Origin of the sequence: Pseudomonas cichorii (assembly GCF_019719005.1) — a bacterium.
GTDB lineage: Bacteria > Pseudomonadota > Gammaproteobacteria > Pseudomonadales > Pseudomonadaceae > Aquipseudomonas > Aquipseudomonas cichorii_E.
On record NZ_JAIGPJ010000001.1, the window covers coordinates 171103 to 284161 of the forward strand.

Sequence of the window (113059 nt, forward strand, 5' to 3'; positions counted from 1 at the left end):
CGGATCCTGCAGGGTCAGGCTGATGCGAACGCTGCGTATATCGGCCGCAGCGGCAGTCGAGACTGTCGTGTTGTAGGTCATGGGGTTGCCCGCCATGCCAAAGGAAACGTCGAAGGCACTGACGTTTTGCAGCAACGGTTGCGCAGTCCCGCCTGTGCCGTATTTGATGGTCAGGTTCTGCCCGGTAAGGGTGTAGACAAACTGACGCATCGGAAACGCGGTTTCCCCCGCTGCCGGCAATCTTGCCCCGGCATAAAGCTGGGTAGAGGTCTGACAGTTGGAAATGATCGTCCAGGTCGGTGAGGTGCCGGTGGTGCCGATGTCGGAGGTCACCAGAGTCAGGGTTTTATTGGCGTTATCCCACAGGATGGGGTTATCGAGCGCGACAGGCCATGCAATGGCCGGAGGGACTGGCACATAGTTGTTGAACCCCAGACAACCGTACATCCCGGTCATGCGGATTTCCTGCATCAGTTTGCTCAGCACGAAACGCGCATCCTCCTGCATTCGGGCCGAGGCATTCTGGGTCAGGAACGTGCCTCGGGAGGCGCTGAATATCTGGATGATGCCCATGCTGACCACCAGCCCCAGCACCAGCGCCACCATGATTTCGATCAGGCCAAAACCTCGGGATGACTTCTTCATGGGTTCACCCCGATACGCGAGGTCAGGGTAAAGGTCTGCAAGGTGTTAGCGGCCGCCGTACCGCCGGATGCAACGGTGCTGGAACCCGCCGCCCGCGTATCGTCCCAGGTGATGGTAATGGTGACGGCCGGAGCGCCGCTGACATCGATGCTGGCTGTGGCTGTGGAGCCTGCAAAAGTGGCGATGTTGGTCTTGAAATCGTAAAGGTCCTGATCCCGAGCCCGGCTCGTATTCCCGGTCGACGGAGCCGAGGTCAGATTGGCCAAGGCATAAGTCGCCAGTACGTTGGTGGTGCCGTTGGCGACCGCATTGCCATCCACATTCGCCCGGATACGATCCATCATGTCGTAGGCAATGAAGCTTGCCTGACTGGTCATGGTAGAGCTGTCGGTGTACTTGAGAGCGTTGAGCTGAATCGCGGCGGCGCCCAGCAGGCCAATGGCAAGTATCAGGACCGAAACCAGCACCTCGATCAATGTCATGCCTGACTGGCGATGTCGGTTCTCATTAAACATCAGCAATTTCCACCCAGAATGATCCGACCTGTCAGACAAATGTTCATGGTCCTGGCAATCGAGCCTCGCGTGTAATTCATCACCACCGCAGTGGCGGGCGTAGACAAGGCACCCAGGTTATTGAATTCGATCCCGGTGACGTTGGTCGCCGTCAGGGTTGCTCCACTGCTCATCGCCGCAACCCTGCGCAACGCAGTCGGGGTGGCCGACGCATCGGAAGCCAGAAAGACCTGTAGCTCCGTGCCCCAGTCCGCACCGCTGGTGGGTGCAATACGTACCGTCACACCCCGGTTTATCGCCTCAAGCCGCGCATAGTTGAGCGCGTGCTGCAAATCGCTGAGCTCGGTATCCGCCTTGTTGTTCTGGATCGAGCTGGTAAAGCTCGGAACGGCAATGGCAGCCACGATCGCCACCACAGACACAGTGACTAACAATTCAATGAGGCTGAAGCCCTTGGACATATAACGCATTGGGTGTCTCCTAGACGTTACGACTATAAGGCAGCAGCGATGCCTGAAAATCGCTGGCAGGATATACGGTTGTTTTGCGATGACGAATGCCCGGATGGCGTTTGGAACAAGGTTTTCCAGGGAGGGAAAAACAATGAAGCATGCAGGATTCACGTTAATCGAGCTACTGATCGTGGTTGCTATTGTGGCCATTCTTGCCAATGTTGCCAGCCCGCCGTTTACAGACCTGATCAATGCCAATCGAAGGCACGTAGCGGCCCAGGAACTGGCCAGCGGCATACGCTCGGCACGGGTTGCAGCCATTACCCGCAATCAGGTGGTGACCCTGTATGCCATTGAGGGAGACTGGAGCAACGGTTGGCGAATCATCACCGACACCACAGGCAACGGACCAGACGATGACGATACCTTGCTTGTCGAGCGGGCCATCAATGGAAAAACGCGCATAGTCGGCAACAGCAAGATTGCGGAGTACATCAGCTTCAACGGCCTGGGAGGCCTCAGGAAAGCTGCCAACGGTACCTTTCACGTCTGCGTCCGTGATGAGCCCGTGAGCCACTATCGCGTGATAGTGGCCATTACCGGCAGAGTCAGAGTCGAGAACGACAAGATACCGACAGATCTTTGCGCCTGATCTTACGGCAGAGACTTGACCCGCAGCTCCTTGGGAACGGAGAACGTGATGTTCTCTTCGCGGCCAGACAGTTCCTCGGCACCGGTCGCGCCCCAGGCCTGCAATTGCTGGATCACGCCGCGCACCAGCACTTCCGGCGCAGACGCACCCGCGGTGATACCGATACGCTCGATGCTGTCGAACCAGCTGCGCTGCATATCTTCGGCACCGTCAATCAGGTAGGCCGGTGTCGACATGCGCTCGGCCAGCTCGCGCAGGCGGTTGGAGTTGGAACTGTTGGGACTGCCCACCACCAGAACCACATCGCACTCATCGGCCAGTTGCTTGACCGCATCCTGACGGTTTTGCGTGGCATAGCAGATATCGTCCTTGCGCGGCCCGCCAATGGCAGGGAAGCGCGAACGCAGTGCATCGATGACACGACTGGTATCGTCCATGGACAAGGTTGTCTGGGTCACGAAAGCCAGGGCATCGGGGTTGCGCACCTGGAGGTTGGCGACGTCTTCCTCGTCTTCCACCAGGTAAATCGCACCGCCATTGCTGGCGTCGTACTGGCCCATGGTGCCTTCGACTTCCGGATGGCCTTCATGGCCGATCAGGATGCACTCACGGCCATCACGGCTGTAACGGGCCACTTCGATATGCACCTTGGTCACCAGCGGACAGGTCGCATCGAAGACTTTCAGGCCACGGCCTGCGGCTTCGGCGCGTACCGCCTGGGAAACACCGTGGGCGCTGAAGATGACGATGACATCGTCCGGCACCTGTTCCAGCTCTTCAACGAAGATCGCGCCACGAGCGCGCAGGTCTTCGACGACGAATTTGTTGTGAACGACTTCATGACGCACATAAATCGGCGGGCCAAACACTTCCAGGGCGCGATTGACGATTTCGATCGCACGGTCCACACCAGCGCAGAAGCCGCGGGGGTTGGCGAGTTTGATTTGCATGCTTTGCCTCGTATTTACGTGCGGAGCAGCCCGGCCGAAGCCGGGCTTGATATCCGGCTCAGGAAGCCAGAATCGCCTTGACCTCGAAGATTTGCACTTCAAAGTTTAGTGTCTTGCCAGCCAGGGGATGGTTGAAATCGACAGTGACCAGTTCATCGTCGAATTTTTTCACCACACCCGGCAGCTCAGTATTGGCCGCATCGTTGAAGATCACCAGCAATCCTTCGGACAGCTCCATGTCCTGGAACTGCGAACGCGGGATGATCTGCACATTTTGCGGGTTGGGCTGACCAAAGGCATTCTCTGGCGGCACCTGGACGGTTTTTCTGTCGCCGGCCTTGAAGCCGAAAATGGCGGCTTCAAAACCGGGCAACAGATTGCCATCACCCACCTTGAACGTGGCCGGAGCCTTGTCGAAAGTGCTGTCTACCGTGTCGCCGTTTTCAAGATGCAGGGCGAAGTGCAAGGTGACTTGCGTGTTCTGGCCGATGCGCAGCTCGCCTTGAGTCGATGACTGTTCAGCCATGAGCAGGCTCCTCTTCTTTCTTGCTCTTGAACATATCCACAGCCAGCATGACAGCGCCGACGCTGATTGCGCTGTCGGCTACGTTGAAAGCCGGGAAGTACCAACGGTTTTGCCAGTGCACCAGAATGAAGTCGATGACATGGCCAAGCACGACACGGTCATAGAGATTGCCGATAGCGCCCCCCAGGACCAATGCCAGGGCAATTGCCAGCCAGGTGTCATCACGGCCAAGACGCTTGAGCCACACGACCAGCACGCCACTGACAACAATCGCAATCAGGGCAAACAGCCAGCGCTGCCAACCGGCACCATCAGCCAGAAAACTGAAGGCAGCCCCGGTGTTATAGGCCAGGGTCCAACTGAAGTAATCGGGGATGATGACGATCTGGTCGTACATCTCCAGCCGGTTCTCGAAGTAATACTTGCTGGCCTGATCGACAATCAGGACCAGCAGGCTCAACCACAACCAGCTCAAACGACCGAAACGGCCTGTAGCGCCTGGGTTAGGCATAGTGACGCACCTCGCCAGCGCCGCTGATATTATCCACACAGCGACCGCAGATTTCAGGATGCTCAGGGTTCACGCCAACGTCTTCACGGTGGTGCCAGCAACGGGCGCACTTCGCGTGACCGGACTTGACCACTTTCAGCTTCAGGCCAGCAACCTCAGTCACCACCGCATCGGCCGGAGCCGACAGCAAAGGCGCGACAGTCGCGGTGGAGGTGATCAGGACGAAACGCAGTTCGTTGCTGAGCTTCGACAGGTCGGCAACCAGCGAATCTTCAGCGTACAGGGTCACTTCGGCCTGCAGGTTGCCGCCAATGGCCTTGGCAGCGCGCAGGTTTTCCATTTCCTTGTTGACCGAAGCCTTCACCGCCATGATCCGCTCCCAGTAGGCGCGGTCCAGCTCGAAACCTTCAGGCATTTCGCTCAGGCCTTCGTACCATGTGTTGAGCATCACGGATTCGTTACGCTCGCCCGGCAGGAACTGCCACAGCTCATCGGCAGTGAACGCCAGGATCGGCGCGATCCAGCGTACCAGTGCTTCGGAGATGTGGAACAACGCGGTCTGGCAAGAGCGACGCGCCTTGCTGTCAGGGGCCGTGGTGTACTGACGGTCCTTGATGATGTCCAGATAGAAGCCACCCAGCTCCTGCACGCAGAAGTTGTGGACCTTCGAGTAGACGTTCCAGAAGCGGTATTCGCTGTAGTTCTCTTGCAGCTCGCGTTGCAGCAGCAGAGTACGGTCCACGGCCCAGCGGTCCAGCGCCAGCATTTCTTCGGCCGGCAGCAGGTCGGTGGCCGGATTGAAACCGGACAGGTTCGAGAGCAGGAAGCGTGCAGTGTTGCGGATCCGCCGGTAGGCGTCTGCGCTGCGCTGCAGGATCTGATCGGAAACCGCCATTTCACCGGAATAGTCAGTGGCCGAAACCCACAGACGCATGATATCTGCGCCCAGCGTATCGTTGACCTTCTGCGGCGCGATGACGTTGCCCAGCGACTTGGACATCTTGCGGCCGTTCTCGTCCACGGTGAAACCGTGGGTCAACAGCTCGCGGTATGGTGCGTGATCGTCGATGGCGCAGCCGGTCAGCAGCGAGGAATGGAACCAGCCACGGTGCTGGTCGGAACCTTCCAGGTACAGGTCGGCACGCGGGCCGGTTTCGTGGCCCATGGAGTGCGAGCCGCGCAATACGTGCCAGTGAGTGGTACCGGAATCGAACCAGACGTCCAGGGTATCGGAGATCTTGTCGTACTTGGGGGCTTCATCACCCAGCAACTCGGCAGCGTCCAGTTTGAACCAGGCTTCGATGCCCTCTTTCTCGACGCGCTGAGCAACTTCTTCCATCAGCTCGACAGTGCGTGGATGCAGCTCGCCGCTTTCCTTGTGCAGGAAGAACGGGATCGGCACGCCCCAGTTGCGCTGACGGGAGATGCACCAGTCAGGACGGTTGGCGATCATGGAGTGCAGACGCGCCTGACCCCAGGCCGGAACGAATCTGGTGTCTTCGATGGCTTTGACCGCACGCTTGCGCAGGGTCTCGCCCGTCCCAGGCTGCTTGTCCATGCCTACGAACCACTGGGCGGTGGCGCGGTAGATCAGCGGCGACTTGTGACGCCAGCAGTGCATGTAACTGTGGCTGATGGTTTCGGTGTGCAGCAAGCTGCCAACCTCGGCCAGCTTGTCGATGATGTTCTGGTTGGCCTTGAAGATGAACTGGCCGCCGAAGAACTCCAGAGACTCGACATACACGCCGTTGCTCTGCACCGGGCTGATGATGTCGTCGTTGGTCACGCCGTAGCTTTTGCTGATGACAAAGTCGTCGACGCCGTAAGCAGGCGAGCAATGAACAACACCGGTGCCAGCGCCCAGTTCAACGTACTCGGCCAGATAGACGGGCGACAAGCGGTCATAGAACGGGTGACGAAAGTTGATCAGCTCAAGCGAGGTGCCCGTCGTAGTAGCAATAACGGTGCCTTGCAGGTTGTAGCGGGTCAGGCAGCTTTCAACCAGCTCCGAGGCCAGGACCAGCAGTCTGTCACCGACATCAACCAGCGCATACTCGAACTCTGGATGAACGTTCAGCGCCTGGTTGGCAGGAATGGTCCACGATGTAGTGGTCCAGATCACGATGGCAGCAGGTTTGCTCAGCGAATCGAGGCCAAATGCCGCAGCCAGTTTCGCGTCATCGGCAACAGGGAATGCCACGTCGAGGGTGGTGGACTTCTTGTCCTGATACTCGACTTCCGCTTCAGCCAGGGCCGAACCGCAATCGAAACACCAGTTCACGGGTTTGAGGCCCTTGAACACGAAACCGCCCTTGACCATTTCGGCCAGCGCACGGATTTCGCCGGCCTCGTTAGCGAAGTTCATGGTCAGGTACGGATTGTCCCAGTCGCCCAGCACGCCCAGGCGAATGAACTCGGCCTTCTGGCCTTCGACCTGCTCGGCAGCATAGGCGCGGCACAGCTCACGGGTCTTGTCGGCGGACAGGTTCTTGCCGTGAGTGACTTCGACTTTATGCTCGATCGGCAAGCCATGGCAGTCCCAGCCCGGAACATAAGGCGCATCGAAGCCCGACAGGGTCTTGGAGCGCACGATCATGTCCTTGAGGATCTTGTTGACGGCGTGACCGATGTGAATATTGCCGTTGGCGTAGGGAGGACCGTCGTGCAGGACGAACTTTGGACGATCCTTGCCAATCTCGCGCAGCTTCTGGTACAGGCCAATGCTGTCCCAGCGCTGCAGAGTTTGCGGCTCGCGCTGGGGCAGGCCGGCCTTCATCGGGAAGGCGGTGTCCGGAAGGTTTAGCGTGGCTTTATAATCAGTCATTTCAGGCTCTTGATTAGCGGTTAACCATGCCAATGGGCACGGGCGGCGGCGACGTCCGCATTGATCGCCGTCTTGAGCGCCTCCAGTGAGGCGAAACGCTGCTCATCGCGCAGCTTGTGGTGGAAAGCCACCGTCAAACGCCGGCCATAGATATCACCGGCAAAATCCAGAAGATGAACCTCAAGGTGGGCACTGCCATCACCTGCCACGGTCGGGCGCACGCCGATATTGGCGACTCCCGGCCAGGCCTTGCCATCGATATTCGTGCTGACCAGGTAAACCCCGCTCAACGGCACACGACGACGCTTGAGTTGCACATTGGCCGTGGGCGTACCCAACTGGCGTGCCAGCTTCTGGCCATGCAGAACCCGTCCGGTAATCTGGAACGGGCGACCGAGCAAATGCTCGGCCAGGGCAAAATCCGCGACAGCCAGGGCATTACGCACCTTGGTACTGCTGACCCGGACACCATCGATCTCAACGGTCTGCGCCGCCTCTACGGTAAAACCGTGGGTATTACCGGCTTGTTGCAGGAAGTCGAAGTCGCCGATGCGGTCGCAACCGAACCGGAAATCGTCGCCTACCTCAAGATGCTGCACGCCCAGCCCGTCGACCAGGATGGTCTCGACGAAGCTGGCGGCACTCAGTTTGCTCAGACGCTGGTTGAAAGACAGGCACAAGACCCGGTCAACACCCTCGGCGCTCAGCAGTTCAAGCTTGTCACGCAGCCGGGCCAGACGTGCTGGCGCGGTTTCAGGAGCGAAGAATTCCCGTGGCTGCGGCTCGAAAATGACCACGCAAGTGGGCACGCCCAACTCGACAGCGCGCTCGCGCAGACGCATCAGGATCGCCTGATGACCGCGGTGGACACCGTCAAAGTTGCCAATCGTGGCGACGCAGCCCCGATGGGAGGGGTGCAGGTTGTGGAGGCCTCTAACCAGCTGCATAACGCACTTCTTGCTCATAAAGTGGCCGATTATAACCACACACGGCCCCGGGCGACAGGCAACACACCCAGACCAGACAACAGCGGCCGGACCGCAACGCGAAAATCCGACAGCCACCCCGTCAAACTACGTTTACATGATTGCCTTGCGAGCGAAATGCCGCAGGCGAAAACCCAACAGCAGCAGCATACCGAAATAAACCACCACACCCGCCGCGACCAGCGCCCCCAGGCGCACGAACCGCTCAAGCATCTGCCCTTCGCTCCAGGCCGGCATCACATGCATCAGCCCCAGCAGCACTGCCGACATGACCGAAACAGCCAGAATCAGCTTGAACAGAAACTTCGCCCAGCCAGGCTGCGGCTGAAACAGATCCTGCTTGCGCAATTGCCAGAACAACAGACCGGCATTGATACACGCCCCAACACTGATAGCCAGAGCCAGACCCGCATGCTGCAACGGCACGATAAACGCCAGATTGAGCAACTGGGTAACGATAAGGGTAAAGATCGCGATTTTAACCGGCGTGCGGATATTCTGCTGGGCATAAAAGCCGGGAGCCAGCACCTTGATCAGGATGATCCCCAGCAACCCCACCGAATAAGCCACCAGCGCACGCTGGGTCATGGCCGCATCCAGCGCATCGAACTGGCCGTACTGGAACAGTGAAACGGTCAACGGCTCAGCCAGCAGGCCCAACGCAAGTGTGCAAGGCAAGACCAGCACAAAGCAAAGGCGCAAACCCCAGTCGAGAATCCGCGAATACTCCTGGCGATCCTTGTTGGCATAGGTTTTCGACAGGATCGGCAACAGGATCGTCCCCAGCGCCACGCCCAACACACCAGACGGCAGCTCCATAAGGCGGTCGGCATAGTACATCCACGACACGGAACCTGCGACGAGGAACGAGGCAAATATCGTGTTGATAATCAGCGATATCTGACTGACGGATACGCCAAGGATGGCAGGCAGCATCTGCTTCATCACACGCCAGACACCGGTATCCCGCAGATTCAGACGCGGCAGGACCAGCATGCCGATTTTCTTCAGGTGCGGCAGTTGATACAGCAACTGCAACAAACCGCCCGCCAGGACCGCCCACCCGAGCGCCATGACCGGCGGATCGAAATAAGGCGTCAGGAACAGGGCGAAGAAAATCATGCTGACGTTAAGCAGCGTCGGCACGAACGCCGGCACGGAAAAACGATTCCAGGTATTGAGGATCGCACCGGCCATGGATGACAGGGAAATCAGCAATATATAAGGAAAGGTCACCCGCAGCAGGTCCGCGGTCAAGGCAAACTTCTCAGGCGAATCGACAAAACCCGGCGCAGTGGCCCAGATCACCCAGGGCGCGAAGATGACGCCCAGCAAGGTGACCAGCGCCAGCGCCAGCGTGAGCAGCCCCGTGACATACGCCACAAAGGTGCGAGTCGCCTCCTCGCCCTGCTGGCTTTTATATTCGGCAAGGATCGGCACGAAGGCCTGGGAAAAGGCCCCTTCGGCAAAGATCCTGCGCAGCAGGTTCGGCAGCTTGAAAGCAATGAAGAAGGCATCCGTCGCCATCCCGGCCCCGAACGTACGGGCAATGATGGTATCGCGAATGAAGCCCAGCACCCGGGAAAGCATGGTGATAGAGCTGACGGCAGCTAATGACTTGAGTAGATTCATTGAAAGAGTGTTATGCCCTGGCTAAAGGATAGGCGCTCAGGCCTTCATTTATGCGATACTTCGCGCCGCAAAAAGCCCGGAACGAAAGTCCGCGAGTTTACAGGTCGTACGCCGGAAATAAATATCCGGGTTCAGATCACAACCACTCAGCGGAACACCTCAACTGCCCTTGACAAGTGACAAACTCATCGGCATGATTCGCGGCCTATTTTGTTAGCTATTTCATAAAAGTCTTTCGAGGAGCTCGACGGTGGCCAACACACCTTCCGCCAAAAAACGTGCAAAACAGGCTGAGAAGCGTCGCAGCCACAACGCCAGCCTGCGTTCCATGGTTCGTACCTACATCAAGAATGTGGTCAAAGCCATCGACGCAAAAGACGCAGAAAAAGCGCAAGCCGCTTATGTTCTGGCTGTTCCTGTTATCGACCGCATGGCCGATAAAGGCATCATCCACAAGAACAAAGCTGCTCGCCACAAAGGCCGCCTGAACGGTCACATCAAGGCTCTGAGCCTTGCTGCTGCCGCCTAAGCGATCTGCTTGTTGAAAAACCGACCCAAGGGTCGGTTTTTTATTGCCTGCAATATAGCGAACAGGGGAACACCCATTCGCGAATGAGCCACCCCCACATCACGGCGTAGCCGCATGCGGCCACGGCAGGATTGGAATCGCGGTCACCGCATTCTGCGGGCTACCCTCGATAATCCGGTCGCTGTAGACCAGATACACCAGGGTATTACGCTTCTCATCCAGGAAGCGCACCACCTGCATGGTCTTGAAGACCAGCGAAGTACGCTCCTTGAATACCTCCTCACCATCCTTGAGCGGCGGCTGGAAACGAATCGGCCCGACCTGGCGACAAGCAATGGAAGCCTCGGCACGATCCTCGGCCAGGCCAAGACCACCCTTCACCCCGCCCGTCTTGGCACGGGACAGATAACAGGTCACACCCTCGACCTTGGGATCATCGAAAGCCTCGACCACGATCCGGTCATTGGGGCCGACGAACTTGAATACCGTCGACACCTGACCAATCTCTTCAGCCACCGACAATGCCGGCACGACCAGCAATGCCGCCAGAACAGCCTTCATGACCCGCATCGAACCTTCCTTTCTGATAGACCGCATCAAACGAGAATCAGGTTATCGCGATGAATCAGCTCGGGCTCGGCCATATAGCCCAGCTCACGCACGATGGCATCGGAGGACTGACCGATAATTTTCTGCGCCTCGACAGCGCTGTAGTTACTCAGACCACGAGCAATCTCCCGACCGTCAGGCGCCACACACACCACCATTTCGCCACGACGGAAACTGCCCTGAACCACTTTCACACCCACAGGCAACAGACTCTTGTGATCCTTGACCAGAGCAGCCACCGCACCGCCATCCAGCACCAACGTGCCACGAGTCTGCAGATGACCGGCCAGCCACTGCTTGCGAGCCGCCAGCATTTCACGCTCGGGCGACAACAAGGTCCCCAACTGCTCACCCGCTTTAAGGCGCGCCAGCACGCGATCGATACGACCGCCCACAATCACCGTATGCGCCCCGGAACGAGCCGCCAGACGCGCCGCACGCAACTTGGTCTGCATGCCACCACGCCCAAGGGCGCCACCCGTGCCGCCAGCCACTGCATCCAGCGCCGGATCATCGGCACGCGCCTCATAGATAAGCTGAGCCTCGGGATTGTTCCGCGGATCGGCATCGAACATGCCATCGCGATCCGTCAGGATCACCAGCAGATCAGCCTCGACCAGGTTGGCCACCAGAGCGGCCAACGTGTCGTTGTCACCAAAACGGATTTCGTCGGTCACAACCGTGTCGTTTTCGTTGATGACCGGCACAACACCCAGCTCGACCAGCGTGCGCAGGGTGCTGCGAGCGTTCAGATAGCGCTTGCGATCGGACAGGTCGTCATGGGTCAGGAGAATCTGCGCGGTATGCCGGTCATGCTCGGCAAAGCTCGATTCCCAAGCCTGCACCAACCCCATCTGACCGATGGCAGCAGCCGCCTGAAGCTCATGCATGGCACTGGGTCGCACAGACCAGCCCAGGCGACTCATGCCGGCAGCAACAGCCCCGGAAGAAACCAGCACCAGCTCGACGCCCGCCTCATGCAGCGCCACCATCTGCTCAACCCACACACCCATGGCCGAACGATCCAGGCCCTTGCCATCCGCCGTCAGCAGGGCACTGCCGATCTTCACGACCCAGCGCTGGGCACCCGTCACTTTGCTGCGCATCATCTTCCAACCTTAGCCAGAGAATTTTCTTAATACGGATTCGAGATACAAAAACGCCGCTATCAGTCAGTAGCGGCGTTCAAGTTTACTGCAAGCGATCAGTCTCGGACGTAAATGATTTCCGGACCATCTTCGTCGTCCACATCTTCTTCATCCCAGTCATCTTCGCCAATGTCATGCACGCTCTTCACGCCACTACGACGCAGGGCACGCTGATCATCCAGCGCCTGCAACTGGGCACGCGCCTCGTCTTCGATACGCTGATCCAGCTCGGCCAGCTCTTCAGCATAACCAGGCTCCTCGACCAGACGCAGGCTGCGCTCTTCAAGATAGCGCATGATGTCACGAGACAACTGCTCAGTGCCTTCCTTCGCAATCGCAGAGATCACGTAGACCGGACCGGTCCACTCCAGACGCTCGACGATTTCCTGCTTGCGAGCCTCCTGCTCTTCCTCAAGCAGTTGATCGCACTTGTTCAGCACCAGCCAGCGATCACGCTCAGCCAGAGACGGACTGAACTTGACCAGCTCATTAACGATGACCTCGGCAGCATCGGCAGCACTGGTTTCATCCAGTGGCGCCATATCGACGAGATGCAGCAGCAAGCGCGTACGCGCCAGGTGCTTGAGGAAGCGAATCCCCAGGCCTGCGCCATCGGAGGCACCTTCGATCAAGCCGGGAATATCGGCAATGACGAAGCTCTTCCAGCGATCGACACTGACCACACCCAGGTTCGGCACCAGGGTCGTGAACGGGTAATCCGCCACTTTTGGCTTGGCTGCAGACACAGAGCGAATAAAGGTACTTTTACCCGCATTCGGCAAGCCCAGCAGACCGACGTCAGCCAGCACTTTCAACTCCAGCTTGAGATCACGCTGATCGCCCGGCTTGCCCGGCGTCGTCTGACGCGGAGCGCGGTTGGTGCTGGATTTGAAACGGGTGTTACCCAGACCGTGCCAGCCACCCTGAGCAACGAGCAGGCGCTGGCCGTCCTTGGTCAGGTCGCCGATGATTTCCTGGGTTGTCGCATCGATCACGGTCGTGCCGACCGGCACGCGCAACACCAGCTCTTCACCCTTGCGACCCGTGCAATCGGCGCTGCCGCCATTCGAACCGCGCTCGGCGTCGAAATGACGGGTATAGCGATAGTCGACCAGCGTGTTGAGGTTGACGTCGGCGATCATATAGACCGAACCGCCATCACCACCGTCACCGCCGTTAGGACCACCGTTTTCGATAAACTTTTCGCGACGGAAGCTCATGCAACCGTTGCCGCCGTCACCGGCCTTTACTCGAATTGAAACTTCATCTACAAACTTCATAACGCACGCCTCCCGCCACAGGGACGAGCAGAACCACATAAAGACATAAGACTCTTGCAAAAATGAGCGTTGCGATACCGATCAGAAACCAGCGACCCGTAAGGTCCACATCACAACAGCCCGCACAAACAGCTTTGCAAGAGACTCACCAACCTCAATTACAAACAAAAAAGCCCCGTCGCGAGACAGGGCTTTTCAAGCTACTGCGCAATTACGCTGCGGAGACTTCAGTCTTCGGAACGATGCTCACGTAGCGACGACCGAAGGCGCCTTTAACCTGAAACTTGATCACGCCTTCCACTTTCGCGAACAGGGTGTGATCTTTACCCATACCAACGCCATAGCCAGCGTGGAATTGGGTGCCGCGCTGACGCACGATGATGTTGCCTGGAACGATAGCCTGGCCGCCATACATCTTCACGCCAAGGCGTTTGGCTTCTGAGTCGCGACCGTTACGGGTACTACCACCAGCTTTTTTGTGTGCCATGAGTCAATTCTCCAAATGAGGATTAGGCTGAATTAAGCCTGAATACCTGTGATTTTGATCTCGGTGTACCACTGGCGGTGGCCCATACGCTTCATGTGGTGCTTACGACGACGGAACTTGATGATGCGAACCTTGTCGTGACGACCTTGCGAAACCACTTCAGCCACGACGGTAGCGCCAGCAACAACCGGAGCACCGATATTGACGTCGTCGCCATTGCCAACCAGCAGGACGCGGTCAAAAGTGACGGATTCGCCAGTAGCGATTTCCAGTTTTTCAATTTTCAGGTATTCACCTGGGGCGACTTTGTACTGCTTGCCACCGGTAACAATTACTGCGTACATGGTATTTCTCCGAAAATCCTGCTCACCCAGCTCTTTATAAGAAGAGTATCGGCTGGCATGGCTGCATCAGGCTGGAACGGCCTGGTTGCAATTGCGTAAGGCAGGTGCTGCCCAGGAAAGTTAGGGTGCGCGATTGTACGCAAGGCAAGGATGGGTTGCAAGGCCCCGGACGGCATACCTTGACAGGCCCTACCCTGCAACCTAGCATGCGGCGCAACCTATCTGGAGCACTTGTCGCTGATGCAACCCCAAGCCTTCTACCGCGCGGTGGCGGACGACTTTAGTGCCGTTGACCTTATCATCAAGAAGCAACTGACGTCTCGTGTGCCGCTGGTCTCGAAAATCGGCGATTACATCACGTCAGCCGGCGGAAAACGCCTGCGCCCGCTGCTGGTGCTTCTGTGTGGCAAAGCCCTGGGACGCGAAGGCGACGACCTGCGCCTGCTGGCCGCCACTATCGAGTTCCTGCACACCGCCACCCTGCTGCATGACGACGTCGTCGACATGTCGGGCATGCGTCGCGGTCGCTCCACGGCCAACGCACTATGGGGCAACGCGCCCAGCGTCCTGGTCGGTGACTTCCTTTATTCCCGCTCGTTCGAAATGATGGTCGAGCTGGGCTCGATGCCGGTCATGCAGATCCTGTCCAAGGCAACACGGATCATCGCCGAAGGCGAAGTCCTGCAGCTGTCCAAGATTCGCGATGCCAGCACCACCGAAGAAACCTACATGGAAGTGATTCGCGGCAAGACAGCCATGCTGTTCGAAGCCTCGACCCACAGCGCCGCCGCCCTGTGCAATGCCAGCACCGAACAGAGCGAAGCCCTGCGTACTTTCGGCGACCATCTGGGCGTGGCATTCCAGCTGGTCGACGATCTGCTGGACTACCGTGGCGATGCCGAGACACTGGGCAAGAACGTCGGTGACGATCTGGCCGAAGGCAAGCCTACCCTGCCGCTGATCTACACCATGCGCGAAGGTTCGCCGGAACAGGCTGCTCTGGTCCGCAAGGCCATTCAGAAAGGCGGCCTGGAAGATCTGGAAAGCATTCGTGACGCCGTCGAAAAGGCCGGCGCCCTGGATTACACCGCGCAACTGGCCCGCGACTATGCTGCCCGCGCCATTGCCTGCCTGGACGCCCTGCCGCCAAGCGAATACCGCGACGCACTGGTAGAGCTGAGTGAATTCGCGGTAGCCCGCACTCACTGACAGTCATCGGCCGCACAAGAGCCCGTCCTCAGTGACGGGCTTTTTCATGGACACAGATCAACCATCCGGCAGAAAATGCGAATTAATCTCAAATAGAAGCTTGCTATTATCGTAATAGGAATTATTCTCATCAAATCGAAAGCAGGAGATGGAATATGACTTATTTGATCGATGCATGGCTGGACCGGCCACAGCCCTACCTGAGAATCCTTCACCGCGAGACAGGCGAAGTCTGTGCCGTACTTGAAGAGGAAGCGCTGGAAGAGTTACGCGATCAGGGCGATCTGGATGTCCACAGCCTCAGCTCCAGCGAGCCCGTGGTGCTGAAAGAACTGGTGCGCAATCTGTTTCTGTTCTGTTATGCGCGGGCCTTGCGCCCTGCTGGAGAGCTGCACTGAACATGATCCATTCACGTACTGCTGCTGAACGAATCAACGCGATTCGTTCAGCAGCCATCTGCATCAACCAGTAACCGATTACAGAACAGCCAGCAGCTCTACGTCGAATACCAGGACGCTGTGCGGCGCGATGCTGCCAACGCCTTGAGCGCCGTAAGCCAGCTCGCTCGGCACGTACAGGCGCCATTTGCTGCCGGTATTCATCAGTTGCAGTGCTTCGGTCCAGCCCGCGATAACGCCGCTGACCGGGAATTCTGCAGGCTCGCCACGATCGTAGGAGCTGTCGAATACAGTGCCGTCGATCAGAGTGCCGTGGTAGTGAGTGCGAACCTGATCTTCACGCGTAGGCTTTGGGCCATCGCCAGCGGTCAGCACTTCGAATTGCAGACCCGAAGCCAGAGTGGTCACGCCTTCACGCTTGCCGTTTTCAGCCAGGTAAGCCAGACCAGCGCCAGCAGCCTTTTCAGCCTTGGCAGCCGCTTCGGCCTGCATGATTTCACGGATGACCTTGAAGCTGGCGGACATTTCTTCCTGACCAACACGGCTTGGCTGACCGGCGAATGCATCGCTCAGGCCGGCCAGGATGGCTTCCAGGTTGACGCCCGGTGGCGGGTTGTCACGCAGTTGGTCGCCCAGCTGACGGCCAATGCCGTAGCTGACGCGGGTTTCGTCGGTGGACAGATTGACTTCGGACATGACGCTGCTCCGTTGAGGGGCACCCAGACAGCAAACGGCGAGAGAATCGCCCTTTACCCTGATGTGTCCCGAACCAAAAGGGCAAGCAGCCTAGCACAATTGGCTGTGGTGCCCTATCGCAGTCAGGACCAGGATGAATGAAAGGAGATCGGCAGGCGCATCACCGACCGGTCATTGACCGGCATGCCGCACAGTTCGTCATGAACCACTGAATGGACCAGGTAGAACGGCACCACCGGCAAGGTCTTGAGCAAGTCCCGTGCATGTTCGACCGAGCGCAGATGCAGGGTCTTGCCTTCGGCGCCCTTCAACATGCGCGAGCCACCTTCCATGCACACCTCAAGCAGGTAGATACCGCCTTCGATGGAAATCAGATTCAGCTCATCGACCTTTCCGGCCTGGGCATGATCGGTAAATTCCTGAACATTCATGATCGAACCTCGCAGTGGATTAGAGGAATCAGAACAGGTTTTCTACCTTATCTCGCCACAACACGCCAGAAACGAAACCGCCCGCCCCTTTGTTCATCGCTGAACACAGAAGGCGGGCGGCGGGAATGGAGCAGACCTCAGTTCTTGGTCAGCTTGTCCAGATAGCCCATGGCAAATGCCGATATCACAAACGTCATGTGGATGATCACGTACCACATCAGGTATTGCGTCTCGATGTTCTTGGCATCCATGAAAACGCGCAGCAGGTGGATGGACGAAATCGCCACGATGGAGGCCGCAACCTTCATTTTCAGGGACGAGGAGTCCATGGTGCCCAGCCAGTTGAGCTTTTCCTTGTCCTCATCGATATCCAGTTGCGAGACGAAGTTCTCGTAACCGGAAATCATCACCATGACCAGCAGGCCGCCTACCAGCGCCATGTCGATCAGCGACAGCAGGACCAGAATCAGGTCGGATTCGGCCAGGGAAAAAATGTTGGGGAGAACATGAAAGATTTCCTGGAAAAACTTCAGGCCAAGCGCCAGCAGCCCGAGAGACAACCCGAAATAAATGGGTGCCAGCAGCCAACGCGATGCGTACATCGCATTCTCGAAAAAACGTTCCATTGAGACTCGCCAGTGGTTTGGAATGACGGGCGAGTATATTCAGGGAGAGCCCATAGCTCTAGAGGCGTGACAAAATGACACAGAAAAAGCTTCGCCACTTGCCTCCATCACCCTCTAGAAGGGAAACGAGCGCTGACAGCGGGCAATGTCACTGTCGATGCGGCGCAGCTCGCTCTGCATGTGCAGCCTCCAGATCGGCACATCTGCCACCGTTTCATAACCATGCAGAAGAAGGCTTTCAGTGATGGCGAGCAATATCGACTCAGCGGCCATCAAACCGTTGAACGGCCCTTGAGACTTGATGGCTGAAGGCTGTTCGCCGGACATCCCGGCGGCGAAGAGCAACATCCACATGCCCCCATCACCAGGAAGAGGCCGGATGACACATTCAATGCGGGTCATCAGCCCCAGGCATTGACGGGTAAGACAGAGGCTACGCGACATGGCGAGTTCCTCGTGAGCGACAGTATTCGCCTCTCCCGTTCAAGGGAGTGACGCGCCAGTCCATTTGGCCACTGTGGTAATCACACAGGATAGAAGAAAAGCAGCAGAACAAAAGCAGGCCGGATGAACGGGCATCCGGCCTTCATTCTGTGGGAGCGACTTCAGTCGCGAAGAAGCCAGTACATCCAAAAACCATGTATCGCCTTTAATGCCGCCTCGCGAATAAATTCACTCCCACAGACGCTGTGATTCCGTAGGAGCGACTTCAGTCGCGAAGAGGCCCTTATACCCAGAGAATACGAGGCTCAGGCTTTCAGCTCGGGCTCCGTCTCCAGTTCTTCCTTGAGTTCCTCATCGCTGAGCATTTCTGCGATATCGCGCAGGCGCTCCACCACTCGGGCATTGACGCTGCCTTCGGGGAATTCGCCATTCTCGTCCGGCGTACCGGCAGGCTCGCCCACCAGCAGGCTCAAGGCTTCGTCTGCCTGACGCACCGCATACACATGGAACTGCCCGGCGCGCACGGCTTGCAGCACGCGCTCATCGAGCATCAGGGTTGCGACGTTGGCCTGCGGGATGATCGCGCCCTGCTCGCCCGTCAGGCCACGAGCCTCACAGAGACGGAAGAAACCTTCGATCTTTTCGTTGACCCCGCCCACTGCCTGCACTTCACCAAACTGGTTGATGGAGCCGGTAATCGCGAAGCATTGCTTGAGCGGCGTGCGGGAAAGCGCCGAAATCAGCGTGCAGGCCTCACCCAGCGAAGCGCTGTCGCCATCCACATAACCGTAGGATTGCTCCAGAGCGATACTGGCCGAAATCGCCAGAGGGAATTCCTGGGCATAACGACTGCCCAGATACCCGGTGAGAATCATCACGCCCTTGGAGTGGATCGGCTGGCCAAGGTTGACCTCACGTTCGATGTCGACAATGCCGCTGCCGCCGGGATAGACCGTCGCCGAGATGCGCGCCGGTACACCGAACGCCGAATCGCCGACCTCCAGCACCGTCAGCCCGTTGCACTTGCCGACCGCTGCACCATCGGTGTCGATCAGGATGATGCCGGCCAGCATGTCGTCGAGAATCCGTGCCGAGACGCGCCCGGTGCGGGTAGCCTTGGCCTTGAGCGCTCGCTCGATGTGCCCGGCGTCGGTCTGTTCTTCGTTGGCCAGTTGGCGAATGAAATCCGCCTCGCTGACCAACTGGAACAGATCACCGATGCGCGCCGACAAACGCCCCTGATGCTCGGCCAGACGCGCGCTGTAGGTCGCCAGACGCGCCACGGCATCGGCGGTCAAAGGCGCCATGCCTTCTTCCGAAGTACGGGTTTTCAGCAGTTGGGCGAACTGTTCCAGGGTTTCGTCGACCAGCGGGATTTCTTCGTCGAAATCCACCAGTACCCGGAACATCTCCTGGAAGTCCGGATCGAGGTCCTGCAGGGTGTAATACAGCGAACGCGCACCAATGATGATGATCTTGACGTTCCACGGGATCACTTGCGGCGTCAGGGTGACAGTCGCCAGACGTCCCATTTCCCCCAGCGGCGACTCCATTTTCAGCTTGCGAGATTGCAGGGTGCGCTTGAGCGCATCCCAGACATACGGCTCGCTGAGCATCTTTTCCGCTTCCAGAATCAGGAAGCCGCCATTGGCGCGATGCAGCGCACCGGGCCGCAACTGGCGATACGTGGTGTAGAGCGCGCCCTGGTCGGTGCTGTATTCGATACGACCGAACAGGTTGTCGTAGGTCGGATGCGGCTCGAAGACCACCGGCGCACCACCGCTGTGGGTGTGGCCGACAACCAGGCTCGGGCAGTATTGCTCTTCCAGCAGCTTGCGCGCCTGGGCGTCGGTCTTGCTGTCATCCACCAGTTGCTCGACAACGGTCTTGAGCAGATAGACCTGCATCGCCTGCAGGTAAGCGCAGACGGCGGCATTCTCGGCATACTTTTCGGACAGCGGAGCCAGCAGCGGCTGCAAGGTCAGGGTGATGGTTTCTTCGTTCAACTGGCGCAGTTGATTACTGGATTCGCGCTTCCATTGCGGCAGGCTGGCCAGCTCTTCGTTCAGGCGCTCTTCGAGACCGGAGATATCTTCGTGGAAGCGATCCCGCTCGGCTTCCGGCAACTGGGAGAACTCGGCCTCGTCCAGCGCCTTGCCGTCGGCCATGGGCGTAAAGGCAATATTGGTGCTGTCGCGGTACAGCGCAATGTCCTTCTCCAACGCCAGACGCTCAATCACATCCAGAGCGCGGTCATAACGCTGGTTGAAGGCGCGGTCGATGGCGCTCTTCTTCTGCTGATACGACGGATGCTCGAAGACCGCCGGAAAGGTCGCCAGCAGGTTATCGATCAAGACACCGATATCGGCCATGAACGCCTGAGCACTGCCTGGCGCAAGCTCCAGGGCCTTGGGCTCGCGAGGCTCATCGAAATTGTTGACGTAGACCCAGTCCGACGGCGTCTGCATGCGCTTGCCCTCGGCCTTGAGGTAGCGCTTTACAAACGAAAACCGACCTGTGCCGGGCTCACCCATGACAAACACGTTGTAACCGGGACGCGGCATCGCGACCCCGAACTGCAAGGCTTCTACGGCTCGTTCCTGGCCGAGTACTCCCCGAAAGGGCTCCAGATCATTGGTCGTCGAAAAGCTGAACTGTTCAGCGGAAAACGGGCGTGTCAGCGCTTGTGGCGCTAGACGAAGGCTGGCTGCGACAGAATCGGGCATCAGTGTTCCTTACATCAGGCGGGGCAGATGTCGGCATTCTGGCGCTCGCCGGACAAGACTTGCAAGACAGTAAAGCCCGGAATGTCCGTTACCGCCGCGAACATGGCTGCGGGAACACAAAAAACCCTCATGGCGCGAATAAATCTGCAATTGGCCACGGAACCCTTGGAACCGACCTAAACTCCAAATTGCGCATGTGGTTACAAATAGCCATTTGCCTTGATGTATCGGTGGGTGCGAGAAGTCAGCGGACACAGGATTTTTCGCGCCGAACCGGTTCAAGAACCCCGACACTGGTTGAACATAAAGAGAAAAAAGCTATGAAACGGATTCTTCTTGGAACGCTCTTCACCGCAGTCTCTATCAACGCAATGGCACAAGCTCCGGGCGGCCCTGATTGTGGCTGGGGCAACATGTTGTTCGAAGGCCAGCGTGGCACTCCTGCGCACTTCCTGGCATCAACCACTAACGGCACTTCCGGCAACGCCACCTTTGGCATGACTTCCGGCACCAACGGCTGCTCCACCAACGGCGCACTGACCTACGGCGGCAAATCCTGGCTGGCCATGAACGGCATGATGGATGAGCTCTCCAAGGACATGGCCATGGGCCAAGGTGAAGCACTGACAACCTACGCGGTCGTACTGGGCGTTGCACCAGAAGATCGTGCGCATTTCGCCGCAGTCACCCACGAACATTTCTCGCAGATCTTCAGCAAGGCCGACACCACCGCTGAAGACGTACACAGCAACACAATCAATGTTCTGAAAAACGATCCGACCCTGGCCAAATACGCAACCCAGGCCTAAAGTCGTTTGCCCGCCCCTCGGTTCCGGAGGGCGGGTCCCCATCTCCTGACAAGTTGCTTTCTATGCTCAAACGTCTTGCGTATCTGGCGCTATTTGTCTGTGCCCCGTTATCTGCCGCCCCCCATCTGAGCGCAGACCGTTTGCAGCAATTGGCCAATGAGCCCTTCTGGCTTTCTCTGGGCCACTACGAAGCCGGCAAGCTGGGCGGCTGGCGCAGTTACGTCGACGACCCGAAATTCTTTCTCGCTGCCGACGGTGCCCATGACCCGAAGGCAGAGCTGAGCGCAACACTTGCAGCCCTCTACGCACCTGTCGGCAATGAACAGGCACATGCCCAATGCGTCTATCCGTCCCGCACCCGCTGGCTGCGCGACCAGTTGCAACTCACCGATCTGCCTGCCGTGGACTGCAAGGACTTCAAGGCGTGGTTCAAGGATGTGGCACCGGACAGCACAGTGCTGATTTTCCCGGCGGCCTACCTCAACAGCCCGTCCTCCATGTTCGGCCACACATTGCTGCGCATCGACCCGGCCAGCGCCAAGACCAGCGGCACAACGCTGCTCAGCTATGCCATCAATTTCGGCGCCTATATCGAAGGCATGGACAACAGCATTCTCTACGCCTGGAAAGGCCTGATGGGAGGTTATCCCGGCCTGTTTGCACTGGTGCCTTATCAGGAAAAACTCTCGGAATACCGCAGCCTGGAAAACCGCGACCTGTGGGAATACCGGCTGAACCTGACCAGCGAAGAAACGCAGCGTATGGTCGAGCATGTCTGGGAACTGAAGCAGATCCGTTTCAGCTACTTCTTCTTCGATGAAAACTGCTCTTACCGCTTGCTGGAGTTGTTGGAAGTGGCCCGGCCGGGCCTGAAACTGACCAACCAATTCGAGCTTACGGCCATTCCCACCGATACCGTGAAGGCGATAAAAGCCGCCGGGCTGGTGGAGAAAATCGACTACCGCCCTTCCCGCGAACGTGAACTGCTGAGTCGTGCCGAACCGCTGAGCCAGGACGAACAGGAATGGGTACTGAAAGTCAGTGCCGACCAGACACAACTCAAGAACAGCCAATACCAGGCGCTGCCCAAGGAGCGTCGTGCCCTGATTCAGGACGCGGCCTATCGCCTCGAACGCTACCGTGCCAACGGCCTGGAGCGCGATGCTGCCCGTTCACAGCGCAGCTTTGAGCTCCTGCAAGCCATCAACCAGAACCCGCCTGCACAACTGGACATCCAGCGCCCCGGCCTGCCGGAAGAAGGACACGAGTCACGGACCTGGCAACTGGGCGTGGGCAGCCGCAACGACCGGGCTTTCGCCGAATATGGCCTGCGCATGGCCTATCACGACCTGAACGACAACGCCTATGGCTTCCCGCTGGGCGCGCAGATCGAAATTCTTCAGCTCAAGCTGCGCCAGTACGAGGGCAATGACTGGCAAGTGCAACAACTGGATCTGGCGACTATCCGCTCCCTGACACCTCGCAATACCCTGCTCAAGCCATGGTCATGGCAAGTGACAGGCGGACTGGAGCGCGTGCCGGGCAAACATGGCGATGAAAACCTCGTCAGCCATGTGAATGGCGGCGCCGGCGGTACCTGGAAGCTGGGCGAAGAAGTGCTGGGCTTTGCCTTGGGCACCGTGCGGGTCGAGCACAACAATGACTTCGCAGAATTCATCTCGCCGGCAGCCGGCTTCAATACCGGCCTGCTATGGCGCAACCCGCTGGGTAACCTGAGCCTGGAGGCCAAGGGCGATTACTTCACCAATGGCGAAGTACGGCGCAGCATCAGCCTCAACCAGCAATGGGAACTGTCCCGCAACCTGGGCCTGCGCCTGAGCGCCCAGCGCGAGTTCAGCCAGTTGGCCACACCACAGAATGAAGTGATGCTTGAGGTGAAGTGGTATCACTATTGAGCGCGCACTCATCCCAAAAGCACACTTGGCGGCAGGGCACTCCATAGGATTTATAGACACATCTTTGACAAATAACTCACAAGCGGACAACTACACTGAAGTCACTTGTAGAGGAATACAGAAATGAACCTGCGCTGGGTGCTGTTGTGGCTGGTTGTCGTGCTGACAGGCTGTCAGTCCGCCCACGAGTATTTGCTGGCCGAAGGTTATCCACCGGCATTCGCCGATGGCTTCCAGGATGGCTGCGGCAGTGGCAAGGAAGCAGCCGGTGCGTTTACCGGGCAGTTCAAGAAGAACGTCCCCCGTTATCTCAAAGACCCGCTTTACGCTGAAGGCTGGAACGACGGGTTCCGTCAATGCCAGGCCATGGCAGACCGACGGGACCGGCTCGACCCCGGACAAGTCTGGAATGACCGCGACCGTGACTGGGAGCGGGAGAAAACCAGAAGCGCCGCCAAGGCCTATCGTCCAAATTAAAAGACGCTTCGGGAAATCAGACGAAACCAATCCGATGCAACCATGGACCAACTCTCAAAGAGGAGGACAAACCATGAGTCGCGCTTTCGTCAATGAAGACAACGCCGCCGCAGAGGCCAGTCAACCGGTTGAGCGTCTGATCAGCACACACCCCAATTACGTCACCGCCCACGGGCTCCTGCTGCTGCAACAGCAGGTCAATGAACTACAGACACAGCACAGCGCCCAGACGGCTTTGGGAGATAGCGCCGACAAACAGCGTCTGGCCGATCTTGAGCGGGATCTTCGCTATTTCACCCAGCGCCTGCAGAGTGCGCAGGTGGTTACGCCGGCCATCTCAACCGAGCAGGTACAGATCGGCAGTCGGGTTACGTTCGCGGATGAAAGGGACAACCGTCAGCAGGTGCAACTGGTCGGTGAGGATCAGGCCGATGCCGCCAAGGGGTTGATCAACTGGAGTTCGCCACTGGGGCGTGCATTGCTGGGGACACAACTGGGAGACGAGGTGCTATGGAAGCGCCCGGCCGGGGATCAGATCATCGAGATCGTATTGATCGAACCCGATGCTGGAGCGGCCGGGGCTTAGTCTTCACGGGCAAGCGCCACTCCCGGAGATGGGAGCGGGCTTGCTCGCGAAGGGGTCAATCAAGCCAGCTTCTTGTGACGCACTCGGTGCGGCTGCGCTGCGGCATCACCCAGACGTTTCTTGCGATCGGCTTCGTATTCGGTGTAGTTGCCTTCAAAGAAGACCGCTTGCGAATCGTCTTCGTACGCCAGGATGTGGGTGGCCACACGGTCCAGGAACCACCGATCGTGAGAGATCACAATGGCGGCGCCCGGGAAGTCCAGCAGGGCTTCTTCCAGAGAACGCAGGGTTTCAACGTCCAGGTCGTTGGACGGTTCGTCGAGCAGCAACACGTTGCCGCCTTCTTTCAAGGTCAGTGCCAGGTGCAAGCGACCGCGCTCACCACCGGAAAGGTCCTTGACAAACTTCTGCTGGTCGCCGCCCTTGAAGTTGAAGCGCCCCACGTAGGTACGCGACGGGATTTCGTAGTTGCCGATGCGGATCTGGTCCGAACCGTCGGAAATCTGCTGGAACACGGTCTTGCTGCCGTCCAGGTCGTCACGACTCTGATCGACACAGGCCAGTTGCACGGTTTCACCGATTTCGATGCTGCCCGAGTCCGGTGCTTCCTTGCCCATCAGCATGCGGAACAGAGTCGACTTACCGGCACCGTTACCACCGATCACGCCGACAATGGCGCCTTTAGGCATGGCAAACGACAGGTTGTCGATCAGCACGCGGTCGCCATAGCCTTTGGAGACGTTCTTGAACTCGATAACCTTGTCACCCAGACGCGGACCGGCCGGAATGTAGATCTCGTTGGTTTCGCTGCGCTTCTGGAATTCCTGAGATTGCATTTCTTCGAAGCGTTGCAGACGGGCCTTGGATTTGGACTGACGCGCCTTGGCACCTTTGCGAACCCACTCCAGCTCGTCTTTCATGGCTTTTTCATGGGCCGACTGCTGCTTGGATTCCTGGGCCAGACGATCGGACTTGGCTTCCAGCCAGCCCGAATAGTTGCCTTCGTATGGAATGCCCGCACCGCGGTCGAGTTCCAGAATCCAGCCAGCGACGTTATCCAGGAAGTAACGGTCGTGCGTGATCGCGACCACAGTGCCCGGGAAGTCGTGCAGGAAGTGCTCAAGCCAGGCGACGGAATCGGCATCCAGGTGGTTGGTCGGTTCGTCGAGCAACAGCATGTCCGGTGCGGACAGCAGCAGGCGGCACAAGGCAACGCGACGTTTTTCACCACCGGACAACACCGAAACCTTGGCATCCCAGGCTGGCAGACGCAGCGCATCGGCGGCGACTTCCAGTTGGCGCTCCAGGTTATGGCCATCGCCAGCCTGCAGGATCGCTTCCAGCTTGGCCTGTTCGGCTGCCAGTTTGTCGAAGTCGGCATCCGGCTCGGCGTATTCGGCGTAGACCTGATCCAGGCGGGCCTGAGCGTCCTTGATGACGCTGACCGCTTCCTCGACCACTTCACGGACGGTCTTGTTCGGGTCAAGTTGTGGCTCTTGCGGCAGATAACCCACATTCAGCTCGGGCATCGGACGTGCTTCGCCGTCGAACTCGGTATCGACGCCGGCCATGATTTTCAACAGCGTGGATTTACCCGAACCGTTGAGACCCAGCACGCCGATCTTGGCGCCCGGGAAGAAGGAAAGGGAGATGTTCTTCAGGATTTCCCGCTTCGGCGGCACAACTTTGCTCAGCCGATGCATGGTAAAGACGTATTGAGCCATGGAATGAAAACCTAGCGTCTGTGAGGGTGACTGATTAAAGCGCGAGCTTTTATTTGTCTCTGCTACTTGCCGCAGTGCCATTCAAAGCCTTGAATGAAACAGACAGAGAACGGACTTCTGCATCCGGGCAAATATAAAGCTGGATCGATGTTTGCAGGCAGTGGATTCACTCTTGCAGGAGTCGGGTTACAACGCGCATCGGGCAAAGCTACCCGAATGCGGCCTGTAGGGCAAACGATCCGGCCCCACAGGGCTGGCACTTCGCTACAACTCAGGGCATGCTAGCCGCCCTTTGGGCGTCGGGCTTTAATTGCATAACGCACTCGCTGCTTCAGTCCAGTAGTCAGGAACAACGATTTGCCTACACCAACGCCCTCCACGCCATCAGAAACAGCCAAAAGCACAACCGTTGTGCCTTTGCGTAGTTCCTTGAAAGGGCTACTGGCAGCGCTGGTTCTACTGATGCTTGCACTGCTGTTGTGGCAACTGCTCGAGCAGTTTCACCAGACACAGGAGCGCCAGCGTCAGCGCAGTCTCGACTACAGTACGCAACTCGCAGACCGCCTGAGCCTCAACATGGCCCTGAGCGCGCAGATCACCATGAACCTGCTGGATGAGGGAACGCCATCCAGAAACGAGATCGCGCCTCAGAAACATACCCTGCAAAGGCTGCGAGAAACCGTACCGTCCTTGCGCAGCGTGGCATGGCTCAGTCCTCAGGGCGATGTGATCCGCGACAGCGCCGAAACCACACTGGACGGTGCATTTCTCAAGAGCGCGCTCCAGCAGGCAGTGGGTCGGCCTTATTACTACACCAGTTCCGAAGATGGCCTGCAGATCTACATGTTCGTGCATCAGGCCGACGGCCTCGGCGGCGCCTACTGGGCCGTACGCATGGCGCCGGATGCTCTCAAGGCACTGATACAGCAACCCAGCCAGGACTTTCAGCATCTGTGGCGGCTCGAAAACCGCCTGACCCAGCGAGTCATCCTGCGCGACGCATCGATGCAGACCGATTCAGGGCAGGCCGAAAGCGTATTGCTGCAACCCTTGAGCAACAGCGACTGGCAACTGCACGGCCTGTTCGATGCCCACAAGGCACGTCAGGAACTGATTGCGCCCCTGATCGTGAAATGCGTGGTCGGCCTGCTGTTTTCACTCCTGCCCCTGGCCGCCATTCTCAGCATGCGCCGCCGCCAGCGCCAACTGCTGAAAAGTCGCCGCCGTTATCAGGACATTTTCGAAGGCGCAGGCGTTGCCATCTGCGTACTGGACATGTCCAACCTGCCTGAGCAGCTCGAAACCTTCCAGATCCGTACCACAGAAGACTTCGATCACTTTATCGAGACACAACCGGTGCTGCTGAAGCGACTGCTGCAGCAGATACGCATCACAGAGGTCAATCAGGTTGCCCTGAGCCTGTTGAATATCAAATGTGGCGATGAAGCCTGGCAGCAACTGATAGAAGGCGAATCGCGCAAGCGGCCCGGCATCGGCACCCAGGTGATTCAGGCGGTCCTGAACCGGCAGCAACGACTCGAACTGGAAATCCGCCTCACCCGTGAGTCCGGCCAGGACCAGCATCTATGGCTGGTATTGCGCTTGCCTGAAACCCGGTCCGACCATGACGCCGTCATCCTGAGCATCGGCGACATCACCAGCCGCAAGCAGATAGAACTGTCATTGCAGGAGCGCGAGCGATTCTGGTCGGATGTGGTCCGCACCGTGCCCGATCATCTGTATGTCCAGGACGTGCTCAGCCAGCGCATGATCTACAGCAACCACCATCTGGGGCAGACGCTGGGCTACAGCAAGAGCGAACTGCACGCCATGGGCGAGTTTTTCTGGGAAATCCTGCTGCACCCCGAGGATGCCCAAAGCTATCAGGACATGCGCCTGCGTCAACGCCATCACGGTCACAACGAACTGCTGCAATGTGCCCTGCGCTTTCGCCACAAGGACACTACCTGGCGTTGCTTCGATATCCGCGAACAAGCCCTGACACGGGACAAGGAAGATCTGGTCACCCGCATTATCGGCGTCGCCAAGGACATCACACGCCAGGTCGAGGCCAGTCAGTCCTTGCGCGACAGCGAGCAGCGCTACCGGATGCTCGCCGAAAGCATCAGTGATGTGATCTTCTCCACCGACAGGCTGCTGGAAGTCAACTATGTCAGCCCCTCGGTGCAAAGCGTTCTGGGCTACGAAGCCGACTGGGTTATCCAGAATGGCTGGGGCTCCACCGTTGCCAACCCGCAGCAGCTATCAGGCTTCTACAACCTGATAGCGCGCATCAAACGGGTGCTCGACCACCCTCAGGAACTGGCGAAGCTGCGCAGCGCTGTTCCCACCCAGCTGTACCTGTTCGATTGTCTGCGTGCCGATGGCCGCAAGATCCCGGTAGAGCTGCGACTGGTTCTGGTCTGGGATGAGCACGGAACATTCGAAGGCATACTGGGCGTAGGGCGCGATATCAGCACCCAGCGCCGCGCCGAAAAAGACCTGCGCATGGCCGCAACGGTGTTCGAACACTCGACCTCTGCCATCCTGATTACCGACCCGGCGGGCTATATCGTCCAGGCCAACGACGCCTTCACCCGGGTCAGCGGCTATGACGTATCGGAAGTGCTCGATCAATTGCCGAACATGCTCACCGTTGACCGGGAGCAGGAAGCTCATCTGCGCTATATCCTCAAACAGTTGAACCAGCGCGGAACCTGGGAAGGCGAAGTCTGGCTCAAGCGTCGTAATGGCGAGCATTATCCGGCATGGGTCGGCATCACCGCCGTGGTCGATGATGAAGGCGATCTGGCCAGCTATGTATGCTTCTTCAGCGATATCAGCGAGCGCAAGGCCAGTGAGCAACGCATTCACCGTCTGGCCTATTACGACGCCCTGACCCACCTGCCCAATCGCACACTGTTCCAGGACCGCCTGCACTCGGCTCTGCAACATGCAGAAAGGCAACAGGCCTGGGTGGTCCTGATGTTCCTGGACCTGGATCGCTTCAAGCCGATCAACGACTCCCTGGGCCATGCAGCCGGCGACCGCATGCTCAAGGAAATGGCCACCCGCTTGCTGGCCTGTGTCGCTGACGATGACACGGTCGCGCGCATGGGCGGCGATGAGTTCACCCTGCTGCTGCAACCGGGAGCCACCCGCGAGATCGCGCTCAATCGTGCGATCCACGTGGCCGAGCAGATCCTCAACAGCCTGATCACGCCTTTCGTGCTGGAAGGCCGTGAGTTCTTCGTGACCGCCAGTATCGGCATCGCCCTGAGCCCGCAGGACGGCAACGAACTGAGCCAGTTGATGAAGAACGCCGACACCGCGATGTACCACGCCAAGGAGCGCGGCAAGAACAACTTCCAGTTCTACCAGACCGACATGAACGCCACTGCCCTGGAACGTCTGGAACTGGAAAGCGACCTGCGCCATGCCCTGGAGCAGCAAGAGTTCACGATCTACTACCAGCCTCAGTTCAGCGGCGACGGCAAACGCCTGACCGGTGCCGAAGCCCTGTTGCGTTGGCGGCATCCACGCCGTGGCCTGGTGCCGCCCAGCGACTTCATCCCGGTTCTGGAAGAGCTCGGCCTGGTGGTGGAAGTCGGGGACTGGGTACTGGCTGAGGCCTGCCGTCAGCTCAAGAGCTGGCATCAGGCAAAAGTGCGGGTTCCCAAGGTGTCGGTGAACATTTCCGCCAGACAGTTCTCGGACGGCCAGCTCGGCAAGCGTATCGCCCGGATGCTGGGCGAAACCGGCCTGCCACCGGCTTGCCTGGAGCTGGAACTGACCGAAAGTATCCTGATGCGCGAAGTCAGCGAAGCCATGCAGATGCTCGACGGCCTGAAGAATCTTGGCCTGAGCATCGCGGTCGATGACTTCGGCACCGGCTATTCATCGTTGAACTACCTCAAGCAGTTCCCGATCGACGTACTGAAAATCGACCGCACCTTCGTCGATGGCCTGCCATCGGGCGAACAGGACGCACAGATCGCCCGCGCAATCATCGCCATGGCCCACAGCCTGAACCTGGCAGTAATCGCCGAAGGCGTCGAAACCCACGAACAGCTGGAATTCCTTCGCGAACACGGCTGCGACGAAGTCCAGGGCTACCTCTTCGGCCGCCCGATGCCAGCTTCGCAGTTCGAGGCGCAGTTCAGTAATGATGCGTTGTTCATGTTCGACTAGGTCGAACGGGAACACAGCGGCAAGCGGCAAGTTGAAAGCTTCAAGAAAAAGCGAGAGCAAAAGCAGACCGTGTGTTCTCCATGCCCGCTCTTGCTTGCAGCTTGCAGCTCGTAACTTGCTGTATCCATCCTGCATCTCGTTCATCCGCCAAATGAACCCCTTTCATATGCCAGATAAAACGCGATGGGGTAGAATGCCCCCCTTTTCCGCTCCAACCCCTCGAGGACTGCCATGTTCAGCCGTGATTTGACTCTCGCGAAGTACGACTCCGATCTTTTTGCCGCCATGGAGCAGGAAGCCCTGCGCCAGGAAGAGCACATCGAACTGATTGCCTCGGAAAACTACACCAGCCCGGCTGTCATGGAGGCTCAGGGCTCGGTCCTGACCAACAAGTACGCTGAAGGCTATCCGGGCAAGCGCTACTACGGTGGCTGCGAGTACGTCGACGTCGTTGAGCAACTGGCCATCGACCGCGCCAAGGAACTGTTCGGCGCCGATTACGCCAACGTCCAGCCTCACGCTGGCTCCCAGGCAAACTCGGCTGTTTACCTGGCTCTGCTGCAAGGCGGCGACACCATTCTGGGCATGAGCCTGGCTCACGGCGGTCACCTGACCCACGGCGCCAGCGTCAGTTCCTCGGGCAAGCTGTACAACGCCGTTCAGTACGGCATCGATGGCAATGGCATGATCGACTACGACGAAGTCGAGCGTCTGGCTGTCGAGCACAAGCCAAAAATGATCGTGGCCGGTTTCTCTGCCTACTCCCAGGTTCTGGACTTCGCCCGTTTCCGCGAAATCGCTGACAAGGTCGGTGCCTACCTGTTCGTCGACATGGCTCACGTAGCCGGTCTGGTTGCCGCTGGTGTCTACCCGAACCCGGTTCCATTCGCTGACGTGGTCACCACCACGACCCACAAGACCCTGCGCGGTCCACGCGGCGGCCTGATCCTGGCTCGCGCCAACGCCGACATCGAGAAGAAGCTGAACTCGGCAGTATTCCCTGGCGCACAGGGCGGCCCGCTGGAGCACGTCATCGCGGCCAAGGCTGTCTGCTTCAAGGAAGCGCTGCAACCTGAGTTCAAGACCTACCAGCAACAAGTGGTCAAGAACGCCAAGGCCATGGCTGGCGTGTTCATCGAGCGCGGTTTCGACGTGGTTTCCGGCGGTACTGAAAACCACCTGTTCCTGCTGTCGCTGATCAAACAGGACATTTCCGGTAAAGACGCAGACGCCGCCCTGGGCCGCGCCTTCATCACCGTGAACAAGAACTCCGTCCCGAACGACCCACGCTCCCCGTTCGTCACCTCCGGCCTGCGCTTCGGCACCCCGGCAGTGACCACTCGCGGCTTCAAGGAAGCAGAGTGCAAGGAACTGGCTGGCTGGATCTGCGACATCCTGGCCGACCTGAACAACGAAGCGGTAATCGACGCCGTTCGCGAGAAGGTCAAAGCCATCTGCGCCAAGCTGCCGGTTTACGGCGCTTGATAGCGTAGTTACTGGTCACATGAAAAAGCCCGGGCTCTTGAGTCCGGGCTTTTTCATTTATGGGGGGCTTTCACGCGGCCTGCGCAATAGATACATAGCGCCAGAGTTGCAAGCACGATACAGACAAGCGTGAATGGCCCTGGCTGACCCGGCGGCAAAACACCGGCTATCAACCCACAGCATGCAGCTATCGCCTGATGTATGAATCCGGTCAATGCCATGGCGTAGGGACCGCTGACAGACGTACTCTGATTGGCAAGGGATTGGCAAAGTGGATAAACGATGCCCTGACCGAAAAGCAGCAAACAGTAAGACAGCCACAGAGCAGAGCCTGTTGCTGGAAACAGGAACTGCCCTGCTCCCATCAGCAAGGCACCCAATGCCAGAAGCTTCAACCCAAGCATCAGGCTCTGATCCTGACTGCGTTTTAAAAGCAGCCAACCGACCGACAAGGCACCAAGCATATAGGCACCGCTGACTGGCCACCCCATCCAGCCATACTCCACGGAAGTCCAGTTGAAGCGAAGCTGAAAGAGCGCTGGGGCACTGGCTCCGAAAAGAATAATCACGCCATAACCCAAGCCACCCGCCAATACTGGTCGCATGAATTGAACGTCTCGAATGAGGGTGCCGTATATTTTTCGACCTGGGCTTGAGGCCCGACGATCAGGCGCTCCACTCGGGGTGTATCGCATAACAGGGAAGATCAATAAAAAGCCCAAAGCTGCACTTGTGAAAAAAACTGCCCTCCAGCCCCAGGCTGTATGTATCAACGCACCTGCAAACTGCGCCAGACCCAGCGATATCACAAAGCAGATCGACAGCCAGCTCAGAGCCTTTGCCAAATGCTGAGCGCTGAAATTATCGCGTAACAACACACGAGCCATGACCGAAATACCTCCGGCAGCCGCTCCTTGAACAGTGCGACAGATAATGAACATGCCAGTGTCGGCCGATAGCGCAACACCCAGGCTGCTGATAGAAAACAGCAAAAGCGCCCAGATCATCGTTGCCCTGCCCCCCAGCAAGGCCGCCACCCTGCCCCACAGCAACATCGGCAACCCCATCCCCGCCAGAAATGCCGAAAGTGTCAGCGCCGAAAAACCGGGGCTGGCATGAAAATTTTCGACAATTGAGGGCAAGGACGGAAGATAGAGGGTTATGCCTGACTGCGCCGTCAGCACGGCCAGACAAGAGATAACGATATGGCTGTCGATTTTCATGGTTTAAGGCAGCCAGATCGCTGTGAGTTTATTTATTGGTTATCAGTAAAAAACAAAACCTCTGACAACTGAACTGCCATTTTTGCAGCGCTGCTTATTAATGTATGTAGGGGACTTCTGAGCAAAAGCAGAGCCGCAGTGTTTTTTCTGTAAGAAAGCTCTTTATTGAATTCACAGGGGATCTGCTACATACCACAACGAATTGGCCGCCATTACCTGGCTTTTTAGCCCCACTCTGTGTTTTCAAAAAACCTGCGGGCGATCTAACTCTCAGCCATTTCTTGCAACCCTCGCAGAAACGTCCTGCATAAACACCAAGGTCATACGCGCAACGATGCATGCCTCGCATTCTTGAGGCTGACCATGACTCCCGTTTCTCGCCTGACAGACCAGCACGCTTGCCCCATTCCTTTGCATGGCCTGACCCCGATCGTTAGCGCCTCCCCTAATGTCTTCGTAAACGGGCTGCCCGTCGCCAGGGTCGGTGATAAATCAGGCTGCGGTGCGGTAATCGTGTCAGGCATTCCCAGCATTCTGATTAATGGTCGGCCCATAGCCCACCTGGGCAGCCTCAGCAGCCATGGCGGCACTATCATCACTGGCAGCACCAACACCATGGGCAGTACCGGTGAACTATCCACTTCGAAACTGGTAATCGACTTCAGTAAGCTTGGCGCAATCTCGGATGATGGCTCGGTAAACGAAGAACTACTGGCTGAACTACTGACCGATCCGCACCTGAAACAACGCGCTCAGGCCGCCGGAGCGCTGGTGAAAAACAATAATGCACCCTCTGTCGTTACCAACTTTGCCTGTTCGTTTCGGGTGACCGACAGCGAGACGGGCAAACCACTGGACAATCGTGCTTACACCACTGTGGTTGACGGCAATAAAGCCACAGGACTTACAGACGCTCAAGGAATGGTCCATGTAGCCGCGACCAAAGCGGACTCGATCATCAAACTGCATATCGAATTCAACTCCCCGGCCCGCACGCTCACGGAATTATCAGAAGAACCGTTGGCTGACGGCCAGTTCACTACCTTGGCGAAGGCGCACCCTGTACGGCCAGGCGAGTCTCCCCCTCCAGTCGCCGTGACGGTTAATGATCGCGCCGCTACGCGAGAAGCGATCATTCGCAAGGTCCGGGCGTTGGGGCATCAGTTTGTTGAGCGATCGGAGTGGCGGGCCAAGCCAGCCAAAAATCCGCTGGAGCGTGATTGGGACTACAGCATGATTGCTTTGCATCATGCGGGACGCAGTTATTCGTGTGGAAGAAGTGAGGAGCAGATGCTAGATATCCAAAGGGGTCATCAGTCAGATGCATTTGATGATATTGGCTACCATTTTGGGATCGACTGCCAAGGAGTCATCTATGAGGGACGAGATATTCGATTCAAAGGCTCTAGCGTACATAGGTATAACACTGGCGTGATTGGTATAGTCTTGCTTAATAACCTGTCCACTCCCGAAGAAGGCGAGGACTGGGTAGCATCGATACGCAAGAAATTGCATACAGTAGGGATCGATACCACTAATAAAATCCCGGCACACCAAGTGGATGCCACAGTCAACCTCATTACAGCCTTGAAAAATTCACTGGCTATAAAATATTTAGGCGGACACAGAGAGTTTCCTAATCAGACAGACGAAGGAAAAATATGCCCTGGCAACATTGGCATGGAGCTGACTTTAAACATCCGCAAGGTTACCCAACTTATGAAACCTCCCATAAAATGAAAAAATATTTTTCCCTGCCCCTATTATTTTTCATCGCCTGGCTATTTACCGGATACTACAACTCAATCGAAGACGCAGAAATTCACAGCCACTTCTTCATTAAAAAGAGCCCCACACTACAAATCAAGTTCACCAACATTTACGCCAACAATGCCGACCCCAAGCGTCTGGCAGAGCTTGACACCCAACAGCGCCAGTTAGTCATAGACTATTGCAAGTATCGACTGGGCATTGAAGTCCAACTTAATACAGACAACGAGTTGGAGGCCTGCCAAGCTCGATAGAACCTGAATCTGACCTCTCAAAAATACTTTTCAGACGACAATGCAGAGCTCAATGCCTCTTTGTCGTCTGACACTCTCGTCGGCAACCATCGATATCACAAAACAACTGGAACTGGTCCAAGCCATACGAACAAAAACCCAACTGCTGGGCTGGCACCGCCAAAAAATGAAGAAATCAATCGTACTTCTAACCGTGACACTTACTGCCTGGCTATTTATCGGCTGCTACGAATCCATTGATGATGCAGAAGTGAACACCGTGCTTTTCATCAAGAAGCGCCCTACATTCCAATTGAAATTCGTGAACCTTTTCGCCAACGATGCCGATGACAAAAAGCTGCATGAATTGAATGAAAGGCAGCGTCAACTCGTGATTACCTATTGCAATTACCGCCTAGGCATCGAAACCAGACTGAATAACAAGGAGGAACTGGAGGCGTGCAAAAATCGGTAGAGACTTGATCAAAAAGCAAGTAACTCTTCGGCGACGAGGGCTAGTTAAATCGGCACATCATCGTCGCCCTTCGCTTCCCGGCATGACCCCCACAGCATGAAGAGAACTCTCATACTGCCCCTTGCTGCCTTGATGCTCACACCGTTCGTTGGGTATTACGAACATCACGGGGAGACAGATTCAACCCCTGTATTTTTCATCAAGAAAAAGCCCACCTTAAAAATAAAGTTTCACAGGATATTCCACCCGAACTTTGAAAAGAAACTGCATGAAATAAACGTTTTGCAACGACAGCAAGTGATCGACTACTGTAAATACCGCTGGGGTATCGAAACCCGGCTTGAGACGGAAGAGGAATTCAATTCCTGTTGGGATGATTGATATCTGCTCTCACCAAACGAAACGCAATATCATGAATCAAATAGAACTCCCGCAGGAGTAATCAGGTGGGGCTCCGCTTATTCGCGAAAGCCCGTACCCCCGAAGAAAATTTATCGACTTCAATGACGTCTCGCGGATAAATCCGCTCCTACGAAATCAGCTGGCTGGCTCACACATTAGTGTTACCCCCCCACCATCTCACCAAACGCCGCCCGAATCTTCTCTTCCGGCAATTCATCGGCAATGAACACGATCACGCTTTCGCGCTTTTCGTCTTCTGCCCATTCGGTGTCCCAGTCGAAACCATAGAGTTTCAGTACGCCCTGGAACACCATTCTCCGGGGTTCGCCTGCGATATTGAGCACGCCTTTGTAGCGCAGCAGTTGTTTGCCGTGGTCTTCGAGCAGTTCGTTCATGAACTCGCTGAGTTTGTCGATATCCAGCGGTTTGTCGCTGCGCAGTACCAGGCTGGAGATACGGTCGGCGGATTTGCCTGCCGGGGCAAGCGGGCGCAGGGTGACTCCGCCGCCGAGGTCGGCGTTGAGGTTGAAGCCTCTGACATCCAGCAATTCGGCCAGATCGATCTTGCCGTGTTCGACGATGCGAATCGGGGCGCGGCGGTTGATGCGGGTCAGACGGGTCGACAGTGCCTGGAAGGCTTCTTCATCCACCAGATCGCGCTTGCTCACCAGCAGGCGGTCGGCGAAGCCTATCTGCGCCTGGGCGATGGTCTGGGCAAGATGGGTGTCGGCGTGGGCCGCATCCACAAGCGTGATGATGCCGTCGAGGATGTAGCGCTCGCGCATTTCTTCGTCGATGAAGAAAGTTTGTGCAACGGGAGCCGGATCGGCCAGCCCTGTGCATTCGATCACCAGTCGGTCGAAGGCTATTTCACCGCTGTCCAGGCGCTCCAGCAGCAGATAAAGGGCTTTGGTCAGGTCAGTGTGGATGGTGCAGCAGACGCAGCCGTTGGACAGCGTCATGATTTGCACGGGATCGGTGCCGAGCAACTGGCTGTCGATACCGGCCTCACTGAATTCGTTTTCGATTACCGCGATTTTCAAGCCGTGTTCGGCCTTGAGCAAATGACGCAGCAGAGTGGTCTTGCCTGCTCCCAGAAAACCGGTCAATACGGTGACGGGGATGGGTTGCGCAACAGTCATGTGTACTCCAGCAGTTCGATATGTACAGATGCTCTATAAAAACGACAACGCCACAGGTGTTGGCCTGTGGCGCGTCGGTTCAAACGATAACGCAGATCAGAGGATCAGCAACACTTGGGACCGCCCTTGCCGCCGTAACGAGCTTCCTGGCGTTCCCGAAAGAACTCCTCGTAACTCATCAACGGCTTGTCCGGGTGCTTGGTCTGCATGTGTTCGACATAAGTGTCGTAGTCGGGCATGCCCACCATCAGGCGTGCGGCCTGACCGAGGTATTTCCCGAGGCGACTCAGGTCATTGAACATGGGCTGATCCTCTCTTCATGACCGTTATCACACCTGCGATCCCGGAGGCATGGGCTGGTATGGCATTTCCTTGTCGCTGCGCTCTTTCTTGATCCACGCCGCACGGCCGACTTTCAGCGCGTAGAACAGGATGCTGGACACGACGAACAGGAACAGGATGGTCAGACCGGCGTTAGTGTAAGCGTTGAAGATCACGTGCTGCATCTGGTCCATGTTCTTGGCCGGAGCCAGGATCTGACCGGCATCCGCTGCGGTGCTGTACTTCTTGGCCAGGGCCAGGAAGCCAACGGCCGGGTTGGAGTCGAACAGCTTGATCAGGCTCGCGGTCACGGTGCAGATCAGCAGCCAGGACGCAGGCAGCAAGGTCACCCAGACGTAGCGCTGACGCTTCATCTTGATCAGCACCACACTGGCAAGCATCAGGGCGATACCGGCGAGCATCTGGTTGGAGATACCGAACAGCGGCCACAAGGTATTAATGCCACCCAGCGGGTCGATCACGCCTTGATACAGCAGGTAACCCCAGAGCGCGACGCAACCGCCGGTACCGATGGCATTGGCCACCCAGGACTCGGTGCGTTTCAGAGCAGGTACGAAGCTGCCCAACAGGTCTTGCAGCATAAAGCGACCGGCACGAGTACCGGCGTCGACAGCGGTCAGGATGAACAGGGCTTCAAACAGAATCGCGAAGTGGTACCAGAACGCCATGGTGTTTTCACCCGGCAGGACCTGGTGCAGGATCTGCGCGATACCGACTGCCAGGGTCGGAGCACCACCGGCACGGGCCAGGATGGTGTGCTCACCGATGTCATTGGCCACGGCGGTCAGTTGCTCGGGCGTAATGGTAAAGCCCCAGTTGCTGACGGTTGTCGCCACCGACACCACATCACTGCCCACAATTGCAGCCGGGCTGTTCATGGCGAAGTACACACCCGGCTCGATCACCGAAGCGGCGACCATGGCCATGATGGCGACGAAGGACTCCATCAACATGCCGCCGTAACCGATGTAGCGGGCGTTCTTTTCGTTATCCAGCAGCTTGGGCGTGGTGCCCGAGGAAATCAGTGCATGGAAGCCCGACACCGCACCACACGCAATGGTGATGAACAGGAACGGGAACAGTGCGCCTTTCCAGACCGGCCCAGTACCGTCGGTGAACTGAGTCAGGGCCGGCATTTTCAGCTCGGGTGCCAGAATCAGAATGCCGATGGCCAGCGCAACGATGGTGCCGATTTTCAGGAAAGTAGAGAGATAGTCACGCGGTGCGAGCAGCAGCCATACCGGCAGCATTGCTGCAACGAAGCCATAGCCCACCAGCATCCAGGTGATCTGCACACCAGTGAAGGTAAACATCGGGCCCCAGACCGGATCCGCAGCCACCGAGCCGCCTACCCAGATGGAAAGCAGCAGCAGGACCACGCCGATAATGGAGATTTCACCGATGCGACCCGGACGGATGTAGCGCATGTAAATGCCCATGAACATCGCGATCGGGATCGTCGCCATGACCGTGAACATGCCCCATGGGCTTTCAGCCAGGGCCTTGACCACGATCAGCGCCAGCACCGCAAGGATGATGATCATGATCAGGAAGCAGCCGAACAAGGCAATGGTGCCTGGGATACGACCCATTTCCTCGCGGACGATATCGCCCAGGGAGCGACCGTTACGGCGCGTGGACAGGAACAGGATCATGAAATCCTGTACCGCACCTGCCAGAACCACACCGGCGATCAGCCAGAGCGTACCGGGCAGATAACCCATCTGCGCGGCCAGTACCGGGCCGACCAGCGGGCCTGCACCGGCAATGGCTGCGAAGTGGTGACCGAACAGAATGTGTTTGTTGGTCGGCACATAGTCCAGACCATCGTTGTTGACCACCGCCGGGGTTGCCCGCAGCGGGTCGAGCTGCATGACATGGTTGGCGATGAAAAGACTGTAGTAACGATAAGCAACCAGATAAATAGCTACAGCAGCGACCACGATCCACAAGGCATTGATTGCCTCGCCACGACGCAGTGCTACCACCCCCAGGGCACAAGCCCCAATAATTGCGAGAAGCAGCCAAGGCACGTGGCGCATTAGGCTATTGTTATTTTTCATTTTCTTATTCCAGCAGAGTTGACTAGAAGGCAAGCACCCCGAGTTTAGCCCTGTCGGAGCGAAAGGCCACCCCCAACCATGGTCTAGAGCGCTTTAATAGCCTGTCAAAACGTAAATAACGCCTCCCCTTCCTGCAAACGAATCTACAGAAGCAATAAAAGTTATCCACAGAACTGTTCGGCAACTCCGTTCAGGTCTATCGTGCCTAGACAAGGGTGCCATTATCCATGGCATGTCCGCTGACCCAGCGTCAGTCGATACCACGAGAGCTCACCTGATGACCGACTCCCCCTCAGATCGCCGTCGTTTCAAGCGCATCGCTTTCGATGCCAGGACCGACCTCAGCCAGGGCAACCACAACTGGAAAGTGCAGTTGCTCGATCTCTCTCTGAAAGGACTGCTCATCGAACGGCCGGAACCCTGGACAGGTGACCCGGACGAGCATTTTCTGGTCGACATCCATCTCAGCGACGATGCCTACGTGAAGATGGACGTGAAGCTGACCCATGACGACAACCAACATCTCGGATTCGTCTGCCTGCACATCGGACTGGAATCGATCAGTCATTTGAAGCGGCTGGTGGAGCTGAATCTGGGAGATCCGGCTGAGCTGGACAGGGAACTGGCGGCGCTGATCGAGATTTGAGCCCAAGACTGAGTTCCGATCAAAATCACTTTGTGGGAGGCAGCTTGCTGGCGACTTCAGCGTACAGACGCAGAATATCTGTCGATTTCAGGCCTTTTTCGCCAGCAAGCGGCCTCCTACAAGTTTGTTGTGGCCTTGACTGATCAGCCCTACTCGAACAACGCATCCAGCGCCTGTTCAAGGCGGGTAACCGCAATGATCTGCAAACCGGCCGGCGCTTCCTTGGGGGCATTGCCCTTGGGAACGATGGCTCGCTTGAAGCCATGCTTGGCAGCCTCTTTCAGACGTTCCTGACCGCTGGGCACCGGCCTGACTTCGCCGGAAAGCCCCACTTCCCCGAACACCAGCAAGTCATGAGGCAGTGGCCGGTTGCGCAGGCTCGACATGACCGCCGCCATCAACGCCAGGTCAGACGCGGTTTCCAGTACCTTCACGCCGCCCACCACATTGAGGAACACGTCCTGATCGTGGGTCGGTATGCCGCCATGACGATGCAGCACCGCCAGCAGCATGGCCAGACGGTTCTGATCGAGCCCCAGCGTCACACGCCGCGGGTTGGACATGTGGCTGTCATCCACCAGCGCCTGAACTTCCACCAGCATCGGGCGCGTGCCTTCCCAGGTCGCCATGACCACGCTGCCGGGCACTTCTTCCTGAGCACGGGTCAGGAAAATCGCTGACGGGTTAGAGACTTCCTTGAGCCCCTTGTCCGTCATGCCGAACACGCCCAGTTCGTTGACGGCACCGAAACGGTTCTTCACTGCCCGGAGCAGACGCAAGCGCCCATCCGACTCGCCCTCGAAATAGAGAACGGTATCCACCATATGCTCCAGAACCCGAGGCCCGGCCAACGCGCCTTCCTTGGTGACGTGGCCGACCAGGAAAATCGCCGTGCCGCTCTGCTTGGCATAACGCACCAGCAAGGCGGCGCTTTCCCGAACCTGCGCCACGCCGCCGGGAGCGGATTGCAGTTGTTCGGTGAAAATCGTCTGGATGGAGTCGATCACCATGACCTTGGGATGTTCGACACGCGCAGTGGCGATGATCGTCTCGATGCAGGTTTCGGTCATTACCCGCAGTTTGTCCTGAGGCAGACCAAGACGCCGGGCGCGCATGGCCACCTGTTGCTGGGACTCTTCCCCCGTCACATACAGCGCCGGCATGCGCTCGGCGATATTGCACAGGGTTTGCAGCAGGATCGTGGACTTCCCGATACCCGGATCACCCCCGATCAATACGACAGAACCGTCCACAAGGCCGCCGCCCAGGACGCGATCCAGTTCGTTGGAATTGGTGGAGAAGCGTGGAATTTCTTCGACACTGACTTCGGCCAGGGTCTTGATCTGGGCCTGCGAGCCCGTCCAGCCGGTGCGTCCGCTGGGAGGGGCGGCTGCGCCGCTTTCCAGCATGGTTTCAACCAGCGTGTTCCAGGCACCGCAGTCACTGCACTGGCCCGCCCATTTGGGAAAAGTCGCGCCGCACTCCGTGCAGCCGTACAAGCGTTTGGCCTTGGCCATGACAACCCCAGTCGTAAAAAGCAGCATGATAACGCAGCGAATGCCGCGCCGTCGGAACCCGGTTTTTACCGCAAAAGATAAAACTTACCGCGCCAGGCCCGGTCGATTGAACGTGTAGACGGCAGGATACAGATTGCTCCGTTACACTGATTCCGATCACATCCATCTGTAACAAGGAATGACCCATGAGCGTATTAAGCGAATTCAAGGCCTTCGCCGTCAAAGGTAACGTGGTCGACATGGCCGTGGGTATCATCATTGGTGCGGCATTCGGCAAGATCGTTTCGTCATTCGTCGGCGACGTGATCATGCCCCCGCTGGGCCTGTTGATCGGCGGTGTGGACTTCAGTGACCTGGCCATTACCCTGCGAGCGGCCGAAGGCACAACGCCTGCCGTGCTGCTGGCCTACGGCAAGTTCATCCAGACCGTACTCGACTTCGTCATCGTGGCGTTCGCCATCTTCATGGGCGTCAAGGCCATCAACCGCCTCAAGCGCGAAGAAGCCAAGGCCCCGACCCTGCCACCGACACCGTCCAAGGAAGAAGTCTTGCTGGGCGAGATTCGTGATTTGCTCAAAGAGCAGAACAAGCCAGCGACACCGATTACGGTGGACCCTGGTCGTCCGGTTTGATGGCTGTTCGCGAATGAATTCGCTCCTACGCAAACCGTGTGGGAGCGAATTCATTGGCGAAAACACCTACCAGTAATTCTCCACCACAACCTGCCCCGGCCGACGGGTCAGGTTGAGTTGCATGTTGCGCTGTTTGAGCACGGCCCGGGTGTCGTCAATCATCTGCGGGTTACCGCAAATCATCACTCGCGAATGCTCGGGCGTCAGTTCGACACCAGCGGCACGCTCCAGCTCGCCATTTTCGATCAGGTGCGTGATCCGGCCATGCAAGGCGCCGGGATGCTGCTCACGGGTCACGGTGGGCAGAAACAGGAACTTGTCGGCGTACTCAGCCAGATAATCGCGTTGCATCAACTCGGCAATCAATGGTTGATAAGCCAGCTCTCTGGATTCACGGGCGCTGTAGACCAGAATGATGAGCTCGAATTTATCCCAGATCTCGAAGTCCTGAAGGATCGAGAGAAAAGGCGCGACGCCCGTGCCTGTGGATAACAGCCACAAGTCTCGCCCGTCGACAAAACGGTCCGGCGTCAGATAACCGGTCGCCAGCTTCTCCACCAGCAAGGTGTCGCCTTCGCGCAGACGGCTCAGTTCACTGGTGAACTCCCCGCCCGGAACCACGATGGAAAAGAACTCCAGAAACTCGTCATGGGGCGCAGAAACCATCGAGTAGGGCCGCCATACCGTACTGCCATCGGTTCTGGTCACGCCAAGGCGAGCGAACTGCCCGGCACGAAAACGGAACCCGGGATCGCGCGTGGTGCGCAAAGTAAACAGATTGTCGGTCAACGGCGTCACGCACTGCAGTGTCTGGCGGGTGAACTTGTCTTCGCTGGCGGTCATGGGAGGCTTCTGGCTCCAGAGCTGGAAAAGGTTTCCAGTGTCCCCCAAAGCGCGCTCGATAAACACCGGCTGTTTGTAGTGCTTTGACCAACATCGGTGCAGGCGATTTAGAGTATTTGGTTCTTGAGCCGGGTGTTGGTTAGTTGAAAGCCTGAGTGCCTGAAAAGCCGTAACCAAGCTCCCATCAGCGTTTCAGCCAGAGAACACCCCTTTGAATACAAAAAAGCCATCACACCACTCGTCTAGATAGTTTCTCTCATAATTTGTAACCGATGGATTTTTTCTAGACTGCTTAGACAATACAGAAACAACTCGCCATCAAAGGCATGGAGGCGATCATGGGATCCATGGAATTCAACTCACCATCCCCATTTCCAGCAAAAAACCTGACACAACGAGAAATCGAGATCCTCAAATGGTCCGCGGAAGGCAAGACAGCGGGCGACATTGCAATCATCCTGAGTCTGAAAGAGCGCACCATTCATTTTCATATCGCCAGTGCGATACAGAAAATGGGGGTTTGCAACAAGACAGCTGCAGCCGTGCAGGCAGCCTTGAGAGGGATGTTCTGAAGAGGTCGGCAATCGACCCGCAACATGGAGGGTGCCAAACAGCAAAAAGCACGTAAACTTGCTGATCTCAGCGAGCCCATCAGATGCCGGGCTCGCATGACATACGTCGATTCCCAGAGTTATCCTGCCCATGCCCGTGCTGACCAGTCCCTTCGCTCAACTTGATCTCATTCGCCAACCCGAACAACAAGATGAGCCTTTGCAGGCATTTGATGCGGCGGATGAATACCTGCTGAACCATGTGGCAGAAACCGGCCTGACCCTGCAGAGCAAGGTACTGGTACTCAACGACAGCTTTGGCGCATTGGCCGCAAGCCTCGCACAGCATGCAACAGTGGTCAGCAGCACCGATTCGTATCTGGCGGCACAAGGCCTGGAAAAGAACCTGACCCGCAATGGCATGGCCTATGACGCCGTCCCTGTGATCCCGGCCAGCGAGCCGTTGAACGGCCCTTTCGACTGGGTACTGATCCGGGTTCCCAAGACCATGGCGCTGCTGGAAGAACAGCTCATTCGCCTGCAAGGCCAGCTGGCACCGGGCGCCCAAGTGATCGCGGCGGCTATGGTCAAGCACCTGCCGCGCTCGGCAGGTGATTTGCTGGAAGAATACGTTGGGCCGGTACAGGCATCGCTGGCCGTGAAAAAGGCACGCCTGCTGTTCTGCACGCCGGAGCCAAGAGAGGTCCTGAGTTCGCCCTACCCGACCCGTTACAAACTCGATCAACCCGCCATCGAGCTGGTCAACCACGCCAACGTATTCTGTCGCGACAGCCTGGATATCGGCACACGAGCCTTCCTGCCTTATCTGCCCAAAAACCTCGGCTCGGCCAGAGTCGCCGATCTGGGTTGCGGCAATGGTGTGCTGGCCATCGCCAGTGCCCTGGATAACCCGGATGCCCGTTACACGCTGGTGGATGAGTCGTTCATGGCCGTGCAGTCGGCTGCCGAGAACTGGCAGGCAACGCTGGGGGCGCGCGAGGTAGTGATTCGTGCCGGCGATGGCCTGGCCGGCCAGGAACCGGACTCTCTGGATGTGGTGCTCTGCAACCCGCCCTTCCACCAGCAGCAGGTGGTCGGTGATTTCCTGGCATGGCGCATGTTCCTTCAGGCGCGGGCTTCACTGGTGGTCGGTGGCGCGTTGTATATCGTCGGCAATCGCCATCTGGGTTATCACAGCAAACTGGCCCGGCTGTTTCGCGGCGTGGAACAGGTCGCCGCAACGCCCAAGTTCGTGATCCTCAAAGCCCGCAAATAAACCTCAAAAAAAACCCTCCGCAAGGAGGGTCATGAAGCCGTGTCCACAAGACACGGGACGGGAATTCAGTGCCGGGTGATCAGTGGGTGGTCAAGCCCGCTGCATTCATGAACATACGCATCAGGCTGGCCACGATGAACAGCGCAAAAACGCTGCCTGCCCAGATGCCGACCAGCCAGGCCAGCCGCTGCCAGAGCGGCTTGCTCAGCGCCGGGTCCTTGTCGTGCATGGAGTTCTTGCCAGACATCGCCAATCTCCTCTAGTGATAACCGTCTTCAGCAGTCACCTTCCCGCGGAAAACGTAATAACTCCAGAAGGTGTACCCCAGAATGAACGGGATGATGAACAGCGTGCCCACCAGCATGAAGCCCTGGCTCTGAGGCGGAGCCGCAGCCTGCCAGATGGAAACCGACGGCGGAATGATATTGGGCCACAGGCTGATTCCCAGGCCGCTGTAGCCCAGAAAGATGAGCAGCAGCGTCAGCAGGAATGGCGTGTAATGGGCATTGCGGGCCACTGCCTTGAACAGGCCGTACAGGGTGACCAGCACCAGAATCGGCACGGGCATGAACCAGAACAGGTTTGGCAGGCTGAACCAGCGCTGAGCGATGTCCGGGTGAGCCAGCGGCGTCCAGAGACTGACAATACCGATGACCGCCAGCGTCGCCAGCGCCAGGGGACGTGCCAGATCGTGCATCGCCGTCTGCAACGGGCCTTCGGTCTTCATGATCAGCCAGGTGCAGCCAAGCAGCGCGTAGGCCACGATCAACGCCAGGCCACAGAACATCGGGAACGGCGCCAGCCAGTCCAGCGAACCACCGGCGAACTCGCGATTGACCACCGGGATGCCTTCGATGAAAGCTCCCAGCGCCACGCCCTGGAAGAAGGTCGCAACCAGTGAGCCGCCAATGAACGCCTTGTCCCACAGGTGACGCTTCTCTTCCGTGGCCTTGAAGCGGAACTCGAAAGCCACGCCGCGAAAGATCAGCCCCATCAACATGAAGATCAGCGGCAGATAGAGTGCCGACAGCACCACCGCATAGGCCATGGGGAAAGCACCGAACAACGCTGCACCGCCCAGAACCAGCCAGGTTTCATTGCCGTCCCAGACCGGAGCGACGGTGTTCATCATCACGTCACGGTCGGAGCTGTCTTTCATGAACGGGAAGAGAATCCCGATGCCCAGGTCAAAACCGTCCATCACCACATACATCATGATGCCGAAGATGATGATGACCGCCCAGATCAGTGGAAGATCGATGCCCATGACTCAGTTCCCCTTGCTCAGGCTGTCGAGGTTGTCGCCGTCTTCGGAGCCTTCTTCGGCAGCGGAGAGCGGACGGGCTGGTGTGCGTTTCTGGCCGGGACCGCCGGTCGGCGTATGCTCGACGTGTTTCTTCGGTCCTTTGCGCACCAGACGCAACATGTAACTGAGGCCGGCACCAAACAGCAGGAAATAGACGACCACGAACAGCACCAGGGTGATGCTCATTTGTGTGACGCTGTGGCCGGACGAAGCATCCGCCGTGCGCATCAGGCCGTAGACGACCCAGGGCTGACGCCCGATTTCCGTGGTGAACCAGCCCGCCAGGATCGCGATCAGACCCGAGGGCCCCATCCACAACGCCAGATAGAGGAAAGCACGGTTGCTATAAAGCGCATCACGCTTGCGCAGCCAGAGGCTCCACAACCCGGTAAAGATCATCAGGAAACCCAGGCCGACCATGATCCGGAACGACCAGAACACAACGGTCGAATTAGGCCGGTCTTCAGGCTTGAACTCCTTGAGCGCCGGGACTTGCTTGTCCAGGCTGTGGGTCAGGATCAGGCTGCCCAGATAGGGGATTTCCACGGCATATTTAGTCCGTTCCTCTTTCATGTCGGGCCAGCCGAACAGGATCAGAGGCGTCGGCTCGTCACCGATGTTTTCCCAGTGACCTTCAATGGCGGCGATTTTTGCCGGCTGGTGCTTGAGCGTGTTCAAGCCATGGAAGTCACCGACGACGGCCTGCAGCGGCGCGACCAGCAACGCCATCCACATGGCCATCGACAGCATCGTGCGGATCTGCGGTGTATCGCGGCCACGCAACAGGTGCCAGGCCGCCGAAGAACCGACGAAGAAAGCGGTCGCCACAAAGGCGGCAATCGACATGTGCGCCAGGCGATACGGGAAGGACGGGTTGAAGACCACTGCGAACCAGTCGGTGGGGATCACGCGACCGTCGATGATTTCAAAACCTTGCGGCGTCTGCATCCAGCTATTGGACGACAGGATCCAGAAGGTGGAGATCAGGGTGCCGATGGCGACCATGACCGTCGAGAAGAAGTGCAGCTTGCGGCCGACCCGGTTCCAGCCGAACAGCATCACACCCAGGAAGCCTGCTTCAAGGAAGAATGCCGTCAGGACCTCATAGGTCAGCAACGGCCCGGTAACCGCGCCGGCAAAGTCGGAAAAGCGGCTCCAGTTGGTGCCGAACTGATAGGCCATGACCAGCCCGGAAACCACGCCCATGCCGAAGTTGACGGCAAATATCTTCGACCAGAAATGGTAGAGGTCGCGGTATACGTCGTTGCTGGTTTTCAGCCACAAGCCTTCGAGCACAGCCAGGTAACTCGCCAGACCGATGGTGATGGCAGGAAACAGGATATGGAACGAAATCGTGAATGCGAACTGGATGCGGGCAAGATCTAGTGCCTCCAAACCGAACATGATTCTTCCTCTCTTCAGGTGATACCAGCCTTTGGCAGAAAGCCATTAGCGATTGCCCCACGGTCAGGGAGTCGGTGCATCGGAAGTCTTCTGATGAGTATCTCGATGCTGGTTTCATGCTTTCGGTTCACACTGAATGCGTGAACGCAATGATGCAGATCAACCGACCATGAAAGAGTAGTCCCATTCAGCCCTTGAGGTTGTGTGGTCTATTGCCGCGTGGCGAGTTGCCTCATGCAGCAGAACGGTCTTTGTGCTCAGGCGATAAGGAGCACTTCACAGAGCAGCCACAGCCTCAACCTGCTGGTATGATGCGCGGCTTTTTCCGACTCGCAGAAACGGCGGGCTGCTGCGTCAGCCTGTGCTTTGCTTCTGGAGTCAAACATTCACGACGCAGGCCGCGTTACGGAGAGCCAGACATGCTGGAAAGGCTGTTTCAACTCAAGGCACACAACACCAACGTGAGGACCGAGATACTGGCGGGCGTCACGACCTTCCTGGCCATGGCATACATCCTGTTCGTCAACCCGAGCATCCTGGGCGAAACCGGCATGGACAAGGGCGCGCTGTTCGTCGCGACCTGCCTGGCCGCCGCCATCGGCTCGGCCGTAATGGGCCTGATCGCCAACTACCCGATTGCCCTCGCACCGGGCATGGGCCTCAATGCCTTCTTCACCTACACCGTGGTCCTGCACATGGGCCATACCTGGCAGGTGGCGCTGGGCGCGGTCTTCATTTCAGCGGTGATGTTTTTCCTGCTGTCGCTGTTCAAGATCCGCGAGTGGATCATCAACAGCATTCCCCTGCCCCTGCGCTCGGCCATTGCAGCAGGCATCGGCCTGTTCCTGGCGCTGATCGCCCTGCATAACGCCGGCATCGTGGTCAGCAACCCGGCGACCATGATCGGCATGGGCGACCTGAAACAACCGGCGCCGATACTGGCGACCCTGGGCTTCTTCCTGATCGTGGCGCTGGACCAGCTCAAGGTCCGCGGTGCCGTCCTGATCGGCATTCTGGTCACCACCCTCGCCTCCATCGCGCTGGGCTTCACGCCATTCGGCGGCGTCGTCTCGATGCCTCCATCGCTGGCCCCGACCTTTCTGCAACTGGACATCATGGGCGCGCTGGACGTGGGTCTGGTCAGCATCATTTTCGCCTTCCTGTTCGTGGATATCTTCGATAACTCCGGCACCCTGATCGGCGTCGCCAAGCGTGCGGGCCTGATGGGCAAGGACGGCCACATGCCGAAAATGGGCCGTGCGCTGATCGCCGACAGTACCGCCGCCATGGCCGGCTCGCTGCTGGGTACCTCGACCACCACCAGCTACATCGAATCCGCAGCCGGCGTCAGTGCCGGTGGCCGCACCGGCCTGACTGCCATTGTCGTCTCCGTACTGTTTCTGCTGGCGCTGTTCTTCGCACCACTGGCCAGTAGCGTGCCCGCTTTCGCCACGGCACCGGCCTTGCTGTTCGTTGCGGTGCTGATGGCTTCCGGCATGGCTGAAATCGACTGGGAAGACCTCACAGTCGCGGCACCGGTGGTGATTACCGCCCTGGCCATGCCTTTCACTTACTCCATCGCCAACGGCATCGCCTTTGGTTTCATTTCCTGGACAGCAATCAAGCTGCTTTCGGGACGCGGGCGCGAGCTGAATTCGGCGCTGGTGATCCTGTCGATTCTGTTCGTGATCAAGCTGGGCTGGTTCAACGCATGAGTGTTCCTTTCGATCCCGCGAGCTACGATCGTCAGCTCGAAGAAAAAGCCGTCCGGTTGCGTGAGCTGCTGGCCCCTTTCGACGCACCAGAGCCGCAGGTATTCGACTCGCCATGCGAGCATTACCGCCTGCGCGCGGAATTTCGCCTGTGGCGCGAAGACCAGAAGCGTTACTACGCCATGTTCGCGCCGGGCGACAACAAGACGCCGATCCTGCTCGAAGGCCTGCCGATTGCCAGCGAGCGTATCAATGCGTTGATGCCTGTGCTGCGAGAGCGCTGGGAAGCCAGCCCGACGCTGAACCACAAGCTGTTCCAGGTGGACTTCCTGACCACTCTCGCGGGCGATGCCATGATCACCATGTGCTATCACCGCCCGCTGGACGAAGAATGGCAAGCCGAAGCGCAGTCATTGGCGAGCGAGCTGAATGTCAGCCTGATCGGCCGCTCCAAAGGCCAACGTCTGGTGATCGGCCTGGATTACGTGACAGAAAAGCTGGAAGTCGCCGGTCGCACGTTCAGCTATCGCCAGCCCGAAGGCGCGTTCACCCAGCCAAACGGCACCGTGAACCAGAAAATGCTCAACTGGGCCTATGACGCGCTGGGCGAGCGCACTGACGATTTGCTGGAGCTGTATTGCGGCAACGGCAACTTCACCCTGCCGCTGGCCACCCGCGTGCGCAAAGTGCTGGCGACCGAAATCAGCAAAACCTCGGTGAATGCTGCGCTGAGCAACCTGGATGACAACGCAGTGGATAACGTCACGCTGGTGCGTCTCTCTGCCGAAGAGCTGACCCAGGCGCTGAACGATGTACGTCCTTTCCGCCGCCTGCAAGGCGTGGACTTGAAGAGCTATGAGTTCGCCAGCGTGTTCGTCGACCCGCCACGGGCCGGCATGGACCCGGACACCTGCGAACTGACCCGCCGCTTCGACCGCATCCTGTACATTTCCTGCAACCCGGAAACCCTGGCCGCCAACATCGCCCAGTTGCACGACACGCACCGGATCGAGCGTTGCGCGCTGTTTGACCAGTTTCCCTATACGCACCATATGGAATCGGGGGTTTTGCTGGTCAGGCGTTGATAGCCTTCGCGAATGAATTCGCTCCTACGCAGCCCCAGCAACCTTTCGCGAATGAATTCCTACCTAATTCGTAGGAGCGAATTCATTCGCGAACAACACCACACAAAACAATTTAGTTACTTCATGTGTAGCGCTCCATGGGCTAAGGTATGACGCCACCCATGTAATCGCCGCTTCGATGGATAACTGTCTTGAGTTCTGAATCCCCCGCCTCATCAGTCAAACTGTCCCGCGCACCAGGTTTCGTCAATTTTATCTTCGCTCGGCTGCTGGCGGTCTTCGCCATGCAGATCCAGGCCATAGTCGTGGCCTGGCAGGTCTATGACATGACCCGTGAGCCGATGGCGCTGGCCTATGTGGGTCTTGCTCAGTTCATCCCCATGTTGTTGCTGCTCATGCCGGCCGGGGACCTGATCGACCGCTACAACCGCAAGCTGATCCTGAGCATAAGTTGGGCGGTACAGGCGCTGTGCGGGCTGATTCTCTTCTTGTTTTCGGCGTTCAAACTGCATGACCTGCGTCTGATCTACGGCGCACTCGTGCTCTATGGCTGCGCCCGCGCATTCACCGGGCCTGCGCTGCAAAGCCTGCTGCCGCAGATTGTGCCTCGGGAGCAACTCGCCTCGGCCATCGCCACCAACAGCGTCATCATGCGCTGCTCCACCGTGGCCGGCCCGTTGATCGGGGGCGGTCTGTATGCGCTGGGCGGCGCGGAACTGACCTATTCGACCTGCGTGGTTTCGTTCCTGGTGGGCATTCTGTGCCTGAGCAGGGTCGCGACGCCTTTTGCCGGCAAGCCTGTGGACCTGGGCGACGGGGCCTGGCAGCGATTTACCGCAGGCATCGCCTTCATTCGCTCCCGGCCAATCATTCTGGGCACCATTTCTCTGGACCTGTTCGCCGTATTGCTCGGCGGCGTGGTAGCCCTGTTGCCGATCTATGCCCATGAGGTCCTGCATCTCGGGCCACAAGGGCTGGGAGCACTGCGCGCCGCCATGAGCCTGGGCGAACTGGCGACCGGGGTTTACCTGAGCATGCGGCCTCTGGATCGCAATGTCGGCATGACTATGTTTCTGGCCGTCGGTGTGTTCGGCGTGGCGAACCTGGTGTTTGCCCTGTCCACCCTCTTCTGGCTGTCCTGCCTTGCTCTGTTGATTGCAGGCGCGGCGGACATGGTCAGCGTCTATATTCGCTCGGCTCTGGTGCAATTCTCGACGCCGGATGCCATGCGTGGCCGGGTCAATGCGGTGAACATGCTGTTTATCGGCTCATCCAACGAACTGGGCGAATTCCGCGCAGGCACCAGCGCCTCGCTGATCGGCCCGGTTCCTGCGGCAATCATGGGCGGTCTGTGCACCCTGGGCGTCGTGGGCGCCTGGATGGTCGGGTTCAAGAGCCTGCGCCGGGTCAATCACTTTGCCGATGCAGCGCCCCCCGTAGAGAACGAGCACCGGGCAAAACCGGTCTGATGCTGGCCAGACAGACCGCCGGACTGGCGCAATGACGTATCACCGGCAACACTCCCTAGAGTTCAGCGGAGGGCTTCAGAATGTTGTGGAAAAAAGGCCGACGCAGCGACAACGTAGTCGATGCTCGCGATGGCAGTAGCGGCGGTGGCGGCGGTGGCGGCATGCGCATCGGTGGCAAGGGACTGAGCCTGGGCGGCATCGTGATTATCGTCGCCTTTGGCCTGCTGACCGGCCAGGATCCGATGCAGATTCTCGGGCAGCTCACCGGTGAAATGACCCAGCAAACCTCTCAAGTCAACCCCCAGACACGCCAGGCTCCGCCCGCCAACGATCAGCAGGCCGAGTTCGTGCGCAGCGTGCTGGGCGATACCGAAGATACCTGGCGGGCCGTGTTTGCCCAGAGTGGCCGACAGTACAAGGACCCGGTTCTGGTGCTGTTTCGCGGCCAAGTGAACTCCGCATGCGGCTTCGCGACTTCGGCTACAGGCCCCTTCTATTGCCCGGCCGACCAGCAGATTTATCTGGACCTGGATTTCTTCCGGGAAATGTCCCAACGCTTTTCGGCTGCCGGGGATTTCGCCCAGGCTTACGTCATCGCCCATGAAGTGGGCCATCACGTGCAGACCCTGCTGGGTATTTCAGCCAAGGTCCAGACGGCTCGCCAACAAGGCCAGCGCATGGAAGGCAATAACGGTCTGCTGGTCCGCCAGGAGTTGCAGGCCGACTGTCTTGCGGGTGTTTGGGCCTACAACGCACAAAAGCGTTTGAACTGGCTTGAGCCGGGTGATATTGAAGAGGCACTGAATGCGGCAAACGCCATTGGCGATGATCGCTTGCAGCAGCAAGGCCGTGGCCGGGTCGTACCGGATTCCTTCACCCATGGAACGTCAGCCCAGCGCGTGCGCTGGTTCAAGACCGGCTTTGCACAAGGTCAAATCAACCAATGCGATACGTTCGCCGCCAAGAGTCTCTGAGCACATGATTAAACCGCTTATGGTCCTGTTGTTAAGCACTGCCTTCGCGAGCCTCGGCGCTCATGCCGAGGATCAAGCGGTAAAATCGATCAGCCCGGATCGCCTGACCATCAATGGCAGCCAGGCCACGCTGGGCCTGAGCCAGGAATGGGTGCATCCAAAACCCCGGATCGAGCGCGTCGTGATCGTGCTGCACGGTCGCCTGCGCAATGCGCAAACCTACCTGCGCAGCATCGAGCGGGCGGCCAACCAGTCCAAGGAGCGCAGCAAGACCCTGCTGATTGCCCCGCAGTTTCTGGATGAGAAGGATATCGTCGCCCACCACTTGTCCGACTCGATCCTGCGCTGGCGCCAGAACAGCTGGATGGAAGGCGCCACGGCTGTGGACCCCAAGCCGATCAGCTCGTTTATCGTCATTGACCACATCCTCAAACGCCTGAGCGACAGCAAGCTGTTCCCCAACCTCAAGGAAATCGTCATTGCCGGACACTCCGGTGGTGCCCAGGTGGTGCAGCGCTACGCAATGATTGGCGGCAAGGAAGATGCGTTGCTCAATCGTGAAGGCGTGAAACTGCGCTACGTGATCGCCAACCCGTCGTCCTACGCCTACTTCGACGCAGAGCGCCCTGAAACCGTATCGGCGCAAAGCTGCCCCAACTTCGACGACTGGAAGTACGGCCTGAAGAAAATGCCGTTCTACTCAGGCAAGGAAAAGCCTGCGGATATCGAAAAAGCCTATGTGAAGCGCGATATCACCTATCTGCTGGGCGAACTGGACACTGACCTCAATCATCCGGCGCTGGACAAGACCTGCGCCGCCGAGGCACAGGGCCCGAACAGGCTGACTCGCGGGCAGAACTACTTCAAGTACCTGCAAAAACGTCACCCGGAAGGGCTGAACCAGCATCTGGTCATCGTGCCGAAAGTCGGGCACAGCGGTGACGGGATCTTTACTTCGCCTGAAGGGCAGGCGGTATTGTTCAAGCCGTTTTGATTGCGCACCGTTCGCGAATGAATTCCCCACGGGGTAGGTGTGGTGCGAGTTCATTCGCGAAGATCACTGATCCAGCATCCCCCGCAATGCCACACAATCGGCGACATGCCAGTCGGTCAGCTCTGGCCAGGGGTTTTCGGGCAGGTTGACCAGCACTGTCTTTGCCCCCGCTGCACGGCCACAATCCAGGTCATGGCGGTAATCGCCAATCATGACCATCTGCCCGGGCGACACATCCCATGCGCCCGCCAGTTTCAATAACCCGGCCGGGTCCGGTTTTGGCGTCGCTTCGTCACGACCCAGTACGTCCTCGATCGCAAAACAATCCGCAATGCCGATAGCCTCAAGGGTGATGTGGGCCAGTTCACGGGCATTGCGGGTCAGGATACCCAGGCGATAACCGCGCCCGGCCAGCTCGCGCACCAGTTCGACAGCGCCTTCGGCCGGCCGCGAGGCCAGCGCCAGTTCGCGCTCGTGCTCCAGCAACCAGGCATGCTTGGCCGCAGAGACATCCACAGGCAAGGCCGCCAGGTGTCCGAGAATATCGTCCTCCAGCGGAATACCCAGTGCCCGCTTGATGGCCGGAAAATCATGCACGGCGATGGTCAGGGTGCCATCCATGTCGAATACCCAGTTCGGGATATCCCTGAGGCTCATGACCAGTCCTTGCGATGGCGGATCAGGCCTTCCTGGCTGACCGAAGCAACCAGTTGCCCGGCGCGGTTGAAAATACTGCCGCGAGAGAAACCGCGAGAGTTGCCGGCCCACGGGCTGTCCATAGCGTACAAAAGCCAGTCATCGGCGCGCAGGTCGCTGTGGAACCATAGCGAGTGATCCAGGCTGGCGACCTGCATGTCGCGCTGCCAGACGGTCTTGCCATGGGGCAGCAAGGAGGTGGTCAGCAAGTTGAAGTCCGAGGCGTAGGCCAGCAAGTATTTATGCAGCGCCGGAACGTCCTTCAAGGTGCCATCGGCACGGAACCAGACATACTTCACCGGTTCACCCGGCTTTGGGTTGTACGGATCTTCAGCGGTGACCGGGCGAAACTGAATGGGCTTGGGACACAAAAACTTGTCGCGCATGGCTTCGGGAATCAGGTGCGCCCGCTGTGTCAGCAGCTCCAGCTCCGAAGGCAGGTTTTCCGGGCCTGCAATCTGCGGCATGGTGGTCTGATGCTCGAAACCCTCTTCGTCATACTGGAACGATGCGCTGCAGGTGAAGATCGGCTTGCCCTTCTGGATCGCCGTTACCCGGCGCGTGCTGAAGCTGCCGCCGTCACGCACACGGTCGACCTGATAGACCACAGGCAGGGCGGCATCGCCAGGGCGTAGAAAGTAGCCGTGCAGGGAATGAACATGGCGATCTTCTTCTACGGTCTGGCTGGCGGCCGACAGCGACTGCCCCAATACCTGCCCGCCGAACAGCTGGCGAAAGCCAAGGTCCTGGCTGCGACCGCGAAAAAGATTTTCCTCGATCGGTTCCAGCGTCAGCAGCTCGACCAGATCATCCAACACTTGGCTCATTCACGACTCCTCGCACAAAACATACCCGCGCACACAAGACCTGCGCGGCAGGGTTGAAATGATACAGAATTTAATGCGGCTGGCTGAATCAGGGTTTGAGCGTGTTGAGCCACTGTTCACGGTTTATTCGATACAGCACATGGGGTTTGAGCGGATGCCCCTCTTCCAGATCGGGATGATTGAAGTCATCGGCCACATCGTGCTGCATGCCAATGGCCTGCATCACTTTCTGCGAGGGCTCGTTGCTGACCGCCGTGAAGGACACGATTTCTTCCAGGCCCAGACGCTCGAAACCACAGCCCAGAACCGTCCAGGCCGCTTCACTGGCAAAGCCCAGCCCCCAATGCTCACGCGCCAGACGCCAGCCGATTTCCACCGCAGGCGTGAAATGCTCATCGAAACCCACGACCCCAAGACCGGTAAAGCCGATAAAAGCCCCATTGTCCTTGCGCTCAAGAGCCCACAGGCCAAAGCCCAGCTCAGCGAAATGCCCCCGTACACGCCCGATCATCGCCGCACTTTCCAGGCGACTCATGGGTTCGGGAAAGTAGCGCATGACCTGAGGATCCGCACACATGGCAGCAAACGTGGGCAGGTCATCGTCCCGCCATTGCCGCATCAACAGCCGAGCGCTGTCGAGTTTGAGTATCGGCTCCATCGATTCCTCCCGGGTACCACGCAAATGATTGCGCCAGTGTAGCCTGTCGACGCCCAAGGTTGCTGTGCGACGGCCTGCATTACTGGCACTATCCGGCTTCGACCCCTGACCGGACGAAAAATGTCCCTGCCGCTTATCTATCATGATGATTACAGCCCGCACTTCCCGGCTGACCATCGCTTCCCCATGGACAAGTTCCGCCTGCTGCGCGATCACCTGGTCGACAGCGGCCTGGTTCGGGACACCCAGCTTCTGCGCCCGGAACTGTGCCCGGCCGACATTCTGGCACTGGCTCATGACCCTTCCTATATTCAGCGTTACCTGAGCGGCGACCTGTCACGCGAGGACCAACGCCGACTGGGCCTGCCCTGGAGCGAAGACCTGGCGCGACGCACCATTCGGGCAGTGGGCGGTTCTCTGCTGACAGCCGAGCAGGCGCTCAAGCATGGTCTGGCCTGCCATCTGGCTGGCGGCACTCATCACGCACACTACGATTACCCCGCCGGGTTCTGCATCTTCAACGACCTGGCCGTCATCAGCCATTACCTGTTGGCCAGCGGTCGCGTGAATAAAGTGCTGATCTTCGACTGCGATGTGCATCAGGGCGACGGCACGGCGCGCATCCTCGCCGACACCGAAGACGCCATTACCGTGTCGCTGCATTGTGAAAAGAACTTCCCGGCCCGCAAGGCCCAAAGCGACTGGGACATTCCGCTGCCCATGGGCATGGGCGATGCGGACTACCTGAAAGTCGTCGACGACCTGCTCAACTACCTGCTGCCGATCTACCAGCCGGATCTGGTGCTTTATGACGCAGGCGTGGATGTGCACAAGGACGATGCCCTCGGGTACCTGCAACTGACCGACCAAGGCCTGGCCGCACGGGATGAAACCGTCATGCGACACTGCCTGGGCCGTGATATCCCCGTGATGGGCGTTATCGGCGGCGGCTACAGCAAAGACCGCAAAGCCCTGGCTCGCCGACACGGCATCCTGCATCACAGCGCGCAGCGGGTCTGGGTGGAGATGGGGTTGGGTTAAATCCATGTCAGCATAGATGCCTCAAGGCCAATATTTGAATCTCGGGTAGAATGCCCAGCCTCTCCTCACTGACACCCCGCTCACCATGACCGACTCAAAATCCTCAAAGCCTTCATCCGTCGCCATCATCGGAGGCGGGCCTGCGGGGTTGATGGCGGCTGAGGTGTTGAGCCAGGCCGGGATCAAGGTCGATCTGTATGACGCCATGCCGTCGGTAGGGCGCAAGTTTCTGCTGGCGGGCGTGGGCGGGATGAATATCACGCATTCGGAGCCTTACCCGGCGTTTCTGTCGCGCTACGCCGAACGTGCGCCGATGATCGCGCCCTTGCTGCGCAGCTTTGATGCCGATGCGCTGTGCGCATGGATTCATGAGTTAGGCATTCAGACCTTCGTGGGCAGTTCGGGTCGTGTGTTCCCCACCGATATGAAAGCCGCCCCGCTGCTGCGAGCCTGGCTCAAGCGCTTGCGCGAAGCGGGCGTGGTGATTCATAACCGCCATCGCTGGCTGGGCTGGAATGCCGATGGCAGTCTGCGCGTTGCCTCGGCGCAGGGTGAACTGGCCCTCAAGCCCGATGCAACCTTGCTCGCGCTGGGCGGCGCCAGTTGGGCGCGCCTGGGTTCCGATGGCGCCTGGCTGCCGTGGCTGCAGGAACGCGGCGTTGAGATTACGCCGTTGCAGGCAGCCAACTGCGGTTTTGAAGTCTCGGCCTGGAGCGAACTGCTGCGCAGCAAGTTCGCGGGCGCGCCGCTGAAAAATATCGCCATCGGCCTGCCAGACGACACGCCTCGCCTTGGCGAATGCGTGCTGACAGAAACCGGTGTGGAAGGCAGCCTGATTTATGCGCTTTCGGCGCGGATTCGTGAGCAGATCAACCGTGCAGGCTCGGCGACGGTACAGATCGATCTGTTGCCCGGCAAGACGCTCAGCGATGTGCAAAAAGCCCTGAGCAAGCCTCGCGGCTCGCGCTCGATGTCCAAGCATCTGCAAAGCCAGTTAGGTCTGGACGGCGTCAAGGCCGCGCTGCTGCGTGAACTGGCGACCAAGGAAGCCTTTGACGATCCAGCCTTGCTGGGCAAAGCCATCAAGGCACTGCCTCTGACCCTGATCAAACCGCGTCCGCTCGATGAGGCGATCAGCACCGCAGGCGGCGTGACCTTCGAGGGGCTGAACGAGGCTTTGATGCTCAAGCAACTGCCGGGCGTGTTCTGCGCCGGCGAGATGCTTGACTGGGAAGCCCCGACCGGCGGCTACTTGCTGACCGCCTGCTTTGCCAGCGGCCGGGCTGCCGGGTTCGGAATCATTGATTGGTGCAACAAATAAGCAGGAGCGAATTCATTCGCGAGAGGCCCGTACACCTGAAGAAGACTTATCGCCTTCAGTGACGTCTCGCGGATAAATCCGCTCTCATCAAACATAAACGCAACATCATGAATTAAAACGTTTTTCTGTAGGAGCGCGCTTGCCCGCGACCGGCTGCGTAGCAGTCGTAGATTTTGCGAGCGCTGCGCACTCGATCGCGGGCAAGCGCGCTCCTACACCGTCCTCTGTTTGCTGCGCGACAGCGCGGCGCCAAGGCGGCGGGTGATCTCCTACTCAATCAAGGCTTTTTCTTGCGCGGCCCGGTATTGAACACCGGCACCTTGCGCACCGCCTTGACCACTGGCGCAGGCTCGCTATCTCCGCTGTCGACCCACTTGCCCAGGTTGCGCTTGCCGCCTGAGACCTTGGGTTTTTTCGGTTTCTTGGGTTTCTTGAGAATCTGCCCGCTGGCGTCGGTGGTCGGCACACGATGTTCCGGCTCGAAATCCTGCTCTTCCTTGCGCACCAGCGTCTGGCGGGTCAGCACTTCAATCGCCGACAGCAGCTCGACTTCATCGGCGCAGACCAGCGAAATCGCTTCCCCGGTAAGCCCCGCACGCCCGGTACGCCCGATGCGGTGGATGTAATCCTCGGCAACAATAGGCAAATCCAGGTTGACCACGGTCGGCAGATCATCGATATCCAGACCACGGGCCGCCACATCGGTCGCCACCAGAATCTGCACTTCACTGGCCTTGAAACGATCCAGAGCACGCTGACGAGTTGCCTGTGGCTTGTCTCCGTGAATGCCATCGGCGTTGATGCCCAGCCCTTGCAGACGCTCAACCAGTTGGTCGACACCGACGCGGGTCTTGGCGAATACCAGCACCTGGCCCCAGCGCTGCTTTTTCAGCAGGTGGATGAACAGCTCGCTCTTGCGCTTCTTGTCTACCGGCACCACCCACTGCTTGACCGAAGACGCCGCCACATTGCGCGGGCTGACTTCAATGCTCAGGGGATCGTCGAGCATCTGCGAGGCCAGCAGACGGATCTCGTCGGAGAAGGTGGCGGAGAACAGCAAGGTCTGGCGACGCTTGGGCAGCGCGGCATAAATCCCGCGCAGTTCTTCGGCAAAACCCAGGTCCAGCATGCGATCGGCTTCATCGAGGATCAGGGTTTGCAGCTGCGAAAACTTGACCGCGTTCTGGCGGTGCAGGTCCAGCAAACGGCCTGGCGTAGCGACCAGAACATCCACGCCCTTGCGCAGCTTCATCATTTGCGGGTTGATGCTGACGCCGCCATACACCGCATAAGTGCTCAACGGCAGATGTTCGGCGTATTGGCGAATGCTTTCATGCACCTGCTCGGCCAGCTCGCGGGTCGGCGCCAGTACCAGGGCACGCACCGAGTTGGGGGCGACTTTCGGGCCTTCCATGGTCAGGCGCTGCAACAGCGGCAAAGCAAAACCGGCAGTCTTGCCAGTGCCGGTCTGGGCGGCGGCCATCAGGTCACGGCCAGCCAGCACCGGAGGAATCGCCTGTGCCTGAACAGGCGTCGGGGTCTGGTAGCCAAGTGCATCGAGGGCACGCAGCAAGGGTTCGATCAGGCCGAGAGAGGCGAATGTCATGGGGGTACCGTTGGGGAATTCACTGCAAGGCGCGCAGTTTACCCTGTCCGGCCCTCGCAGGTTAGCTCACGCGTGCCGATCCAGCCTCTTGCTGCTTCGGCTTGCGCCATTGCGGCAGACCAATCAGCACCACAGCCCCGATGATGACCAGCATCGCCAGGCACTCTTCAGACGCAATCGTCTCCCCGGCAAACAGCACGCCCAGCATCACCGCAACGGCCGGGTTGACGTAGGCATAGCTGGTCGCCGCCGCCGGACGCACATTCTTGAGCAGGTAGATATAAGCGCTGAAGCCAATGACCGAGCCGAACACCACCAGATAGGCCAGCGCGCCCCAACCGGCAGCGCTCGGCATATGCTCCATGCGCTCGCCACTCAAGGCGCTGCCCAGCAACAGCATGACGCCTGCTGCGATCATCTGCGTGCCACTGGCCATCGGCCCTGCTGGCAAAGGCAAATGCTTGCTCCAGACCGAACCGAAGGCCCAGCTCGCCGCAGCGAAGAGCAGTAACACCGCGCCGTATGGGCTGGCTTGCAGGTTGGAGCCCAGGTTGAGCAAGGCGATGCCTGTCATGCCGAGGAATATCCCGGCCCATTCAAGATTTGTCGTGCGATTACCCCACAGCAGCCCGAACAGCAAAGTGAACAGTGGCACAGTCGCAACCGCCAGCGCGGCAATACCTGAAGCCACACCCGCATGCTCGGCAAGCGTCACACCGCCATTACCACACGTCAGCAGCAAGAACCCGATGGCCGCAGACGACTTCCATTGTGTCCAGGTCGGTGCAGGTACGCCGCGATAGCGCAGATAGCCATACATCAGGCTGCCCGCCAGCGTGAAACGCACTCCCGCCAGCATCAACGGAGGCCAGGACTCCACACCGATACGAATCACCAGATAAGTGGAACCCCAGATCAGGTAAAGCGCCATGAAGGCACCAATCAGCAACAAGGGAAAGCGACGAGAAGCAGGCATGTCAGGCTCGATGAGGATTTGTTATGGTCACTTATTGTATGAAGGCAAATGCAGGCTCATAAGCAGTAAAACCTGTTTAAATCGGTATTAAACTTTTTATTCGATGGTTATTTAGGGATTTTTCCTTTCATTGGAAAAACCGAACAAAACAAGTCTGGAGGTGCGCCATGACACTGGATAAATACGACCGGATTCTGCTCGCGGCCTTGATGGAAAATGGCCGGGCTTCTTTTGCTCAACTGGCACGACAGGTCAACCTGTCGGCACCGGCGGTCGCCGAGCGCGTAGCCAAGCTGGAAGCCTGTGGCGTCATTACCGGTTACGAAGCCAAGGTCGATCTGGCGAAAGTGGGCCTGCCGATTCAATGCATCATCGAACTGCGCATGGCCAGCCACGGCAACCAGCAGGCCTATGACGAGTTATGGAAGCTTCCCGAACTGATCCAGTGTCATCGGGTGACCGGCGATCCGTGCGTGATCATTCGTGCCGCCGTGGACTCAATGCCTCACCTTGAAGACCTGATCAACCGCATCGCGCAGTTTGGCTTCAGCAAGACCTCAATCATTCTGTCCACAGCCGTGGAGCGCCGCTTGCCTTTCAAACATCTGGAGAATAACGGCAGGCAGGAGAAAGCTAAAAACCACGCTGACGCTTGAGCGCCTCGCTGATTTTTGCCGCAGGGACTTTCTGTAGCGAACACAACAACTGATGGGAAACCCCGGCGATGCCGTGGGTCTGGCGCAGTTCGTTGGTCAGGTAAGCCGTCAGGTTGGCGGCCATCTCGGCATCGGCCATGGCCCGGTGAGCCTTGCCGGTGTTGGGCAGGCGGGCATAGCTCGTGAGGGTGCCGAGCTTGTGGTTGGGTGCTCCCGGCATCAGGCGGCGCGCCAGCAACATCGAACAGGCGAAGCTTTGCTCGCGGGTGCGCTGGATGCGTGACAGTTCGTAATCCCAGAACTTCTGGTCGAACGAAGCGTTGTGCGCCACCAGCGGCGTTGCACCGACAAAATCACAGACATCATTCATCACCCGCTCAGCCGACGGCGCGGTGCGGATCATATTGTTGCTGATACCGGTCAGACCTTCGATAAAGGCTGGAATACGCACCCCGGCGTTCATCAGGCTCTGATAGCGATCGACGATACGCCCCTGCTCCATGATCACCACGGCAATCTCGGTAGCCCGGCAGTTATGGCCGGGAGAGATACCGGTGGTTTCAAAGTCGATGACAGCGATACGTTCCAACACGGGGTGCAATCCTTAAAAAATGACCATCATTTGAGCAACAACGCGCCTTCGATGGGAATGTAGCGGCTGGCGGCACGAATCAGTGAGTTGGCCGTCAACCCAGGAACCCCGTAGGCAACCGCCTCGACGCCGTGCTTGGCGATGATGCGTTCGAGCAGCAGATCGAAATCGCCGTCACCGGACGCCAGCACCACCTCATCCACCTGCGGCGCGACGTCCATGATATCGATGGTGATCCCCACATCCCAGTCGCCTTTGGCCGAACCATCACTGCGCTGGATATATGGTTTGAGTTTGACGGTGAATCCCAGGTTGCGAAGGATCTGCTGGAATTGCTGCTGTTTGCTGTCACCGCGATCGATGGCATAGGCAAATGCCTCGACTATCTGCCCGCGCGAGCTGATATCCGCCCACAACGCGGCGTAATTGAAGTGACAACCATGCGCCTGGCGCACGGTGTAATAGAGGTTCTGTACATCAGCAAACACCGCGATTTTCTTCACCGCAATTCCTCATGACGCGGACAAAATTCGTCAGCCGGTGCAGCAGTATGCCATGAGATGAAAAAGACCGCGGCTCAAGCAGCGACGGGCAAACCACCTCGACACGTCATGGAAGCAGGTTGCCCGCGACACCATTGCGACTCAGACGAAGGAATCATCGTCCGAAAACATGCCACCGCCATCGTCATAGTTGTCATCAGCCATGTATTGCTGATCCTGCTGCCCCCAATTGCCCGAATCATTACTTTGCATGGGCTGATCGTGAATGACTTCAACTATTTCTTCAGGCTGGCTGTGATGTCCAAACAGGCTGCTGATACCTTGAGCCAGCATCACCCCGCCCGCCACACCGGCTGCGGTCTGCAGAGCACCGCCAAGAAACCCGGTGCCTCTGGGCGCAGCAGGTGGCTGGGCATAATTGCCTTGCTGGGCAGGTGGCGGGTTGAAACCGGCACCATCCCGCCAGCCGCCGCTGGAAGCCGGGGAAGGCTGGGACTGCGGAGCACGTGACGGGCTGCCACCGAAAATGCTCGACAGAAAACCACCACTGGCCTGGGCAGACGAAGCCTGGCCCCTGGCCTGCTGGAGTTCGGCCTGAAGCTGCTGGATCTGCTCGTCGCGTTGCCTGAGCTGCTGATTCAACTGGTTGACTGCCGCTTCCTGAACCAGAATCGCCTGCGCCATGTAATAAGGAGCGCCGGGCTGGTGGGCAAGATGCTCCTTGATCCGCGCTTCGGCCCCTGGGTCACGGGGAGTCGAGGCTGTTTCGGCACTTTTCAGCCTGGAGAAAAGTTCGTCGATCAGGGTTTGCTCTTCGCTGTTCATGGCGACCTCGCTGGATTGCCGTTGGAAATCTTCGTCCAGTCGAATGAGTGGACTTCACTCAGGTAATGGGGCTGGACAAGCGCGCTTCAACCGGATGAACAAAAAGTTAAGAAAGCCACCCTCCCTGTCATTGCCACTCTTGGTTCGACAAAAGGCATGGGCTACAGTGTCGCCTGCTTTTTTGCCTGCGACTTATCCACATGAACCCGCTGAACGTTATCCAGGACTCGCTGTACTTCTTCCGGCAAAACCTGGGAAGCATCCTGATGCTGTGCCTGCCGCTGGTGGTGCTTGAAGCCCTGGCCAAACAGGCCCTGGGCACTGAAGCCCCCTTCGCTTATGAGCTGTTGATCGGCCTGCTGTTCTATCCGCTCTACACGGGCGCGCTGATCCTCTTTCTCGATGCCCGCACGCGAGGCGAGGCTCCTGCGACCCGGGACCTGCTGGCAATGACCCTGCGCCTGTGGCCGACCTTCGCCGTGCTGTCGGCCATCAGCACCCTGCTGATTCTGTTCGGGCTGTCGCTGTTCGTCATTCCCGGCCTGTGGGTGATGGTCAAGCTGGCTTTCAGCGAGTACCTGCTGGTCATGCGCAAGCTGACGCCCTTCATGGCGATGCGCGAAAGCATGCTGATGACCACCGGCCATTTCATGCGCATTCTGGCCTGTGTGCTGGGGGTCTACATTCCCCTGTCATTGCTCGAAGGCCTGGGGCTTTACCTGTTCCCCGAGCCCCAGAGCCCTGCGGTATCCCTGATACTCGACAGCATCGGCAGCTTCCTGCAACTGTTCATTACTGTCGTGATATTCCGTCTGTTCATGCTGATCAGCGAACCTTCGAACAAGGCTTGAGCCACGAAACGGCTGCCAGGGACTGGCAGCTCGGCTATGCTCGTTCGCGAACCCGACACCGAGCGCCATGCGCTCCAAGCCGAGCCGATGCCCCGTTTACTCTTGCGCCTGACACTCATTGCCCTGACCCTGACCGGCCTTGTGCTGGCAATGATCCATAGCCTGACCTGGCGTCCGGAAGACCGGGAACCGGTCACGGCCATCTGCACCTCCCAGGCACCACCGCTGATGCCGGGCCAGGCGCTGAAAGTCATGACCTGGAACATCCAGTATCTGGCGGGCAAGCGTTACGTCTTCTGGTACGACATGGCCGATGGCAGCGGCGAAGACGAGCGCCCGACCCACGAAGATATCGCCTATGACCTCGATGAAGTGGCCCGCGTCATTCGGGACGAACAGCCGGATATCGTGTTGCTGCAGGAAGTCAGCGACGGCGCCAAAAATGCCGATTATCAGAACCAGCTGGCCCTGCTTCAGGAGCGAGTCACGGATCTGTATCCCTGCAGCACCGAGGCGTTCTACTGGAAAGCCGACTTCATCCCGGACCTGCACATCCGCGGCAGCGTCGGCATGAAACTGGCGACCCTGAGCCGCTATCGCATCGATCATGCCGAGCGGCTGCAACTGCCGCTGCCTGACACCAACATCATCAGCCGCCAGTTCAAGCCGCGCCCCGCCTTGCTGGTGAGCTACCTGCCCTTGCGCGATGGCGAACAGCTTGCAGTCATCAACACCCATCTGAGCAGGCCAACCCGTGGCGACGACACGCTGCAACGCCAGATCCAGGTCACTGGCAAATTGCTGGACACCCTTGAAAGCAGCGGCACGCCCTGGCTGATCGGCGGCGACTTCAACCTGCTGCCTCTGGGCCAGTACCAACGCCTGCCCGCCGAACAACAGGCCCCTTATAACCCTGACAGCGAACTGCATGCGCTCTGGGACAAATACCCGATGATCCCCAGCAACAGCGAAGCCAGCGGTATCGACCGCAGCCAGTGGCTGACCTTCTTCCCCAACGACAAGCGAGTCAACGGGCCGGACAGAACCGTCGACTATCTGTTCCACAGTCCGAAACTGAAGCGTATCGAAGCCAGGGTTCGCCGGGATGACACGCTGCTGATTTCGGATCACCTGCCGGTCATCGGGCGGTTTCTGTTGCCCGTGCAGGAAGAGAAGCCCAACGCCTCTGATCTTGTGCCCGAGCGCTAGCCCGAACGATCAGGTCGGGATCAGAACTCCGTTACAACGGTTACGCCTGCCGTCTCGAACCGATCCATGTTCACCAGTGCATCGATGGACTGCTCCAGGCTGATGGTTTTGCCGACGAGTTTCTCCGGAGCCAGTTTGCCGGAGCTGATCATCTCGATCATCGCGTCATAACGATGCGCCTGCATGCCGTGGCTACCGTAGATTTCCAGCTCATAGGCGATGACCTTGCTCATCGGAATCGCCGGTTTCGCATGGTCTGCGAGCATCAAACCAACCTGAACGTGCCTGCCACGACGACGCAGATTATTGATGGAGTTGAAGCAGGTGGTCGGATGGCCCAGAGCATCCAGCGAAACATGAGCGCCACCCTTGGTGATTTCCAGAACGGCCTCGGTGACATCCGCAACGCGGCTGGCATTCACCGTCGCAACAGCACCGAGCGAGCGGGCCAGTTCAAGCTTGTCGTCCGAGATATCAATGGCAATGACGTTAGCCCCGATGGCTTGAGCAATCATGACGGCCGACAAACCAACACCTCCACAGCCGTGAACCGCGACCCACTGACCCGCCGTAACCCTGCCCTGATCAACGACCGCCCGGAACGAAGTGACGAAGCGGCAACCCAGGCTGGCCGCCGTCGCGAAATCCATGCTCTCGGGAAGCGCGACCAGATTCAGGTCTGCCTTGTGGATACCCACGTATTCGGCGAAGGAACCCCAGTGAGTGAAGCCCGGCTGAAACTGGGTATGACAGACCTGCTGATTGCCGCTGCTGCACTCAGGACAAGCACCGCAACCACCCACGAACGGCACGGTCACGCGATCACCGATCCTCCACTTGGTAACGTCCTTGCCCACCTCAGCCACGATGCCGGCCAGCTCATGCCCCGGAACATGCGGCAGTTGAATGTCCGGGTCATGCCCCTTCCAACCGTGCCAGTCGCTACGGCACACGCCTGTGCCCTGCACCTGAATAACCACGCCATGAGGCTCCGGAGTCGGGTCTTCGACAGTCATGAGACGCGGCGGCAGGGAAAAGGCTTCGTAGACTACAGCTTTCATGAAAAACACCTCTGCTGGGACAGGCACGACAACGAAAAAACACCGACTGAATCGCGCCTCCAGTATGAATGAACCCGGTGAAATTACCTTTCAAGCTGCAATTGACGCCGCGCAACAATTGAAATTAACTTTCATTTAAATATTTAAAATGAAAGATTCCGCCATGATCGAACAGCTGGACAAGGTAGATATTGCAATATCGGATCGACTGCAGCGCAACGGCAGGCTGTCGAATGTCAAACTGGCGGAACAGCTTTCCCTCAGCGAAGCCTCCTGCTGGCGAAAACAGAAACGCCTTGAAGAAGACGGAGTGATCGAGGGATACCAAGCCATCCTGAACCGCAAGAAACTGGGGCTTGGAGTCATGGCCTTCGTGCAGATTTCCTGCACCGACCACAGCGAAGAAGCCACCGCCAGGTTTGAAAAGATCATCGAGTCGGCCCCACAAGTGCTCAGTTGCCACAACACAACCGGCGAGGCGGACTTCCTGCTTCAGGTGGTTGCAAAAGACCTGGACAGCTACAGCCGGTTTGTCGAAAAAGTCCTGAGGAAACTGCCGGGGGTATCGAGTATTCGCTCGAACCTTTCATTGCGGGAATTGAAGACGACCAATCGGTTGCCGGTGACTGAGTTGTTGAGTATTTAGGCAGCTCTCGTATGCGACGCAATCAGGAAAGAATGGGGCAAGACAGGCGAAGGCTTCGTAACCTACCGAGTAGGCCCCGATCCTTGGGGCCAAAATGATTACAGCGTGAACTCCACTACCTCATTAAGACCGTTGACCAGCAATACAAGGGAAACGATCGGTTTATAGTCATAGGGAATATCCTTCAACAAAGGAGAAATCTCCTTTGAAATAATCTTTTTGGCAAGGCTGGCTTTATTGTAAAAACCATCGAGGTGGATCGTCCCAGTAAAAGTTGTCTCAACCTCCGCATGTTTATTCCAGCCATTTTCAATATTGAGAATTTTATTGCGAACTTGATCAGCAAAATCCTTTGAAAGCTCACTCTCGTAAGAACTTGCTTTTTCTTTTCGTGAAACTGTGTAGCTAAGCATAAATAAATTAGAAGCCATAGAACCGACACCTTTGTAAACTGCAAAAACATTTTCAAATCGAATGTGCAATAAACCAAATAGCTCACAACGCAAACGTTTGGAACACTCAATAAAATGGGAGCCTGTCCATAAAGCAACCGGCTCACCTACGAGTCAAAAACCTTAGCTCTAAACTCTATTTACTGGGTGTGACATACCGAGGAGCATGTCCGGCAACCATTCGATTGCGGGTACGTGTTGCGAGCTTGGCGCACAGCAGTTACACAGGTAGTGTGCTGACCGAGATCAAGACGGTTGTGGGGTGCCGGCAAGTAAATACACGAGTTGGTATGTACCTCATGGTCACCGTTGCTCTGCGCGTTGCGGTTCACGAAATATTGAGCCATTTCACTCACCCCGCTCTTTGTTCGATTGGGCAAGTACCGAGGCCGCGAGAGTCTTGGTAGTGGCGTTGTACTTGTTACTATCAAGGACGTGACTGGCCTTGGTTTCCATACCTGCACCGGTTTGCTTACCGGTAGAAGCCTGAGCCATAGCCGAACCAGCCAACTCCTTCTGAATGGCCGATGCGCTGTCGCTGCGAAGAACTTTGGAAGCCAAGCTGGCCACGGAAGTCGAAGTTTGTTTAGTATTTTTTGGCACGTTTAGGTGCTCCTACGTCATTAAATATATCAATTAGGCAGGAGCAACCCTTGAGCAGAAAACCGAGCTGAATAGTTGACATCCAGCGCCGGTTTTTTCTCTAATGCGCGTCCCACCAATGTACGCATTGGTTCAGGGTAGGCGGGTGTGCGTGCTCGGCGACCAAACTCTGCACGCATACCCGCTGTCTTTACTGAATCCGCAGCTCACTCGCAAAAACACAACATATGGTGTCTTTAGCGAGATCCCACACAAGATAATGTGATCACTTTGACATTGCAAGATGGCAAAGGTGTGGATAACTTGTGCAAAAACTGTGAATTGGATCCACTTTCAACCTGTATGGATGGCCAGCCCTTCTAAATCGCGGGCTACAACCCTACAGGAATGAAACAACCTGAAACACTCTCACATCTCATTACAGCGTTTCACGCCTGAAACAGTCGTTTTAAGCATTTGAAACCGACAATTCTATGGCATCACTTCTTTGGTTGAGCAGGCTTGGATTGCAGATTTCGTGAGCTGGTACAACAACAGTAGGGAAGCCAGAGTATTTGACTGGAGGGATGCCAGGGAAATAAAACCTATCAGGAAAAAGCACGTGTGCTTTCTGTCGATCATATGTTGTGCTGACACGCTCTCATCAAAAAACATCCGTAGGAGCGAATTTATTCGCGAGAGGCCCGTGAACTCAAAGAAATGTATCGCCTTCAATCACGTCTCGCGGATAAATCCGCTCCTACTCAGCACGGGAGTTGATCTCCCTCCTAACTCTTCCTCGGCTTAACCCGCGCAGTCGCCTCCGCCACCAACGGATCATCCGGCCAATAATGCTTCGGATACCGCCCTTTCAAATCTTTCTTCACTTCCGCATAAGTACTGCGCCAAAAGTTGGCGAGGTCTTGCGTCACTTGCACCGGGCGGCGGGCCGGGGACAGTAGGTGCAGTTTGACGATTTGTCGGCCATTAGCGATGCGTGGGGTGTCGGACAGGCCGAAGAGTTCTTGCAGGCGCACGGCGAGGATTGGCGGGTATTCGCTGTAGTCCAGCCGCACTGATGAGCCGGATGGCACGCTCAGGTGATGGGGAGCCTGTTCGTCCAGACGCTGGGGCAGTGGCCATGGCAGGAGGTTGTGCAGGATCGATGAAAAATCCAGGTTGCCGAAATGGCTGAGTCGGGTGACTTTGCCCAAGTACGGCAGCAGCCAGGACTCCAGGGTGTCGAGCAAGGCCGCATCGCAAACGTCCGGCCACTCGCTGGCGTCCTGTTTCTCCAGATCCAGTTGGCGCAGCAAGGTCACGCGGGCTTGCCATTGGCGAAGTTCGGGTGTCCATGGCAACAGTTCCAGCCCTTTGCGTCGTACCAGCCCCAGCAAGGCCTGGCCTCGGGCGGACTCATCGAGGCCGGTCAGTGGTTCGCGGCTGAGGATCAGTTCTCCGACCTTGCGTTGACGCTCGGCGCGCAATACGCCTTCGCGTTCATCCCAGTCCAGTTGATCGAACTCGGTTACCTGTTCAGAGAGCACGGAATCGAACAGCGCAGGATCGAATTCCGCCGCCAGATAGATCCGCTCTTCGCGCTGGCCCTGACGACTGCCAAGGTCGGCGATCACCAGCCAGGGTTGTTTCATCAGCGCATCGACTTCCGCGAACAGGGCTGCACGACCGTTGGCCAGTCTGTATTCGGCACCGCCAGCGCGGCGTTGCTGCGCAACACGATCGGGATAGGCCAGTGCCAGCAGGCAACCCAGCCAGCGTGAATGATCAGGATCGCTGACCGGTGTTGTTGCAGCGCCCTTCAAGTAACCGCGATATTGACGCGCCAGTTGTATGGCCCGCTGCACACCGCCTTGAGCACCACGGGCGGCGCGCTCGCTTCCGGCCAACAAAGTCAGGCGACTGTGCACGTCGGCTCCGGCGCCGCGCAGGATATCCCGCTCGCCCAGCAAGGCCGCGACATCACAGGCCAGAGTCCCTAGCCCCAGTTCATGACCGCGCAATAACAGATGAGCGATTCGAGGATGCGCCGGGACTTGTGCCATCGCCTGACCGTGGGTGGTCAACTGGCCCTGCGAATCACTCAAGGCACCCAGCCGGACCAGCAGATCCTGAGCCTGTGCATAAGCCGCCGTCGGAGGGTTATCGAGCCAGACCAGTTGGGCCGGCATCACGCCCCAGCGCGCCAGTTGCAGTGCCAGCCCGGCCAGGTCCGCCTGGAGGATTTCCGCCGAGCCATAGGCGGCGAGTTGGTCATGCTGGGCTTCGGACCAGAGTCGATAGCAGACACCTGGCTCCAGACGCCCTGCCCGACCGGCCCGCTGGGTCGCGCTGGCGCGAGAGATGCGCTGGGTGTCCAGACGTGTCATGCCGCTGCCCGGATCGAAACGCGGCACCCGCGCCAGACCGGCATCGATCACGACCCGCACGCCATCGATGGTCAGGCTGGTTTCCGCGATATTGGTCGCCAATACGACCTTGCGCGAGCCTTTGGGCGCGGGCTCGATGGCTGCACGCTGGGCCGCAAGGTCCAATTCTCCATGCAGCGGGCAAAGCAGGATATCGGCCCGTTCGCCCAAGGCTTCGGCCAGTTGCTGATTGACGCGCCGGATCTCGGCCTGCCCCGGCAGAAACACCAGCAGGCTGCCGGACTCATTGCCCAGCGCATCGAGAACGGTCTGAACCACTCGCGGCTCGATGAACTCGCCGGGCTGAAAGGGTCGTCCCCACTGCATGCTCACCGGGAACATACGCCCTTCGCTGCGCACCACTGGCGCATCGTCCAGCAGCGCGGACAGGCGTTCGCCTTCCAGAGTGGCCGACATCAACAGAATCTTCAGCGGCTGCTCGTCACGAAACAGGTCGCGACCGTTGAGGCTCAGGGCAAGCGCCAGATCGGCGTCCAGACTGCGCTCGTGAAACTCATCGAAAATCAGCAGCCCAACGCCTTCCAGCGCCGGATCATCCTGCAGACGCCGAGTCAGAATCCCTTCGGTGACCACTTCGATGCGGGTATTGGGGCCGACTTTGCTGTCCAGCCGAATGCGGTAGCCAACGGTTTCCCCAACCTTCTCTCCCAGTTCACTGGCCAGCCGCTCGGCTGCGGCCCTGGCGGCCAGACGGCGTGGTTCGAGCATGAGGATGGTTTGCCCGGCCAGCCACGGCTCATCGAGCATCGTCAACGGCACTCGTGTGGTCTTGCCCGCACCGGGCGGGGCTTCGAGGATGGCTTCGTGGCGGGAGGTCAGCGCCTGGCGCAGGGCCGGCAGGACAGCATCGATGGGCAAGGAAATCATGGCGGCTCCAGAACAGGCGACCGATTATAAGCTGCACAGGCGTTTGCAGAAGGTCAGCGGGTGCGGATTTATCCGGGAAAGCGTTATTTCTGGCGACCTCTTCGCGGATGAATCCGCTCCCACACAGCAATCGCTCCCTTTTCGCGGCGAAAGCTACCGTGATGAATATATGCTGACGCGAAGAACCACCCGAACACGCAATAGTCTTAGCGACGTAGCCTTTGCCTTGTATAGTTGCCACCTCACTTCAGGAGTTCTCCATGCGCATTCCATCCCGTTTTATCGGCGGCGTTCTGGTCGCCACGCTTTTGACCCAGATTTCTGCGTGCGGCAGCATTTTCTATCCTGATCGCCGCGGGCAGATCGAGGGCAAGATCGATCCGGCCATTCTTGCTCTGGATGCCGTCGGCCTGTTGTTTTATGTGATTCCGGGCGTTATTGCCCTGGCTGTGGACTTCACCACGGGCGCGATCTACTACACGCCGACCGGGCATGCGCAGGTCGATCCGCAGAAGCTGCAACCGGCAATCAATGCTGACGGCAGTGTCGACAACAGCAAGCTGCAAGCCATTCTGGAAAGCGAGCTGGGCCAATCCCTGCCGCTCAACGACCCTCGTCTGATCCAGTACAAGGGCAGCGTCGAGCAACTGGCGACCCTGGGTCTGAAACCCGCGGCTTGAAGCCCTCCGACAAGGACGCGTCATGAACACCAGCACCGAACACGCCCGCCTGCTGCGCCTTGCAACGCGGGCATCGCTGCTGGTGGCCAGCACGCTCATCATCGCCAAGGGCGTGGCCTGGTGGTTCAGCGGCTCGGTAAGCCTGCTGGCCGGGCTGACCGATTCGCTGCTGGATGGCGCGGCTTCGTTCCTCAATCTGCTGGCGGTGCATTACGCGCTGCGCCCGGCAGATGAAGATCATCGTTATGGTCACGGCAAGGCTGAAGCCTTGTCGGGCATGGCTCAGGCGCTGTTCATTGCTGTCAGTGCCGGGCTGATTGCCTTTCAGGCCATACAGCGTATTCAGCACCCCGAACCGCTAGGTGCGGCCGGTCTTGGCATCGCTGTGATGGTGTTGTCACTGGTCCTGACCCTGGCGCTGCTCTGGCTGCAACACAAGGTCATCAAGGAAACCGGATCGGCAGCCATTCGCGCCGACTCGCTGCACTATCGCTCCGATCTTCTGCTTAATTTCAGCATTCTGCTGGCGCTGACACTCACCCTGTTCGGCTGGCAACAACTGGATGCGTACTTCGGGTTGGGAATTGCCGTCTACATTCTGTGGAGTGCGTTTCAAATTGCCCGCGAGACGGTCTCGGTGCTGATGGATGAAGAATTGCCGACCGATGTCAGCCAGCACATGCTGGAACTGGCGTGCAGCGTGCCGGGTGTTCTGGGCGCACATGACCTGCGCACGCGGATTTCCGGTAATCGCTGGTTCGTGCAGTTGCATCTGGAGTTGCCGGGCAGTCTGACGCTCAGCGTCGCTCATGCGTTGTGCGATCAGGTGGAAAGCGCCATACACCAGCAGTATCCGAAAGCGGAAGTGTTGGTGCATGCCGATCCACAGGAAGTGGTGAAGCAGGCTGCGGCCCGATCACCTAATTGACGCTGTAGCCTCGCCCCGCAAGGCAGGCACCCATCGAGCGACGATACAGATCCACCACCTCGGCCTGCGGCTGGGAGGTAATGTTCGCCGGATCGAAGCCGCTTTGTTCTACGGCCCAGCGGTAGCATTGGTAACGATCCAGCTCGACCTGCTCAGGGCTTTGACCATTGAGCGGGTAGGAAACAGGGTCATAACCGTTCTGCGCAGGTGCCTGGCTGTAGGTCGGTTGATTCTGTGGCGGGTTGACCACCACATAATCCTGACTGTCGGACTGGTAGGCGTAGTAAGTGCCAGCCGCCAAGAACAGCAGCGAACTGCCAATCCAGATTTCCTGCGAGTAGGACGGCAGGCTGCGTACGCGCAGGCCATAAGGCGGCGTTACCACCACATAGCGTGGGCCTTGCGGGCGATACCAATAACCTTGTGAATAGAAATAATCCTGCCCGCGATACGGGACACGCGAGTAACCGCCGGGAACCCGGTCTATCGTATAACCGGGTCGATACTGCGGGCCTGGGCCCCAGCCATTGCCGCGCCCGTCGGGCCGACCTTCCCAGCGATCATTGGGACGGCCATTACCGGCCTGCCAGTTGCGATTGCCACGCGGATTATCCTGGTAATAACCCTGACGCGGCTGCTGGGTTTGCCATGATTCGCGAGGAGCGGTCTGGATCGGCAGATTGTTCTGGTGCTGCTGAAACTGCTGGCGTTCGATCTGACGTTGCTGATTTTGCTGGTCCTGGATCTGGCGCTGCTGATTCTGTTGTTGCTGGTAGATCTGCTGTTGCTGCTGGCGCTCGACGTTGCGCTGCTGCTGCATCTGATCCTGAATCTGGCGTTGCTGATTCTGTTGCTGCTGGTAGATCTGCTGTTGCTGCTGGCGCTCGACCTGACGCTGCTGATTCTGTTGTTGCTGAATCTGCTGCTGTTGTTGGCGCTCAACCTGAAACTGCTGGTTCTGCTGCTGTTGCTGGATTCTGCGCTGTTGCCCATTGTCCCCGGAACTGCCGCGATACTGGTCCTTGAAGGAGTCATCATCGGCCACAGCATGGGCACTGATGCTCAGACACAGCAGACTTAACCCCGTCAGCTTCCAGATGCCAGATTTCATGCTTTCCTCACTAGGACGCGGGTAGACGTAAATAAGACTGTAAGAGTGGCGCGCCGTTCTGCGTACTTTATCAGGACGCAAAGAAAAGGGGGCCTGATTGGCCCCCTTGAGATACTTCGTCCTGGCGCGACACTTTTGACATCGGCTCACCTCATACGTCTTCTGGACTGTATGTAGCCCGGGGGCCTGGCCGACCCTGTCGGGTGGGAGGCCGCGACTGCCTGATTGGGCGAGTCGCGCTGGACGCTGTGTCCGGGCAGTGATTCTGTTGAAAAGAATAGGCCTGCCGGACCAGCAAAAGATTGCGAAGATTGCTCACAAAAACATTACTTGCGCAATTTTTTACTTCATACCAATAATTCAGCGCAATCCAACTCACAAAGGGGAACATCGTGAGCAAGCTCGACAGATATGACCTGAGCATTTTGGCCGAACTGCAACGCGACGCACGCATTTCCAACCAGGAACTGGCAGAGCGTATCGGGCTGTCGCCATCGCCCTGCTCACGCCGCGTGAAACAACTCGAAGACGACGGTTATATCGTGCGTCAGGTTGCCTTGCTGGATCGCAAGAAGCTCAGCCTGAACCTGACGGCCTACGTGCTGATCGGCATGGATCGCCATACGCCGGAACGATTCGAGCATTTCGAGCAACAGATCCGCAACCTGCCTCAGGTGCAGGAATGCAGCCTGGTAACCGGAATGGACGCCGATTATCAATTGAAAGTGGTGGTTCCTGACATGGATCATTACCAGAAACTGCTGCTGGGCCATCTTACCCGCATCGAAGGCGTCACCAGCGTCAAGTCGAGCTTCGTGCTCAACCAGGTACTGGCCAGCACTGAATTGCCCTTGACTCACCTGCGCAGCTAAACAGCCCCCGGACTGGAGCAAACGATGGACCCCATGCTTTTCGAAGAATGGATGATGACCATTCTGGTCAGCGTCCTGATCTGTTTCATGGGCTTTATCGTCTGGGATCTGGCGAAGAAATCCAAAGCGGGCAAATTCGGCACCTTCATCCTGTTCTTCGTGCTGGGTCTGGGCATCATGGCATTCGTGATCAAAAGCCTGGTGATTGCCTATATCGAGAATGGCTCATGAGCCCCCGTGGGAGCGACTTCAGTCGCGAAGAGGCCGGTGCATTCCACACATATTTATCGCCTGACGTCTTCGCGGATAAATCCGCTCCCACACAGTCTACCTACACAAGTCAGGGCTTGATCTCCCGGTACTGCCCCTGATCCAGCCCCTCCAGCGTCCAGTCGCCAATCCTGACCCGCACCAGCCGCAGGGTTGGCAGACCCACCGCAGCCGTCATGCGCCGCACTTGCCGGTTGCGGCCTTCCTTGATGATCAGCTCCAGCCAACTGGTCGGTACGCTCTTGCGAAAGCGCACCGGCGGGTTGCGTGGCCAGAGTTGCGGCTCATCCAGTTGGCGGGCCTCGGCGGGCAAGGTCGGGCCGTCGTTGAGTTCGACGCCGTTACGCAATTGGTGCAGTTGCTCCTCGGTCGGCTCGCCTTCGACCTGCACCCAGTACGTTTTGGGCAGTTTGTGTTTGGGGTCGGCAATCCGCGCCTGGAGCTGGCCGTCGTTGGTCAGCAGCAGCAAGCCTTCACTGTCGCGGTCCAGACGCCCGGCCGGATAAACGCCGGGAATGTCGATAAAGTCCTTGAGCGTTGCCCGACCTTCGCCATCGCTGAATTGCGTCAGCACATCGAAAGGCTTGTTGAACAGGATGAGCTTCGGCTCGGCCGGAGGCGCTTTGGTTACGCGGCGAGTAGCACTGGCACTCTTGGGTGCGGGACGACGAGACACAGGGCGTTGAGTGCGGGACATGGGAACTTAGAGACTTGAAAACAGAAAGGGCCACTTTAGTGGCCCTTTCAATAAATACCAATCACTTAACGGAACGGCGGCTCGTCGAAACTGCGCAGTTTGCGTGAGTGCAACGAGTGCAACTCGGTACGCAGCAGGTCCAGGGCCGCGATGCCGATCTTCAAATGCTGGCTGACGGCACGCTCGTAGAAAGCATTGGCCGAACCCGGCAATTTGATTTCACTGTGCAAAGGCTTGTCCGATACGCAAAGCAATGTGCCGTAAGGCACGCGCAGACGGTAGCCTTGAGCTGCGATGGTGCCGCTTTCCATATCCACGGCAACTGCACGGGACAGGTTGATGAGCGGACGTTCCTGAGCCCAGCGCAGTTCCCAGTTACGGTCGTCATAGGTCAGGACCGTGCCTGTGCGCAGGCGCTTCTTGAGATCATCGCCACGTTCGCCGGTGATCTGCGCCGCCGATTCCTGCAATGCCAGTTGCACTTCGGCCAGGGCCGGGATCGGAATGTGCGGAGGCAGTACGCGATCCAGAATGCCATCGCGACGCATGTAGGCGTGAGCCAGCACATAGTCGCCAATGGTCTGGGACTGACGCAGGCCGCCACAGTGGCCGATCATCAGCCAGCAATGCGGACGCAGCACCGCCAGGTGATCGGTGATGTTCTTGGCATTGGACGGGCCGACGCCGATATTGACCAGCGTGACACCATGACCATCTTCCGCGATCAGGTGATAGGCCGGCATCTGGTAACGGTGCCAGACCACACTGGCAACAATGGCCTGGGCCTCTTCGACGCCCATGCTCTTGTCGACCACCACATTGCCGGGCAACACCATGCGCACGAAACGCGGGTCTTCGCGCAGTTTTTCCAGGCCATGCAGGATGAACTGGTCAACGTAGCGGTGGTAGTTGGTCAGCAGAATCCAGGGCTGCACATGACGCCAGTCACTGCCGGTGTAATGCACCAGACGCCGCAGCGAGAAGTCCACCCGCGCCGCGTCGAACAGTGCCAGCGGCAGGGGATCGGTATTGGCCCAGTCGTAAAGGCCATCAGCGATGCCGTCGGTCGCAGCGGACAAGTCGGTGCTGGGGAAAACACGGGCCAGCGCAGCGGCGGTCACGCCGGAGCCTGCCAGTTCATCGCCCTGCTCGACCACGTATGGGTAAGGAATGTTCTGCTCGCTCACGCCCACTTCGATGGTGACCGTGAAATCACTCATCAGCGGCCGCAGTTGCTCGAGCAGGTATTTACGGAATGCCTTGGGGTGAGTCACGGTGACACTGTAGGTGCCGGGCAACTGCACCTTGGCGTAGGCGCGAGTCGTCAGCGGCACATCGCCCTGATAGGCGTAGGTCAGACGCAATTCCGGGTAGCGGAACAGCGCACGTTGCTCGGCGTCGGGTTCGACGCGGTCTTTCAGGTAGCGCTTGAGCGCCTGGCTCAAGGCACTGGTTGCACGTTCATGCAGTTCTGCGAGCCGCTCCACAGCTTGCTCGGCGCTTTCTACAACAACAAAGGCTTGCGTCACGGTTTAGGTCCTGTCTGATCTTGCAGACCCTCATCCTAACGGGTTCGCGTGCTTATGCCACCTGCGGCGAAGCGCGAGCCAGCAAAGTTTCTGCATCGACGCCTACCGGCAAAGCGCCATAAACCCGCCCGGAGGACAGCAATCGACCGGCAATGAATCCATCGCTGACAGCCGCATTGCCCGCTTCGAGCAGCAGTCTGGCCTGCAAGCCCACCGCGATGTCTTCGGTCAGCTGTCGGGCGCGGTACTGGATATCGCGGGTGTCCGTGAATGCAGCTTTCAGTTTTTCGATATGCGCCTTCAGGTGCCGGTCACCATGCCCGTCGCACAGTTCAGCGAACAAGGCATCCAGCACGCCGGGCTCTTTGGACAGCGCCCGCAACACGTCCAGACACTGCACATTGCCGGAGCCTTCCCAGATCGAGTTGACCGGCGCTTCGCGATACAGGCGCGGCAGAATGCTGTCTTCGACATAACCGGCACCGCCCATGCATTCGGCGGCCTCGTTGATCATGGCTGGCGCACGTTTGCAGATCCAGTACTTGCCCACTGCCGTGACCAGACGCACAAAGCGCGCTTCATGATCGTCATTCAGGTGGTCCAGCGCACGCCCCATGCGCAGGGTCAGCGCCAGTGCGGCTTCGCTTTCCAGTGCCAGGTCGGCCAGCACGTTCTGCATCAACGGCTGCTCGCTGAGCAGTCGCCCGCTGATCTTGCGATGGGCACAGTGATGAGTGGCCTGGGTCAGGGCCTGACGCATCAGGGCGCTGGAACCGATCATGCAGTCGAAACGGGTCATGGCGACCATTTCAATAATGGTCGGCACACCACGGCCCTCTTCACCAACCATCCAGGCCAGTGCGCCGCGCAGTTCGATTTCGCTGGAGGCGTTGGAGCAGTTGCCCAGTTTGTCTTTCAGACGCTGGATATAGAACTCGTTGCGGGTGTCATCCGGCCGATGGCGTGGCAGCAGGAAACAGCTCAGGCCCTTGTCAGTCTGCGCCAGGGTCAGGAACGCATCGCACATGGGCGCGGAGCAGAACCATTTATGGCCGACCAGTTCATACGCCTGTCCCGGCCCGCCAGCGCCCACCGGGTAAGCCCGCGTGGTATTGGCGCGCACATCGGTGCCGCCCTGTTTCTCGGTCATGGCCATGCCGATGGTTGCACCGGTTTTATGGGCAATGCCGATATTGCGCGGGTCGTACTGGCTGGAAAGAATTTTCGGCAGCCATATCTGCGCCAACTCAGGTTGCAGTTTGAGAGCCGGTACGCTGGCAAAGGTCATGGTCAGCGGGCAACCGCTGCCGGGGTCGGCCTGGGTGTGCAGATAACTCATCGCAGCACGCGCCACATGGGCACCGGGTTGCGGATCGGTCCATGGCAAAGAGGGAATGCCATGGTCGATGGCGGTGCTCATCAACTGGTGATAAGCCGGGTGAAATTCGACCAGATCGATGCGATTGCCGTATCGGTCATGACTGGCGAAGGTCGGCTTGTTCTGATTGGCGAGGAAACCGGCCTCCATGAGAGGTCCGCCCGCCAGGGCACCATAAGCATCGATTCGGGGCTCGGCCCAACCCGCGCCAAAACGTTTTACCCAGGTTTGCAGTGGCAGGTCGATGCGGTAGAGGTTGACGCCGTCCAGTGACGGCGGCTGGTTGGTCACCTGATGGGTCTCGGCGAACTGATGCAGGTTCATGAGTGGCCTCCTGTCTGCGTTTGCAGCAGTGAACCACGCAACAAGAGCTTTCAACAGTGCCGTTCATGACCAATGATCGGGCTTTTTTCCGCCCCTCAGATTCCCCATTGAGCCTTGGCGGCCGGAGCCCTGCGCACGGCACCCGGTATGGCCATCAACAAAGGCAGGCTCAGGGTGAAACAACTTCCCCTGCCCGGCTCGGAGCGATGGCTGAGGCTACCGCCCTGCAACTCGACCAGTTGCCGACAGATTGCCAGGCCGATTCCCAGCCCGCCATACTCGCGGGTCATGGAACCATCGACCTGAAAGAAACGCTGATACAACGTTGCTTCATCCAGTTGGCTGAAACCTATACCGGTATCCATCACCTCGACCCGAAGTAACAGGACATCGTTGTCATGCTGCTGAGACATGGCTCGTACCTTGACCGCGCCTCGCTTGGTGAACTTGATCGCATTGTCCAGCAGGCACTCAAGGCACTGGTACAGCTTGTGAACATCGCCGCGCACGCTTTCCGGCATCTGCTCGTCCAGCTCGAACCTCAACTCCAGCCCCTTGGCCTGGGCTGCGCTGCGAAAACGGTCGCGCAACTGTTCAAACAGGCCGCACGTATCGAAGGCATCGCTTTCGGCATACAGCACACCGGCCTGAAGCTCAGTCAGGGTCAGGATGCCGTTGATCATGCTCATCATGTCCTGAGCGGAGGCAGAGGCCGTTTGCTGATACATCTCCAGCTCGCCGTCCATCGGCACGGTCTGCATCAGCTCCAGTGAACCGATGACCCCATTCATCGGGGTTCGAAGCTCATGGGTCAGCGTGGCCAGAAACTCGTCCTTGAGCCGGTTGCTGGTGGCCAGCTGGCGGTTCAGGCGTTCCATGTCCTTGCCGGCTTCCGCCAGGGTCTGGGCCTGTTGCTCGCGGATGTGATTGACCCGATCAGCCAGCGCCAGCGACAGCAGAGCCATTTCCAGCACTGAACTGATCTGGCCGGCGTACAGGCTAAGGAAGGTATTGGGGATATAACCGAACAGCATCACGGCGTTGACCAGTCCCCCCATCGCAAATACCACCCAGGCGGCCAAGAAGTAGCGAGCGATTCGGATGCCCTTGAGCACCGCCGTGATACCAGTTGTCAGCATCGCCAGAGAACACGCCAGCACCAGCATCGTCACACTGCGCAATGCCAGGCCGTAATTGGCAAACAAGGCCAGCAGCATTACCACCACGGCGCTGGCCATCACTGCGATCAACAGGACATCCAGCCAGCGCGCCAGGGTTCTGGTCTGCAGAAAGCTGCGTGAAAACTGGCTGACGAACAGCACCGAAATTGCCATCAGTAGAGGCGTGGCGGTGTTGGCCCACACAGGGCTGTTCGGCCAGAGGTATTCGATGGCGACGCCACTGATCGATAGCTGATACAGACCGAACGAGGCGATATACAGGATGTAGTACAGATAACCGGGGTCGCGCACGCTGATGAAGATGAACAGGTTGTAGACCAGCATGCCCGTCAACACGCCATAGATCAGACCCAGGATGTAGACCTTGGCGGGCTGTTCTTCCATATAGGCGTGGCTGGCCCACAGATTGAGCGGTGCCTGGATCGGCCCCTGGCTGGCGACACGCATATAGACAGTCGTCTGCTTGCCCGGCGGCAGGTCCACCCCGAACACGAAGTTGCCCTGCTTAACATCGCGGCTTGAAAACGGCAGCATGTCGCCGGTCTTCCAGGCCAGTTGATAGCGCCCGTTGCCGTCCGACAGATAGACATCCACATGGTCCATCGGTGGATAGGCCAGTTCCAGCAGCCAGTCGGAATGCGGTGCGCGGGGATTGGGTTTGTAGAACAGATCGACCTTCAGCCAGAACGCCGAGCGCGAATAACCCGCGTTGAGTGTTTCACTGTCGAGCGCACGAAAGGCTCCCGCCTCGGAGATGACCCTGTCGATACTCGCCTTGCCACTCACGTCTTCAAAAACCTGAATCTCGCGCCCCAACGGCAAGCTGCGAATGTTTTCATCAAACTCGACGGCATGAGCCAGCAAGGGAAACCAGGCAACCAGCATGATCAGCAAATAGCGCATAAAGCCCCAAGGTAGAACGTCGCTGTCATTTCATCCGTTGATGACGACGCCCCGCAAATTTCTTTCCTTGAAACAGGCAATAGTTCAAAACAGACACGTCAGTGTGTGGACCTTGCTTACGCTGATCACCCGACTCTGGCGATAGAAATCGCCAGAGACAAAAAGGCTTCAGGAATAACCAAGCATAGCGGTTAATGGCCTATAGTCACTATCGCTTCAAAATAAAAGCAACGGCTCTATCTCGGCACTTGCAGAGCAAACTCAAATATTTCTGTCTTGAGGGCATCATCAGGTTTTCACCTTTGCCCAGAAAAAACCGGAACGACCGACAGCCCGGGAAAGGTTTAGTGATAAGCTCGCGCACCATGAATATCTATAGCTCCCGTCCCGTAGTCCTCTGCCTCAGCGGCCACGATCCCAGCGGTGGTGCTGGCTTGCAGGCCGATATCGAAGCCCTGCTCGCCCAAGGCTGCCATGCTGCTGCGGCCGTGACTGCCCTGACTGTTCAGGACACCGTCAATGTCAGCGACTTTCGCGTTCTCGACCGCGAATGGGTCCTGGCCCAGGCCAATGCGGTCTTCAATGATTCGAGCGTAGCAGCAGTCAAGCTGGGCATGCTGGGTTCGCTGGAAATGGTCGACACCGTTGCCCAATTGCTGATCGAGCATCCCGACTTGCCTGTGGTCTGTGACCCGGTTCTGCGCGCGGGCGGTGGTGGCCAGCTGGGCAAGGATGAGGTCGGCTACGCAATGCGTGAGCGCCTGCTTCCACTGTCGACGATTGCCACTCCCAACCTGCCTGAAGCCCGCATCCTGGCCGAACTGCCTGACGGCACGGCCGACGAATGCGCACAAAAACTGCTGCCATTCTGTGAAAACCTGCTGATCACCGGCGGGCATGGCGATGAGCAGGAAGTGCACAACCGACTGTACACCCGCTGCGGTCAGACCCACACCTTTATCTGTCAGCGCCTGCCCGGCAGCTATCACGGTTCGGGCTGCACGCTGGCCAGCGCCCTGGCCGGACGACTGGCTCAGGGAGAAGGCCTGATCAGCGCGGTGCAAACGGCACTGGATTACACCTGGCGAACGTTGCGGGACGCTGAGCAGTTGGGTAAAGGGCAATTCGTGCCTCGCCGCCTGCCGCTGGATTTTGGTTCGTAACGCCCTGCCATGAGGCTCATTCGATGAAACTACGTGGCTTGTATGCCATTACCGACAGCACATTGCTGGCCGGTAAATTCCTGACCTACGTCCAGGCCGCCCTCGACGGCGGCGTGACCCTGCTGCAATACCGGGACAAGACCAGCGACGAATCCCGTCGCCTGCGCGAAGCCAGCGAACTGCTCAAGTTGTGCGAGCAGTACAAGACCCGATTGATCATCAACGACGACGCCGAACTGGCAGCCCGCCTGGGCGTAGGTGTTCACCTGGGGCAAACCGATGGCTCGCTGCCGGATGCCAGGGCACTGCTGGGTCATAAAGCGATTGTCGGGGCCACGTGCCACGGCAAGCTTGAGCTGGCTGAAAAGGCCAAGGCAGACGGTGCTACTTATGTGGCATTCGGACGGTTCTTCAACTCACAGACCAAACCCGATGCGCCTGCCGTACCTTTCGATCTGCTGAATCAGGTGCGCGCCAAAGTGCATCTGCCGATTGCCGTGATTGGCGGGATTACCCTGGAAAACGCCCCGCAACTGGTGGCCCACGGGGCGGATCTGCTGGCGGTGGTGAACGGGCTGTTCGGCGCAGAGAATCCGCAGGAAGTGACGCGGCGGGCGAAGGCGTTCAATGATCTTTTTCGTGAATCTTTTCGCGAATGAATTCGCTCCCACACAGCCTGCGAAGGCCGCTACACGACGCCAATAACCTTCAGCTCAAAATCAGGCATCCCGTTGGCATTCTCCAGCGCCAGTAACGCACGCTTGCGATCAACGCCGCCGGCATAGCCTGTCAAATCTCCGCCTGAACCAATGACCCGATGGCAAGGCACAATGATCGAAATCGGGTTCTTGCCGTTGGCGGTACCCACTGCACGGGAATGCCCGGGGCTGAGGCCCATTTTCCGGGCCATGGCACCGTAGGACAGCACTTCGCCATAGGGAATCCGCGCCAGTTCGCGCCAGACCTGCTCCTGAAAGGAAGTGCCCCGAAAACGCAGCGGCACCTCGAAGACCCGACGCTGGCCGCTGAAGAACTCGGTCAGTTGCTCCTGAGCCTGGCGAATTACCTTGGGGACGGCATGATCGTTGGGCAGCAATACCAGTTGCGGAAAGTATTTCTGGCCGACGAAGTACACGCCGGTCAGCGCATCGTCCTCGGCTCGCAAGGCAACATCGCCCAGCGGGCTGGAAAGCAGATAGCCATGAATCATTTTTTGGCCTCCTCACGTTGACGCCAGACATGCACCGTAGCGTAAGCACGCCAGGGTGCCCACTGGCTGGCGTATTCATTGAGCTGGGCGACCGTTGCACAGCCTAGATGTTTTTTAAGTACCGCATCACCTTCCGGAAACGCATTGGGCCAGCCCAAGGCTCGCATGGCGATATATTGCACGGTCCATTCACCAATGCCGCGAATATGCCGCAAGGCAGACAGGGTTTCATCCAGTGGCACCAAGGGCTCAAGAATGATGCGCCCTGCCGCCACTTCCTGCGCCACGGCAATAATGGCCTCGGCACGAATCCGGATGATACCCGTGGAAATAAGCTCCTCCGGGCTCAGGCAGGCAATGGCTTCAGCCATCGGGAACGCATGACGCAACCCGAAAGGTGCCTCTTCCACCGCCGTACCGAAACGCTCGGCGATACGCCCCAGAATCAACCGGGCCTGAGACACCGATATCTGTTGGCCCACCACCGCCCGAACCGCGATCTCGAAACCATCAAACGCACCGGGCACACGCATGCCCGGCAATTCGGCCACCAATGGCCCCAGATGCGCATCCACCAGATCGGGCCGACAACCCGTGTCGAACACGCGCCGCACGCGTCCCAAGACCTGAGCGATAACCGGCTGAAGTGAAGCCGATACCGTCACCACCAAGGCATGGCGCAACGGCGCATGGCTCACGGTCAACCAGCCGGCCAGACGACGCCCGGTGTGCTCGACTGTGATCACACGGGTGTAAGCGTCTTCACTCACATGTTCAACCCCGGCAATACAACGATGCGCCAGAAACTCCAGCACACCGTCCCATGAAAAAGGCGGCCGGTACGACAACTCGAAACGCATGCTGGCCTCACCGCCCCGGTTCGTCGTCTTCCTCAAGCGCAGCGGGTTGAGACCATAACGCGCCTGAAACACATCGTTGAAACGTCTGACACTGCCGAACCCGGAAGCCAGCGCCACTTCAGCCATGGACATGCCTGTATCGGTCAGCAGACGCTTGGCGATCAGCAGCCGCTGGGTCTGGGAATAATCGATCATCGACACACCAAACTCGGCCTCGAAGATCCGCCGCAGATGCCGCGAGGTCACGCCAACCCGATCAGCCAGGGCATCGAGGCTTCTGCCGCTTAAAAAGCCTTCGTCTATCAAGCGTGCGGCAGCCTGGGCCAGACGGCTGGAGACATCCAGCAAGCCATGGCCGGGTGCCAGTTCCGGGCGGCAGCGCAGGCACGGACGAAAGCCCGCCTGCTCGGCAGCGGCTGCCGTTGCATAGAAACTGCAATTGCGAGGCAGTGGCTTACGTACCGGACACATGGGCCGACAGTAAATTCCGGTCGTCGATACGCCCATGAAAAACCAGCCGTCAAAACGGCGGTCCCGGGCGATAAAGGCCGCATAGCACACATCTGGATCAAGAGTTTTCATGAGGCTGACCCTACTCCTGCGCCGGGAAAAAGTCTGGCTGAATTCGGACATGTGCATCCGGCAGCCATGTGGCATTTGCTATAGTGCGGCTCCCTACGCCTTCTGGCCTCGTGACGTCACCGAAGCAGCCATGCACAGAGCTGCGCACTCAGCGTAGAAACGACTTCCCGGTTCAAAAGCAGAGACCCGATCATGTCCCGTTCCGAAACACTCTTCGCCAACGCCCAGAAACACATCCCAGGCGGTGTCAACTCGCCGGTCCGCGCATTCAAGAGCGTTGGCGGCACGCCCCTGTTCTTCAAACATGCTGCCGGCGCTTACGTGACTGACGAAGACGACAAGCGTTATGTCGATTACGTCGGTTCCTGGGGCCCGATGATTCTGGGCCACAGCCACCCGCAAGTACTCGACGCCGTGCGCAGCCAGCTGGAACACGGTCTGTCCTATGGCGCACCGACCGCCATGGAAACCGAGATGGCCGATCTGGTCTGCTCGCTGGTGCCTTCCATGGAAATGGTGCGCATGGTCAGTTCCGGCACCGAAGCGACCATGAGCGCGATTCGCCTGGCCCGTGGCTACACCGGCCGCGACAGCATCATCAAGTTCGAAGGCTGCTACCACGGTCACTCCGACAGCCTGCTGGTCAAGGCCGGTTCCGGCGCACTGACCCTGGGCGTGCCCAGCTCGCCCGGCGTTCCGGCAGCGTTCGCCAAACACACCCTGACCGTACCGTTCAACGACCTGGAGGCCGTGCGCCAGTTGCTGGCCGATGTCGGTCAGGAAGTGGCGTGCATCATCGTCGAGCCGGTCGCGGGCAACATGAACTGCGTTCCGCCTGCACCGGGCTACCTGCAAGGCCTGCGCGCCCTGTGCGACGAACATGGCGTGGTGCTGATCTTCGACGAAGTGATGACCGGTTTTCGCGTGGCACTCGGCGGCGCCCAGGCTTACTACGGCGTGACACCGGACCTGAGCACCTTCGGCAAGATCATTGGCGGCGGCATGCCGGTGGGCTGCTTTGGCGGCAAACGCGAAATCATGTCGCATATCGCACCGCTGGGGCCGGTCTATCAGGCCGGTACGCTGTCGGGCAACCCGCTGGCCATGGCCGCCGGCCTCACCACCCTGCGCCTGATCAGCCGCGAAGGCTTCCACGATGAGCTGAGCGACTACACTCGCCGCCTGCTCGAAGGCCTGCAACAGCGTGCTGACGCTGCGGGTATCCCGTTCGTGACCACTCAGGCGGGTGGCATGTTTGGCCTGTATTTCAGTGATGCCAAGGAAATCGTGACCTTCCAGGACGTCATGACCAGCGATGCAGACCGCTTCAAACGTTTCTTCCACCTGATGCTCGAAGGCGGCGTGTACCTGGCGCCAAGCGCATTCGAGGCTGGCTTCACCTCCATCGCCCATGGCGAAACCGAGTTGAAACTGACTCTCGATGCTGCCGAAAAAGCGTTCGCTGCGCTGAAATAAGCTAATGTAGGAGCGAATTCATTCGTTAATGAATTCGCTTCCACGGGTTTGAACCATAAAAACGGGGCCCGTGCAGCAGAAAAACCGTAAAGACTTTGTAAGGTTGGCCCTGCTTATTTCATAATGGCCAGCCAGCACGTTTCGCTGGACGGGCAAGCCCGCACCTTTTTCAGAGGTAAGTCGACTCCCATGAACCGCACCGGCCGCACCCTTGCATTGGGCTGCCTGTTGCTTGTCTATCCCCTGCTGACCAATGCAGGGAGCAACTCGTTGTTAATCCCAGCGGTGGGTCGTTGTACCCTCAATACTCAGCCCGAGAATCTTCCGGCTGCGCTTTCGGCATGCCAGCAAGCTGCACAATCGGGGGATGCACAAGCGCAATACGAGCTGGGCGAGTTCTATTACGAAGGCCAGAACACCCCTCGCGACCTGCCACAGGCGCTGAATTATTTCGAGCAGGCGTCGTTGCTGGGTCATGCGCAGGCGCAGTATCAGCTGGGCTTGATGTTCGCCCGCGGCGAAGGCGTGCAGGCCAATAACATTCAGGCGTATATCGTGCTGAAGATGGCGGCGGTCAATGGCTCGGAAGAAGCGCTGGATGCGGCGGACGAAGTGTCGGCCAAGATGAAGCGCGACGAACTGGAAGTCGCAACCCAGGTGCTGGGCCAGATCTTCCGCAAATACCTGATGGAACTGCAAACCGCCGAAGGGCGCAGCCCGTTCTCGCCACTGCCCTGATCGAATCGCTTCAGGGCAGGCTTTCCTTACTTTTCTACTGCTTTCTACTTTTCAGGCATCGGCATCGGAAACGGCATTACATTGCCACCTCCACGCGCCTCGCTGATCTTTGGCGTACCCATGCGCTCGACCTCGTCGATACGCACAATGGAATGCATCGGCACGAAACTTCGCACCACCCCCTCGAACTGTGCCTTGAGCTTTTCTTCGCTGGGATCAACCACGACAGTCGTGCGCTCGCCGAAGACGAACTCTTCCACTTCCAGAAACCCCCACAGATCGCTCTGATAGATCTGCTTGGCGTACATCTCGAACACCTGGCCCTGGTTGAGGAAAATAACCTTGTAGATTGGAGCTTCGCGTTTGGTCATAAAAGCCGGATAACGATCGGGGATTGAAAAAAGGGCACGAACTATAGCATGCCCATCGGACAGCCAACGCTAGGAACCCGTGAGCATCGTCCCTATAATGCGCGGTTCTTTGAATCCGCTGATGATCACGCATGGCCAAGAAGCTTTATATCGAAACCCACGGTTGCCAGATGAACGAGTACGACAGCTCGCGCATGGTCGATCTGCTGGGCGAACATCAGGCCCTGGAAGTCACCGCTCGTGCGGAAGATGCCGACGTGATCCTGCTCAATACCTGCTCGATTCGCGAGCGCGCCCAGGATCGGGTTTATTCCCAGCTGGGTCGCTGGCGTGAACTGAAGCTGGCCAATCCCGAGATGGTCATCGCTGTCGGCGGCTGCGTCGCCAGTCAGGAAGGCGCTGCGATTCGTGATCGCGCCCCTTACGTGGACGTGGTCTTCGGCCCGCAGACCTTGCACCGTCTGCCGGAAATGATCGACACCGCCCGTATTACCCGCCTGCCTCAGGTGGACGTGTCGTTCCCGGAAATCGAGAAATTCGACCACCTGCCCGAGCCGCGCATCGATGGCCCGAGCGCCTACGTGTCGGTGATGGAAGGCTGCAGCAAGTACTGCACGTTCTGCGTCGTGCCTTATACCCGTGGTGAAGAGGTCAGCCGTCCGTTCGATGACGTCCTGGCGGAAGTCATTCATCTGGCCGAAAACGGCGTGCGTGAAATCACGCTGCTGGGCCAGAACGTCAACGGCTATCGCGGCACGACCCATGATGGTCGCGTGGCCGATCTGGCCGACCTGATCCGCGTGGTTGCGGCAGTCGACGGTATCGACCGCATCCGCTACACCACGTCGCATCCTCTGGAGTTTTCCGACAGTCTGATCCAGGCTCACGCCGAGGTACCGGAACTGGTCAAACACCTGCACTTGCCGGTGCAATCGGGCTCCGACCGCGTTCTGGCGGCCATGAAGCGCAACCACACCACGCTGGAATACAAGTCCAAGCTGCGCAAGCTCAAGGCTGCCGTGCCGGGTATCAGCATCAGTTCGGACTTCATCGTCGGCTTTCCGGGCGAAACCGAGAAAGACTTCGAGAACACCATGAAGCTGATCCAGGACGTGGGTTTCGACTTTTCGTTCTCGTTCATCTACAGCCCGCGCCCTGGTACGCCAGCCGCCGATCTGAAAGACGACACCCCGGAAGCCCTCAAAAAGGAACGCCTGGCGGCCCTGCAACATCGTCTCAACCAGCAGGGTTTCGAGATCAGCCGACAAATGGTCGGCAGCACCCAGCGCATTCTGGTGACCGACTACTCGAAAAAGGACCCCGGCGAGCTGCAAGGGCGCACCGAAAACAACCGGATCGTCAACTTCCGCTGCGACAACCCCAAGCTGATCGGGCAATTCGCCGATGTACACATTGACGATGCACAGCCGCATTCGTTGCGGGGTTCTTTGTTGCAGTAATGGTTTATTCGCGAATGAATTCGCTCCTACGGTCGGCCTTGTGGGAGCGAATTCATTTGCAAACGACGTCAGACCTTTCGCCCAAGGTTCTCTAGGGGTATTCTTCAATTCAACTCAACTGCCGTCGGGCGGCTAAAAACGACCTTGAACGCTCCCACAGAACCTCATCGCTTCATCCTCGAACCTTTCGAGGCCCATCGTTTCGCCAACTTGTGCGGGCAACTCGACGAGCATCTGCGCTTGATCGAACAACGCCTGGACATCGAGATCCGCAATCGCGGCAATCAATTCGAGCTCATTGGCGAGTCCCGGCAAACCACCTCGGCTGAAAACCTTCTGCGCCGCCTGTACCGTGAAACCAAAGGTACGGACCTGACGCCAGACATGGTTCACCTGTTCCTGCAGGAATCCGGTGTCGACGGGCTGGACAACCATCCGGCCGCCGAAGTGGGCGTGGCCCTGCGCACCAAGAAAGGCATGATTCGCCCACGCGGCTTGAATCAGCAGCGTTACGTCAAGGAAATCCTCGGTAACGACATCAACTTCGGCATCGGCCCTGCGGGTACCGGCAAGACCTATCTGGCCGTCGCCTGTGCGGTGGATGCCCTGGAGCGCGAGCAGATCCGCCGCATCCTGCTGGTGCGTCCGGCCGTGGAAGCAGGTGAAAAGCTCGGCTTCCTGCCCGGCGATCTGGCACAGAAGATCGACCCCTATCTGCGCCCGCTCTACGACGCCCTCTACGAAATGCTGGGCTTCGAATATGTCGCCAAGCTGATCGAGAAGCAGGTCATTGAAGTTGCACCGCTGGCCTACATGCGCGGACGCACCCTTAATAACAGCTTCATCATTCTCGACGAGAGTCAGAACACCACCGTCGAGCAGATGAAAATGTTCCTGACCCGTATCGGCTTCGGCTCTACCGCCGTCATCACGGGTGACATTACCCAGGTCGACCTGCCCAAGGGCACGAAGTCGGGCCTGACTCATGTCATCGATGTCCTGAAGGATGTGCCGGGCATCAGTTTTACCCATTTCAAACCCAAGGACGTGGTTCGCCATCCGCTGGTGCAGCGCATCGTCGAAGCCTATGAGCGCTTCGATGACCGTTTCAGCGACACGCAGAGCAGCAGCGTCAATTCTTCACGGGACAGCCGCCGCGATGCTTGAGCTGGATCTGCAACTGGCAAGCGAAACAAAAGCCCCCAGCGAAGCCCAGTTCCGCCTCTGGTGCGAAATGGGCCTGCGCCAGCGCAGCGCCGATTCGGAACTGACCATCCGTCTGGTCGACGAACCCGAAGGGCGCGAACTTAATCACACATGGCGGCACAAAGATTACGCCACCAACGTGCTTTCCTTTCCTGCGGACGTGCCCGACGACATGCTGGACATTCCGCTGCTTGGCGATCTGGTCATCTGCGTGCCGGTGGTCAATCGCGAAGCACAGGAACAAGGCAAGGCCGTTGATGCGCATTGGGCGCACATGGTCATTCACGGCTGCCTTCATCTGCTTGGTTACGACCATATCGACGATGAAGAGGCCGAAGAAATGGAATCACTGGAACGAACGTTGCTTGAGGAACTGGGCTATCCGGATCCTTATGCAGACGACGAAAGCGCCGAACATCAACCTTCAGAAACGACAAGCAAGGATCACGAGTAAGGGCTATGAGCGAAGACCGATCGAGCAACGGACAAAAGTCATGGCTGGGTAAACTGACCCAGGCTTTTGTCCACGAGCCGAAAAACCGCCAGGAGCTGCTTGAGCTGCTGCGCGAAGCCCAACAGAACAAACTGCTGGACAGCGAAGCGCTGGCCATTGTCGAAGGGGCCATTCAGGTGGCTGACCTGCAAGTACGCGACATCATGGTGCCGCGCTCGCAGATGATCAGCATCAAGGCGACCCAGACACCCCGCGAATTCCTGCCAGCGGTCATCGATGCCGCGCATTCGCGCTACCCGGTGATCGGCGAAAGCCACGACGACGTGCTCGGCGTGCTGCTGGCCAAGGATCTGCTGCCGCTGATCCTCAAGGCCGACGGCGACAGCGACGACATCAAGAGCCTGCTGCGCCCGGCGACATTCGTCCCCGAGTCCAAGCGCCTCAACGTGCTGCTGCGCGAGTTCCGCGCCAACCACAACCACATGGCCATCGTCATTGACGAATACGGCGGCGTGGCGGGTCTTGTGACCATCGAAGACGTGCTGGAACAGATCGTCGGCGACATCGAGGACGAGCATGACGTCGAAGAGGACAGCTACATCAAACCGCTGCCCAGCGGCGACTTCCTGGTCAAGGCCCTGACTCCCATCGAGAGCTTCAACGAGTTCTTCGACAGCGAATTCTCCGATGACGAATTCGATACGGTCGGCGGGCTGGTGATGAATGCCTTCGGTCATTTGCCCAAGCGCAACGAAATCACCGAAATCGGTGCCTATCGTTTCCGTGTCCTGAGCGCTGACAGCCGTCGCATTCACTTACTACGCCTGAGCCCTATCTCTCGCCCGTAACGTTTCAAGGAATAGACATGCGCTGGATAACCCGTCCCGGCTGGCCCGGTAATCTGCTGGCCGTGGCGGCTGGCGGACTCACGACCCTGGCCCTGGCGCCCTTCGACATCTGGCCTCTGGCCCTGGTGGCGGTGGCGATTTTCTACCTGGGCCTGCGCGAGCCTAGTCCACGCCAGGCATTCGTCCGGGGCTGGTGCTACGGCTTCGGCCTGTTCGGCGCAGGCACCAGCTGGATCTACGTCAGCATCAACACCTACGGCGGTGCATCGCCACTGCTGGCCGGGTTGTTGATGCTGCTGTTCATCAGCCTGATCGCCCTGTTCTTTGCCCTGCCCGCCTGGGTCTGGGCACGCTGGATTCGCCGCAATGAAGCGCCGCTGGCCGACGCCCTGGCCTTCGCGGCCTTGTGGACCGCTCAGGAAGCCTTCCGCGGCTGGTTCCTGACCGGCTTCCCGTGGCTGTATTCGGGTTACAGCCAGCTCCATGGTCCGCTGGCCGGCCTGGCACCTGTCGGTGGTATCTGGCTTATCTCCTTCGTACTGGCGCTGACCGTTGCCCTGCTGAGCAATCTGCACCGCTTGCGGGCACGCAAGTCCTTCCTGGCAGCAGGCGTCGCGCTGCTGCTGGCACCCTGGATTATCGGTATCGCCCTCAAAAACCACGCCTGGACTTCACCGGCAGGCGCACCTCTGAAAGTCGCGGCGATACAGGGCAACATCGAACAAAGCATGAAGTGGGACCCCAAGCAGTTGAATGCGCAACTGGCGCTTTATCGCGACATGACATTCAACTCGCAGCAGGCCGACCTGATCGTCTGGCCGGAAACAGCTGTGCCGGTGCTCAAAGAGTCGGCGGAAGGTTATCTGACGATGATGGGCAAGTTCGCCGCCCAACGAGGCTCGGCGCTCATTACCGGCGTACCGGTGCGCGAAGTGACCGAGCGCGGCGAGTCCCGTTACTACAACGGCATCACGGTCACTGGGGAAGGTGATGGCACCTATTTGAAGCAGAAGCTTGTTCCGTTTGGCGAATACGTGCCATTGCAGGACATTCTTCGCGGGCTGATCGCCTTCTTCGACCTGCCGATGTCAGACTTCGCCCGCGGCCCGAGCGACCAGAGCATGCTACAGGCCAAGGGTTATCAGGTTGCGCCGTTCATTTGCTATGAAGTGGTCTACCCGGAATTCGCGGCCAGCCTTGCGGCACAAAGCGACGTGCTGCTGACCATCAGCAACGACACCTGGTTCGGCACCTCCATTGGCCCGCTGCAACACCTGCAGATGGCCCAGATGCGCGCCCTGGAGGCCGGTCGCTGGATGATCCGCGCCACCAACAACGGCGTCACCGGCCTGATCGACCCGTTCGGCAAGATCACCGCACAGATACCGCAATTCGAACGCGGCGTGCTGTATGGCGAAGTGGTCCCGATGCAGGAACTGACACCTTACCTGCACTGGCGCTCATGGCCGCTGATTATTCTGTGCGGACTGTTGTTTGGCTGGGCATTGCTGGCGGCGCGAATTGCAAAGACGGTATAGGGAAGGGAGCTGCAAGCTGCAAGCTGCAAGCTGCAAGCTGCAAGCTGCAAGCTGCAAGCTGCAAGCTTTTGACTTGAAGCTTAAAGCTTGCGGCTTGCAGCTCAATACATTGCCCTATAAAACAATTGCCCCAACGCTTCATTGATCAGCCACATGTTCTGCATGAAGGCCTTGGCTTCGGGCATCCAGCCACCCAATGGCTGGTCGTTGGTGCTTCCCAGGAATCCGACGGGGGCGGCGACTACGGTGAAACCCGCTTCCTCGAAGCTCCAGCGTGAGCGAGGCATGTGCCAGGCCTGAGTGACCACCACAACCCGCTTGATTCCCAAGGGCTGCAAAACCTGAGCTGTCATGGTCGCATTCTCCCAGGTGGTGCGGCTGAGCCCTTCCTGCCAGCGCACCGTGACACCGAAGTCATCCTGCAGCGATTGAGCCATGATCGCTGCCTCGCTTGGCGGCTCGCCAAAATGCAGGCCACCGGTTGTCAGGATCGGCAGCCCTGAAGCCTTCGACAGTTGTGCAGCAAAGCGCAACCGCTCAAGTCCGGGCCCCGTCGGGGTATCCGTGCCCCAGGCCGGATCATTGCGCTCGCGCCCTGCCCCAAGAACCACAATGGCATCGGCCTGCTGCGCAAGCGTCGACCACTGCTGGCGCGACAAGGGCTGCTCGCTTTCAAGCCCCCGCGCAGCCCACTCCACCACCACAGGCAGGGTCATCAGCCAGAAGCCGCCCAGGCCCAGCGTGAAACACACAGCCGCGATACGCGGACGGGTGCGACGCAGCCACCAGGCGCTGATCAGCAATACAAAGAAAATGCCCGGAGGCAGAAGAAGGGCTTTAAGCAGATAACGTATAGGCATCGAGCATCTCCAGAGATACCCGAAGCCTAAGTTTTTTGAAACTAAGCAGCAATGCTTATAAGGCGGACACGCAGCCCGCTACGGTTAGAGCTTGAACGTGGTATTTGACGTGTAACGGCTCAACCCACCCGATGCCCTGGCCCGCCTCTTGTCCTTGAGCCAGATGATTCTGGCGGACTCTTTGGGCGGCATTATCGAGTGTGTCTGCTCCGGCGAAACAATGAAACTGCCCTCAGACTTACCCTTAACAGCCCCGCTCACACCCATCGTATCTTTCTCAAGATAAGCCTCGATAAATTCGAGTTCGGCACTGCTCAAACCTGCAAGTTCAAGCTCGACGGGCGACTCGTTACGGAGTCGAACCGCAGTATCTGCCGTTTCCAGAGCAAGCCCCAGACGATGGATCAAACGTTCATACAGCTCAGGAGTGCTTACTGTGTGCTGCAACTCTGTCATCCGCTCACCTCTTTGAAGAGTAAAAACATACTCTCGTCATTGAGCTTAGCGCTGCTGTAAAAACAGGCGAGATACTGCGACCAACGGCCAGATAGAGCCCTCTGAACGGTCTTTGGAGGGGCGGTGCAACAATCAGCGTTTCCCTCGGTAGACAGCGCTCATGTATGCTACGGCGCTTCCTGTAATTCCACTTCCGCTCTCCAAGAGCCTGTACGCACCGCAAAGACAGTCACGATTGTCCGGCAAAGGGTGCCAAGCTGACTCGGCGAAGCAATGAAGAGGTCAAGGGTCACCAATCTTTAGTAAAAAGTAGCCATGCACGAACTCTATCAGCCCCGCGAAATCGAAGCCGCCGCCCAAGCCTTTTGGGAAGAGCAAAAGTCTTTTGAAGTCAGTGAGCAGCCAGGCAAGGAAACCTTCTACTGCCTGTCGATGTTCCCTTATCCGAGCGGCAAGCTGCACATGGGTCATGTGCGCAACTACACCATTGGCGACGTGATCTCTCGCTACCAGCGCATGCAGGGCAAGAACGTCCTGCAGCCCCTGGGCTGGGATGCTTTCGGCATGCCTGCGGAAAACGCCGCAATCGACAACAATGTCGCGCCGGCCAAGTGGACTTACGAAAACATCGCTTACATGAAGGCCCAGCTCAAGAGCCTGGGCCTGGCCATCGACTGGTCCCGTGAAGTGACCACCTGCAAGCCAGACTACTACCGCTGGGAACAATGGCTGTTCACTCGCCTGTTCGAGAAAGGTGTGATCTACCGCAAGAACGGCACAGTCAACTGGGACCCGATCGACCAGACCGTACTGGCCAACGAGCAGGTCATCGACGGCCGTGGCTGGCGTTCGGGCGCGCTGATCGAGAAGCGCGAAATCCCGATGTACTACTTCAAGATCACCGCCTACGCCGATGAGCTGCTGCAAAGCCTCGACGAGTTGCCGGGCTGGCCTGAGCAGGTCAAGACCATGCAGCGCAACTGGATCGGCAAGTCCCGTGGCATGGAAGTCCAGTTCCCTTACAACGAAGCTTCCATTGGCGAAGCCGGCGCGCTGAAAGTCTTCACCACACGCCCCGACACCCTGATGGGCGCCACCTACGTGGCCGTGGCCGCCGAGCATCCGCTGGCGACCCAGGCAGCTCAAGGCAATGCCGAGCTGCAAGCGTTCATCGATGAGTGCAAGGGCGGCAGCGTTGCCGAAGCCGACGTTGCCACCCAGGAAAAGAAAGGCCTGCCGACCTCGCTGCTCGTCGAGCATCCACTGACCGGTGAAAAGCTGCCGGTGTGGGTCGCCAACTACGTGCTGATGCACTACGGCGACGGCGCGGTCATGGCCGTACCGGCTCACGACGAGCGCGATTACGAGTTCGCCACCAAGTACAACCTGCCGATCAAGGCCGTTGTGCGTACCAGCGCGGGCGACGAAACCCCGGCGCCATGGCAGGAAGCCTACGGCGAGCATGGCGTGCTGATCAATTCCGGCGAATTCGACGGCCTGGATTTCCAGGGCGCGTTCGATGCCATCGAAGCTGCCCTTCTCAAGAAAAACCTGGGCCAGTCCCGCACCCAGTTCCGCCTGCGCGACTGGGGCATCAGCCGCCAGCGCTACTGGGGCTGCCCGATCCCGATCGTCCACTGCGCCACGTGCGGCGACGTACCGGTTCCGGAAGATCAACTGCCGGTCGTACTGCCGGAAGACGTCGTACCCGACGGTGCAGGCTCGCCACTGGCTCGCATGCCTGAGTTCTACGAGTGCAGCTGCCCGAAATGTGGCGCACCGGCCAAGCGTGAAACCGACACCATGGACACCTTCGTGGAGTCGTCCTGGTACTACGCACGTTATGCGTCCCCGCATTACGAAGGTGGTCTGGTCGAGCCGAACGCTGCCAACCACTGGCTGCCGGTGGATCAGTACATCGGCGGTATCGAACACGCGATCCTGCACCTGCTCTATGCGCGCTTCTTCCACAAACTGATGCGCGATGAAGGTCTGGTAACGTCCAACGAGCCGTTCAAGAACCTGCTGACTCAGGGCATGGTCAACGCCGAAACCTACTTCCGCATGGAAGCCAGCGGCAAGAAGACCTGGATCAACCCTGCCGATGTAACCCTGGAGCGCGACGCCAAGGCCAAGGTCATCAGTGCAGTCCTGACCAGCGACGGCCTGCCAGTGGAAATCGGCGGCACCGAAAAGATGTCGAAGTCGAAGAAAAACGGCATCGACCCGCAAACCATGATCGATCAGTACGGCGCCGACACCTGCCGTCTGTTCATGATGTTCGCCTCGCCGCCTGACATGAGCCTGGAATGGTCCGACTCCGGCGTCGAAGGTTCGCACCGCTTCCTGCGCCGCGTATGGCGTCTGGCTCAGGCCCACGTAGGCCAGGGCCTGCCGGGCAGCCTTGATCTGGCGACCCTGAGCGATGACCAGAAGGCCATCCGCCGTTCCATTCATCAGGCGATCAAGCAGGCGAGCCAGGATATTGGTCAGAACCAGAAATTCAACACGGCCGTCGCCCAGGTGATGACCTTGATGAACGTGCTGGAAAAGGTCCCTCAGGCTACTGCCCAGGATCGCGCACTGCTTCAGGAAGGTCTGGAAACCGTCGCCCTGCTGCTGGCACCGATCACGCCGCACATCAGCCACGAGCTGTGGAAACAGCTGGGGCATGACAACGCGGTTATAGATGCCGGCTGGCCGGTTCTGGACGAAAGCGCACTGGTACAGGACAGCCTGCAACTGGTGATTCAGGTCAACGGCAAGCTGCGTGGCCAGATCGAAATGCCGGCCAGCGCCAGCCGCGAAGAAGTCGAAGCCGCTGCACGGGTCAACGAAAACGTGCTGCGCTTCATCGATGGCCTGACGATCCGCAAAGTGATCGTCGTGCCGGGCAAGCTGGTCAATATCGTCGCAAGCTGATTGGATCGGGCGCCTGGCAAGGGTCGGGCGCCAGACATATTTCCAGGGCTGCAAGGTCGGCCCAAACGGATTCAAGGGGAGCATCAAGATGATCAAACGCAATTTGCTGGTGATGGGCCTGGCGGTGTTGTTGAGTGCCTGTGGCTTCCAGCTGCGTGGCACCGGCACCAACGAGCTGGCGATCAAGGAACTGGATCTCAGCGCACGCAATCAGTACGGCGAAACAGTCACCCAGCTCAATCGCACACTGACCAACTCGGGCGTCAAGATCTACACCGGCGCGCCCTACAAGCTGATCCTGACCAACGAATCCGAAACCCAGCGCACTGCCAGCTATTCGGGCTCCGGTCGCTCGGCCGAGTACCAGTTGACCGTTACGCTCAACTACGAAATGCGTGGCGAGAAAGACCTCGTCCTGCTGGGCGATAAAGTCAGCGTAGAGAAAATCTACAACCATGACGGCAACAACCTGACCGCTTCGGATAACGAAGCACAGCAAGTGCGCAACGAAATGCGTAGCGAGCTGGTCCAGAAGATGATGGCTCGCCTGCAACAGTTGACTCCGGAGCGTCTGGAGCAACTGCAGAAGAAAGCCAACGATGTTGCCAAGGCTGAAGCGGACGCCCTGGAAGCGGCCCAGCGGGTACGCGACGAGACGCCTCAGCAGTCGCCTCTCGAAATACCAGCCAGGTAAGTGTCCGGGGCCAGCTTGCTGGCCCCGGTATCATCTGAACCATGAAACTCGCCCCCGCCCAACTCAGCAAGCATCTGCAAGGCGCACTCGCGCCTGTGTATGTCATCAGCGGCGACGATCCGCTGCTCTGCCAGGAAGCTGCCGACGCCATCCGCACGGCCGCCCGCCAGCAAGGTTTCGACGAACGCCAGGTATTCAGCGCCGATGCCAGCTTTGACTGGGGCACGCTGCTGCAGGCAGGCGCCAGCATGTCGCTGTTCGCTGAACGCCGCCTGCTGGAGCTGCGCCTGCCGTCGGGGAAACCCGGCGACAAAGGCGCTGCCGCACTGATGGAGTACTGCGCCAACCCTGCCGAAGACACGCTGCTGCTGATCAGCCTGCCCAAGCTGGACGGCAGCGCCCAGAAGACCAAATGGGGCAAGGCGCTGATCGAAGGCCCGCAGACCCAGTTCCTGCAGATCTGGCCGGTGGATATCGGCCAGCTACCGCAATGGATTCGCCAGCGTCTTTCCCAGGCCGGGCTGTCTGCCACTCAGGATGCCGTCGAGCTGATTGCAGCCCGTGTCGAAGGCAACCTGCTGGCTGCCGCCCAGGAAGTCGAAAAGCTCAAGCTGATGGCCGAGGAAGGCCAGATTACTGTCGACACCGTGCAGGCGGCCGTGGCTGACAGTGCACGCTTCGATGTTTTCGGCCTGACCGACGCGGTACTCAATGGCGAAGCCGCCCATGCCCTGCGCATTCTGGAAGGACTGCGCGGTGAAGGCGTCGAAACGCCAGTGATTCTCTGGGCGCTGACCCGGGAGCTTCGGGTACTGGCCAACATGTCATTGCAGTACAGCCAGGGCATCCCGCTGGATAAAGTCTTCAGCTCGGCAAGGCCGCCGATCTGGGACAAGCGCAAACCCCTGATGAGCAAAGCCTTGCAACGCTACTCTGCCAAGCGCTGGGCTCAACTGCTGATGGACGCCCAACGCATCGACGCCCAGATCAAAGGCCAGGCCGCCGGCTCACCCTGGAGCAGCCTGAGTCGGTTGGCTTTGCTGATGGCCGGTCAGAAACTGCCTCTGCCTGCTGAATGATCGTTTTTCGCGAATAAATTCGCTCCTACAAAATCCGTAGGAATTCATTCGCGAACAAGGTTTTCCATAGCACACAACTATTAGACAGACGCCCCGCTCTGTCCGATGATGCGCATCGTTCAACACCCAGCCGAGAGTACCCCGCCATGAGCAAACCGAAGCGGCCGAACAAGGCCAAGTCCATCATTGCCCAGCCATTGTTCCGCAGTCGTCAGGAACGACCAGCTAAGGGCAAAGGCAGCTACCGCCGCGAAGCCTTCCAGTCTAAAAGCTGGGAGGCTTCTTGCTTTCTGGCTGCGTGATAAAGAGCAACAAGCCTCCAGGCGATTTCAACCGCCAAGCCGTGTTAAGGTCTGCATCTATCGGTAATCCCTTTGGACCCAAGCATGCCTTCTTGTTTTACCCATCCCTGGCAGTTGCGCCAACTCATCGCCGCCTCCAGCCTTATTGCTCTGGTAGCTTGCGCAGAAAAACCCACTGCTGCCGATGCCACCCCTCTTCAAGCCAGCAAGACCCTGCCTGTTACGCCCGTAGCGGTGCCGACACCGGCTCTGGTCGTGGATGAAAACCTCACCATCCAGCCCGCCATCAGTTTTGCGGAATGGCAGGCAGGCTTTCGCAATCAGGCACTGAAGGCCGGTATTCGCGCAGACGTCTTCGACCGTGCATTCAGCGGCGTGACGCCGGACATGAGCGTGGTGAAGGCCGACCGCAGCCAGCCGGAGTTCAGCCGCCCGGTGTGGGAATACCTGGACGGCGCGATTTCTGCCGCGCGGGTACGCAAGGGCCAGGCCCTGCTTTCCCAGTACAGCACCGACCTGCAGAACATCGAGCAACGCTATGGCGTCGACCGTCAGGCACTGGTCGCGGTGTGGGGCATGGAGAGTAACTTCGGGCAGTTCCAGGGGTCGCAGTCGGTAATCCGCTCCCTGGCCACACTGGCCTATGAGGGCCGTCGCCCGGACTTCGCCCAGAGCCAGTTGCTGGCGGCGCTGGAAATCCTCCAGCAAGGCGATATCACTCCTGAGAAAATGCTTGGCTCATGGGCTGGCGCCATGGGGCAGACCCAGTTCATACCGACCACCTACAACACCCATGCGGTGGACTTCAACGGCGATGGCCGCCGGGATATCTGGAACACCCCGGCCGACGCCCTGGCGTCCACCGCTCATTACCTGCAAAGCTCGGGATGGCAGCGTGGCCAGCCGTGGGGCTTCGAAGTGGTATTGAGCTCGGACTTCGACTACGCCCTCGCTGACGCGTCGACCCGCAAGAGCCTGACTGAGTGGCAAAAGCTTGGCCTGAAGCTTCCCGACGGCTCGGCACTGCCTCTGGCCTCCAGCCAGCAGCAAGCGGCCCTGCTTCTGCCTGCGGGCTATCGCGGCCCGGCCTTCCTGGTGCTGGACAACTTCCGCGCCATCCTGCGCTACAACAACTCGTCGTCCTATGCCCTGGCCATCAGCCTGCTGTCCGACCGTTTCAAAGGGGCCGGTTACATCGTAGGCAACTGGCCTCGTACAGACCTGCCTCTGAGCCGCTCAGAGCGGATCGAGCTACAGACCCTGCTGTCGGCCCGTAAATACGATGCAGGCGCGCCAGACGGCATTATCGGCGCCAATACCCGCAAGGCAATTCGCAGTGCCCAGCAGTCCTTTGGCTGGCCAGCCGATGGCTATCCGACTCATGAGCTGCTGAACAACCTGCGCAAACCCTGACAGACCGCAATAAAAAAACGGGCCGGATATCACTATCCGGCCCGTTTTTCATTACCGTCAAATGCTTTTCAGAGCAAATTTTTGGCAATCTTGGCCTGTTCGTCGGCATGGTACGACGAACGCACCAGCGGCCCGGAAGCCACGTTCTTGAAGCCCATCTTGTAACCTTCCTCGGCGAACCAGGCGAAGGTGTCCGGATGCACGAAGCGCTGGACCGGCAAGTGGCTACGCGAAGGTTGCAGGTACTGACCCAGGGTCAGCATGTCGATGTCATGTTCGCGCATGCGCTGCATGACTTCGATGACTTCGTCGTCGGTTTCACCCAGGCCCAGCATCAGGCCGGATTTGGTCGGAACGTGCGGCACCATCTGCTTGAAGCGTTGCAACAGGGTCAGCGACCACTGATAGTCCGAGCCCGGACGCGCAGCCTTGTACAGGCGCGGTACGGTTTCCAGGTTGTGGTTGAACACATCAGGCGGCTCGGCTGCGGTGATTTCCAGCGCAACGTCCATGCGGCCGCGGTAGTCCGGGACCAGAGTTTCGAGCTGGACATTCGGCGACAGGGCACGGATTTCACGGATGCAGTCAGCAAAGTGCTGGGCACCGCCGTCGCGCAGGTCGTCGCGGTCGACCGAGGTGATGACCACGTACTTGAGGCGCAGGTCGGCAATCGCCACTGCCAGGTTATGCGGCTCTTCGGTATCCAGAGGCTTCGGACGGCCATGGCCGACGTCGCAGAACGGGCAGCGACGGGTGCAGATGTCACCCATGATCATGAAGGTCGCGGTGCCGCCGGAGAAACATTCGCCCAGGTTCGGGCAGGATGCCTCTTCGCAGACGCTGTGCAGCTTGTGCTTGCGCAGCAGTTGCTTGATGCGGTCGACTTCAGGGGAAACCGGGATTCGTACACGAATCCAGTCCGGCTTCTTGGGCAGCTCGACCGTCGGGATGATCTTGACCGGGATGCGTGCGACTTTTTCGGCACCGCGCAGCTTTACGCCCGCTTCGACTTTCGGACGGGGAGCGCGCTCGGAAACATCCAGCGTCGGGATCAGGGTTTGCACGGTGTCAGTCATATCATTCTATTCCGCCCGTAAGGGTCGCCTGCTCAGCATAGTCGAGGTGTTTGACGAGCTGCGCGCGCAGCCGGGCACTTACCTCGGAAAATTCCGTCTTCCCTGTGTGATCGCGCAACTGGGTCATTGCCAGCCCGGCATATCCACAGGGGTTGATGCGGCGGAACGGCTCCAGGTCCATGTCGACGTTCAACGCCAGTCCATGAAATGAGCAACCGTTACGAATGCGCAGGCCGAGAGACGCGATTTTCGCGCCGTCGACATATACGCCAGGGGCATCGGCCTTGGCCGCCGCCGTCACCCCGTAACTGTCCAGCAAGGCAATAAGGGTGTTTTCGATCCGGGTAACCAGATCGCGAACCCCAAATCCAAGGCGCCTGACATCGAGCAACAGATAGGCAACCAATTGGCCGGGGCCATGATAGGTCACTTGGCCGCCACGATCGACCTGTACGACAGGAATATTACCCGGCAACAGCAAATGTTCTGCCTTGCCGGACTGTCCCTGGGTAAAGACCGGGGGATGCTGCACCAGCCAGATCTCGTCTGCGGTGTCACGGTCACGCCCGTCGGTGAAGCGCTGCATGGCATGCCAGGCGCTTTCGTAATCGATCAAGCCAAGATCACGAAAGCCCAGGATGTCGCCCATCAGAGCACCATATGCACGACACCCGTAGCGCGAAGGGCACTATTGATATCGCGCAACTGGTCTTCGCCGGTGGCGACGATATGCAGTTGTACGGTGGTGTACTTGCCGTTGCTGCTCTGACGCTCGGCGAGCGTGGAGACGTCGATCTTGGCGTGCTTGCCCAGAATCTCGATCACTGCAGCAGTAAAACCCACGCTGGTGTCGCCGATCACCTTGATCGGGTAGTCATCGCAGGGGAATTCGATTTTGTGCGACTTGACGTCGGTATCGGTCATGGCAGTAAAGGTCTCACAAGCCGTGACGACGGACACGCGGCCTGCTCAGGAAGCAGGCCGCGAGAAGGTCGGCATTGATTACTAGAAGGTCAGTTGAACAAGCCGTAGAAGAACAGACGAATGCTATCCCACACGCGGCGGAAAATACCACCTTCCTCGACAGCTTCCAGTGCGATCAGGTTGGCAGTGTGCACAACCTTGTCTTCCTTCTTCACTTCAACCTTGCCGATCACGTCACCCTTGGCAATTGGCGCAACCAGTTGCGGGTTCATGGTCATGCTGGCGCTGAGCTTCTTCATGTCGCCCTTGGGCATGGTCATGCTCAGGTCTTCTGCCAGACCGGCCTTGACCTGACGAGCGGTGCCTTTCCAGACAGACGCCTGGGCCAGCTCGGTGCCTTTCTGGTAGAAGTTCTGGGTTTCGAAGAAACGGAAACCGTAGGTCAGCAGCTTCTGGGTTTCGGCTGCACGGGCCTGCTCGCTGTTGGTGCCGAACACCACGGCGATCAGACGCATGCCGTCACGCACTGCCGAGGACACCATGCAGTAGCCGGCTTCTTCGGTGTGGCCGGTTTTCAGACCGTCAACGGTCTTGTCGCGCCACAGCAGCAGGTTGCGGTTAGGCTGCTTGATGCCGTTCCAGAAGAACTCTTTCTGCGAGTAGATCGCGTAGTGAGCCGGGTCTTCGTGGATGATGGCACGTGCCAGGATGGCCATGTCATGAGCCGACGAGTAGTGCTCAGGGTTCGGCAGGCCGGTCGGGTTCATGAAGTGGCTGTTGGTCATGCCCAGATCGCCAGCCGTCTTGTTCATCATGTCGGCGAAAGCGTCTTCGCTGCCGGCAATGTGCTCGGCCACGGCAACGCTGGCGTCGTTACCCGACTGGATGATGATGCCGTGCAGCAGGTCGCTGACCGTCACCTGGGTGCCGACCTTGATGAACATCCGCGAACCGCCGGTACGCCAGGCATTTTCGCTGACGGTGACCGGATCGTTCTCGCCGATCTGGCCACGACGGATTTCCAGGGTAGCGATGTAGGCCGTCATCAGTTTGGTCAGGCTCGCAGGAGCCAGACGCTGATCACCGTTGTTTTCAACCAGAACGTTGCCGCTGGAGGCATCCATCAGCACGTAGGACTTGGCGGCCAGTTGCGGCGCAGCAGGCGTCATCTGTTCGGCAGCCCAGGCAGCCGGGGTGATGACCAGTGGCACAAGCAGGCACAAACGTTTTGCAAAGGTGGTGATGTTCATCCGTCTCTCGAAATTGCTAATGGGCAAACATGCCCTCACGGGCAAAGCGGAACAAGCCGGCGAAGCGCATGCACTTCACCGCGGCTCGTGGCGCCAGGCTAAAACCCTGGCTGACAAGATCGCCTGTTCAACACACGATCCTGCGGGCAGTGCCTGCAACACTTGCTCTGACGGCAAGTCCGCATTGCGGGCCACTGCATATCGTTCTTCATACCGCCAAGAACGACTGTTGATTCAATCCAGTGTTACAAGGCTCGGCTGACCAAGGTTGGCCGATCTGACACTATCCTGCAATTGCTGGGCTTCACCCTGAGTGCCTATCGGCCCCATACGAACCCGATAGAGCGTCTGCTGGTTGCGGGCTATCGAACTCACGAAAACCGGCGCCCGGACCATCGCGCTCAACTTCGATCTCAGGAGCTCTGCAGCGTCCGGATTCGCGAAGGCTCCCACCTGGAGAAATAGCCCAGAGGCTTGTCCTGAAGCGTTTTTTTTTGCGTCAACCTGCAAGGGTACAGGCGGAGCGGCATGCTGCTGAGGGGGTGGCGTGTATTGCTCGACCGTCCCGGTGGAGGTCGTGAACGCCGGCGTGGCCGCCTGGGCCACCACTTGTGGCTGGTCCAGGGCCAATGGCGCCGGACGACCCCGTTGTGCCCACCATTCCTGCGGATCGATACCTTCGACCTTGACTCGCGCCGTGCCGCTTTCGGCATAACCGAGCTTCTTGGCAGCCGCATAGGACAGGTCAATGATCCGGTCGGAGTAAAACGGACCACGGTCGTTGACGCGCAGAATCACGGTACGGTTGTTGTCGAGGTTGGTCACACGCACATAGCTGGGCAATGGCAGGGTCTTGTGGGCCGCACTCATGCCGTACAGGTCATAGACCTCGCCATTGGCGGTGTTCTGACCATGAAACTTGGTGCCGTACCAGGAAGCCGTACCCGTGGCGACATAGCGCTTGGATTCGCTCATCGGGAAGTAGCTCTTGCCCAGCACCGTATAAGGGTTGGCCTTGTAGGGACCTGTGTGGACAGTCGGCGTGGCATCGGGAATGCGCGAGATATCCACATCCCACCAGGGAGCCCCGTCCTTGTGCGCGCGGTTGATATCGAGTCCCGGAGCAGAGCGCACGGCGGTGCCGCTCTGCTGTTGTGGCGAACGCGAGGTGGACGAGCAGCTTGCCATCAGCAATGCCAGCCCCGCACAAGCCAGCACTTTCAAAGGTGTACGAATCGGCAATGGCCGCATTACTTAACGCCTCGTGCTTGAACCAACGATTCAGACAGCTGATACACGGCCATGGCGTACATCACACTGCGGTTATATCGGGTGATTGCATAAAAGTTATTCAATCCCAGCCAGTATTCCGGACCTTGATCGCCCTCAAGGCGAAATGCCGTGACGGGCAGGTCGTCGCGCAGCGCATCATGACTCGCCCAGCCCAGGCCTCGCAACTCCCCGACCGACATGACCGGGTCCAGACCAGGACTCAAACCCTCATCGACCCGACTGCCGCGTGCCGAGGCACGACTGACGACACGCTGCCCGGCCACCCAGCCATGGCGCTTGAAGTAGCTGGCGACACTGCCGATGGCATCGTCCGGGTCGGTCCAGATATTGATGTGCCCGTCACCGTCGAAATCCACGGCATAGGCGCGAAAGCTGCTCGGCATGAACTGCGGCAGTCCCATCGCACCGGCGTATGAACCCTTGAGGGTCATGGGATCGACCTGCTGTTCACGGGCCAACAGCAGGAACTCGCGCAATTCCTTGCGGAAAAACGGGGCGCGAGGCGGATAGTCGAAGCCCAGCGTGGACAACGCATCGATCACCCGGTAGTTCCCGGTATTGCGACCGAAAAAGGTTTCGACACCGATGATCGACACGATAATCTGCGCAGGCACGCCATATTCCTGCTCGGCACGAGCCAGGGCCGCCTCATGCTGACGCCAGAAATCGACGCCGCGAGCGATACGGGCATCGGTAATGAACATCGGGCGATATTCTTTCCACTGTTTGACCCGTTCGGCCGGGCGGGAAATGGCATCGAGGATCGCCTGCTTGCGCTCGACTTCGCGAAACACGTCCATCAGTTGCTCGCCGGCAAAACCGTACTCACGGGTCATCTCACCGACAAATTCGGCCACTTGAGGAGAACCTTCGTAGTCGCCGGCGATAGCCTCTTGTACAGACCCAAGGATGCTGACCAGACCGACCACCGGAGCATATCGAGCCCAGTTTCGCACTACCTGCATTGAATTCTTCACCTTAATCAAACCTGAGCGATCCATTTACGATGCGTATGGATCGACATCAAAACCCCAAACGCTGACAGCAGCGTCACGAGCGAAGTTCCGCCATAGCTAATGAAAGGCAGTGGTACGCCTACAACCGGCAACAGGCCACTGACCATACCGATGTTGACGAATACATAAACAAAAAATGTCATTGTCAGCGCCCCGGCCAGCAACTTGCCGAACAGGGTCTGGGCTTGCGCGGTGATGACCAGGCCACGACCGATCAGCAGCAGGTAGATGACCAGCAGCGCACAGATTCCCACCAGCCCGAACTCCTCACCCAATACCGCAATGATGAAGTCCGTGTGGCTCTCAGGCAGGAAGTCCAGGTGCGACTGAGTACCCAGCAACCAGCCCTTGCCGAAGACACCACCCGAACCGATGGCTGCCTTGGACTGGATGATGTTCCAGCCAGTGCCCAGCGGATCGCTTTCCGGATCGAGAAAGGTCAGTACCCGCTGTTTCTGGTAGTCGTGCATGAAGAAGAACCACATGGCGACAGCCGCTGGTACCGCAGCAGCCAGCACGCTGATGATCCAGCGCCAGCGCAGCCCGGCCATGAACAGCACGAAAGCGCCCGAGGCCAGGATCAACAGGGATGTGCCCAGGTCAGGCTGGCGCACGATCAGTACGAAAGGCACGCCGATCAACGCAAGGCTGACCGCCACATGCTTGAGCTGCGGCGGCAAGGTGCGCTTGGACAGATACCAGGCGATGGTCGCCGGCATGATGATTTTCAGGAACTCCGAAGGCTGGAAACGGATGACCCCCGGAATGTTGATCCAGCGCGTGGCCCCCATGGCGTTGTGGCCCATCACATCCACCACCACCAGCAACAGCACGCCCATGACGTACATGACCGGTACCCAGCGCGCCATGAATCGCGGCTCGAACTGGGCAATGACCAGCATTGCCGTCAGGCCGATGCCGAAAGAGCTGGCCTGCTTGAGCAGCAGGTCCCAGTTCTTGCCACTGGCCGAATACAGGACGAACAGGCTGCCCGCCGCCAGAGTCAGCAACAGGATAAGCAACGGGCCATCGATGTGGATGCGCTGCAGGAACGTCGCACGACGACGCATCACGTCTTCGCTGGAAAGGATGCGGTCGAAATTACTCTTCACGGGCCGCAGCCTCCGGATTCAGGGAACCGGCGTACTCAGGCTTGAGTGCGCCATTCTGGTCGAGCAGCCAGGCATCCATCACCTGACGAACCACTGGAGCCGCAACACCAGAGCCGGACTCACCGTTCTCCACCATCACAGCCACGACTATCTTGGGGTTGTCGGCTGGCGCAAAGCCCACGAACAAGGCGTGGTCGCGATGACGCTCCTGAACCTTGGTGCGGTCGTACTTTTCACCCTGCTTGATGGCGACAACCTGAGCGGTACCGCTTTTACCGGCGATCCGGTATTGCGCACCGATGGAAGCCTTGCGCGCCGTACCACGGGCGCCGTGCATCACTTCCTGCATGCCATGGTTCACCCTGGCCCAGTTGGACGGGTCGCGCAGGATGATGTCCGGCATCGGATTTTCGTCAACCGGCGCCTTGCCTTCGATGCTCTTGGCCAGATGCGGCCGGTTCCACTTGCCCTTGTTGGCGACCAAGGCCGTGGCCTGCGCCAGTTGCAGCGGCGTGGCCTGCATATAACCTTGGCCGATCCCGAGAATCAGGGTTTCGCCAGGGAACCACGCCTGACGCCGGGTGGCCCGCTTCCAGTCCCGGGACGGCATCAAGCCGGGAGATTCCTCGAACATGTCCAGAGACACCTTCTGCCCAAGGCCGAACTTGTTCATGTAACTGGACAGCCGGTCGATGCCGAGCTTGTGCGCAAGATCGTAGAAATAGGTGTCGTTCGAACGCATGATCGCCACATCAAGGTCCACCCAGCCATCGCCGGTGCGGTTCCAGTTGCGGTATTTGTGGTCATAGTTCGGCAATTGGTAATAGCCTGGGTCGAATACACGCGAACCCGGCGTCACGACGCCAGCATCCAGCCCGGCAACGGCGACCGCAGGCTTGATGGTGGAGCCCGGCGGATAAAGGCCGCGCAGAATACGGTTGAACAGTGGCCGGTCGATGGAATCGCGCAGCTCGGCGTAAGCCTTGAAGCTGATCCCCGTCACGAACAGGTTCGGGTCGAAACTCGGTGCGCTGACCATCGCCAGCACTTCGCCTGTATTGGGGTCCAGCGCCACAACGGCACCGCGACGACCGCCCAGTGCAGCTTCGGCGGCTTCCTGAAGATTGATGTCCAGGCTCAGGACGATGTCCTTGCCGGGAATCGGGTCGGTGCGCTTGAGCACACGCAATACGCGGCCCCGTGCATTGGTTTCGACTTCTTCGTAGCCGACCTGACCATGCAGCTCGTCTTCGTAGAAACGTTCGATACCGGTCTTGCCGATGTGGTGCGTGCCGCTGTAATTGACGGGATCGAGGCCTTTGAGCTCTTTCTCGTTGATGCGGCCCATGTAACCGACCGAGTGGGCAAAGTGCGGCCCTTGGGGATAGTGACGGACCAGTTGCGCAACCACTTCGACGCCGGGCAGACGGAACTGGTTAACAGCGATCAGGGCAATCTGCTCTTCGGTCAGCTCGAACAGGATCGGCACCGGCTCGAATGGCCGACGCCCCTGTTTCATGCGTTTCTCGAAGATAATGCGGTCATCGGGCGTAAGCTGCAGCACTTCGACGATGGTATCGAGCACCTGGGACCAGTTGCCGGAGCGCTCGCGGGTCACGCTGAGGCTGAAGCTTGGCCGGTTGTCGGCCACCACAACGCCGTTGCGATCGAAAATCAGGCCGCGACTCGGCGGAATCGGCTGGACGTGAACGCGGTTGTTTTCCGACAGGGTCGAGTGATAGTCGTACTGAATGACTTGCAGGAAATACAGGCGCGCAATCAGGACGCACACCAGCAACATGACGGCCACTGCCCCGAACACGACCCTGCTGCGCACAAGGCGTGCGTCTTTTTCATGGTCTTTTAGGCGGATCGGCTGAGGCATCTAGGGCGCGTTCACAGTAAAGACAAGGCTACTTGTGATAAGGGTGCCCGGACAGAACTGTCCAGGCGCGATAGATCTGCTCACCGATCAGTATCCGCACCAGCGGGTGCGGCAAGGTCAGTGGTGACAGCGACCAGCGCTGCTCGCTGCGCGCGCAAACCTCGGGTGCAAGGCCTTCCGGCCCTCCGACCATGAGGTTTACCGTGCGCGAGTCCAGACGCCAGCGATCAAGCTCGCTCGCCAGTTGTTCGGTGCTCCAGGGCTTGCCCTGCACTTCAAGCGTGACGATCCGCTCACCCGGTTGCACCTTGGCCAGCATGGCTTCGCCTTCCTGACGGATCAGGCGTGCCACGTCGGCATTCTTGCCACGGGTATTGAGCGGAATTTCCACGAGTTCAAGCGCCAGTTCGGAAGGAAGACGCTTGGCGTACTCATGCCAACCCTCTTCCACCCACTTGGGCATACGCGAACCAACGGCGATCAGACGCAGACGCACAACGATGCCTTATTCGTGGCCCGGAGTGTGGTGCGCAGCGCTGGCAGCGCGGCTCTGCTCTGCGCCTTGCCACAGACGCTCCAGGTCGTAGAACTGGCGTGCAGCAGCGGTCATCACGTGAACCACGACATCGCCCAGGTCCAGCAGAACCCAGTCGCTGTCGCCCTTGCCTTCTTCGCTCAGCGGCATCAGGCCGGCAGCCTTGACCTTCTCGCGAACGTTATCCACCAGCGCGTTGAGCTGGCGGTTGGAGGTACCGGTGCAGATCAGCATGTAATCGGCGATGCTGGTCTTGTCACGCACGTCGAGCGCCAGGATGTCCGACCCTTTGACGTCTTCCAGTGCAGCCGTTGCCAATGCCACGACTTCTTCACTACTCATTTTCTGCTTTGTCATAAAAAAACTCATTCAACTCATATGTGTGGAAACGCCCAAACGCTTATCTATAAAAGCAGCTTCAGGGCGATCCATCAGTTTTCGGCGCACAGTACAGTCCGTGCACATCGATATAGGCCAGTACCGCGTCTGGCACCAGAAAACGTACCGACTTACCGCTGGCCAGCAGTTGACGGATCTGGGTGGCAGACACCGATAACGGCGTCTGCCAGACGAATGTAATGTGTCCGCCCGGCCCTTTCAGGGCCTTGGGGTCGCTGACCGAGCGTGCCGCCAGCAGGTTGCGCATGGCATCCGGCGACTCGCTGTCCGCATCCGGGCGTTGCAGCACCACGATATGGCAGTGCTCCAGCAGTTCTTCCCACCGATACCAGGTGGAGAGCCCGCAAAAGGCATCCCAGCCCAATAACAGAAACAACTGGTCCTCTGCGGCCAGTTCGGCCCGCATCGATTCCAGGGTGTCGATGGTGTACGACGGTTTATCCCGTTTCAGCTCACGGTCATCCACCGTCAAGGGTGACACACCGGCCACCGCACACTGAACCATCGCCAGACGGTCCTGCGCAGTCACGCTGGGCATGTCGCGATGGGGAGGCCTGGCGCTGGGCGTCAGGCGCAACTCATCGAGTTCAAGCAGCTCGGCCACTTCCAGTGCGCCGCGCAAATGACCTATATGTACCGGGTCGAACGTTCCCCCCAGCATGCCGATACGTCTGGGCAAGGCTGCTACGGGCTCGCTCAAGTCAGGCTGGCTCCTGGCCGCGCAATTGACCGTCACCGATCACGATGTACTTCTCGCAGGTCAGGCCCTCCAGGCCGACAGGGCCACGGGCGTGCAGCTTATCAGTAGAAATGCCGATCTCGGCACCCAGACCGTACTCGAAGCCATCGGCGAAGCAGGTCGGGGCATTGATCATCACCGAGCTGGAGTCGACTTCCGCCATGAAACGGCGAATCTGGCCCTGCTGCTCGGAAACGATGGCGTCGCTGTGATGCGAGCCATAGTGATTGATGTGCTCGATGGCTTCATCCAGCCCGGTCACTACACGAATCGACAGGATCGCCGCCAGGTACTCGGTGTGCCAGTCTTCTTCGGTCGCAGGAATCGCGTCGATCAGCTCGCGGGTACGCTCGCAGCCACGCAACTCGACGCCCTTTTCATGAAAGCGGGCGGCCATTGCCGGCAGGAACTCGGCCGCAACGGCCTGATCCACCAGCAGGGTTTCCATCGAGCCGCAGATACCGTAACGGTAGGTCTTGGCATTGAAGGCGATGTTCTGGGCCTTGGGCAAATCGGCGTAAGCGCTGACATACACGTGGCAGATGCCGTCCAGATGCTTGATGACCGGCACCCGGGCATCACGGCTGACACGTTCCACCAGCCCCTTGCCGCCACGGGGAACGATGACGTCCACGTATTCAGGCATGGTGATCAGCGCGCCCACGGCATCGCGATCGGTGGTTTCGACAACCTGTACCACACCGGAAGGCAACCCGGACTCGGCCAGACCGCGCTGGATGCAGGCAGCCACCGCACGGTTGGAATGAATGGCTTCGGAACCGCCGCGCAGGATAGTGGCGTTCCCGGACTTGAGGCACAGGCTCGCGGCATCGATGGTCACGTTCGGACGCGACTCATAGATGATCCCGACCACGCCCAGCGGCACGCGCATCTTGCCGACCTGAATACCCGAAGGCCGGTAGCTCATGTCGCGGATCGCGCCAACCGGGTCCGGCAGACTGGCAACCTGACGCAACCCGACGATCATGCTGTCGATACGTGCGGGGGTCAGGGCCAGACGTTCGAGCATGGCGGGGGCCAGGCCATTGGCGCGACCTGCGTTCAGGTCAAGCTCGTTGGCGGCGGACAGCTCGGTGCGGGCTTCGTCCAGAGCGGCGGCAATGGCCTGCAGGGCGCGGTTTTTCTGCGCGGTGCTGGCACGACCGATCACTCGCGAAGCTTCGCGTGCGGCGCGACCCAGGCGGGTCATGTAGTCAAGAACGGACTCAGTCATGGTCTCAGAGGTCTTGGCAGAGAAGAAAGCGGCCGATTATAGCTGTCGCGCCGCCCGAACGACAGCGCAGACAGGCGGATGGTCGATAACAGTGCAAAAAATGATCATGCAGCGCCCATTTCGCCAGCACAGTGCCTCTCAGGATGAAAGATTGCGAGTGAGCCTGTATTTTTGTCATGTCCAGAAACAACAAAGTTGGCAGCCAAATGACATTAAGGTGCTTTTAAGACAGCGCTTGTTATGATTTGCGCCCTCTCACTTCATGTGTCCGCCTATGCCCGTTGCTCTAGCCGACAGCTTTTTCAACCGAGATGCCCAGGTCCTGGCCCGCGACCTGCTGGGCAAGGTCATCCGGCACAAGGTCGGTGAGCTATGGCTGGCAGCGCGGATCATTGAGACCGAAGCCTA

The 113059-nt window shown here is 58.7% G+C and carries 111 protein-coding genes (2 of these 111 running past the window's edge); 48 read left to right on the plus strand and 63 right to left on the minus strand.

Translation table 11 applies throughout. From position 1 onward, the window contains the following. The 3 genes in view from K5D32_RS00755 to K5D32_RS00765 are tightly spaced (each overlapping or abutting the next) and all read right to left on the minus strand, a layout consistent with a single transcriptional unit that may run on beyond the window. A protein-coding gene (locus K5D32_RS00755; RefSeq protein WP_221530110.1) for a PilW family protein crosses the window boundary here: on the minus strand, window positions 1-645 show its 5' portion. Its footprint begins 60 nt before the window's first position; the window shows 645 of its 705 coding nt (coding positions 1-645); its start codon is at window positions 643-645; the stop codon falls past the left edge of the window. Beyond that, on the minus strand, window positions 642-1160 hold the full coding sequence (gene pilV / locus K5D32_RS00760; protein WP_221530109.1) for a type IV pilus modification protein PilV: 519 nt from the start codon (window positions 1158-1160) through the stop codon (window positions 642-644). Before pilV ends, K5D32_RS00755 begins: the two co-directional genes overlap by 4 nt. Further along, on the minus strand, window positions 1160-1630 hold the full coding sequence (locus K5D32_RS00765; protein ID WP_221530108.1) for a GspH/FimT family pseudopilin: 471 nt from the start codon (window positions 1628-1630) through the stop codon (window positions 1160-1162). The genes pilV and K5D32_RS00765 overlap by 1 nt, the downstream gene beginning before the upstream one ends. Before the next feature lie 133 nt (window positions 1631-1763). Here K5D32_RS00765 and K5D32_RS00770 point away from each other — a divergent pair, with 133 nt between their 5' ends. Continuing rightward, window positions 1764-2264 carry a GspH/FimT family pseudopilin gene (locus K5D32_RS00770; RefSeq protein WP_221530107.1) on the plus strand — a complete coding sequence of 167 codons (501 nt, stop codon included), beginning with the start codon at window positions 1764-1766 and terminating at the stop codon, window positions 2262-2264. A 2-nt stretch (window positions 2265-2266) separates the two neighbouring features. Here the strand turns inward: K5D32_RS00770 and ispH are convergent, their stop codons facing one another. From ispH to murJ, 6 genes are all read right to left on the minus strand, one after another. Further along, entirely contained in the window at window positions 2267-3214 is a 948-nt protein-coding gene (gene ispH, locus K5D32_RS00775) for a 4-hydroxy-3-methylbut-2-enyl diphosphate reductase (RefSeq protein WP_221599016.1), read from the minus strand. A 58-nt stretch (window positions 3215-3272) separates the two neighbouring features. Next, window positions 3273-3740 (minus strand): peptidylprolyl isomerase, encoded by a 468-nt coding sequence (locus K5D32_RS00780; protein ID WP_221527460.1) that lies wholly within the window; start codon window positions 3738-3740, stop codon window positions 3273-3275. Next, a complete protein-coding gene (lspA, locus tag K5D32_RS00785; RefSeq protein ID WP_221527461.1) occupies window positions 3733-4251 on the minus strand; it encodes a signal peptidase II in 519 nt (172 codons plus the stop codon). The genes K5D32_RS00780 and lspA overlap by 8 nt, the downstream gene beginning before the upstream one ends. Then, window positions 4244-7075 (minus strand): isoleucine--tRNA ligase, encoded by a 2832-nt coding sequence (gene ileS / locus K5D32_RS00790; protein WP_221599017.1) that lies wholly within the window; start codon window positions 7073-7075, stop codon window positions 4244-4246. Before ileS ends, lspA begins: the two co-directional genes overlap by 8 nt. 20 nt (window positions 7076-7095) lie before the next feature. Next, window positions 7096-8022: a bifunctional riboflavin kinase/FAD synthetase gene (ribF, locus tag K5D32_RS00795; protein WP_221594430.1), complete on the minus strand. Its 927-nt coding sequence runs from the start codon at window positions 8020-8022 to the stop codon at window positions 7096-7098. A gap of 132 nt (window positions 8023-8154) precedes the next feature. Next, entirely contained in the window at window positions 8155-9693 is a 1539-nt protein-coding gene (gene murJ, locus K5D32_RS00800) for a murein biosynthesis integral membrane protein MurJ (RefSeq protein WP_221599018.1), read from the minus strand. A 250-nt stretch (window positions 9694-9943) separates the two neighbouring features. Here murJ and rpsT point away from each other — a divergent pair, with 250 nt between their 5' ends. After that, on the plus strand, window positions 9944-10222 hold the full coding sequence (rpsT, locus tag K5D32_RS00805; protein WP_003344603.1) for a 30S ribosomal protein S20: 279 nt from the start codon (window positions 9944-9946) through the stop codon (window positions 10220-10222). 99 nt (window positions 10223-10321) lie between these two features. On the opposite strand, the gene K5D32_RS00810 is transcribed toward rpsT, so the two are convergent. From K5D32_RS00810 to rplU, 5 genes are all read right to left on the minus strand, one after another. Then, entirely contained in the window at window positions 10322-10792 is a 471-nt protein-coding gene (locus K5D32_RS00810) for a CreA family protein (RefSeq protein ID WP_221599019.1), read from the minus strand. A gap of 26 nt (window positions 10793-10818) precedes the next feature. Beyond that, window positions 10819-11937 carry a glutamate 5-kinase gene (proB, locus tag K5D32_RS00815; RefSeq protein ID WP_025261877.1) on the minus strand — a complete coding sequence of 373 codons (1119 nt, stop codon included), beginning with the start codon at window positions 11935-11937 and terminating at the stop codon, window positions 10819-10821. Between the two features lie 98 nt (window positions 11938-12035). Then, on the minus strand, window positions 12036-13259 hold the full coding sequence (gene cgtA / locus K5D32_RS00820; RefSeq protein ID WP_025261878.1) for an Obg family GTPase CgtA: 1224 nt from the start codon (window positions 13257-13259) through the stop codon (window positions 12036-12038). Window positions 13260-13470: 211 nt separating this feature from the next. Beyond that, the gene (gene rpmA, locus K5D32_RS00825; RefSeq protein ID WP_025261879.1) at window positions 13471-13746 is read right to left on the minus strand and encodes a 50S ribosomal protein L27; all 276 of its coding nucleotides are present in this window, start codon (window positions 13744-13746) and stop codon (window positions 13471-13473) included. Window positions 13747-13778: 32 nt separating this feature from the next. Next, on the minus strand, window positions 13779-14090 hold the full coding sequence (gene rplU, locus K5D32_RS00830; protein ID WP_002551971.1) for a 50S ribosomal protein L21: 312 nt from the start codon (window positions 14088-14090) through the stop codon (window positions 13779-13781). Window positions 14091-14330: 240 nt separating this feature from the next. On the opposite strand from rplU, the gene K5D32_RS00835 reads away from it, so the two are divergent. Both K5D32_RS00835 and K5D32_RS00840 read left to right on the plus strand, forming a co-directional pair. Beyond that, complete coding sequence (locus K5D32_RS00835) at window positions 14331-15299, plus strand: polyprenyl synthetase family protein (RefSeq protein ID WP_198727959.1); 969 nt, start codon at window positions 14331-14333, stop codon at window positions 15297-15299. 155 nt (window positions 15300-15454) lie between these two features. After that, window positions 15455-15697 carry a hypothetical protein gene (locus K5D32_RS00840; RefSeq protein WP_025261881.1) on the plus strand — a complete coding sequence of 81 codons (243 nt, stop codon included), beginning with the start codon at window positions 15455-15457 and terminating at the stop codon, window positions 15695-15697. A gap of 78 nt (window positions 15698-15775) precedes the next feature. On the opposite strand, the gene K5D32_RS00845 is transcribed toward K5D32_RS00840, so the two are convergent. The 5 genes from K5D32_RS00845 to K5D32_RS00865 form a co-directional block, all read right to left on the minus strand. Then, window positions 15776-16393, minus strand: a complete 618-nt coding sequence (locus K5D32_RS00845) for an FKBP-type peptidyl-prolyl cis-trans isomerase (RefSeq protein ID WP_025261882.1) — start codon at window positions 16391-16393, stop codon at window positions 15776-15778. A gap of 122 nt (window positions 16394-16515) precedes the next feature. Next, a complete protein-coding gene (locus K5D32_RS00850) occupies window positions 16516-16824 on the minus strand; it encodes a DUF6482 family protein (RefSeq protein ID WP_221599020.1) in 309 nt (102 codons plus the stop codon). A 137-nt stretch (window positions 16825-16961) separates the two neighbouring features. Continuing rightward, window positions 16962-17450 carry a TIGR00645 family protein gene (locus K5D32_RS00855; RefSeq protein ID WP_025261884.1) on the minus strand — a complete coding sequence of 163 codons (489 nt, stop codon included), beginning with the start codon at window positions 17448-17450 and terminating at the stop codon, window positions 16962-16964. 114 nt (window positions 17451-17564) lie between these two features. Beyond that, window positions 17565-17894 (minus strand): hypothetical protein, encoded by a 330-nt coding sequence (locus K5D32_RS00860; protein WP_221558436.1) that lies wholly within the window; start codon window positions 17892-17894, stop codon window positions 17565-17567. Between the two features lie 305 nt (window positions 17895-18199). After that, window positions 18200-20620 carry a Lon protease family protein gene (locus K5D32_RS00865; protein ID WP_221594433.1) on the minus strand — a complete coding sequence of 807 codons (2421 nt, stop codon included), beginning with the start codon at window positions 20618-20620 and terminating at the stop codon, window positions 18200-18202. Between the two features lie 320 nt (window positions 20621-20940). On the opposite strand from K5D32_RS00865, the gene K5D32_RS00870 reads away from it, so the two are divergent. The 4 genes from K5D32_RS00870 (at window position 20941) to K5D32_RS00885 (ending at window position 24408) form a co-directional block, all read left to right on the plus strand. After that, a complete protein-coding gene (locus K5D32_RS00870) occupies window positions 20941-21429 on the plus strand; it encodes a DUF3015 domain-containing protein (RefSeq protein WP_025261887.1) in 489 nt (162 codons plus the stop codon). A gap of 62 nt (window positions 21430-21491) precedes the next feature. After that, on the plus strand, window positions 21492-23345 hold the full coding sequence (locus tag K5D32_RS00875) for a DUF4105 domain-containing protein (RefSeq protein WP_221558438.1): 1854 nt from the start codon (window positions 21492-21494) through the stop codon (window positions 23343-23345). 123 nt (window positions 23346-23468) lie between these two features. Beyond that, complete coding sequence (locus tag K5D32_RS00880) at window positions 23469-23822, plus strand: hypothetical protein (RefSeq protein WP_095067765.1); 354 nt, start codon at window positions 23469-23471, stop codon at window positions 23820-23822. 73 nt (window positions 23823-23895) lie between these two features. Next, entirely contained in the window at window positions 23896-24408 is a 513-nt protein-coding gene (locus K5D32_RS00885; RefSeq protein ID WP_221599021.1) for a GreA/GreB family elongation factor, read from the plus strand. Between the two features lie 59 nt (window positions 24409-24467). Here the strand turns inward: K5D32_RS00885 and ettA are convergent, their stop codons facing one another. Continuing rightward, the gene (ettA, locus tag K5D32_RS00890; RefSeq protein WP_122318102.1) at window positions 24468-26132 is read right to left on the minus strand and encodes an energy-dependent translational throttle protein EttA; all 1665 of its coding nucleotides are present in this window, start codon (window positions 26130-26132) and stop codon (window positions 24468-24470) included. 462 nt (window positions 26133-26594) lie between these two features. On the opposite strand from ettA, the gene K5D32_RS00895 reads away from it, so the two are divergent. Continuing rightward, the gene (locus K5D32_RS00895) at window positions 26595-30323 is read left to right on the plus strand and encodes an EAL domain-containing protein (protein WP_221576586.1); all 3729 of its coding nucleotides are present in this window, start codon (window positions 26595-26597) and stop codon (window positions 30321-30323) included. A 231-nt stretch (window positions 30324-30554) separates the two neighbouring features. Then, window positions 30555-31808, plus strand: coding sequence for a serine hydroxymethyltransferase (gene glyA / locus K5D32_RS00900; protein WP_221576587.1), 1254 nt, complete (start codon window positions 30555-30557; stop codon window positions 31806-31808). Between the two features lie 53 nt (window positions 31809-31861). Here the strand turns inward: glyA and K5D32_RS00905 are convergent, their stop codons facing one another. Then, window positions 31862-33031, minus strand: a complete 1170-nt coding sequence (locus K5D32_RS00905) for an MFS transporter (protein ID WP_221599022.1) — start codon at window positions 33029-33031, stop codon at window positions 31862-31864. 363 nt (window positions 33032-33394) lie between these two features. Between K5D32_RS00905 and K5D32_RS25825 the strand changes: the two genes are divergently transcribed. From K5D32_RS25825 to K5D32_RS00930, 4 genes are all read left to right on the plus strand, one after another. Then, a complete protein-coding gene (locus tag K5D32_RS25825) occupies window positions 33395-34771 on the plus strand; it encodes a PAAR domain-containing protein (protein ID WP_260407082.1) in 1377 nt (458 codons plus the stop codon). Then, window positions 34768-35055: a hypothetical protein gene (locus K5D32_RS00920; protein WP_221576589.1), complete on the plus strand. Its 288-nt coding sequence runs from the start codon at window positions 34768-34770 to the stop codon at window positions 35053-35055. Before K5D32_RS25825 ends, K5D32_RS00920 begins: the two co-directional genes overlap by 4 nt. 52 nt (window positions 35056-35107) lie before the next feature. Continuing rightward, window positions 35108-35509, plus strand: coding sequence for a hypothetical protein (locus K5D32_RS00925; protein ID WP_308125052.1), 402 nt, complete (start codon window positions 35108-35110; stop codon window positions 35507-35509). Window positions 35510-35605: 96 nt separating this feature from the next. Further along, the gene (locus K5D32_RS00930; RefSeq protein WP_221599023.1) at window positions 35606-35890 is read left to right on the plus strand and encodes a hypothetical protein; all 285 of its coding nucleotides are present in this window, start codon (window positions 35606-35608) and stop codon (window positions 35888-35890) included. Between the two features lie 182 nt (window positions 35891-36072). Here K5D32_RS00930 and yjiA read toward each other — a convergent pair whose 3' ends face one another. From yjiA to K5D32_RS00945, 3 genes are all read right to left on the minus strand, one after another. Continuing rightward, complete coding sequence (gene yjiA / locus K5D32_RS00935) at window positions 36073-37053, minus strand: GTPase (protein ID WP_221599024.1); 981 nt, start codon at window positions 37051-37053, stop codon at window positions 36073-36075. Window positions 37054-37157: 104 nt separating this feature from the next. After that, window positions 37158-37355 (minus strand): YbdD/YjiX family protein, encoded by a 198-nt coding sequence (locus K5D32_RS00940; RefSeq protein WP_025261897.1) that lies wholly within the window; start codon window positions 37353-37355, stop codon window positions 37158-37160. Window positions 37356-37382: 27 nt separating this feature from the next. Continuing rightward, window positions 37383-39458, minus strand: coding sequence for a carbon starvation CstA family protein (locus K5D32_RS00945; protein WP_221576592.1), 2076 nt, complete (start codon window positions 39456-39458; stop codon window positions 37383-37385). Window positions 39459-39735: 277 nt separating this feature from the next. On the opposite strand from K5D32_RS00945, the gene K5D32_RS00950 reads away from it, so the two are divergent. Beyond that, the gene (locus tag K5D32_RS00950; protein WP_221576593.1) at window positions 39736-40104 is read left to right on the plus strand and encodes a PilZ domain-containing protein; all 369 of its coding nucleotides are present in this window, start codon (window positions 39736-39738) and stop codon (window positions 40102-40104) included. A 149-nt stretch (window positions 40105-40253) separates the two neighbouring features. Here the strand turns inward: K5D32_RS00950 and radA are convergent, their stop codons facing one another. After that, entirely contained in the window at window positions 40254-41621 is a 1368-nt protein-coding gene (gene radA / locus K5D32_RS00955; RefSeq protein ID WP_025261900.1) for a DNA repair protein RadA, read from the minus strand. A 185-nt stretch (window positions 41622-41806) separates the two neighbouring features. Between radA and mscL the strand changes: the two genes are divergently transcribed. Next, entirely contained in the window at window positions 41807-42253 is a 447-nt protein-coding gene (mscL, locus tag K5D32_RS00960; RefSeq protein ID WP_221576594.1) for a large-conductance mechanosensitive channel protein MscL, read from the plus strand. Window positions 42254-42319: 66 nt separating this feature from the next. Here the strand turns inward: mscL and K5D32_RS00965 are convergent, their stop codons facing one another. Next, window positions 42320-43096 carry a ferredoxin--NADP reductase gene (locus K5D32_RS00965; RefSeq protein ID WP_221599025.1) on the minus strand — a complete coding sequence of 259 codons (777 nt, stop codon included), beginning with the start codon at window positions 43094-43096 and terminating at the stop codon, window positions 42320-42322. Window positions 43097-43434: 338 nt separating this feature from the next. On the opposite strand from K5D32_RS00965, the gene K5D32_RS00970 reads away from it, so the two are divergent. Beyond that, the gene (locus tag K5D32_RS00970) at window positions 43435-43668 is read left to right on the plus strand and encodes a helix-turn-helix transcriptional regulator (RefSeq protein ID WP_117163446.1); all 234 of its coding nucleotides are present in this window, start codon (window positions 43435-43437) and stop codon (window positions 43666-43668) included. A gap of 130 nt (window positions 43669-43798) precedes the next feature. Then, window positions 43799-44923: a methyltransferase gene (locus tag K5D32_RS00975; RefSeq protein WP_221576596.1), complete on the plus strand. Its 1125-nt coding sequence runs from the start codon at window positions 43799-43801 to the stop codon at window positions 44921-44923. Between the two features lie 79 nt (window positions 44924-45002). Here the strand turns inward: K5D32_RS00975 and K5D32_RS00980 are convergent, their stop codons facing one another. From K5D32_RS00980 to K5D32_RS00990, 3 genes are read right to left on the minus strand one after another with little or no spacing between them, the layout of a single operon-like run. Then, window positions 45003-45170 carry a DUF2474 domain-containing protein gene (locus tag K5D32_RS00980; RefSeq protein WP_038400044.1) on the minus strand — a complete coding sequence of 56 codons (168 nt, stop codon included), beginning with the start codon at window positions 45168-45170 and terminating at the stop codon, window positions 45003-45005. 12 nt (window positions 45171-45182) lie between these two features. Further along, entirely contained in the window at window positions 45183-46190 is a 1008-nt protein-coding gene (gene cydB, locus K5D32_RS00985; RefSeq protein WP_025261905.1) for a cytochrome d ubiquinol oxidase subunit II, read from the minus strand. Window positions 46191-46193: 3 nt separating this feature from the next. Further along, a complete protein-coding gene (locus K5D32_RS00990) occupies window positions 46194-47633 on the minus strand; it encodes a cytochrome ubiquinol oxidase subunit I (protein WP_221599026.1) in 1440 nt (479 codons plus the stop codon). A 419-nt stretch (window positions 47634-48052) separates the two neighbouring features. Here K5D32_RS00990 and K5D32_RS00995 point away from each other — a divergent pair, with 419 nt between their 5' ends. The 5 genes from K5D32_RS00995 to K5D32_RS01015 all read left to right on the plus strand — a co-directional run bounded on the left by K5D32_RS00995 (window position 48053) and on the right by K5D32_RS01015 (window position 53867). After that, window positions 48053-49348 (plus strand): NCS2 family permease, encoded by a 1296-nt coding sequence (locus tag K5D32_RS00995; RefSeq protein WP_221576598.1) that lies wholly within the window; start codon window positions 48053-48055, stop codon window positions 49346-49348. Then, window positions 49345-50430, plus strand: coding sequence for a tRNA (uridine(54)-C5)-methyltransferase TrmA (trmA, locus tag K5D32_RS01000; RefSeq protein ID WP_221599027.1), 1086 nt, complete (start codon window positions 49345-49347; stop codon window positions 50428-50430). Before K5D32_RS00995 ends, trmA begins: the two co-directional genes overlap by 4 nt. A 191-nt stretch (window positions 50431-50621) precedes the next feature. After that, window positions 50622-51899: an MFS transporter gene (locus K5D32_RS01005; protein WP_221599028.1), complete on the plus strand. Its 1278-nt coding sequence runs from the start codon at window positions 50622-50624 to the stop codon at window positions 51897-51899. Window positions 51900-51979: 80 nt separating this feature from the next. Further along, window positions 51980-52873, plus strand: coding sequence for a neutral zinc metallopeptidase (locus K5D32_RS01010; RefSeq protein WP_221599029.1), 894 nt, complete (start codon window positions 51980-51982; stop codon window positions 52871-52873). Window positions 52874-52877: 4 nt separating this feature from the next. After that, the gene (locus K5D32_RS01015; RefSeq protein WP_221576602.1) at window positions 52878-53867 is read left to right on the plus strand and encodes an alpha/beta hydrolase; all 990 of its coding nucleotides are present in this window, start codon (window positions 52878-52880) and stop codon (window positions 53865-53867) included. A gap of 63 nt (window positions 53868-53930) precedes the next feature. Here the strand turns inward: K5D32_RS01015 and K5D32_RS01020 are convergent, their stop codons facing one another. The 3 genes from K5D32_RS01020 to K5D32_RS01030 form a co-directional block, all read right to left on the minus strand. Beyond that, complete coding sequence (locus K5D32_RS01020) at window positions 53931-54524, minus strand: HAD family hydrolase (RefSeq protein ID WP_221599030.1); 594 nt, start codon at window positions 54522-54524, stop codon at window positions 53931-53933. Next, window positions 54521-55390: an acyl-CoA thioesterase II gene (gene tesB, locus K5D32_RS01025; RefSeq protein ID WP_025261913.1), complete on the minus strand. Its 870-nt coding sequence runs from the start codon at window positions 55388-55390 to the stop codon at window positions 54521-54523. The genes K5D32_RS01020 and tesB overlap by 4 nt, the downstream gene beginning before the upstream one ends. Before the next feature lie 88 nt (window positions 55391-55478). Then, window positions 55479-56048, minus strand: coding sequence for a GNAT family N-acetyltransferase (locus tag K5D32_RS01030; protein WP_221599031.1), 570 nt, complete (start codon window positions 56046-56048; stop codon window positions 55479-55481). A gap of 120 nt (window positions 56049-56168) precedes the next feature. On the opposite strand from K5D32_RS01030, the gene K5D32_RS01035 reads away from it, so the two are divergent. Both K5D32_RS01035 and K5D32_RS01040 read left to right on the plus strand, forming a co-directional pair. Further along, window positions 56169-57089, plus strand: coding sequence for a histone deacetylase (locus tag K5D32_RS01035; protein WP_221599032.1), 921 nt, complete (start codon window positions 56169-56171; stop codon window positions 57087-57089). An 85-nt stretch (window positions 57090-57174) separates the two neighbouring features. Continuing rightward, window positions 57175-58410, plus strand: a complete 1236-nt coding sequence (locus K5D32_RS01040) for a TIGR03862 family flavoprotein (RefSeq protein ID WP_221599033.1) — start codon at window positions 57175-57177, stop codon at window positions 58408-58410. A gap of 277 nt (window positions 58411-58687) precedes the next feature. Here the strand turns inward: K5D32_RS01040 and K5D32_RS01045 are convergent, their stop codons facing one another. After that, window positions 58688-60016 carry a DEAD/DEAH box helicase gene (locus K5D32_RS01045; protein WP_221576607.1) on the minus strand — a complete coding sequence of 443 codons (1329 nt, stop codon included), beginning with the start codon at window positions 60014-60016 and terminating at the stop codon, window positions 58688-58690. 61 nt (window positions 60017-60077) lie between these two features. Beyond that, the gene (yedA, locus tag K5D32_RS01050) at window positions 60078-60992 is read right to left on the minus strand and encodes a drug/metabolite exporter YedA (RefSeq protein WP_221599034.1); all 915 of its coding nucleotides are present in this window, start codon (window positions 60990-60992) and stop codon (window positions 60078-60080) included. Window positions 60993-61159: 167 nt separating this feature from the next. Between yedA and K5D32_RS01055 the strand changes: the two genes are divergently transcribed. Continuing rightward, window positions 61160-61648: an Lrp/AsnC family transcriptional regulator gene (locus K5D32_RS01055; RefSeq protein WP_221576609.1), complete on the plus strand. Its 489-nt coding sequence runs from the start codon at window positions 61160-61162 to the stop codon at window positions 61646-61648. On the opposite strand, the gene K5D32_RS01060 is transcribed toward K5D32_RS01055, so the two are convergent. From K5D32_RS01060 to K5D32_RS01070, 3 genes are all read right to left on the minus strand, one after another. After that, window positions 61626-62237: a PolC-type DNA polymerase III gene (locus tag K5D32_RS01060; RefSeq protein WP_221576690.1), complete on the minus strand. Its 612-nt coding sequence runs from the start codon at window positions 62235-62237 to the stop codon at window positions 61626-61628. The genes K5D32_RS01055 and K5D32_RS01060 overlap by 23 nt on opposite strands. A gap of 29 nt (window positions 62238-62266) precedes the next feature. Further along, entirely contained in the window at window positions 62267-62743 is a 477-nt protein-coding gene (locus K5D32_RS01065) for an NYN domain-containing protein (protein WP_025261919.1), read from the minus strand. Between the two features lie 141 nt (window positions 62744-62884). Next, the gene (locus tag K5D32_RS01070; RefSeq protein ID WP_221599035.1) at window positions 62885-63568 is read right to left on the minus strand and encodes a DUF2076 domain-containing protein; all 684 of its coding nucleotides are present in this window, start codon (window positions 63566-63568) and stop codon (window positions 62885-62887) included. Window positions 63569-63768: 200 nt separating this feature from the next. On the opposite strand from K5D32_RS01070, the gene K5D32_RS01075 reads away from it, so the two are divergent. Continuing rightward, window positions 63769-64419 carry a YciC family protein gene (locus tag K5D32_RS01075; protein ID WP_221576612.1) on the plus strand — a complete coding sequence of 217 codons (651 nt, stop codon included), beginning with the start codon at window positions 63769-63771 and terminating at the stop codon, window positions 64417-64419. Window positions 64420-64455: 36 nt separating this feature from the next. Further along, window positions 64456-65628 carry an endonuclease/exonuclease/phosphatase family protein gene (locus tag K5D32_RS01080; RefSeq protein WP_221599036.1) on the plus strand — a complete coding sequence of 391 codons (1173 nt, stop codon included), beginning with the start codon at window positions 64456-64458 and terminating at the stop codon, window positions 65626-65628. Between the two features lie 20 nt (window positions 65629-65648). On the opposite strand, the gene K5D32_RS01085 is transcribed toward K5D32_RS01080, so the two are convergent. Continuing rightward, entirely contained in the window at window positions 65649-66689 is a 1041-nt protein-coding gene (locus K5D32_RS01085; RefSeq protein ID WP_221558455.1) for a zinc-dependent alcohol dehydrogenase family protein, read from the minus strand. A 163-nt stretch (window positions 66690-66852) separates the two neighbouring features. On the opposite strand from K5D32_RS01085, the gene K5D32_RS01090 reads away from it, so the two are divergent. Beyond that, window positions 66853-67335, plus strand: a complete 483-nt coding sequence (locus tag K5D32_RS01090; RefSeq protein WP_025261924.1) for an Lrp/AsnC family transcriptional regulator — start codon at window positions 66853-66855, stop codon at window positions 67333-67335. Window positions 67336-67433: 98 nt separating this feature from the next. On the opposite strand, the gene K5D32_RS01095 is transcribed toward K5D32_RS01090, so the two are convergent. The 3 genes from K5D32_RS01095 to hrpB all read right to left on the minus strand — a co-directional run bounded on the left by K5D32_RS01095 (window position 67434) and on the right by hrpB (window position 71683). Then, window positions 67434-67766: a hypothetical protein gene (locus tag K5D32_RS01095; RefSeq protein ID WP_221599037.1), complete on the minus strand. Its 333-nt coding sequence runs from the start codon at window positions 67764-67766 to the stop codon at window positions 67434-67436. Window positions 67767-68135: 369 nt separating this feature from the next. After that, window positions 68136-68390, minus strand: a complete 255-nt coding sequence (locus tag K5D32_RS01100; protein ID WP_221558458.1) for a hypothetical protein — start codon at window positions 68388-68390, stop codon at window positions 68136-68138. A 767-nt stretch (window positions 68391-69157) separates the two neighbouring features. Further along, a complete protein-coding gene (gene hrpB, locus K5D32_RS01105) occupies window positions 69158-71683 on the minus strand; it encodes an ATP-dependent helicase HrpB (RefSeq protein WP_221599038.1) in 2526 nt (841 codons plus the stop codon). 260 nt (window positions 71684-71943) lie between these two features. On the opposite strand from hrpB, the gene K5D32_RS01110 reads away from it, so the two are divergent. Both K5D32_RS01110 and K5D32_RS01115 read left to right on the plus strand, forming a co-directional pair. Next, on the plus strand, window positions 71944-72363 hold the full coding sequence (locus K5D32_RS01110) for a hypothetical protein (protein WP_025261936.1): 420 nt from the start codon (window positions 71944-71946) through the stop codon (window positions 72361-72363). Window positions 72364-72385: 22 nt separating this feature from the next. Beyond that, entirely contained in the window at window positions 72386-73291 is a 906-nt protein-coding gene (locus tag K5D32_RS01115) for a cation diffusion facilitator family transporter (RefSeq protein ID WP_221599039.1), read from the plus strand. On the opposite strand, the gene K5D32_RS01120 is transcribed toward K5D32_RS01115, so the two are convergent. Continuing rightward, complete coding sequence (locus K5D32_RS01120) at window positions 73284-74402, minus strand: DUF6515 family protein (RefSeq protein WP_221599040.1); 1119 nt, start codon at window positions 74400-74402, stop codon at window positions 73284-73286. The genes K5D32_RS01115 and K5D32_RS01120 overlap by 8 nt on opposite strands. 392 nt (window positions 74403-74794) lie before the next feature. On the opposite strand from K5D32_RS01120, the gene K5D32_RS01125 reads away from it, so the two are divergent. Together K5D32_RS01125 and K5D32_RS01130 are read left to right on the plus strand one after the other, a co-directional pair. Then, window positions 74795-75274, plus strand: coding sequence for an Lrp/AsnC family transcriptional regulator (locus K5D32_RS01125; protein ID WP_025261939.1), 480 nt, complete (start codon window positions 74795-74797; stop codon window positions 75272-75274). Window positions 75275-75298: 24 nt separating this feature from the next. Next, window positions 75299-75505 (plus strand): DUF2788 domain-containing protein, encoded by a 207-nt coding sequence (locus K5D32_RS01130; RefSeq protein ID WP_221593404.1) that lies wholly within the window; start codon window positions 75299-75301, stop codon window positions 75503-75505. A gap of 109 nt (window positions 75506-75614) precedes the next feature. On the opposite strand, the gene K5D32_RS01135 is transcribed toward K5D32_RS01130, so the two are convergent. The 4 genes from K5D32_RS01135 to K5D32_RS01150 all read right to left on the minus strand — a co-directional run bounded on the left by K5D32_RS01135 (window position 75615) and on the right by K5D32_RS01150 (window position 81556). After that, a complete protein-coding gene (locus K5D32_RS01135) occupies window positions 75615-76241 on the minus strand; it encodes an rRNA large subunit pseudouridine synthase E (RefSeq protein WP_260407083.1) in 627 nt (208 codons plus the stop codon). Between the two features lie 65 nt (window positions 76242-76306). Next, window positions 76307-77770, minus strand: a complete 1464-nt coding sequence (gene amn, locus K5D32_RS01140) for an AMP nucleosidase (protein ID WP_221576618.1) — start codon at window positions 77768-77770, stop codon at window positions 76307-76309. Window positions 77771-77822: 52 nt separating this feature from the next. Next, window positions 77823-79472, minus strand: a complete 1650-nt coding sequence (locus K5D32_RS01145) for an acyl-CoA dehydrogenase family protein (protein WP_221599041.1) — start codon at window positions 79470-79472, stop codon at window positions 77823-77825. A 95-nt stretch (window positions 79473-79567) separates the two neighbouring features. Beyond that, window positions 79568-81556 (minus strand): 7TM diverse intracellular signaling domain-containing protein, encoded by a 1989-nt coding sequence (locus tag K5D32_RS01150; protein WP_221599042.1) that lies wholly within the window; start codon window positions 81554-81556, stop codon window positions 79568-79570. A gap of 365 nt (window positions 81557-81921) precedes the next feature. On the opposite strand from K5D32_RS01150, the gene K5D32_RS01155 reads away from it, so the two are divergent. Both K5D32_RS01155 and thiE read left to right on the plus strand, forming a co-directional pair. Continuing rightward, window positions 81922-82719 carry a hydroxymethylpyrimidine/phosphomethylpyrimidine kinase gene (locus tag K5D32_RS01155; RefSeq protein WP_221599043.1) on the plus strand — a complete coding sequence of 266 codons (798 nt, stop codon included), beginning with the start codon at window positions 81922-81924 and terminating at the stop codon, window positions 82717-82719. Window positions 82720-82742: 23 nt separating this feature from the next. Further along, window positions 82743-83378, plus strand: a complete 636-nt coding sequence (thiE, locus tag K5D32_RS01160) for a thiamine phosphate synthase (protein WP_221576622.1) — start codon at window positions 82743-82745, stop codon at window positions 83376-83378. Between the two features lie 29 nt (window positions 83379-83407). Here the strand turns inward: thiE and K5D32_RS01165 are convergent, their stop codons facing one another. Both K5D32_RS01165 and K5D32_RS01170 read right to left on the minus strand, forming a co-directional pair. Next, a complete protein-coding gene (locus K5D32_RS01165; RefSeq protein WP_221576623.1) occupies window positions 83408-83929 on the minus strand; it encodes a methylated-DNA--[protein]-cysteine S-methyltransferase in 522 nt (173 codons plus the stop codon). Continuing rightward, a complete protein-coding gene (locus K5D32_RS01170; protein WP_221599044.1) occupies window positions 83926-85371 on the minus strand; it encodes a DNA-3-methyladenine glycosylase 2 family protein in 1446 nt (481 codons plus the stop codon). The genes K5D32_RS01165 and K5D32_RS01170 overlap by 4 nt, the downstream gene beginning before the upstream one ends. 192 nt (window positions 85372-85563) lie before the next feature. On the opposite strand from K5D32_RS01170, the gene hemL reads away from it, so the two are divergent. After that, window positions 85564-86847, plus strand: coding sequence for a glutamate-1-semialdehyde 2,1-aminomutase (hemL, locus tag K5D32_RS01175; protein WP_200994504.1), 1284 nt, complete (start codon window positions 85564-85566; stop codon window positions 86845-86847). A gap of 189 nt (window positions 86848-87036) precedes the next feature. Then, entirely contained in the window at window positions 87037-87585 is a 549-nt protein-coding gene (locus tag K5D32_RS01180; RefSeq protein WP_025261950.1) for a tetratricopeptide repeat protein, read from the plus strand. 44 nt (window positions 87586-87629) lie between these two features. On the opposite strand, the gene K5D32_RS01185 is transcribed toward K5D32_RS01180, so the two are convergent. Further along, complete coding sequence (locus K5D32_RS01185; protein WP_025261951.1) at window positions 87630-87956, minus strand: DUF1820 family protein; 327 nt, start codon at window positions 87954-87956, stop codon at window positions 87630-87632. A 131-nt stretch (window positions 87957-88087) separates the two neighbouring features. On the opposite strand from K5D32_RS01185, the gene miaB reads away from it, so the two are divergent. The 5 genes from miaB to lnt all read left to right on the plus strand — a co-directional run bounded on the left by miaB (window position 88088) and on the right by lnt (window position 93462). Beyond that, window positions 88088-89416 (plus strand): tRNA (N6-isopentenyl adenosine(37)-C2)-methylthiotransferase MiaB, encoded by a 1329-nt coding sequence (gene miaB / locus K5D32_RS01190; RefSeq protein WP_025261952.1) that lies wholly within the window; start codon window positions 88088-88090, stop codon window positions 89414-89416. A gap of 144 nt (window positions 89417-89560) precedes the next feature. Further along, the gene (locus K5D32_RS01195; protein WP_025261953.1) at window positions 89561-90583 is read left to right on the plus strand and encodes a PhoH family protein; all 1023 of its coding nucleotides are present in this window, start codon (window positions 89561-89563) and stop codon (window positions 90581-90583) included. Continuing rightward, window positions 90576-91076 (plus strand): rRNA maturation RNase YbeY, encoded by a 501-nt coding sequence (ybeY, locus tag K5D32_RS01200; RefSeq protein ID WP_221593398.1) that lies wholly within the window; start codon window positions 90576-90578, stop codon window positions 91074-91076. The genes K5D32_RS01195 and ybeY overlap by 8 nt, the downstream gene beginning before the upstream one ends. Before the next feature lie 5 nt (window positions 91077-91081). Beyond that, window positions 91082-91924, plus strand: coding sequence for an HlyC/CorC family transporter (locus tag K5D32_RS01205; protein ID WP_025261955.1), 843 nt, complete (start codon window positions 91082-91084; stop codon window positions 91922-91924). Window positions 91925-91941: 17 nt separating this feature from the next. Next, window positions 91942-93462 (plus strand): apolipoprotein N-acyltransferase, encoded by a 1521-nt coding sequence (lnt, locus tag K5D32_RS01210; RefSeq protein WP_221599045.1) that lies wholly within the window; start codon window positions 91942-91944, stop codon window positions 93460-93462. Between the two features lie 101 nt (window positions 93463-93563). Here the strand turns inward: lnt and K5D32_RS01215 are convergent, their stop codons facing one another. Both K5D32_RS01215 and K5D32_RS01220 read right to left on the minus strand, forming a co-directional pair. Continuing rightward, window positions 93564-94322, minus strand: coding sequence for a YdcF family protein (locus K5D32_RS01215; RefSeq protein WP_221576629.1), 759 nt, complete (start codon window positions 94320-94322; stop codon window positions 93564-93566). An 84-nt stretch (window positions 94323-94406) separates the two neighbouring features. Further along, window positions 94407-94778, minus strand: coding sequence for a hypothetical protein (locus K5D32_RS01220; RefSeq protein ID WP_221593395.1), 372 nt, complete (start codon window positions 94776-94778; stop codon window positions 94407-94409). A 315-nt stretch (window positions 94779-95093) separates the two neighbouring features. On the opposite strand from K5D32_RS01220, the gene leuS reads away from it, so the two are divergent. The 5 genes from leuS to K5D32_RS01245 all read left to right on the plus strand — a co-directional run bounded on the left by leuS (window position 95094) and on the right by K5D32_RS01245 (window position 101188). Continuing rightward, entirely contained in the window at window positions 95094-97700 is a 2607-nt protein-coding gene (leuS, locus tag K5D32_RS01225) for a leucine--tRNA ligase (RefSeq protein WP_221599046.1), read from the plus strand. An 88-nt stretch (window positions 97701-97788) separates the two neighbouring features. Next, complete coding sequence (lptE, locus tag K5D32_RS01230; protein WP_025261960.1) at window positions 97789-98394, plus strand: LPS assembly lipoprotein LptE; 606 nt, start codon at window positions 97789-97791, stop codon at window positions 98392-98394. Window positions 98395-98435: 41 nt separating this feature from the next. Beyond that, window positions 98436-99473 carry a DNA polymerase III subunit delta gene (gene holA, locus K5D32_RS01235; RefSeq protein ID WP_025261961.1) on the plus strand — a complete coding sequence of 346 codons (1038 nt, stop codon included), beginning with the start codon at window positions 98436-98438 and terminating at the stop codon, window positions 99471-99473. Window positions 99474-99619: 146 nt separating this feature from the next. Beyond that, window positions 99620-99775: an alternative ribosome rescue factor ArfA gene (arfA, locus tag K5D32_RS01240; protein ID WP_198728013.1), complete on the plus strand. Its 156-nt coding sequence runs from the start codon at window positions 99620-99622 to the stop codon at window positions 99773-99775. An 84-nt stretch (window positions 99776-99859) separates the two neighbouring features. Further along, complete coding sequence (locus tag K5D32_RS01245; protein ID WP_221576632.1) at window positions 99860-101188, plus strand: lytic murein transglycosylase; 1329 nt, start codon at window positions 99860-99862, stop codon at window positions 101186-101188. A 68-nt stretch (window positions 101189-101256) separates the two neighbouring features. Here K5D32_RS01245 and lipA read toward each other — a convergent pair whose 3' ends face one another. From lipA to K5D32_RS01305, 12 genes are all read right to left on the minus strand, one after another. Next, window positions 101257-102264: a lipoyl synthase gene (gene lipA / locus K5D32_RS01250; protein WP_025261964.1), complete on the minus strand. Its 1008-nt coding sequence runs from the start codon at window positions 102262-102264 to the stop codon at window positions 101257-101259. Between the two features lies 1 nt (window position 102265). After that, window positions 102266-102913 (minus strand): lipoyl(octanoyl) transferase LipB, encoded by a 648-nt coding sequence (gene lipB / locus K5D32_RS01255; protein ID WP_221593394.1) that lies wholly within the window; start codon window positions 102911-102913, stop codon window positions 102266-102268. Next, a complete protein-coding gene (locus K5D32_RS01260) occupies window positions 102913-103188 on the minus strand; it encodes a DUF493 domain-containing protein (protein WP_025261966.1) in 276 nt (91 codons plus the stop codon). The genes lipB and K5D32_RS01260 overlap by 1 nt, the downstream gene beginning before the upstream one ends. Window positions 103189-103277: 89 nt before the next feature. Further along, window positions 103278-104438, minus strand: coding sequence for a D-alanyl-D-alanine carboxypeptidase family protein (locus K5D32_RS01265; RefSeq protein WP_221593393.1), 1161 nt, complete (start codon window positions 104436-104438; stop codon window positions 103278-103280). Window positions 104439-104672: 234 nt separating this feature from the next. Then, on the minus strand, window positions 104673-105689 hold the full coding sequence (locus tag K5D32_RS01270; RefSeq protein ID WP_025261968.1) for a septal ring lytic transglycosylase RlpA family protein: 1017 nt from the start codon (window positions 105687-105689) through the stop codon (window positions 104673-104675). Continuing rightward, the gene (gene mltB, locus K5D32_RS01275) at window positions 105689-106696 is read right to left on the minus strand and encodes a lytic murein transglycosylase B (RefSeq protein WP_221576635.1); all 1008 of its coding nucleotides are present in this window, start codon (window positions 106694-106696) and stop codon (window positions 105689-105691) included. The genes K5D32_RS01270 and mltB overlap by 1 nt, the downstream gene beginning before the upstream one ends. Window positions 106697-106713: 17 nt before the next feature. Then, window positions 106714-107817 (minus strand): rod shape-determining protein RodA, encoded by a 1104-nt coding sequence (gene rodA, locus K5D32_RS01280; protein ID WP_051427793.1) that lies wholly within the window; start codon window positions 107815-107817, stop codon window positions 106714-106716. 31 nt (window positions 107818-107848) lie between these two features. After that, complete coding sequence (mrdA, locus tag K5D32_RS01285; RefSeq protein WP_221599047.1) at window positions 107849-109744, minus strand: penicillin-binding protein 2; 1896 nt, start codon at window positions 109742-109744, stop codon at window positions 107849-107851. Window positions 109745-109772: 28 nt separating this feature from the next. Beyond that, the gene (rlmH, locus tag K5D32_RS01290) at window positions 109773-110240 is read right to left on the minus strand and encodes a 23S rRNA (pseudouridine(1915)-N(3))-methyltransferase RlmH (RefSeq protein ID WP_025261972.1); all 468 of its coding nucleotides are present in this window, start codon (window positions 110238-110240) and stop codon (window positions 109773-109775) included. A 9-nt stretch (window positions 110241-110249) separates the two neighbouring features. Next, window positions 110250-110636: a ribosome silencing factor gene (rsfS, locus tag K5D32_RS01295; protein ID WP_025261973.1), complete on the minus strand. Its 387-nt coding sequence runs from the start codon at window positions 110634-110636 to the stop codon at window positions 110250-110252. A 61-nt stretch (window positions 110637-110697) separates the two neighbouring features. Further along, window positions 110698-111357 carry a nicotinate-nucleotide adenylyltransferase gene (nadD, locus tag K5D32_RS01300; RefSeq protein WP_221599079.1) on the minus strand — a complete coding sequence of 220 codons (660 nt, stop codon included), beginning with the start codon at window positions 111355-111357 and terminating at the stop codon, window positions 110698-110700. Window positions 111358-111379: 22 nt separating this feature from the next. Continuing rightward, entirely contained in the window at window positions 111380-112651 is a 1272-nt protein-coding gene (locus tag K5D32_RS01305; RefSeq protein WP_200994491.1) for a glutamate-5-semialdehyde dehydrogenase, read from the minus strand. Between the two features lie 274 nt (window positions 112652-112925). Here K5D32_RS01305 and K5D32_RS01310 point away from each other — a divergent pair, with 274 nt between their 5' ends. After that, window positions 112926-113059: the 5' end (the start) of a DNA-3-methyladenine glycosylase gene (locus tag K5D32_RS01310; RefSeq protein ID WP_221593391.1), read on the plus strand. It continues 538 nt past the right edge of the window; only the first 134 of its 672 coding nucleotides appear in the window; it begins with the start codon at window positions 112926-112928; its stop codon lies off the right edge, out of view.

Coding starts and splice junctions, on each gene's coding strand:
- pilV (WP_221530109.1), bottom strand. CDS start 1,160: ATGTTTAATGAGAACCGACATCGCCAGTCAGGCATGACATTGATCGAG.
- K5D32_RS00765 (WP_221530108.1), bottom strand. CDS start 1,630: ATGCGTTATATGTCCAAGGGCTTCAGCCTCATTGAATTGTTAGTCACT.
- K5D32_RS00770 (WP_221530107.1), top strand. CDS start 1,764: ATGAAGCATGCAGGATTCACGTTAATCGAGCTACTGATCGTGGTTGCT.
- ispH (WP_221599016.1), bottom strand. CDS start 3,214: ATGCAAATCAAACTCGCCAACCCCCGCGGCTTCTGCGCTGGTGTGGAC.
- K5D32_RS00780 (WP_221527460.1), bottom strand. CDS start 3,740: ATGGCTGAACAGTCATCGACTCAAGGCGAGCTGCGCATCGGCCAGAAC.
- lspA (WP_221527461.1), bottom strand. CDS start 4,251: ATGCCTAACCCAGGCGCTACAGGCCGTTTCGGTCGTTTGAGCTGGTTG.
- ileS (WP_221599017.1), bottom strand. CDS start 7,075: ATGACTGATTATAAAGCCACGCTAAACCTTCCGGACACCGCCTTCCCG.
- ribF (WP_221594430.1), bottom strand. CDS start 8,022: ATGCAGCTGGTTAGAGGCCTCCACAACCTGCACCCCTCCCATCGGGGC.
- murJ (WP_221599018.1), bottom strand. CDS start 9,693: ATGAATCTACTCAAGTCATTAGCTGCCGTCAGCTCTATCACCATGCTT.
- K5D32_RS00810 (WP_221599019.1), bottom strand. CDS start 10,792: ATGCGGGTCATGAAGGCTGTTCTGGCGGCATTGCTGGTCGTGCCGGCA.
- proB (WP_025261877.1), bottom strand. CDS start 11,937: ATGCGCAGCAAAGTGACGGGTGCCCAGCGCTGGGTCGTGAAGATCGGC.
- cgtA (WP_025261878.1), bottom strand. CDS start 13,259: ATGAAGTTTGTAGATGAAGTTTCAATTCGAGTAAAGGCCGGTGACGGC.
- rpmA (WP_025261879.1), bottom strand. CDS start 13,746: ATGGCACACAAAAAAGCTGGTGGTAGTACCCGTAACGGTCGCGACTCA.
- rplU (WP_002551971.1), bottom strand. CDS start 14,090: ATGTACGCAGTAATTGTTACCGGTGGCAAGCAGTACAAAGTCGCCCCA.
- K5D32_RS00835 (WP_198727959.1), top strand. CDS start 14,331: ATGCAACCCCAAGCCTTCTACCGCGCGGTGGCGGACGACTTTAGTGCC.
- K5D32_RS00840 (WP_025261881.1), top strand. CDS start 15,455: ATGACTTATTTGATCGATGCATGGCTGGACCGGCCACAGCCCTACCTG.
- K5D32_RS00845 (WP_025261882.1), bottom strand. CDS start 16,393: ATGTCCGAAGTCAATCTGTCCACCGACGAAACCCGCGTCAGCTACGGC.
- K5D32_RS00850 (WP_221599020.1), bottom strand. CDS start 16,824: ATGAATGTTCAGGAATTTACCGATCATGCCCAGGCCGGAAAGGTCGAT.
- K5D32_RS00855 (WP_025261884.1), bottom strand. CDS start 17,450: ATGGAACGTTTTTTCGAGAATGCGATGTACGCATCGCGTTGGCTGCTG.
- K5D32_RS00860 (WP_221558436.1), bottom strand. CDS start 17,894: ATGTCGCGTAGCCTCTGTCTTACCCGTCAATGCCTGGGGCTGATGACC.
- K5D32_RS00865 (WP_221594433.1), bottom strand. CDS start 20,620: ATGCCCGATTCTGTCGCAGCCAGCCTTCGTCTAGCGCCACAAGCGCTG.
- K5D32_RS00870 (WP_025261887.1), top strand. CDS start 20,941: ATGAAACGGATTCTTCTTGGAACGCTCTTCACCGCAGTCTCTATCAAC.
- K5D32_RS00875 (WP_221558438.1), top strand. CDS start 21,492: ATGCTCAAACGTCTTGCGTATCTGGCGCTATTTGTCTGTGCCCCGTTA.
- K5D32_RS00880 (WP_095067765.1), top strand. CDS start 23,469: ATGAACCTGCGCTGGGTGCTGTTGTGGCTGGTTGTCGTGCTGACAGGC.
- K5D32_RS00885 (WP_221599021.1), top strand. CDS start 23,896: ATGAGTCGCGCTTTCGTCAATGAAGACAACGCCGCCGCAGAGGCCAGT.
- ettA (WP_122318102.1), bottom strand. CDS start 26,132: ATGGCTCAATACGTCTTTACCATGCATCGGCTGAGCAAAGTTGTGCCG.
- K5D32_RS00895 (WP_221576586.1), top strand. CDS start 26,595: ATGCTTGCACTGCTGTTGTGGCAACTGCTCGAGCAGTTTCACCAGACA.
- glyA (WP_221576587.1), top strand. CDS start 30,555: ATGTTCAGCCGTGATTTGACTCTCGCGAAGTACGACTCCGATCTTTTT.
- K5D32_RS00905 (WP_221599022.1), bottom strand. CDS start 33,031: ATGAAAATCGACAGCCATATCGTTATCTCTTGTCTGGCCGTGCTGACG.
- K5D32_RS25825 (WP_260407082.1), top strand. CDS start 33,395: ATGACTCCCGTTTCTCGCCTGACAGACCAGCACGCTTGCCCCATTCCT.
- K5D32_RS00920 (WP_221576589.1), top strand. CDS start 34,768: ATGAAAAAATATTTTTCCCTGCCCCTATTATTTTTCATCGCCTGGCTA.
- K5D32_RS00925 (WP_308125052.1), top strand. CDS start 35,108: ATGCCTCTTTGTCGTCTGACACTCTCGTCGGCAACCATCGATATCACA.
- K5D32_RS00930 (WP_221599023.1), top strand. CDS start 35,606: ATGAAGAGAACTCTCATACTGCCCCTTGCTGCCTTGATGCTCACACCG.
- yjiA (WP_221599024.1), bottom strand. CDS start 37,053: ATGACTGTTGCGCAACCCATCCCCGTCACCGTATTGACCGGTTTTCTG.
- K5D32_RS00940 (WP_025261897.1), bottom strand. CDS start 37,355: ATGTTCAATGACCTGAGTCGCCTCGGGAAATACCTCGGTCAGGCCGCA.
- K5D32_RS00945 (WP_221576592.1), bottom strand. CDS start 39,458: ATGAAAAATAACAATAGCCTAATGCGCCACGTGCCTTGGCTGCTTCTC.
- K5D32_RS00950 (WP_221576593.1), top strand. CDS start 39,736: ATGACCGACTCCCCCTCAGATCGCCGTCGTTTCAAGCGCATCGCTTTC.
- radA (WP_025261900.1), bottom strand. CDS start 41,621: ATGGCCAAGGCCAAACGCTTGTACGGCTGCACGGAGTGCGGCGCGACT.
- mscL (WP_221576594.1), top strand. CDS start 41,807: ATGAGCGTATTAAGCGAATTCAAGGCCTTCGCCGTCAAAGGTAACGTG.
- K5D32_RS00965 (WP_221599025.1), bottom strand. CDS start 43,096: ATGACCGCCAGCGAAGACAAGTTCACCCGCCAGACACTGCAGTGCGTG.
- K5D32_RS00970 (WP_117163446.1), top strand. CDS start 43,435: ATGGGATCCATGGAATTCAACTCACCATCCCCATTTCCAGCAAAAAAC.
- K5D32_RS00975 (WP_221576596.1), top strand. CDS start 43,799: ATGCCCGTGCTGACCAGTCCCTTCGCTCAACTTGATCTCATTCGCCAA.
- K5D32_RS00980 (WP_038400044.1), bottom strand. CDS start 45,170: ATGTCTGGCAAGAACTCCATGCACGACAAGGACCCGGCGCTGAGCAAG.
- cydB (WP_025261905.1), bottom strand. CDS start 46,190: ATGGGCATCGATCTTCCACTGATCTGGGCGGTCATCATCATCTTCGGC.
- K5D32_RS00990 (WP_221599026.1), bottom strand. CDS start 47,633: ATGTTCGGTTTGGAGGCACTAGATCTTGCCCGCATCCAGTTCGCATTC.
- K5D32_RS00995 (WP_221576598.1), top strand. CDS start 48,053: ATGCTGGAAAGGCTGTTTCAACTCAAGGCACACAACACCAACGTGAGG.
- trmA (WP_221599027.1), top strand. CDS start 49,345: ATGAGTGTTCCTTTCGATCCCGCGAGCTACGATCGTCAGCTCGAAGAA.
- K5D32_RS01010 (WP_221599029.1), top strand. CDS start 51,980: ATGTTGTGGAAAAAAGGCCGACGCAGCGACAACGTAGTCGATGCTCGC.
- K5D32_RS01015 (WP_221576602.1), top strand. CDS start 52,878: ATGATTAAACCGCTTATGGTCCTGTTGTTAAGCACTGCCTTCGCGAGC.
- K5D32_RS01020 (WP_221599030.1), bottom strand. CDS start 54,524: ATGAGCCTCAGGGATATCCCGAACTGGGTATTCGACATGGATGGCACC.
- tesB (WP_025261913.1), bottom strand. CDS start 55,390: ATGAGCCAAGTGTTGGATGATCTGGTCGAGCTGCTGACGCTGGAACCG.
- K5D32_RS01030 (WP_221599031.1), bottom strand. CDS start 56,048: ATGGAGCCGATACTCAAACTCGACAGCGCTCGGCTGTTGATGCGGCAA.
- K5D32_RS01035 (WP_221599032.1), top strand. CDS start 56,169: ATGTCCCTGCCGCTTATCTATCATGATGATTACAGCCCGCACTTCCCG.
- K5D32_RS01040 (WP_221599033.1), top strand. CDS start 57,175: ATGACCGACTCAAAATCCTCAAAGCCTTCATCCGTCGCCATCATCGGA.
- K5D32_RS01045 (WP_221576607.1), bottom strand. CDS start 60,016: ATGACATTCGCCTCTCTCGGCCTGATCGAACCCTTGCTGCGTGCCCTC.
- yedA (WP_221599034.1), bottom strand. CDS start 60,992: ATGCCTGCTTCTCGTCGCTTTCCCTTGTTGCTGATTGGTGCCTTCATG.
- K5D32_RS01055 (WP_221576609.1), top strand. CDS start 61,160: ATGACACTGGATAAATACGACCGGATTCTGCTCGCGGCCTTGATGGAA.
- K5D32_RS01070 (WP_221599035.1), bottom strand. CDS start 63,568: ATGAACAGCGAAGAGCAAACCCTGATCGACGAACTTTTCTCCAGGCTG.
- K5D32_RS01075 (WP_221576612.1), top strand. CDS start 63,769: ATGAACCCGCTGAACGTTATCCAGGACTCGCTGTACTTCTTCCGGCAA.
- K5D32_RS01080 (WP_221599036.1), top strand. CDS start 64,456: ATGCTCGTTCGCGAACCCGACACCGAGCGCCATGCGCTCCAAGCCGAG.
- K5D32_RS01085 (WP_221558455.1), bottom strand. CDS start 66,689: ATGAAAGCTGTAGTCTACGAAGCCTTTTCCCTGCCGCCGCGTCTCATG.
- K5D32_RS01090 (WP_025261924.1), top strand. CDS start 66,853: ATGATCGAACAGCTGGACAAGGTAGATATTGCAATATCGGATCGACTG.
- K5D32_RS01095 (WP_221599037.1), bottom strand. CDS start 67,766: ATGGCTTCTAATTTATTTATGCTTAGCTACACAGTTTCACGAAAAGAA.
- hrpB (WP_221599038.1), bottom strand. CDS start 71,683: ATGATTTCCTTGCCCATCGATGCTGTCCTGCCGGCCCTGCGCCAGGCG.
- K5D32_RS01110 (WP_025261936.1), top strand. CDS start 71,944: ATGCGCATTCCATCCCGTTTTATCGGCGGCGTTCTGGTCGCCACGCTT.
- K5D32_RS01115 (WP_221599039.1), top strand. CDS start 72,386: ATGAACACCAGCACCGAACACGCCCGCCTGCTGCGCCTTGCAACGCGG.
- K5D32_RS01120 (WP_221599040.1), bottom strand. CDS start 74,402: ATGAAATCTGGCATCTGGAAGCTGACGGGGTTAAGTCTGCTGTGTCTG.
- K5D32_RS01130 (WP_221593404.1), top strand. CDS start 75,299: ATGGACCCCATGCTTTTCGAAGAATGGATGATGACCATTCTGGTCAGC.
- K5D32_RS01135 (WP_260407083.1), bottom strand. CDS start 76,241: ATGTCCCGCACTCAACGCCCTGTGTCTCGTCGTCCCGCACCCAAGAGT.
- K5D32_RS01145 (WP_221599041.1), bottom strand. CDS start 79,472: ATGAACCTGCATCAGTTCGCCGAGACCCATCAGGTGACCAACCAGCCG.
- K5D32_RS01150 (WP_221599042.1), bottom strand. CDS start 81,556: ATGCGCTATTTGCTGATCATGCTGGTTGCCTGGTTTCCCTTGCTGGCT.
- K5D32_RS01155 (WP_221599043.1), top strand. CDS start 81,922: ATGAATATCTATAGCTCCCGTCCCGTAGTCCTCTGCCTCAGCGGCCAC.
- thiE (WP_221576622.1), top strand. CDS start 82,743: ATGAAACTACGTGGCTTGTATGCCATTACCGACAGCACATTGCTGGCC.
- K5D32_RS01165 (WP_221576623.1), bottom strand. CDS start 83,929: ATGATTCATGGCTATCTGCTTTCCAGCCCGCTGGGCGATGTTGCCTTG.
- K5D32_RS01170 (WP_221599044.1), bottom strand. CDS start 85,371: ATGAAAACTCTTGATCCAGATGTGTGCTATGCGGCCTTTATCGCCCGG.
- hemL (WP_200994504.1), top strand. CDS start 85,564: ATGTCCCGTTCCGAAACACTCTTCGCCAACGCCCAGAAACACATCCCA.
- K5D32_RS01180 (WP_025261950.1), top strand. CDS start 87,037: ATGAACCGCACCGGCCGCACCCTTGCATTGGGCTGCCTGTTGCTTGTC.
- K5D32_RS01185 (WP_025261951.1), bottom strand. CDS start 87,956: ATGACCAAACGCGAAGCTCCAATCTACAAGGTTATTTTCCTCAACCAG.
- miaB (WP_025261952.1), top strand. CDS start 88,088: ATGGCCAAGAAGCTTTATATCGAAACCCACGGTTGCCAGATGAACGAG.
- ybeY (WP_221593398.1), top strand. CDS start 90,576: ATGCTTGAGCTGGATCTGCAACTGGCAAGCGAAACAAAAGCCCCCAGC.
- K5D32_RS01205 (WP_025261955.1), top strand. CDS start 91,082: ATGAGCGAAGACCGATCGAGCAACGGACAAAAGTCATGGCTGGGTAAA.
- lnt (WP_221599045.1), top strand. CDS start 91,942: ATGCGCTGGATAACCCGTCCCGGCTGGCCCGGTAATCTGCTGGCCGTG.
- K5D32_RS01215 (WP_221576629.1), bottom strand. CDS start 94,322: ATGCCTATACGTTATCTGCTTAAAGCCCTTCTTCTGCCTCCGGGCATT.
- K5D32_RS01220 (WP_221593395.1), bottom strand. CDS start 94,778: ATGACAGAGTTGCAGCACACAGTAAGCACTCCTGAGCTGTATGAACGT.
- leuS (WP_221599046.1), top strand. CDS start 95,094: ATGCACGAACTCTATCAGCCCCGCGAAATCGAAGCCGCCGCCCAAGCC.
- lptE (WP_025261960.1), top strand. CDS start 97,789: ATGATCAAACGCAATTTGCTGGTGATGGGCCTGGCGGTGTTGTTGAGT.
- holA (WP_025261961.1), top strand. CDS start 98,436: ATGAAACTCGCCCCCGCCCAACTCAGCAAGCATCTGCAAGGCGCACTC.
- arfA (WP_198728013.1), top strand. CDS start 99,620: ATGAGCAAACCGAAGCGGCCGAACAAGGCCAAGTCCATCATTGCCCAG.
- K5D32_RS01245 (WP_221576632.1), top strand. CDS start 99,860: ATGCCTTCTTGTTTTACCCATCCCTGGCAGTTGCGCCAACTCATCGCC.
- lipA (WP_025261964.1), bottom strand. CDS start 102,264: ATGACTGACACCGTGCAAACCCTGATCCCGACGCTGGATGTTTCCGAG.
- lipB (WP_221593394.1), bottom strand. CDS start 102,913: ATGGGCGACATCCTGGGCTTTCGTGATCTTGGCTTGATCGATTACGAA.
- K5D32_RS01260 (WP_025261966.1), bottom strand. CDS start 103,188: ATGACCGATACCGACGTCAAGTCGCACAAAATCGAATTCCCCTGCGAT.
- K5D32_RS01265 (WP_221593393.1), bottom strand. CDS start 104,438: ATGAACATCACCACCTTTGCAAAACGTTTGTGCCTGCTTGTGCCACTG.
- K5D32_RS01270 (WP_025261968.1), bottom strand. CDS start 105,689: ATGCGGCCATTGCCGATTCGTACACCTTTGAAAGTGCTGGCTTGTGCG.
- mltB (WP_221576635.1), bottom strand. CDS start 106,696: ATGCAGGTAGTGCGAAACTGGGCTCGATATGCTCCGGTGGTCGGTCTG.
- rodA (WP_051427793.1), bottom strand. CDS start 107,817: ATGCGTCGTCGTGCGACGTTCCTGCAGCGCATCCACATCGATGGCCCG.
- mrdA (WP_221599047.1), bottom strand. CDS start 109,744: ATGCCTCAGCCGATCCGCCTAAAAGACCATGAAAAAGACGCACGCCTT.
- rsfS (WP_025261973.1), bottom strand. CDS start 110,636: ATGACAAAGCAGAAAATGAGTAGTGAAGAAGTCGTGGCATTGGCAACG.
- K5D32_RS01305 (WP_200994491.1), bottom strand. CDS start 112,651: ATGACTGAGTCCGTTCTTGACTACATGACCCGCCTGGGTCGCGCCGCA.